The 115,343-nt window shown below is 66.6% G+C and carries 108 protein-coding genes, 3 tRNA genes, 1 other RNA gene and 4 pseudogenes (1 of these 116 running past the window's edge); 51 read left to right on the top strand and 65 right to left on the bottom strand.

Annotation, left to right across the window (positions count from 1 at the left end; genetic code table 11):
- On the bottom strand, positions 1-671 hold the 5' portion of the coding sequence (locus GV792_RS14570) for a sensor histidine kinase (protein WP_163824629.1). It extends 469 nt beyond the left edge of the window; only the first 671 of its 1,140 coding nucleotides appear in the window; it begins with the start codon at positions 669-671; its stop codon lies off the left edge, out of view.
- A 156-nt stretch (positions 672-827) separates the two neighbouring features.
- Between GV792_RS14570 and GV792_RS14565 the strand changes: the two genes are divergently transcribed.
- Entirely contained in the window at positions 828-1,310 is a 483-nt protein-coding gene (locus GV792_RS14565) for a DUF6326 family protein (protein ID WP_256671603.1), read from the top strand.
- A gap of 142 nt (positions 1,311-1,452) precedes the next feature.
- Here GV792_RS14565 and GV792_RS14560 read toward each other — a convergent pair whose 3' ends face one another.
- Positions 1,453-1,911, bottom strand: coding sequence for a DoxX family protein (locus GV792_RS14560; protein ID WP_163824628.1), 459 nt, complete (start codon positions 1,909-1,911; stop codon positions 1,453-1,455).
- A gap of 159 nt (positions 1,912-2,070) precedes the next feature.
- Positions 2,071-2,256, bottom strand: coding sequence for a hypothetical protein (locus GV792_RS14555; protein ID WP_163824627.1), 186 nt, complete (start codon positions 2,254-2,256; stop codon positions 2,071-2,073).
- A gap of 88 nt (positions 2,257-2,344) precedes the next feature.
- Between GV792_RS14555 and GV792_RS14550 the strand changes: the two genes are divergently transcribed.
- Positions 2,345-3,214, top strand: a complete 870-nt coding sequence (locus GV792_RS14550) for a sigma-70 family RNA polymerase sigma factor (RefSeq protein WP_163824626.1) — start codon at positions 2,345-2,347, stop codon at positions 3,212-3,214.
- A gap of 120 nt (positions 3,215-3,334) precedes the next feature.
- Entirely contained in the window at positions 3,335-4,153 is an 819-nt protein-coding gene (locus GV792_RS14545; RefSeq protein WP_163824625.1) for a DoxX family protein, read from the top strand.
- A 413-nt stretch (positions 4,154-4,566) separates the two neighbouring features.
- Here GV792_RS14545 and GV792_RS14540 read toward each other — a convergent pair.
- The 6 genes from GV792_RS14540 to crcB form a co-directional block, all read right to left on the bottom strand.
- Positions 4,567-4,639, bottom strand: a tRNA-Ala gene (locus tag GV792_RS14540).
- Positions 4,640-4,735: 96 nt separating this feature from the next.
- Positions 4,736-5,473, bottom strand: a complete 738-nt coding sequence (locus GV792_RS14535) for a DsbA family protein (RefSeq protein ID WP_309139113.1) — start codon at positions 5,471-5,473, stop codon at positions 4,736-4,738.
- Between the two features lie 76 nt (positions 5,474-5,549).
- Positions 5,550-6,893, bottom strand: a complete 1,344-nt coding sequence (locus GV792_RS14530; protein ID WP_163824624.1) for an MFS transporter — start codon at positions 6,891-6,893, stop codon at positions 5,550-5,552.
- A complete protein-coding gene (gene pgm / locus GV792_RS14525; protein WP_163824623.1) occupies positions 6,883-8,523 on the bottom strand; it encodes a phosphoglucomutase (alpha-D-glucose-1,6-bisphosphate-dependent) in 1,641 nt (546 codons plus the stop codon). The genes GV792_RS14530 and pgm overlap by 11 nt, the downstream gene beginning before the upstream one ends.
- Before the next feature lie 47 nt (positions 8,524-8,570).
- Complete coding sequence (locus GV792_RS14520; protein ID WP_309139112.1) at positions 8,571-8,981, bottom strand: fluoride efflux transporter FluC; 411 nt, start codon at positions 8,979-8,981, stop codon at positions 8,571-8,573.
- A 45-nt stretch (positions 8,982-9,026) separates the two neighbouring features.
- Positions 9,027-9,455 (bottom strand): fluoride efflux transporter CrcB, encoded by a 429-nt coding sequence (crcB, locus tag GV792_RS14515; RefSeq protein WP_163824622.1) that lies wholly within the window; start codon positions 9,453-9,455, stop codon positions 9,027-9,029.
- 322 nt (positions 9,456-9,777) lie between these two features.
- Here crcB and GV792_RS14510 point away from each other — a divergent pair, with 322 nt between their 5' ends.
- On the top strand, positions 9,778-10,950 hold the full coding sequence (locus GV792_RS14510; protein WP_440137356.1) for a lipase family protein: 1,173 nt from the start codon (positions 9,778-9,780) through the stop codon (positions 10,948-10,950).
- Positions 10,951-11,032: 82 nt separating this feature from the next.
- Here GV792_RS14510 and GV792_RS14505 read toward each other — a convergent pair whose 3' ends face one another.
- Entirely contained in the window at positions 11,033-12,532 is a 1,500-nt protein-coding gene (locus GV792_RS14505; RefSeq protein WP_163824620.1) for an MFS transporter, read from the bottom strand.
- A 113-nt stretch (positions 12,533-12,645) separates the two neighbouring features.
- Here GV792_RS14505 and GV792_RS14500 point away from each other — a divergent pair, with 113 nt between their 5' ends.
- Positions 12,646-13,320 (top strand): TetR/AcrR family transcriptional regulator, encoded by a 675-nt coding sequence (locus GV792_RS14500; RefSeq protein ID WP_309138715.1) that lies wholly within the window; start codon positions 12,646-12,648, stop codon positions 13,318-13,320.
- Positions 13,321-13,386: 66 nt separating this feature from the next.
- Positions 13,387-14,685 carry a D-arabinono-1,4-lactone oxidase gene (locus GV792_RS14495; RefSeq protein ID WP_163824619.1) on the top strand — a complete coding sequence of 433 codons (1,299 nt, stop codon included), beginning with the start codon at positions 13,387-13,389 and terminating at the stop codon, positions 14,683-14,685.
- Here GV792_RS14495 and GV792_RS14490 read toward each other — a convergent pair.
- A complete protein-coding gene (locus GV792_RS14490; RefSeq protein WP_163824618.1) occupies positions 14,652-15,041 on the bottom strand; it encodes a hypothetical protein in 390 nt (129 codons plus the stop codon). The two genes, GV792_RS14495 and GV792_RS14490, sit on opposite strands and share 34 nt — an antisense overlap.
- 417 nt (positions 15,042-15,458) lie before the next feature.
- Here GV792_RS14490 and GV792_RS14485 point away from each other — a divergent pair, with 417 nt between their 5' ends.
- A complete protein-coding gene (locus GV792_RS14485) occupies positions 15,459-16,409 on the top strand; it encodes an AraC family transcriptional regulator (protein WP_163824617.1) in 951 nt (316 codons plus the stop codon).
- Positions 16,410-16,481: 72 nt separating this feature from the next.
- Here the strand turns inward: GV792_RS14485 and GV792_RS14480 are convergent, their stop codons facing one another.
- Positions 16,482-17,009, bottom strand: coding sequence for a cupin domain-containing protein (locus GV792_RS14480; RefSeq protein WP_163824616.1), 528 nt, complete (start codon positions 17,007-17,009; stop codon positions 16,482-16,484).
- 258 nt (positions 17,010-17,267) lie between these two features.
- On the opposite strand from GV792_RS14480, the gene GV792_RS14475 reads away from it, so the two are divergent.
- Positions 17,268-18,215: a helix-turn-helix domain-containing protein gene (locus GV792_RS14475; protein ID WP_163824615.1), complete on the top strand. Its 948-nt coding sequence runs from the start codon at positions 17,268-17,270 to the stop codon at positions 18,213-18,215.
- A 104-nt stretch (positions 18,216-18,319) separates the two neighbouring features.
- Here the strand turns inward: GV792_RS14475 and GV792_RS14470 are convergent, their stop codons facing one another.
- The 11 genes from GV792_RS14470 to GV792_RS14420 form a co-directional block, all read right to left on the bottom strand.
- Entirely contained in the window at positions 18,320-19,063 is a 744-nt protein-coding gene (locus GV792_RS14470; RefSeq protein ID WP_163824614.1) for an SIR2 family NAD-dependent protein deacylase, read from the bottom strand.
- Between the two features lie 150 nt (positions 19,064-19,213).
- The gene (locus GV792_RS14465) at positions 19,214-19,789 is read right to left on the bottom strand and encodes an alkaline shock response membrane anchor protein AmaP (RefSeq protein WP_163824613.1); all 576 of its coding nucleotides are present in this window, start codon (positions 19,787-19,789) and stop codon (positions 19,214-19,216) included.
- Positions 19,786-20,325 (bottom strand): DUF6286 domain-containing protein, encoded by a 540-nt coding sequence (locus GV792_RS14460; protein WP_163824612.1) that lies wholly within the window; start codon positions 20,323-20,325, stop codon positions 19,786-19,788. Before GV792_RS14460 ends, GV792_RS14465 begins: the two co-directional genes overlap by 4 nt.
- The gene (locus GV792_RS14455; RefSeq protein ID WP_163824611.1) at positions 20,322-20,648 is read right to left on the bottom strand and encodes an Asp23/Gls24 family envelope stress response protein; all 327 of its coding nucleotides are present in this window, start codon (positions 20,646-20,648) and stop codon (positions 20,322-20,324) included. The genes GV792_RS14460 and GV792_RS14455 overlap by 4 nt, the downstream gene beginning before the upstream one ends.
- A complete protein-coding gene (locus GV792_RS14450; RefSeq protein WP_163824610.1) occupies positions 20,645-20,833 on the bottom strand; it encodes a hypothetical protein in 189 nt (62 codons plus the stop codon). Before GV792_RS14450 ends, GV792_RS14455 begins: the two co-directional genes overlap by 4 nt.
- A gap of 33 nt (positions 20,834-20,866) precedes the next feature.
- The gene (locus GV792_RS14445) at positions 20,867-21,352 is read right to left on the bottom strand and encodes an Asp23/Gls24 family envelope stress response protein (protein ID WP_163824609.1); all 486 of its coding nucleotides are present in this window, start codon (positions 21,350-21,352) and stop codon (positions 20,867-20,869) included.
- A 95-nt stretch (positions 21,353-21,447) separates the two neighbouring features.
- On the bottom strand, positions 21,448-21,765 hold the full coding sequence (locus GV792_RS14440; protein ID WP_163824608.1) for a hypothetical protein: 318 nt from the start codon (positions 21,763-21,765) through the stop codon (positions 21,448-21,450).
- A complete protein-coding gene (locus GV792_RS14435; protein ID WP_163824607.1) occupies positions 21,765-22,136 on the bottom strand; it encodes an Asp23/Gls24 family envelope stress response protein in 372 nt (123 codons plus the stop codon). Before GV792_RS14435 ends, GV792_RS14440 begins: the two co-directional genes overlap by 1 nt.
- Positions 22,133-22,807 carry an Asp23/Gls24 family envelope stress response protein gene (locus GV792_RS14430; protein WP_256670553.1) on the bottom strand — a complete coding sequence of 225 codons (675 nt, stop codon included), beginning with the start codon at positions 22,805-22,807 and terminating at the stop codon, positions 22,133-22,135. The genes GV792_RS14435 and GV792_RS14430 overlap by 4 nt, the downstream gene beginning before the upstream one ends.
- Positions 22,798-23,358, bottom strand: a complete 561-nt coding sequence (locus GV792_RS14425; RefSeq protein WP_175583215.1) for an RNA polymerase sigma factor — start codon at positions 23,356-23,358, stop codon at positions 22,798-22,800. The genes GV792_RS14430 and GV792_RS14425 overlap by 10 nt, the downstream gene beginning before the upstream one ends.
- A gap of 218 nt (positions 23,359-23,576) precedes the next feature.
- Positions 23,577-24,779: a PucR family transcriptional regulator gene (locus GV792_RS14420; RefSeq protein WP_163824605.1), complete on the bottom strand. Its 1,203-nt coding sequence runs from the start codon at positions 24,777-24,779 to the stop codon at positions 23,577-23,579.
- 190 nt (positions 24,780-24,969) lie between these two features.
- On the opposite strand from GV792_RS14420, the gene GV792_RS14415 reads away from it, so the two are divergent.
- The 5 genes and pseudogenes from GV792_RS14415 (at position 24,970) to GV792_RS14395 (ending at position 28,991) form a co-directional block, all read left to right on the top strand.
- The gene (locus GV792_RS14415) at positions 24,970-26,316 is read left to right on the top strand and encodes a lipase family protein (RefSeq protein WP_163824604.1); all 1,347 of its coding nucleotides are present in this window, start codon (positions 24,970-24,972) and stop codon (positions 26,314-26,316) included.
- Between the two features lie 248 nt (positions 26,317-26,564).
- Positions 26,565-26,762, top strand: coding sequence for a hypothetical protein (locus tag GV792_RS14410; protein ID WP_163824603.1), 198 nt, complete (start codon positions 26,565-26,567; stop codon positions 26,760-26,762).
- A gap of 291 nt (positions 26,763-27,053) precedes the next feature.
- Positions 27,054-27,515 (top strand): DUF5666 domain-containing protein, encoded by a 462-nt coding sequence (locus GV792_RS14405; protein WP_163824602.1) that lies wholly within the window; start codon positions 27,054-27,056, stop codon positions 27,513-27,515.
- 83 nt (positions 27,516-27,598) lie between these two features.
- Positions 27,599-27,724 (top strand): annotated as a pseudogene (locus tag GV792_RS14400) (DUF899 domain-containing protein); the annotation flags it as partial.
- 97 nt (positions 27,725-27,821) lie between these two features.
- Positions 27,822-28,991: a serine hydrolase domain-containing protein gene (locus GV792_RS14395; RefSeq protein WP_163824601.1), complete on the top strand. Its 1,170-nt coding sequence runs from the start codon at positions 27,822-27,824 to the stop codon at positions 28,989-28,991.
- 138 nt (positions 28,992-29,129) lie between these two features.
- Here GV792_RS14395 and GV792_RS14390 read toward each other — a convergent pair whose 3' ends face one another.
- From GV792_RS14390 to recQ, 8 genes are all read right to left on the bottom strand, one after another.
- Positions 29,130-30,053, bottom strand: coding sequence for an ADP-ribosylglycohydrolase family protein (locus GV792_RS14390; RefSeq protein ID WP_163824600.1), 924 nt, complete (start codon positions 30,051-30,053; stop codon positions 29,130-29,132).
- A 298-nt stretch (positions 30,054-30,351) separates the two neighbouring features.
- Positions 30,352-30,720, bottom strand: a transfer-messenger RNA (tmRNA) gene (gene ssrA, locus GV792_RS14385).
- Between the two features lie 87 nt (positions 30,721-30,807).
- The gene (gene smpB / locus GV792_RS14380; protein WP_036538887.1) at positions 30,808-31,284 is read right to left on the bottom strand and encodes an SsrA-binding protein SmpB; all 477 of its coding nucleotides are present in this window, start codon (positions 31,282-31,284) and stop codon (positions 30,808-30,810) included.
- Between the two features lie 106 nt (positions 31,285-31,390).
- On the bottom strand, positions 31,391-33,034 hold the full coding sequence (locus GV792_RS14375; RefSeq protein WP_256673820.1) for an MDR family MFS transporter: 1,644 nt from the start codon (positions 33,032-33,034) through the stop codon (positions 31,391-31,393).
- Positions 33,027-33,518 carry a MarR family winged helix-turn-helix transcriptional regulator gene (locus GV792_RS14370; RefSeq protein ID WP_163824599.1) on the bottom strand — a complete coding sequence of 164 codons (492 nt, stop codon included), beginning with the start codon at positions 33,516-33,518 and terminating at the stop codon, positions 33,027-33,029. The genes GV792_RS14375 and GV792_RS14370 overlap by 8 nt, the downstream gene beginning before the upstream one ends.
- 115 nt (positions 33,519-33,633) lie before the next feature.
- A complete protein-coding gene (locus GV792_RS14365; protein ID WP_163824598.1) occupies positions 33,634-33,873 on the bottom strand; it encodes a hypothetical protein in 240 nt (79 codons plus the stop codon).
- Positions 33,874-34,005: 132 nt separating this feature from the next.
- Positions 34,006-35,115 (bottom strand): metallophosphoesterase, encoded by a 1,110-nt coding sequence (locus tag GV792_RS14360; protein ID WP_163824597.1) that lies wholly within the window; start codon positions 35,113-35,115, stop codon positions 34,006-34,008.
- Positions 35,116-35,348: 233 nt separating this feature from the next.
- The gene (gene recQ, locus GV792_RS14355; RefSeq protein WP_218581199.1) at positions 35,349-37,226 is read right to left on the bottom strand and encodes a DNA helicase RecQ; all 1,878 of its coding nucleotides are present in this window, start codon (positions 37,224-37,226) and stop codon (positions 35,349-35,351) included.
- Between the two features lie 256 nt (positions 37,227-37,482).
- Here recQ and GV792_RS14350 point away from each other — a divergent pair, with 256 nt between their 5' ends.
- Entirely contained in the window at positions 37,483-38,454 is a 972-nt protein-coding gene (locus GV792_RS14350) for an SMP-30/gluconolactonase/LRE family protein (RefSeq protein WP_163824596.1), read from the top strand.
- A 27-nt stretch (positions 38,455-38,481) separates the two neighbouring features.
- On the opposite strand, the gene hisN is transcribed toward GV792_RS14350, so the two are convergent.
- Positions 38,482-39,267: a histidinol-phosphatase gene (hisN, locus tag GV792_RS14345; protein WP_163824595.1), complete on the bottom strand. Its 786-nt coding sequence runs from the start codon at positions 39,265-39,267 to the stop codon at positions 38,482-38,484.
- A gap of 178 nt (positions 39,268-39,445) precedes the next feature.
- Positions 39,446-40,039: an NADPH-dependent FMN reductase gene (locus tag GV792_RS14340; RefSeq protein WP_163824594.1), complete on the bottom strand. Its 594-nt coding sequence runs from the start codon at positions 40,037-40,039 to the stop codon at positions 39,446-39,448.
- Positions 40,040-40,182: 143 nt separating this feature from the next.
- On the opposite strand from GV792_RS14340, the gene GV792_RS14335 reads away from it, so the two are divergent.
- The 5 genes from GV792_RS14335 to ftsX all read left to right on the top strand — a co-directional run bounded on the left by GV792_RS14335 (position 40,183) and on the right by ftsX (position 44,945).
- Positions 40,183-41,034, top strand: coding sequence for a helix-turn-helix domain-containing protein (locus GV792_RS14335; RefSeq protein WP_163824593.1), 852 nt, complete (start codon positions 40,183-40,185; stop codon positions 41,032-41,034).
- 62 nt (positions 41,035-41,096) lie between these two features.
- Positions 41,097-42,212, top strand: a complete 1,116-nt coding sequence (gene prfB, locus GV792_RS14330) for a peptide chain release factor 2 (protein ID WP_163824592.1) — start codon at positions 41,097-41,099, stop codon at positions 42,210-42,212.
- A complete protein-coding gene (locus GV792_RS14325; RefSeq protein WP_163824591.1) occupies positions 42,212-43,090 on the top strand; it encodes a mechanosensitive ion channel family protein in 879 nt (292 codons plus the stop codon). The genes prfB and GV792_RS14325 overlap by 1 nt, the downstream gene beginning before the upstream one ends.
- Before the next feature lie 260 nt (positions 43,091-43,350).
- Complete coding sequence (gene ftsE, locus GV792_RS14320) at positions 43,351-44,040, top strand: cell division ATP-binding protein FtsE (protein WP_163824590.1); 690 nt, start codon at positions 43,351-43,353, stop codon at positions 44,038-44,040.
- Positions 44,040-44,945 carry a permease-like cell division protein FtsX gene (gene ftsX / locus GV792_RS14315; protein ID WP_163824589.1) on the top strand — a complete coding sequence of 302 codons (906 nt, stop codon included), beginning with the start codon at positions 44,040-44,042 and terminating at the stop codon, positions 44,943-44,945. Before ftsE ends, ftsX begins: the two co-directional genes overlap by 1 nt.
- Positions 44,946-44,984: 39 nt before the next feature.
- Here the strand turns inward: ftsX and GV792_RS14310 are convergent, their stop codons facing one another.
- Positions 44,985-45,941, bottom strand: coding sequence for an ABC transporter substrate-binding protein (locus tag GV792_RS14310; RefSeq protein WP_256670556.1), 957 nt, complete (start codon positions 45,939-45,941; stop codon positions 44,985-44,987).
- 292 nt (positions 45,942-46,233) lie between these two features.
- On the opposite strand from GV792_RS14310, the gene GV792_RS14305 reads away from it, so the two are divergent.
- The 7 genes from GV792_RS14305 (at position 46,234) to GV792_RS14275 (ending at position 51,998) form a co-directional block, all read left to right on the top strand.
- Positions 46,234-47,643 carry an acyl-CoA dehydrogenase family protein gene (locus GV792_RS14305; RefSeq protein ID WP_163824588.1) on the top strand — a complete coding sequence of 470 codons (1,410 nt, stop codon included), beginning with the start codon at positions 46,234-46,236 and terminating at the stop codon, positions 47,641-47,643.
- Positions 47,644-47,676: 33 nt separating this feature from the next.
- Complete coding sequence (locus tag GV792_RS14300) at positions 47,677-48,906, top strand: acyl-CoA dehydrogenase family protein (RefSeq protein ID WP_163824587.1); 1,230 nt, start codon at positions 47,677-47,679, stop codon at positions 48,904-48,906.
- Positions 48,907-49,103: 197 nt separating this feature from the next.
- Positions 49,104-49,421: a type VII secretion target gene (locus GV792_RS14295; RefSeq protein WP_163824586.1), complete on the top strand. Its 318-nt coding sequence runs from the start codon at positions 49,104-49,106 to the stop codon at positions 49,419-49,421.
- Positions 49,421-50,143 carry a WXG100 family type VII secretion target gene (locus GV792_RS14290; RefSeq protein WP_163824585.1) on the top strand — a complete coding sequence of 241 codons (723 nt, stop codon included), beginning with the start codon at positions 49,421-49,423 and terminating at the stop codon, positions 50,141-50,143. Before GV792_RS14295 ends, GV792_RS14290 begins: the two co-directional genes overlap by 1 nt.
- A gap of 4 nt (positions 50,144-50,147) precedes the next feature.
- Positions 50,148-50,657: a hypothetical protein gene (locus GV792_RS14285; RefSeq protein WP_163824584.1), complete on the top strand. Its 510-nt coding sequence runs from the start codon at positions 50,148-50,150 to the stop codon at positions 50,655-50,657.
- Complete coding sequence (locus tag GV792_RS14280; RefSeq protein WP_163824583.1) at positions 50,645-51,292, top strand: hypothetical protein; 648 nt, start codon at positions 50,645-50,647, stop codon at positions 51,290-51,292. Before GV792_RS14285 ends, GV792_RS14280 begins: the two co-directional genes overlap by 13 nt.
- A 97-nt stretch (positions 51,293-51,389) precedes the next feature.
- Positions 51,390-51,998: a hypothetical protein gene (locus tag GV792_RS14275; protein WP_163824582.1), complete on the top strand. Its 609-nt coding sequence runs from the start codon at positions 51,390-51,392 to the stop codon at positions 51,996-51,998.
- Positions 51,999-52,094: 96 nt separating this feature from the next.
- On the opposite strand, the gene GV792_RS14270 is transcribed toward GV792_RS14275, so the two are convergent.
- From GV792_RS14270 to GV792_RS14260, 3 genes are all read right to left on the bottom strand, one after another.
- Positions 52,095-52,772: a hypothetical protein gene (locus GV792_RS14270; protein WP_163824581.1), complete on the bottom strand. Its 678-nt coding sequence runs from the start codon at positions 52,770-52,772 to the stop codon at positions 52,095-52,097.
- A 195-nt stretch (positions 52,773-52,967) separates the two neighbouring features.
- Positions 52,968-53,414, bottom strand: a complete 447-nt coding sequence (locus GV792_RS14265) for a MerR family transcriptional regulator (RefSeq protein WP_163824580.1) — start codon at positions 53,412-53,414, stop codon at positions 52,968-52,970.
- Between the two features lie 78 nt (positions 53,415-53,492).
- Positions 53,493-53,882, bottom strand: coding sequence for a MarR family winged helix-turn-helix transcriptional regulator (locus GV792_RS14260; protein ID WP_163824579.1), 390 nt, complete (start codon positions 53,880-53,882; stop codon positions 53,493-53,495).
- A gap of 196 nt (positions 53,883-54,078) precedes the next feature.
- Here GV792_RS14260 and GV792_RS14255 point away from each other — a divergent pair, with 196 nt between their 5' ends.
- Both GV792_RS14255 and GV792_RS14250 read left to right on the top strand, forming a co-directional pair.
- Complete coding sequence (locus GV792_RS14255) at positions 54,079-55,407, top strand: MFS transporter (protein ID WP_163824691.1); 1,329 nt, start codon at positions 54,079-54,081, stop codon at positions 55,405-55,407.
- Positions 55,408-55,762: 355 nt separating this feature from the next.
- Entirely contained in the window at positions 55,763-56,656 is an 894-nt protein-coding gene (locus GV792_RS14250; RefSeq protein ID WP_163824578.1) for an NAD(P)-dependent oxidoreductase, read from the top strand.
- A gap of 43 nt (positions 56,657-56,699) precedes the next feature.
- On the opposite strand, the gene GV792_RS14245 is transcribed toward GV792_RS14250, so the two are convergent.
- On the bottom strand, positions 56,700-57,140 hold the full coding sequence (locus GV792_RS14245) for an Lrp/AsnC family transcriptional regulator (RefSeq protein ID WP_163824577.1): 441 nt from the start codon (positions 57,138-57,140) through the stop codon (positions 56,700-56,702).
- 79 nt (positions 57,141-57,219) lie between these two features.
- Between GV792_RS14245 and GV792_RS14240 the strand changes: the two genes are divergently transcribed.
- The 4 genes and pseudogenes from GV792_RS14240 to trxA all read left to right on the top strand — a co-directional run bounded on the left by GV792_RS14240 (position 57,220) and on the right by trxA (position 59,114).
- Positions 57,220-57,963 carry an AzlC family ABC transporter permease gene (locus GV792_RS14240; protein ID WP_309139109.1) on the top strand — a complete coding sequence of 248 codons (744 nt, stop codon included), beginning with the start codon at positions 57,220-57,222 and terminating at the stop codon, positions 57,961-57,963.
- Positions 57,956-58,279, top strand: coding sequence for a branched-chain amino acid transporter permease (locus tag GV792_RS14235; RefSeq protein WP_163824576.1), 324 nt, complete (start codon positions 57,956-57,958; stop codon positions 58,277-58,279). Before GV792_RS14240 ends, GV792_RS14235 begins: the two co-directional genes overlap by 8 nt.
- Positions 58,280-58,305: 26 nt before the next feature.
- Positions 58,306-58,614 (top strand): annotated as a pseudogene (locus tag GV792_RS14230) (thioesterase family protein); the annotation flags it as partial.
- A 170-nt stretch (positions 58,615-58,784) separates the two neighbouring features.
- Positions 58,785-59,114, top strand: a complete 330-nt coding sequence (gene trxA, locus GV792_RS14225; protein ID WP_175584363.1) for a thioredoxin — start codon at positions 58,785-58,787, stop codon at positions 59,112-59,114.
- Here the strand turns inward: trxA and GV792_RS14220 are convergent.
- From GV792_RS14220 to GV792_RS29605, 4 genes and pseudogenes are all read right to left on the bottom strand, one after another.
- The gene (locus GV792_RS14220; protein ID WP_163824575.1) at positions 59,107-59,484 is read right to left on the bottom strand and encodes a hypothetical protein; all 378 of its coding nucleotides are present in this window, start codon (positions 59,482-59,484) and stop codon (positions 59,107-59,109) included. The two genes, trxA and GV792_RS14220, sit on opposite strands and share 8 nt — an antisense overlap.
- On the bottom strand, positions 59,481-59,819 hold the full coding sequence (locus GV792_RS14215; RefSeq protein WP_163824574.1) for an MmcQ/YjbR family DNA-binding protein: 339 nt from the start codon (positions 59,817-59,819) through the stop codon (positions 59,481-59,483). Before GV792_RS14215 ends, GV792_RS14220 begins: the two co-directional genes overlap by 4 nt.
- Positions 59,820-59,936: 117 nt before the next feature.
- Positions 59,937-60,086, bottom strand: a pseudogene (locus tag GV792_RS14210) (MFS transporter); the annotation flags it as partial.
- A gap of 107 nt (positions 60,087-60,193) precedes the next feature.
- Positions 60,194-60,406, bottom strand: coding sequence for a transposase (locus tag GV792_RS29605; RefSeq protein ID WP_256668543.1), 213 nt, complete (start codon positions 60,404-60,406; stop codon positions 60,194-60,196).
- A gap of 171 nt (positions 60,407-60,577) precedes the next feature.
- Between GV792_RS29605 and GV792_RS14200 the strand changes: the two genes are divergently transcribed.
- From GV792_RS14200 to GV792_RS29065, 4 genes are all read left to right on the top strand, one after another.
- Positions 60,578-60,790, top strand: a complete 213-nt coding sequence (locus GV792_RS14200; RefSeq protein ID WP_163824573.1) for a helix-turn-helix domain-containing protein — start codon at positions 60,578-60,580, stop codon at positions 60,788-60,790.
- Positions 60,791-60,853: 63 nt separating this feature from the next.
- Entirely contained in the window at positions 60,854-61,516 is a 663-nt protein-coding gene (locus GV792_RS14195; protein ID WP_163824572.1) for an O-methyltransferase, read from the top strand.
- Between the two features lie 217 nt (positions 61,517-61,733).
- Positions 61,734-62,141: a hypothetical protein gene (locus GV792_RS14190; RefSeq protein ID WP_163824571.1), complete on the top strand. Its 408-nt coding sequence runs from the start codon at positions 61,734-61,736 to the stop codon at positions 62,139-62,141.
- Between the two features lie 73 nt (positions 62,142-62,214).
- Positions 62,215-62,382 carry a hypothetical protein gene (locus GV792_RS29065; protein WP_175582991.1) on the top strand — a complete coding sequence of 56 codons (168 nt, stop codon included), beginning with the start codon at positions 62,215-62,217 and terminating at the stop codon, positions 62,380-62,382.
- A 1-nt stretch (position 62,383) separates the two neighbouring features.
- On the opposite strand, the gene GV792_RS14185 is transcribed toward GV792_RS29065, so the two are convergent.
- Complete coding sequence (locus tag GV792_RS14185) at positions 62,384-63,097, bottom strand: DsbA family oxidoreductase (RefSeq protein ID WP_163824570.1); 714 nt, start codon at positions 63,095-63,097, stop codon at positions 62,384-62,386.
- A gap of 193 nt (positions 63,098-63,290) precedes the next feature.
- Positions 63,291-64,508: a CHAP domain-containing protein gene (locus GV792_RS14180; RefSeq protein WP_163824569.1), complete on the bottom strand. Its 1,218-nt coding sequence runs from the start codon at positions 64,506-64,508 to the stop codon at positions 63,291-63,293.
- A 249-nt stretch (positions 64,509-64,757) separates the two neighbouring features.
- Here GV792_RS14180 and GV792_RS14175 point away from each other — a divergent pair, with 249 nt between their 5' ends.
- The 7 genes from GV792_RS14175 to GV792_RS14145 all read left to right on the top strand — a co-directional run bounded on the left by GV792_RS14175 (position 64,758) and on the right by GV792_RS14145 (position 73,038).
- Positions 64,758-65,231, top strand: a complete 474-nt coding sequence (locus tag GV792_RS14175; RefSeq protein ID WP_163824568.1) for an ArsR/SmtB family transcription factor — start codon at positions 64,758-64,760, stop codon at positions 65,229-65,231.
- Positions 65,232-65,399: 168 nt separating this feature from the next.
- The gene (locus GV792_RS14170) at positions 65,400-66,035 is read left to right on the top strand and encodes a hypothetical protein (RefSeq protein WP_163824567.1); all 636 of its coding nucleotides are present in this window, start codon (positions 65,400-65,402) and stop codon (positions 66,033-66,035) included.
- 212 nt (positions 66,036-66,247) lie between these two features.
- Positions 66,248-67,873 (top strand): acyl-CoA synthetase, encoded by a 1,626-nt coding sequence (locus tag GV792_RS14165; protein WP_178124427.1) that lies wholly within the window; start codon positions 66,248-66,250, stop codon positions 67,871-67,873.
- A 176-nt stretch (positions 67,874-68,049) separates the two neighbouring features.
- Positions 68,050-69,699 (top strand): acyl-CoA synthetase, encoded by a 1,650-nt coding sequence (locus GV792_RS14160; RefSeq protein WP_163824565.1) that lies wholly within the window; start codon positions 68,050-68,052, stop codon positions 69,697-69,699.
- A 110-nt stretch (positions 69,700-69,809) separates the two neighbouring features.
- Positions 69,810-70,373 (top strand): hypothetical protein, encoded by a 564-nt coding sequence (locus GV792_RS14155; protein ID WP_163824564.1) that lies wholly within the window; start codon positions 69,810-69,812, stop codon positions 70,371-70,373.
- A 309-nt stretch (positions 70,374-70,682) separates the two neighbouring features.
- Positions 70,683-72,134, top strand: a complete 1,452-nt coding sequence (locus GV792_RS14150; protein WP_163824563.1) for a PepSY-associated TM helix domain-containing protein — start codon at positions 70,683-70,685, stop codon at positions 72,132-72,134.
- Positions 72,135-72,336: 202 nt separating this feature from the next.
- A complete protein-coding gene (locus GV792_RS14145) occupies positions 72,337-73,038 on the top strand; it encodes a hypothetical protein (protein ID WP_163824562.1) in 702 nt (233 codons plus the stop codon).
- A gap of 104 nt (positions 73,039-73,142) precedes the next feature.
- Here GV792_RS14145 and GV792_RS14140 read toward each other — a convergent pair whose 3' ends face one another.
- Positions 73,143-74,009 (bottom strand): hypothetical protein, encoded by an 867-nt coding sequence (locus GV792_RS14140; RefSeq protein WP_163824561.1) that lies wholly within the window; start codon positions 74,007-74,009, stop codon positions 73,143-73,145.
- A gap of 429 nt (positions 74,010-74,438) precedes the next feature.
- Positions 74,439-75,581 (bottom strand): galactokinase, encoded by a 1,143-nt coding sequence (gene galK, locus GV792_RS14135; RefSeq protein WP_163824560.1) that lies wholly within the window; start codon positions 75,579-75,581, stop codon positions 74,439-74,441.
- Positions 75,582-75,716: 135 nt separating this feature from the next.
- Here galK and GV792_RS14130 point away from each other — a divergent pair, with 135 nt between their 5' ends.
- Genes GV792_RS14130 through GV792_RS14120 form a run of 3 tightly spaced genes read left to right on the top strand, consistent with a single transcriptional unit; the run spans position 75,717 to position 78,363 of the window.
- Positions 75,717-76,271 (top strand): pyruvoyl-dependent arginine decarboxylase, encoded by a 555-nt coding sequence (locus GV792_RS14130; RefSeq protein ID WP_309138512.1) that lies wholly within the window; start codon positions 75,717-75,719, stop codon positions 76,269-76,271.
- Positions 76,268-76,837, top strand: coding sequence for a hypothetical protein (locus GV792_RS14125; RefSeq protein ID WP_163824559.1), 570 nt, complete (start codon positions 76,268-76,270; stop codon positions 76,835-76,837). Before GV792_RS14130 ends, GV792_RS14125 begins: the two co-directional genes overlap by 4 nt.
- Positions 76,837-78,363: a GGDEF domain-containing protein gene (locus tag GV792_RS14120; protein WP_163824558.1), complete on the top strand. Its 1,527-nt coding sequence runs from the start codon at positions 76,837-76,839 to the stop codon at positions 78,361-78,363. The genes GV792_RS14125 and GV792_RS14120 overlap by 1 nt, the downstream gene beginning before the upstream one ends.
- Before the next feature lie 13 nt (positions 78,364-78,376).
- On the opposite strand, the gene GV792_RS14115 is transcribed toward GV792_RS14120, so the two are convergent.
- Positions 78,377-79,174 (bottom strand): DUF6319 family protein, encoded by a 798-nt coding sequence (locus GV792_RS14115; RefSeq protein ID WP_175582989.1) that lies wholly within the window; start codon positions 79,172-79,174, stop codon positions 78,377-78,379.
- Positions 79,175-79,374: 200 nt separating this feature from the next.
- Between GV792_RS14115 and GV792_RS14110 the strand changes: the two genes are divergently transcribed.
- On the top strand, positions 79,375-81,021 hold the full coding sequence (locus GV792_RS14110; RefSeq protein ID WP_163824557.1) for a class I adenylate-forming enzyme family protein: 1,647 nt from the start codon (positions 79,375-79,377) through the stop codon (positions 81,019-81,021).
- Positions 81,022-81,115: 94 nt separating this feature from the next.
- Positions 81,116-81,937 carry a nuclear transport factor 2 family protein gene (locus GV792_RS14105; protein WP_163824556.1) on the top strand — a complete coding sequence of 274 codons (822 nt, stop codon included), beginning with the start codon at positions 81,116-81,118 and terminating at the stop codon, positions 81,935-81,937.
- 16 nt (positions 81,938-81,953) lie between these two features.
- Here GV792_RS14105 and GV792_RS14100 read toward each other — a convergent pair whose 3' ends face one another.
- Positions 81,954-82,418, bottom strand: coding sequence for a class I SAM-dependent methyltransferase (locus GV792_RS14100; RefSeq protein WP_175584361.1), 465 nt, complete (start codon positions 82,416-82,418; stop codon positions 81,954-81,956).
- 269 nt (positions 82,419-82,687) lie between these two features.
- Between GV792_RS14100 and GV792_RS14095 the strand changes: the two genes are divergently transcribed.
- Entirely contained in the window at positions 82,688-83,686 is a 999-nt protein-coding gene (locus GV792_RS14095) for an AurF N-oxygenase family protein (protein ID WP_163824555.1), read from the top strand.
- A 50-nt stretch (positions 83,687-83,736) separates the two neighbouring features.
- Here GV792_RS14095 and GV792_RS14090 read toward each other — a convergent pair whose 3' ends face one another.
- From GV792_RS14090 to GV792_RS14025, 14 genes are all read right to left on the bottom strand, one after another.
- Positions 83,737-84,477: a TetR/AcrR family transcriptional regulator gene (locus GV792_RS14090; protein WP_163824554.1), complete on the bottom strand. Its 741-nt coding sequence runs from the start codon at positions 84,475-84,477 to the stop codon at positions 83,737-83,739.
- Between the two features lie 91 nt (positions 84,478-84,568).
- The gene (locus GV792_RS14085; RefSeq protein ID WP_163824553.1) at positions 84,569-85,267 is read right to left on the bottom strand and encodes a hypothetical protein; all 699 of its coding nucleotides are present in this window, start codon (positions 85,265-85,267) and stop codon (positions 84,569-84,571) included.
- A gap of 175 nt (positions 85,268-85,442) precedes the next feature.
- Positions 85,443-86,375 (bottom strand): DMT family transporter, encoded by a 933-nt coding sequence (locus GV792_RS14080; RefSeq protein ID WP_163824552.1) that lies wholly within the window; start codon positions 86,373-86,375, stop codon positions 85,443-85,445.
- A 206-nt stretch (positions 86,376-86,581) separates the two neighbouring features.
- Positions 86,582-88,021 (bottom strand): ATP-binding cassette domain-containing protein, encoded by a 1,440-nt coding sequence (locus GV792_RS14075; RefSeq protein WP_163824551.1) that lies wholly within the window; start codon positions 88,019-88,021, stop codon positions 86,582-86,584.
- Positions 88,018-88,761, bottom strand: coding sequence for an energy-coupling factor transporter transmembrane component T family protein (locus GV792_RS29600; RefSeq protein ID WP_163824550.1), 744 nt, complete (start codon positions 88,759-88,761; stop codon positions 88,018-88,020). The genes GV792_RS14075 and GV792_RS29600 overlap by 4 nt, the downstream gene beginning before the upstream one ends.
- Before the next feature lie 28 nt (positions 88,762-88,789).
- Positions 88,790-89,410, bottom strand: a complete 621-nt coding sequence (locus GV792_RS14065) for an MptD family putative ECF transporter S component (protein WP_309139108.1) — start codon at positions 89,408-89,410, stop codon at positions 88,790-88,792.
- Positions 89,407-91,185: an ABC transporter ATP-binding protein gene (locus tag GV792_RS14060; protein ID WP_163824549.1), complete on the bottom strand. Its 1,779-nt coding sequence runs from the start codon at positions 91,183-91,185 to the stop codon at positions 89,407-89,409. The genes GV792_RS14065 and GV792_RS14060 overlap by 4 nt, the downstream gene beginning before the upstream one ends.
- On the bottom strand, positions 91,182-92,942 hold the full coding sequence (locus GV792_RS14055) for an ABC transporter ATP-binding protein (RefSeq protein WP_256668066.1): 1,761 nt from the start codon (positions 92,940-92,942) through the stop codon (positions 91,182-91,184). The genes GV792_RS14060 and GV792_RS14055 overlap by 4 nt, the downstream gene beginning before the upstream one ends.
- 69 nt (positions 92,943-93,011) lie before the next feature.
- Complete coding sequence (locus tag GV792_RS14050) at positions 93,012-93,767, bottom strand: thioesterase II family protein (protein ID WP_163824548.1); 756 nt, start codon at positions 93,765-93,767, stop codon at positions 93,012-93,014.
- Positions 93,764-94,777, bottom strand: coding sequence for a Gfo/Idh/MocA family oxidoreductase (locus GV792_RS14045; protein ID WP_163824547.1), 1,014 nt, complete (start codon positions 94,775-94,777; stop codon positions 93,764-93,766). The genes GV792_RS14050 and GV792_RS14045 overlap by 4 nt, the downstream gene beginning before the upstream one ends.
- Entirely contained in the window at positions 94,774-95,850 is a 1,077-nt protein-coding gene (locus tag GV792_RS14040) for a saccharopine dehydrogenase NADP-binding domain-containing protein (RefSeq protein WP_163824546.1), read from the bottom strand. Before GV792_RS14040 ends, GV792_RS14045 begins: the two co-directional genes overlap by 4 nt.
- On the bottom strand, positions 95,847-101,288 hold the full coding sequence (locus GV792_RS14035) for a non-ribosomal peptide synthetase (protein ID WP_163824545.1): 5,442 nt from the start codon (positions 101,286-101,288) through the stop codon (positions 95,847-95,849). Before GV792_RS14035 ends, GV792_RS14040 begins: the two co-directional genes overlap by 4 nt.
- Positions 101,285-110,410: a non-ribosomal peptide synthetase gene (locus tag GV792_RS14030; RefSeq protein ID WP_256673819.1), complete on the bottom strand. Its 9,126-nt coding sequence runs from the start codon at positions 110,408-110,410 to the stop codon at positions 101,285-101,287. The genes GV792_RS14035 and GV792_RS14030 overlap by 4 nt, the downstream gene beginning before the upstream one ends.
- 201 nt (positions 110,411-110,611) lie before the next feature.
- Positions 110,612-111,418 (bottom strand): lipase family alpha/beta hydrolase, encoded by an 807-nt coding sequence (locus GV792_RS14025; RefSeq protein ID WP_163824544.1) that lies wholly within the window; start codon positions 111,416-111,418, stop codon positions 110,612-110,614.
- Positions 111,419-111,457: 39 nt separating this feature from the next.
- Here GV792_RS14025 and GV792_RS14020 point away from each other — a divergent pair, with 39 nt between their 5' ends.
- Positions 111,458-112,195 carry a class I SAM-dependent methyltransferase gene (locus GV792_RS14020; RefSeq protein WP_163824543.1) on the top strand — a complete coding sequence of 246 codons (738 nt, stop codon included), beginning with the start codon at positions 111,458-111,460 and terminating at the stop codon, positions 112,193-112,195.
- A 106-nt stretch (positions 112,196-112,301) separates the two neighbouring features.
- Here the strand turns inward: GV792_RS14020 and GV792_RS14015 are convergent.
- The 3 genes from GV792_RS14015 to GV792_RS14005 form a co-directional block, all read right to left on the bottom strand.
- Positions 112,302-112,375 (bottom strand) — tRNA-Met (locus GV792_RS14015).
- A 72-nt stretch (positions 112,376-112,447) separates the two neighbouring features.
- Entirely contained in the window at positions 112,448-113,827 is a 1,380-nt protein-coding gene (locus GV792_RS14010; RefSeq protein WP_175584359.1) for an ATP-binding protein, read from the bottom strand.
- 286 nt (positions 113,828-114,113) lie between these two features.
- Positions 114,114-114,187 (bottom strand) — tRNA-Met (locus tag GV792_RS14005).
- A 590-nt stretch (positions 114,188-114,777) separates the two neighbouring features.
- Here GV792_RS14005 and GV792_RS14000 point away from each other — a divergent pair.
- Positions 114,778-115,110 (top strand): annotated as a pseudogene (locus GV792_RS14000) (transglycosylase family protein); the annotation flags it as partial.
- Between the last annotated feature and the right edge of the window lie 233 nt (positions 115,111-115,343).

Raw genomic sequence — 115,343 nt, 5'->3', positions numbered from 1 at the left:
TCTATCGCGGCCAGGACCTCGACAGCCTTCTCGGGCTGAATGCCGGCGACCACGCCACCGGCCTGCGCCTGCACCGCGATGGCCGAGATGTGGTGGGCCACGATGTCGTGCAGCTCGCGCGCCAGCGCCACCCGCTCTTGATTGCGGATCTCGCGCTGTTGGCGATGCCACAGGTCCGCGCGGTAGCGGAACACCGCCGCGAGGGCGACGAACAACAGCAAGAGGACGCTTCCGCCGAAAACGTCGGCCCAGCCCGCGGAGGAGGCGTACATCCCCAGCGCGACGACGACTGTCACGAACGCCGACCCCACGACCATCTCTCGTCCCGAGCCCCACCGCACCAGGGAGTAGAGCAGGATCAAGTCGGCCATCATGGTGTAGAGGCCGAGGTCTCCGGCGTGCGCGGTCAGCTGGAGGACCGAGAGCAGCCCGGCGATGCCCCACCCGACCAGGGCGGCCGTCAGGGGGCGGCTCCGCCGCCAGAGCAGGGCAGGCATCAGCGCCAGGGCGAGTACCGCGACCAGGGGCCGCCACGCCACGTCGGGCCGAACGATGCCCTCGACCAGGGCGGCGGCCGCGAACACGCCCACCAGCAGCCAGTCGAGACGACCGATGGGTGGGGCGTCAACAGGCCGCGGTTCATGCCAGACGGAGCGCCGGACAGTGACCACGGCTCAAGCATAGGGATCGGCGCGCCTCGGCGTACCCGCCGAAAGAACGAGAGAGAGATCGTGCCATCGGCCAGGCGAACTCCAGCCTCCGGGCCGGTGTTCCCGCCGCCGGGCTCAGCGATCGTAGACCTACCGATCCGCACCACAAAGGAGACCATGATGCGAACACGCCAACCCACCACCACACTGGAAGACCAGCCGATGCCGGTACGAGCCAAGCTCGCCGCAGCGTGGACAAGCTTCATGTTCCTGTACGCCTACGTCGACATTCTCAACTTCTTCACGCCCGGCGTCATCCAAGACATCCTCAACGGCAGAGTCTTCGAATTCGACCTCTCCCAGACCTTTTCGACCACCGCGTTGACCCTCATGGCCATCCCGATCCTCATGGTCATGCTGTCGATCACGCTGCCCGCCAGGGTGAACCGCATCGCGAACCTCATCGTGGCTTCGCTCTACGTCCCCGTCACGGCATTCAACGCGATGGGCGAGTCCTGGCTGTACTTCTACGGTCTTGGCATCGTGCTGGAAGTAATCCTTCTCGCCCTCATCCTGCGTTACGCCTGGACCTGGCCCCGCACCGCACCTTCGGCGACCATGGCGGACCGTAAAACCGTTCGCGCCCAGCAGCAAGCGTGAACCCTCAGTGGCTGAACCGAGTAACGCCCCACCGCCTCTTCCTTGAAAAGGAGCGCAACTCATAACGTTTCGCGCAACCTGCGCCGTGTCCCACGGAGACCTCCGGCAGCGTTGACGACGAGGGGCTTGCAGTTTGTACCGGTCAGCTCCGCACCGGGGCCGCGCTCGACGGCTGTATGTGCAGCGTAGGTGCGGATCGCCATCGAATCAGTTCCTGTGGGGCGGCGGGCCAGTTCACCGTCGCGACGCACAGCATGATCACCAGATGCAGTGGCGCCGACACCTCTTCGTAGACTGGCGCGTCGTCGATGACATGCGTTGTTACTGCGCCGGCGAGTAGCAGCACCAGCCCTGCGGCGCCGAGGAATCTGGACTGCCGGCGCGGAATTAGCAGCAGAATCGCGCAGACCAGCTCCATCGCCCCGACCAGGTAACGCATATTCGGGTCGAAGCCCCAGTCGGCGAACTTCTCGGAGTAGGGCGGTCCGAAGAAGGTCTCCCCCGGCCAGAATTTGGTTGCGAACCCCACAAAGAACTCGAAAGCCAAGAACCAGTAGAAGCCAGTACGCAACCACGTCGGCACAGTGCGGCGTTTCAGCATTTCATTCCTCCAGAAGTGCATGGTCGATTCCCGCCATACGGGCGGGCACCGGATCTTCCCTTGTCATGGATGACAGTCCAGCGACCGCGAATGTGACGCCTCGACGGACACGACCTCGTGTGCTTCGTCGCCACGTCCGATGGCTGCCGCCGACGTCGGTCACCGCCTGCACGGCGGTGGCGCCCGCGGCGACCAGTTCGGCGACGCGCTCGCGGATATCGTCGACAGTCCAGAAGGGGCAACGCCGGTCAGCCTCTTGGCGTGCCCGTTGGGATCGAGCCCGACCTGTTGGCCACCCAGCTCGAACTGGACGTAGTACTGCTCGTCCATCACTGGCGAGGTCACGGCTTCGTATCTCCGTGTCTATCGCTGTCACACCGGCTCGATTCGGCCGGTCGTAGGTACTGACAGATCCCCCGGAGGAATGTGACCGATGGACTACACCGAGTGGCTTATCAAAGAATTCGAGGCCAATAGAACGCATCTGCATGCCGTGGCGTACCGGATGCTGGGTTCGGTCACCGACGCCGAGGATGCGGTGCAGGAGGCATGGATACGATTGAGCAGAACCGACGTCTCCGACGTCGACAATCTAGCCGGCTGGCTGACCACGGTAGTCTCGCGGGTTTCGCTGAACGAACTGCAGCGCCGCAAGAACCGCCGAGAACAGCTTTGCGGCACCGAGGTGGTCGACGACAGGGCGGACCGAGCCACCACGATCTCCCCCGAGCAGGAGACGATGATGGCCGATTCGGTCGGCTCGGCACTCTTGGTCGTCCTCGATACCCTGTCCCCGGCCGAACGACTCGCTTTCGTGTTGCACGACATGTTCGCTGTGCCTTTCGACGAGATAGCCGCGATCGTCGGCCGTTCCAGCACAGCGACGCGTCAACTCGCCAGCCGCGCGCGACGCCGGGTCCACGGAATCGATCAGCCCGCGGCGATCGACATCGCGCAGCGGAGTCAGATCGTCGACGCATTCTTACGTGCCGCACGAACGGGCCGGTTCGACACCCTGCTCGAACTCCTCGACCCCGATGTGGTGGTGCGTGCGGACGACACTGTCGTCGCGGCCGGGGCCGCAGCGGAAGTCATCGGCGCCGAAGCCGTGGCTCGAACCTTCACCGGTCGCGCGCAGGGTGTCCGACCGGCCCTGGTCGACCGGGAACCGGGTGCGATCTGGATGGTCGGCGGCCGCCCGCGCATAGTCTTCACTTTCACGATCCTGGACGCGAAGATCGTCGGCATCGAGATGATCAGCGATCCGGAAAAGATTGTCGGCATGGATCTTTCCGACCGGTGACGGCAACCGGTTCCGCCGTCACCGGGCCGCGCTCGTCTGTCACATCGGAGCCGCCGACGCGGTCAGATCGGTGTCAATGGAATCCGCCGTTGTCGGCGGAACACATTTCGAGGACCGACTATGACCGAGCTTCTGCACACCGCGGCGAACAGCCGCTACCGCAGCGTTGTGTACTGGATAACCACCGCGATCGTCGCGTTCGAATCGGCAATGGGCGGTATATGGGACATCATGCAGATCGACATCGTCCGCGACGTCGTCGTCGATCAGCTCGGGTATCCGCCCTACATCCTGGTGATTCTGGGAGTCGCCAAGATCCCCGGAGCCATCGTACTGGTGGTGCCCGGTCTGCCCCGCCTGAAGGAATGGGCGTATGCGGGTGTCCTTTTCGTCTATCTCGGGGCGGCGATCTCACTGGCCATCCAGGGTGAGCCCGCCGCGGCGGGTCCCCTCGGTTTTGCGACGATGACGTGTCTGTCGTGGGCAACCCGTCCCCGGGACCGCAGGACTGTCGCGACCGGATCATGGACACCAGGACGAACCGACTCCAACGACACACCGAGATCTGTCGGCGCGATCGGCTTCCGGGCGACAACCGGCGTCGTGGCCAGTGTCCTCTTCAGCGGTGGTATCGCCGATCTGCTTGGACGCGGTGCGACGGTCGAGGGAATGCTGGAGCTGGGATACCCCACGTATTTCGTTACCATGCTCGGGGTTTGGAAGATATCGGGAGCGCTGGTGATACTCGCGCCCCGGCTCGGACGACTGAAAGAATGGGCATACGCTGGAGCGTTCTATGATTTCGCCGGAGCATTCGCCTCCCACATCGCGGCCGGATCAGCTGCCGCACACCTCCGGTGGCCGGCAGCGTTCGCGCTGTGCGTACTGATCTCGTGGGCTCTGCGCCCCGCCTCGCGAAGCCTCGCGGCGGCACGTTAGCCCCAGCCACATACTTCGTGTCATGGCTGCCTTCGACGATCAGACCGATGACGCTCACCGGCATCAACAGCAACCACAGGCCGTCGCAAATCTAAGCGGCCCGACCACAACGCCCCGGAGATGGGGTTGGGAATGACAACAGCCCCGCTACGGGCGTGCCGTCCGCGCCTTTGCGCGAAGGCACACTACAGGCGCTGACCGACCCATCCGATCGGCCACACGACTCTTGCCGATCGGCCACACGACTCTTGATCTCGGACATCCGGCCAGGTCGGGCGCCTGCTTATCTGCGTGGAATACAACGGCGGAAACATTGGCACTGTTTCCGGGCCGAACCGTGGGATAAACCTGGGATCAGGTCAAAGAAACAGGTCAGGTCCGGTGCAAAACCGGACCTGACCTGGGATTCTATGTGGAGCTAAGGGGACTCGAACCCCTGACCCCCACACTGCCAGTGTGGTGCGCTACCAGCTGCGCCATAGCCCCGAGTGGTTTGCCGCCGGTGTTCCCCGGCTGCCTGAACGAAGTTACACCACCCGGGGACCACTAGCCAAATCGCCTCGATACGGGGGTTGAACGGGGTCAGGGGGCCAGGTCGGCGACCCAGGTTGCGGAGGTGGTGTCGAGTTTGGTGGTGCCGTCGTAGACGGAGGGGGTGGCGGCGGGGCCGTCGAGGAGGGCGGTGAGGGCGGCGTCTGCTGTGACGGCGTTGACGGTGGCGGCGTCGAGCTGTGCGCCGGAGGTGATGCATTCGGCGGCGGTGTCGGGGGCGCCGGATTCCTCGGCCAGTGCGGCGAGGTCGTCATTGCTCAGGTCGGAGCTGCCTTCGCGGGGCTGACGCTCGGTGAACAGGGCGTCGTGGAACGTCGAGTAGGTGGGGCCGGAGCCGTCGGCGGCGACGCATTGGAGGGCGGCGATGGCTCGGGTGGAGTAGTCGCCGCTGCCGGATTTCGGGTCGAGGAAGTTCACGAAGCGGTAGCGGATGGCGAGCTTGCCCTCGTCGACTTTCTGGGCGATTTCCTGGCCGAAGGTGTGCTCGAGCGCACCGCAGGCGGCGCACATGGGGTCCTCGTACACGTCGATGATCTTGGTCACGCCGGGCTTTCCGAGCACCATGGCACCGTCGGGCTGCATCGCCACCACCACGGCAGCCTCGCGCACGGGACCGTAGCCGTCGTTGCGCACCTCGATCGGGTCCTGGGTCCAGCGGTAGGCCAGGAACACGACCAGGGCGATGAGAACAAGGGCGACGGCACCCAGCGCGTAGGTGGTGTTGCTCGACATGGGCCGGGGTGTGTAGTTCGACGGCGGTTTGCTCACCCGATCCACTGTGCCTCGAGTCGCGCGCGATGGTTGGCGCACCTGCCGAAACGGCGGTCCCTGTGCCGCCCTGGCCTCACCGCGACGCCTTTCCCTCACCTTCGGCGTGCACGACCTGCTCGATGACGGAACTCGCCGCCACTCCCCCACCAGGCCCGCCGTCACAGGTGCACGGCGCCGCCAACTGATCGGCTTCCTCGTCGACGGTCTCGATCCGCTTCTCCACCCGTACCTCGCCCCGCCGCATCGGCTCCGGCACCACCAGCCAGGCAACAGCGGCGATGGCCAGCAGAGCACCGGTCACGGTGAGTCCCACGCCGAAGTTCAACCGTTCGGCAATGAAGCCAACAGCGATCGGGCCGAGCACCGCGCCCAGGTCGGCCGACATCTGGAAGCCCGCAAGCACCGGCCCGCCGCGCACCTTGGGGCCGATGATGTCGGCGACCGCGGCCTGCTGGGCCGGGGTGAACATGCCCGAGCCCACTCCGGCGATGAACGAGAACACCAGCAGCCAGATCATGTTCGGCGCGACCCCGAGTCCTGCGGTGCCGACCGCGCAGACGGTCGTGCCGATGATGAGAAAAGGCTTGCGTCCGAAACGGTCCGAGAGCTGGCCGGAGAAGAACAGCACCACGGCATTGCCCGCGGCGAACACCGTCAGCGCGACACCTGCCATTCCAGCAGGCTGCGACAGCACCTCCACGACCAGCAGCGGCACCAGCGCCATCCGCACACCGAACACGGCGGCGCCATTGGCGAAATTCGACCAGAGCACGGCCCGGTACTCCGAGCGCGCGAGCGCCTCGCGGAAACTCATGGTCGGCGGTGCGGTGTCGGCCGCTTCTGGTGCGGCCAGATGCGAGTCGCGCAGGCTGAAATGGACAACGGCGCAGGCGATGAGCAAGGCGATCGCATAGATCAGGAACGGCGCCCGCAGCCCGAACTCTGCCAGCAGACCACCGATCAACGGCCCGGCGAGCGAGCCGATGAGGAAGCTGGTCGACCACAGTCCGGAGATGCGTCCGCGCCGGTCAGACGGCGACATGCGGATCAGCAGCGCCAGCGACGACACCGTGAACATGGTCGACCCGATTCCGCCCGCCGATCGCAGCACCAACAGCTGCCAGTAGGTCTGCGCGAAGGCGCTGGCACCGGTGGACACCGCGACGATGAGCAGCCCGCTGGTGTAGACCCACCGTTCGCCGAGTTTCTGCACCAGTCGCCCGCTCATCGGCGCGAACAGCAACCGCATCAGGGCGAACGCGCTGACGATCGCCGAGGCCGCCGCGAATCCGACACCGAAACTACGCGCGAACTGCGGCAAGACGGGTGAGACGAGACCGAATCCGATGGCAATGACGAATGCGGCCCCGACCAGTACCCAGATCTCGCGGGGTAGGGCTGAAGATCTAACGCTCACCTGAGAGAGCCTGCCCGACCATCTCCTCCGCGGCCGCTTGCACCTGCTCGAGGTGCTCGGGACCGTGGAACGATTCCGCGTAGATCTTGTATTTGTCCTCGGTGCCCGACGGCCTGGCCGCGAACCAGGCGTTCTCGGTGGTCACCTTGAGCCCGCCCAACGGGGCGCCGTTGCCGCGGGCACGAGTGAGTACCGCGGTGACCGGCTCGCCTGCGACCTCGTCGGCGGTCACCTGTTCCGGTGTCAGCTTCGACAGCAGCTTCTTCTGCTCGGCGGTGGCAGGGGCGTCGACGCGGGCGTAGGCGGGACTGCCGTAGCGGCGCTCGAGTTCCACGTACCGCGCCGACGGACTCTGCCCGGTGACAGCGGTGATCTCGGCGGCGAGCAGCGCGAGCACGATGCCGTCCTTGTCGGTGGTCCAGACGCTGCCGTCCATCCGCAGCAGCGACGCACCCGCGCTCTCCTCACCGCCGAAAGCGAGGCTGCCGCTGAACAATCCGGGCACGAACCATTTGAACCCGACGGGTACCTCGTACACATCGCGCCCGAGCACGCTCACCACACGGTCGATCATCGATGAGGTGACGACGGTCTTGCCGATCTTGGTGAGCGCGTCCCAGCCCATCCGGTTGGCCACCAGGTACTCGATGGCGACGGCCAGGAAGTGGTTGGGATTCATCAGCCCACCGTCCGGGGTGACGATGCCGTGCCGGTCGGCATCGGCATCGTTACCGGTGGAGATGTCGTAGTCGTCCTTGATGGAGACCAGCGAGTTCATCGCGAACCGGGAGGACGGATCCATCCGGATCTTGCCGTCGGAGTCCAGCGGCATGAATCGCCAGGTCGGGTCGACCAGCGGGTTGACCACTTCGAGTTCCAGGTCGTAGCGCTGACCGATCTCCTCCCAGTAGTCGACGCTGGCCCCACCCATCGGATCGGCGCCGAGCCGGATGCCCGCGCCGCGGATGGCGTCGAGGTTGAGCACGCTCGGCAGGTCGGCGATGTAGTGGTCGAGGTAGTCGTAACGCTGCACGGTGGGCAGCGCCTGCGCGAGCGTGCCGTGCTCGACCTCCGCGAGCCCGCCGCGCAGCAGTTCGTTGGCCCGGTCGGCAATCGCGTCGGTGGCGACGGTGTCGGCAGGCCCGCCGTGCGGCGGGTTGTACTTGATGCCGCCGTCGCGGGGCGGATTGTGCGAGGGCGTGACGACGATGCCGTCGGCCTGGTGCTTGGTATTGCCGCGGTTGTGCCGCAGCACGGCGTGGCTGAGCGCGGGTGTCGGGGTGTAGCGGTCGCGGGAGTCGATCATCGCGGTGACACCGTTGGCGGCCAGTACTTCGAGCACCGTGGTCCACGCGGGCTCCGACAACGCGTGGGTGTCGCGCGCCAGATAGACCGGTCCGGTGATGCCGCGGGTGGCGCGGTACTCGACGATGGCCTGGGTGATGGCGAGGATGTGGGCCTCGTTGAAGCTGGTGTCGAGGCTGGACCCGCGATGCCCCGAGGTGCCGAACGACACCAGCTGCGCCGGTTCGGCCGGGTCCGGGATGCGGGTGTAGTAGGCGGTCACCAGGCCGGGGACGTCCACGAGGTCGCTCGGCCGCGCTGGCCGTCCGGCTCGATCGTGCGCCATGCTCGGATCTCCCTTCCGGGTCGGCTGTGCCCGGCTCGTCATCAGGATCATGTGAACAGCCATTCGGTCACGGACGCGGCGGCGTACACCACGGCCAGGCAGGTCGCGACACTCAGCACGATGTTGCCGAGGACGTAGCCGTACGCGCCGTCGGACACCAACCTGATCGTCTCGTAGCCGAACGTGCTGAATGTGGTCAGCGCACCGCAGAATCCGGTTCCCGCACCTGACAGCAGCCAGCCGTTCGCCCCCGCCCCGATCAGAGCACCGAGCAGCGCCGAACCGACAATGTTAACGGTCAAAGTCCCCCAGGGCAGCATGGATTCCCCACGGGCGGAAACGGCCCGATCAATGAGGTACCGGGCCGGGGCCCCGAGCATCCCGCCGACGATCACCCAGACCACCGTCATCGGCGTACCCGCGGCCGCCGGAGCCCGGTATCCGGCACCACCTGCCACGCGCTGCGAGCCGACTCGGTCATCGCTGACCCCCTTCCGTGCCGTTCACCCAGTTATCCGCACACTTCCAGTTACCCATCGTGCGAGCATCATCCCGGCCACCACCGCCGCCAGACAGGACACCACAGTCGCCCCGAGATAGCCGAGCGCGGTACCGACGGCACCTGATTCGAGCAGTGTACGAATCTCGGCACTGTAGGTGGAAAAGGTGGTGAATCCGCCGAGCAAGCCGACGCCGAAGAAGGGTCGCAGCAGTCTGTTGGCTACCCACACCTCGGTGATGAGAACCATCAGGATGCCCATCGCGGCGCATCCGATCACGTTGACGGCGAACGTCGCCGTCGGGAACGAATCCGGCCGCGGCGGCAACCAGACCGAGAAACCGTAGCGCAGCAGCGCACCGAGGCCGCCACCCAGTGCGATAACGAGCAGCACCAGCGGATCGGCGGTTCGGGCTTCGGCCCGCGATGACACGTCCCCAACCTCCTGTCCCGGCCCATTGCCGGTCGCATGATCCCCGCCGAGGGCACCGCAGCGCTATCGGCGGCGATGGCGTCGGCCGGCGGCGCGCAGGTCGGGCGCGGCCGATCGTTGACACACCGGCCGCCGCGCAGTACGAATCGACTGAGGTCTTCGCCGAAGACCCAACGCAGTCGACAGCCTCGTCCTGGAGCCGGTGATGACGGCACCGTGGTGTACTCGAATACGGCGCCGCCAGCAGCGGTCCGAGCGCCACGCCGCGCCCGAGCAAACGTTGAGCATACGGCATTCGCGGGCGCGTCGGGCGGGTCTCGCGATACGCCGTCTCGTCCTGGGAATCTCCATCGCCGCTGTCCTGGCACTCGGCAATACGGTGCCGGCGGTTGTTCCCGTCGAGCCGACCACCGACAGCGATGCCTTCTATACGGCACCGGCCGATATCGGCGAGTATCGACCTGGCGACATCATCCGTAGCAGGTCGGTGCCCGCGACCGGGTTCGAAGGCACGACTGCCTGGCAGCTGACCTTCCGCAGCACGAACTCCCGCGACGAGCCGATCGCCGCCGTCACCACCCTGTTCCTGCCCGCGGGTACCATGCCGGACCGTCCGCTGGTGTCCTACCAGCCGTTCGTCAACTCACTCGGAACCGAATGCGCACCATCTCATTCGCTGTTCGACGGCACCATGCGCGAAGCCGGGGCCCTGAATCTGCTGCTGGCGCAAGGCTGGGCGGTCACGGTGCCGGACCATCTGGGCCCGGACAGCGCCTACGGGGCGGCGCAGCTGGGCGGACGGATCACTCTCGACGGCATTCGCGCGGTCCGGCAGTTCGCACCGGCCGACCTCGGCGACAGTCCGGTCGCGCTGGTCGGCTACTCCGGCGGCGGGATGGCCACCGGTTTCGCGGCGACGCTGGCTCCCGACTACGCACCCGAGTTGCCGATCGTCGGCGCGGCGGCGGGTGGGGTCCCGATGAACCTCGGCAGACTCGCCCGCGATCTCGGTGATCGCTCGAACCAGCTGTTCGGTCTTGGGTTCGCGGCGGCGGTCGGGCTGGAACGCGAGTATCCCGCGCGGATTTCACTGGATCGGGTGCTGAATCCGGCCGGGGTGGCGTTGCGCGAACGGATCGAGGACGCCTGCATGGACGAAATCGTCGACGTCGCCGCAGGACTCCGCACCGCCGACGTCTTCACCACCCCACCCGCCGACGACCCTGCCGCCGTGCCGATCCTGCGCGACAACAGCCTGGAGACTTTCGCCGACGTTCCAGCCGCTCCCCTCTATCTGTGGCACGGAACGGCCGACATGATCTCGGCGGAGCCGGTGCAGCGGGTGGCCGATCGCTACTGCGCGGCGGGTGTGCCGGTGCAGCTGGATCTGATCGCGGGCGCCGATCATTCGGCAGCGATCCTTCCCGGTGCTCTGCGCGCACTCGACTATCTCGCTGGCCGTTTCGCGGGAATGCCGCCGCCGCAGAATTGTTGAGCGCAGCCGCGCAGCGTCGAGCGCACAGCAACGCCGCCCGTGAACCAGAAGGTTCACGGGCGGCGCTGGCCAGGACCGACGATCAGTGCGCGAGCACCAGCTCGCCCTCGGCCGGCGCCGGTGCGGTATTGGGCAGCAGCACGCCCGTCACCACGGCACCGATCACGAAGATCGCGGTGGCCCACCAGAAGCTGGTGGTATAGCTCTCGATCGCCGACTGCGCGACGGTCAGCTGGTCCGGTGTGCGACCGACGAGGTAGTCGCTGGCCGCCGAGGCCGCGATGGTGCTCAGCAACGCGGTACCGATCGAGCCACCGACCTGCTGGCTGGTATTGATCGTTGCCGACGCGACACCGGCGTCCTCGTGGTGCACGCCCGCCGTCGCCCCCTGGAACGCGGTCGCCATGGCGCCACCGAGTCCGAGGCCCATCAGGATCAAGCCGGGCAGGATGTGGGTGGTGTAGCCGGTATCCAGCCCGATCTGGGTCAGCAAGGCCATACCGGCCGCCGCGATAAGGAAGCCGGAGCTGACGATGATCTTCGGCCCGAACCTCGGCAGCAGCAGCGATGGGGTGGTCGTCGAGGAAACGATCATCGCGGCCACCATCGGCAGGAACGCCACACCGGTGGTGATCGGCGAGTACTCGAGGGTGAGCTGCATGTAGTAGGTCAGGAACAGGAAGATCGCGAACATCCCGATGCCCATCACGAACACGGTGATGAACGATCCGCCCCTGGTGCGGTCGAGCACCACGCGCAGCGGCAGCAGCGGGTTGGCGACCCGGGTCTCGAGCCAGACGAACACCGCGAGCAGCGCGGCACCGCCGATCAAGAAGGCGAGAGTGACCGGGTTGGTCCAGCCGTCGGTCTCGGCGTGCGAGAAGCCGTAGACGATGCCGAACAGCGCCGCGGTGACCACGACGGTGCCGGGGATATCGAGCTTGGGCCGTTCGGTGACGGCGTGCTTGGCCAGCAGCAGCACCGCGCCGACCAGCGCGACGGCGGCGAAGGCCAGGTTCACGAACATCACCCAGCGCCAGGACGCCCATTCGGTGAGCATCCCGCCCAGCAGCAGGCCGATGGCGCCACCGGTGCCGGCGACGGCACCGAAGATGCCGAAAGCCTTGGCCCGTTCGGACGGTTCGGTGAAGGTCACCGTCAGCAGCGACAGCGCGGCCGGCGCCAGCAGCGCGCCGAACACACCCTGTCCGACGCGGGCTCCGACCAGCATTTCGAAGTTGGTGGCGGCGCCGCCGATTGCGGAGGCCACCGAGAAGCCGATCAGGCCGACGATGAAGGTGTTGCGCCTGCCGAAGAGGTCGCTGAGCCGGCCGCCCAGTAGCAGCAAGCTACCGAATGCCAGCGCGTAGCCGGTGATCACCCATTGGCGGTCGGCGTCACCGAATCCCAGATCCCGTTGCGCTTCGGGAAGCGCGATGTTCACCACGGTCGCATCGAGCACGACCATGAGCTGGGCGACGCCGAGGACGGCGAGCACCCACCAGCGCAACGCGTGCGAGCCACGCCTGCCTGACGTCGGTGTTTCCTGCGGGGATGCCCCGCGATCGAGTGTGGTGGTCACGTCGCCCCTCGTTGAAGATTTAAGCGGAGGCGATTCCTCCGGTTGGCTGAAACGCTACCACAGTAACGGAGGGACTGCCTCCACTTAATCCCGCCGCTTGCTAGCATGTGGGTGTGAATCGCGCCACGACCATGCCCCCGACCCGGCGTTTGCGGGCCGATGCCGCCCGCAACCAGCAGCGCATCGTCGAGGCCGCACGCCAGCTGTTTGCCGACCACGGACTCGAGATCACCCTCGATGACGTCGCCGAGCGCGCCGGTGTGGGCGTCGGCACGGTCTATCGACGCTTCGCGAACAAGAAGGAACTCATCTCCGAGGTCTTCCAGCAGCACCTCGACGAGTTCGCCGAGACCGCGGAGGAATGCGTCGGGCGCCCCGACCCCTGGCAGGGATTGGTCCAATTCTTCGAGTACGCCTGCAGGCATATGGCGACCAACCGCGGGTTCAGCGAGGTCATGCTGGAGTTCGAGGACGACCTCGAACAGTTCGCGCGGGTGCGTGATCGAATCAAGCCGACCGTTGCCAGGATCATCGATCGGGCCCGGGAGGCCGGCGCATTGCAGCCCGATGTGGTGGCCTCGGACTTCTTCGCGATGATCCACATGGTCGACGGGCTGGCCGAGTTCGCACGCCCGGTCAATGATCAGGTCTGGCGACGCTATATGGCACTGGTCCTCAACGGCGTACGCACCGAACTCGTTCCGCGTCAACCATTGACGGTGGCGCCGCTGAACGACGACGAGGTCGAATGCGCCAAGACCGCCATCTGCACCGGTCGCCGTCGCTGATCGCCCACCTGGGGAAATCGCACAACGGGTAGCGCAGGTCACATTCCATCCCCTACAGTTGGACATGTGACCAATTCGTGGGTGAACTGGGCCGGCGATCAGCAGTGCGCGCCGGCCGCCGTTGAGGCTCCGCGCAACCGGGCCGAGCTGGCAGATCTTCTCGGCCGTGCCGCGGACGCCGGGCAGCAGGTCCGAGTGGCGGGCTCCGGGCATTCCTTCACCGATATCTGCCTGACCGACGGCCTGCTGCTCGACCTGTCCCGCATGAATCGCGTGCTCGACGTCGACCGCACCACCGGGTTGGCCCGAGTGGAGGCCGGCCTCACGCTCAACGCCGCCAGCCCGGCACTGCACAACCACGGACTGGCCTTCCCCAACCTGGGTGATATCGACGTCCAGACCATCGCGGGCGCCACGGCCACCGCAACCCACGGCACCGGCGCGACCCTGCAGAACCTCTCGGCGGCAATCCATTCGGTCGAGTTGATGCGTCCCGACGGCACAGTCGTCGAGCTGGACGAACAGTCCGATCCGGAGGGCTGGCGGGCCGCGCGGGTGAATCTGGGCGCCCTCGGTGTCATCACCGCGATGACGCTGAAGATGGTGCCTTCCTTCGTCCTGGAGGGCATTGAACGTCCGGTGCCGGTCGAGGAGGTGCTGAACGATCTCGACACCTATGTGGACGGCAACGACCACTTCGAGTTCTACATGTTCGCGCACAGCCCGTTGGCCATGACAAAACGCAACAATCGGGTCGATCTCGTCGAACAGCCGCGCCCGCAGGCGGTCGACTGGTTCGCCGACGTCCTGATGTCCAACTACACCTTCGACGCGCTGTGCAAGCTTGGCCGCTGGCAGCCACGACTGGTGCCGTGGATCCATCGCGGCGCGGCCTACGCGGGCAGCTATCGCCGTCAGGTGGACCGGTCCTACCGGGTGTTCGCCTCCCCCCGGCTGTTCCGTTTCACCGAGATGGAATACGCGATCCCGCGCGAGCATTCGGTCGAAGCCATCCGCGCGATCAAACAGCTGTCGACCCGTTTCGACACGCCGATGCCGATCGAGGTGCGCTGGGTCGCCCCCGACGACGCGTTCCTCTCACCGGCAGGCGGCCGCGCTACCTGCTACATCGCTGTGCACATGTATCAGGGCATCGACCACGAGCCCTACTTCCGCGCCTGCGAGGCAGTTTTCGACCGGTTCGACGGCCGTCCGCATTGGGGCAAACGCCACTTCCACACCGCGGAAACCCTGCGTGGCCGCTACCCGGACTGGGATCGGTTCGCCGAGGTTCGTCGACGCTTCGACCCGAAGGGCGTCTTCGCCAACCCCTATCTCGACCGCGTACTCGGTCCGATCGGCTGACGTCTCGGCGGCAGCAGCCGCGTCGTCGCCCATCCGGACGGCTTCGCCGACGTCGCGCCGACCGCGGTGGACGAGGACGGCGGCCGCCTGCGCACCGGATTCGGCTCGGCGTCCCGAACGACCTCGACCGCTCCCGCGAACACGCAGGCGGTACCGCAGTACAGACTCCACCCGAACGGCAGCAGATGAACACGCTCGCCTCGTTCCTCGAGCCGTTCACCGATCTCCTCGATGAGATCGAGGGTGTCCGCGAGGTGCGCGAGCATATCGGGTCCGTCCATGGCCGATCGGTCGCCACCGGTCGGCAGCGCAGGCGAACCACTGACGACCACGTATTCCGCCCCGGTCTGCGCCATCTGGAGCCGAATCGACCGGACGACATCCGCTGACGACCCACGCTCACCAGGCTCGACGTATATGTGCAGCAATAGACAGTCGTGGAATGTGCGCGCCACTGCGCCACCGCCCGGTTCCATCGCGACGGCACAGGGCCCGGGGGCGACCGGTGTGTATTCGAAACAGTGCCAACGACTACTGATAATTCTCATCCATACCCCTACCGCGCGACCCCTCGTCGCTCTTCGGACGCCGGACAGACGAAAATCTAGTGACGCCCCGCACGGATCGGTTGTTTCCGGACGCACGAACTTTGCCGGTGGGCGCACAACCAGCCCGCGCGACTCGACCACGGGATCCGAGCAGACGACCTATCCTCGGCTCCACGGGTCCCGGCCGCGACCAGGGTCCGCACGGCATGAGATCGGGAGTCTGTGATGGCAGGTGAGGCGGTAGTCGAGGAGGCGTCGACAGCAGACGTCGAGAACCCCCGCGAACGAGTCGACTACTGGGCCGACCTGGTCGACTCGTTCCAGGGTGTCCGGCTGAGCTACGAATTCTCCTCATCCAGCGACTTCTACGGCCGTATCCGGCGCCATCGCACCGACAACTACCAGATCGTCGGGCGTGAATCCGATCCGATCGTCTACACCCGCGGCGCCAAGCATGTTCGCGCCGACCCCGATGACGACTATCGGCTGGTCGTCCCACTCACCGGACGATTCAACGTGCGCTACGACGACGGCGCCGGCTCCCTCGCGCCCGGAATGAGCAGCCTGGTGACCATCAATCGGCCGATGGCGTTCAGCGCGAGCAGCGGTAGCCACGGGCTGATCATGACCATTCCGCGGCGCGAGATCCAGCATCGGCTCAACCGCGCCGATCCGCCCGCAGGCCCAATGGACCTGACCACTGGATTGGGGCGGGTGGCCAAAGACATGATGACCGGACTGTACGCCGAGGCTTCCGTGCTCACCGCGGCCCAATTCGATGCCGTGGCCGAACGGGTGGTCGACCTGCTCTGCATGCAGATCCTGGGCGATGCGCCATACACCGCATCCCACCTCGGCGAGGTGGAATCGACCATCAGGCACTACATTCGCCGCCATGTGGAGAACCCGGACCTGACCAGCGCGATCATTGCCCGTGGCCTGGGTTGGTCGGTGCGGCAGGTGCAGCTGGCCCTCCAGCATGCCGGTACGACACCTCGCGAACTCATCAGAGAAGAGCGCCTCCAGATCGCTCATTCCCGGCTCCGGAGCCCCGCCTATCGCGGCATGAGCGTCACCGATATCGCACTCGGCCTCGGCTTCGGCTCCGTGAGCAGCTTCAGCACCGCCTTCCGGCAACGCTTCGGCACCACCCCGAGCAGCGTTCGCGGCGGCTGACCGCGACGGGACCACCGGCCCGGGCGTCCGCATGACGTCCGGCGCATGCGGCCCCGTCAGCGAACTCCGCGCTCAGTTCGCCCCGCACAGCGCATAGCAGAACACGAACGGCTCGGAGCCATCGTTGAACCAGGCGTGTGGGGTGCCGTTCTGGATCACGCTGTCACCCGGGCGCAATTGCACGTCGGTCCCGTCGCCGAGACGCATCCGGCCGGCACCGCCGACAACCACGACGAAATCGACGGTGTGGGTGGTGTGCATGCCGGGGCCGGAATCATCGAAAGCACCGATCAGCCCGGGCACCGCCGCCTCGGTCGCGGACACCACAGGGGCGAGTTCGGCGGGGTCCTCGAGCGGCTCGTAGCTCAGGCCCGGCGGAATAACGATGAATCCGAATCGCACACCGCCCGGGCCGGGAAAGAACTGTGCCGATGTCGCTGCGGGCACTGCCTCGACCGGTAGCTGCGGCGGGGCGTCCAGCTCCCACATGCGGTAGATCTGCGATCCCGGCAGCAATGCGGGCTCGATCGGCACGACATCGCTGTCGGCCAGCACGGCGGCCTGGCCATCGGTGCGGTGTCCCAAGACAATCCTGCGCATCAGTACTCCCGGCGATCTCGTTGGCTGCTCCGTACACCCGCACCGGCCTGCTCCTCGGCCTCGGCGGATCGAGACGAAATGTATCCATGGCCGGACCACTCGGATTGCCGACCGGCGCACAAGTTTTGCCGGCGCGCGCATGACCGGGTCTGCGCAGGTTGTCTGGGGTGAGTCACCCCGAAATCATGCGATGCGTTCTATCCTCGGCTCCTGGGCTGCGACGGTCCGGACCGGAAGATGAGAGCGGGGAGGCTTGTGATGGTGAGCGAGGCAGCGGTCGAGGAGGCGACCACAACACAAGTCGACGATCCGCGTGACCGCATCGATTACTGGTCTCAGCTGGTCGACTCGTTTCAGGGCAAGCTGACCTATCGATTCCCGTCGGAACGTGACTTCTACGGCCATATGATCCGGCGCCGAACCAGCGACTATCAGATCGTCGGATGGCATTCCGATCCGATCGTCTACCTGCGCGACAGCAAGCACATCCGGGTCGACCCCGACGAGGACTACCGGCTGGTCGTCCCACTCACCGGGGTATTCGACATCCGCCAGGACGGCGACGGCATCGCGCTCGAACCCGGTGTCGGCAGTCTGGTGACCATCGATCACCCGTTGCAGATGGGCGTACACGGCGGTAGCCACGGCTTGATCATGACCATTCCACGCCGCGAGATCCGCCACCGGCTCAACCGAGTCGAACCACCCGCGCGCCCACTGGACCTGACCGTCGGACTCGGCCGAGTGGCCGCCGACCTGGCGTCCGGACTGTACGCCGAAGCCACGACGCTCTCACCCGGACAGTTCGATGCCGTCGCCGAGCGGCTGGTGGACCTGGTCTGCATGCTGATCCTCGGGGAAGCACCGAGCGGGCCCGGCCATCTCGGGCACGTGGAAGAGTCCGTGCGCCGCTACGTCCGCCGCCATGCCGGAGACCCCGACCTGTCCACACCGGCGATCGCCCGCGCGCTCGGCTGGTCCGTGCGCCAGGTCCAGCTGGCGCTGCACCAGGCGGGCACGACGCCGCGTGAGGTCATCCGGGAGGAGCGGCTCCAGCTCGCCCGCACCCGGCTGACCAGCCCCGCCTTCCGGCAGCAGAGCATCACCGATATCGCCTTCGGTCTCGGATTCGGCTCGACGAGTAGCTTCAGTACCGCGTTCCGGCAGCGTTTCGGTGCGACACCGCGCAGCGTTCGCACCGGATGACGAGATCAAGGACCTGGTCAGCGACGGAAAGCCACCACATAGCGCCAGCACCAACACTTTCCACTTTCAGCGCCGAGCCGAATCAGTAGAACGCGACCCGGCCGCTAGTAGCCGAGAATGCGCGAGACGAGCTCTGGTAATGCGGTACCGATCGGTTCGCGAATGACTTCGGTCGCGAGGCCGTCATAGGGCGTCGGCTCGGCATTGACGATGACGAGATCCGCCCCGTTGTCCACCGCGAGCGCACACAGCGAAGCCGCCGGTTCGACCTGCAGCGAGGTCCCGACCGCGAGGAAGATATCGCTCGACTCGGCGGTGATCGTCGCCTTCAGCATGGTGCGCGGATCCATCGCCTGCCCGAACATCACCGTGCCCGCTTTGAGGATGCCTCCGCAGTGCGGGCACGGCGGGTCGGACTCGCCCGCGGCGACACGGTCGAGGGTCGCGGCCATGGTGGAGCGATAGTCACAGCCGACGCAGACAACGTCGAACATATTGCCGTGGATCTCGATCACCCCGCTGGGCGGGGAGCCCGCACGCTGATGCAGGCGGTCCACATTCTGGGTGATGATCGTGACGGTGCGAGCCCGGTCGAGCTCGACCAGCGCGGTGTGCGCGGCATTGGGACGAGCGTGCCATGCGGGATTGTCACGACGGGCCAGCCAGGACCGCTCGCGCAGCTCGGCGTCGGCGAGGTAGTTGTCGTAGGTCGACAGCAGTTCGGCGATCGGATCCTTCGTCCAGACGCCGCGCGGGCCGCGAAAATCAGGGATCCCGGAATCAGTGGAGATGCCTGCGCCGGTGAGCACCCCGATCCGCCCGGGACGGGCGTGCCAGTCCGTCCTCACCGCGCCCGCTGTCTGGTCGCCGAACTCGTCATATCGTCAGGCTATCGGGCGCGATTCGTCGCACGACACAGGGTGGAGACACCGCTGCCGGCTCGCCTCGTCGAATCCAGGCTCCCGCGACCAGCCGTCCCCGCCGATGAACCGCCCGGATCAGCCCAACCGAGGACGTTCACCCGCATCGGCGAAACTCAGCTCCAGTGTCACCGGGATCGTCTCGACTTCGAGTGCCTGCCGGAGCCTGGGCACAGCCTCGTCGAGGATGCGCCCGCGCAGCAGCCCCACATCGGTATGCGGCTCCGCGGTGACGGTCAGATGCAGCTGCGGGGCCCACCGCGTTCCGGTCAACCAGGCCGAGGCCGAGCGCACATCGTCGAAGGCTGCGATGTCGGCGGCCACCGGTGCTGCGGCCGTCGACGACGCCATGACTGTCTTCCCGGTCGATTCGTCGGCTTCGAGCCGCCACGACCGCGCCTTCGGCATCCGGAAGATCTGCGCGAACAGCCAGCGCAGGCACAGCAGCCCGAGGATCACCGCGCCGGCGATCACCGCCACGAACACCCCGGTGGGTGGGGCGGCGGAGCCCGGGACCAACGTCGAATCGCGGTCCACCCAGCCCAGCTGCCCGAAGTGGGCAGCAAGGGCGTAAGCACCGGCCGCGACCGAGATGATCCCGGTCAGGCCGATCAACGTCCGATTCACTCCGGCGGGCCGATTGAGCTTGCTCATCGGAGCCCCCCGGCCTTGGGTCCGTGCAGCTTCGCCTTCACCCGCTTCACCGGATGGCCGACCTGCTGCACGCGGCCGGTGACGGTATCGCAGATCGTGTCGGCGAGCCCGGCATTGTCGTGCCGGTCGGTGCGCGCGATCACCATGACGACATCGTGGCGCACCTTCACTCGCGCCGAGGTCACCCCGTCGACCCCGGAGGCGCTGGTGCGCAACAGGGTTCGCAGACCAGACTGACTCACCCCCGCCTCCATGCCGTCGTCGCTGCCGGTCAACGGCAGCACCTTCGCACGCCCCGGCAGCAATGCGATCACCAGCAACACCACCCCGATGGCCAGGGCTACGATCCCACCGACCAGCACCGGCAGCTCGTTCCAGGTGATGCCGTGCACCTCACCGGCGACACTGTCGTAGGACAGGTATTCGTGCGTACCGATCAGCCGCTGCACCAACGATACGATCACCGCGACGCACGCCGCCAGTACCACCACCGCAATGATGGCAGCGGGCCATGCGCGCCGCGGCCTGCGGATCACTGAACCCTCCCGGGGACAATGGTTTCGGTGGTCAACTCCGAGACCACGATGTCGACCCGCGAGACTCCGATTCCCGTCAGTTCGGCGGTGCGCTCACGCAGATGGGCGCGGCATTCCTCGGTCACCCTGCCCACTGGCTCCGGAAAGCGAACCGGCAGCCGCACGGCAAGCGCGGCCCGATCACCGGAGACGGTGGCCTCGACTTTGACACCGCGATCGACACCCGGCACCTCAAGGGCGGCGTGCGCAGCGATCCGGCGGACCACCCGTTCACTGATAGTGGTCCGACCGGGCAGCTCGACCGGAACCGCGGCGCCCGTCATCGCCTGCCCTTATTCTGCGCGGACCGGACCAGCCCGGCGAGGTCGAGTTCGCCGTCGAGCCAGCGGCCGACCACCAGGCCGAGCGCGGCGAACACCAGCACGATCAGGAACGCGCCGAATCCGCCGAAGGCAGCGGCGAATCCGACAGCGATACCGATCGCCAGGCATATCGTTGTGGCGTTCACAGTCGACTCCTCTTCGCTGAGCCCGGTCGCCGGCTACTGCACCCGCGCGACCGGCGCGTCGGCGTCATCGTCGTCACCCGGAATGAACACATCGTTGACATTGATATTGACCTCGACGACCTGCAGCGCGGTCATCTGCTCGATCGCGGTGATCACATTGCGGCGCACCGCGCGCGCCACTTCGGCGATGGCGGCGCCGTATTCGACGACGATCTCCAGATCGACGGCCGCCTGCGTCTCGCCCACCTCCACCGAAACTCCCTGTCCGATACTGGCGGAGGCGCCTGGGATGCGGTCGCGGAGGGTGCCGAACGCTCGGGCGGTGCTACCGCCGAGATTGTGTACACCGCGTACCTCGCGGGCGGCCAGACCGGCCACCTTCTGTACCACGATGTCGGAGATGGTGGTGGTGCCGAGCTCGCTGAACAGCGCGTGCTCCTTCTTTACCGTGGCTTTCTCGGCGCCGCTCGCGCCGGAATCGGTGTTGTTCGGGGTGGTCTTCTCGGTAGCGGCGGTCATGGTGTTCCTCCTGATTCCTTTGGGATGCAGCGGATTCGGTCCCGCACTCTGATCGACACCCGATCCGCGTGCTCGTCACGGGCGGGCCCTCTGGCTCAGCCCACAGTTCCTTCCTCGGCGAAAGCGGCCGCGTCGAGCTCGGTGACCACTAGCCGCAGCGTGGCCTGCTCCCATGGAGTACCCGTCAGGACGGGCCGAATCGCCTCGCTCGCGAGATCGAGTAGCGGAGGTAGTGGCAGTGCGGCCGCGACGACCCTGACCTGCACGGCGTCATCGGTGACATCGACCGCGTAGGTGCGGGCGTCCCACGGCCACCAGCTCGCGTTCTCACGCACGATCGGTGTCGCGGGCCGCAGTCCGGAGATTCCTTCGACCGCACCGATGATCTTGTCGATGGTTTCCTCGTCCGCCATCAGCGCGGCTCCGGTTCGATATCGAGAATCGACACGACGACCTCGTCCACGTCCTGTCCGGTCTGCGCGCGCACCACCGCCGCCACTTCTCGCTGCACGGCACGGCCGACCTCGCCCGCGTGACGGTCGCCCGAGATCACGACATCGACCTGAACCAGCAGGCGCCCCATCTCCGTGCGTCGCACACGCACGCCCTCCGAGGGCGCAGGGTCCGTGGCGAGCCAGCGCTGCCTGCCTGCCCGCACCAAGGTGGTGACCAGGCCACGCACGCCCGGTTCCAGCCGCACCACACCGGGCGTGGAGCGGGCGGCGTACGCGGCGACGGCTGCCACGACCGGGGTTTCGATGAGCACTGATACCGGACCGGTCATGGCTGGTCTCCCCCGGATTCCTCCGCGCTCGGGTCCCTTTCGAGGGAACCATCGTCGGCGGCCACGTTCCCGTCTGCGGTGGCCCATCCGGCCGACGGATCCTCATAGATATCGACGATGGTCAGATCGAGCCGGTGCAGGATCAACCCGATGCGGGCGGGGAGTGCCGCGGTGACACGTTCGCGCACGATCGACATCAACTCGGCCACCGCCGTCGGGCCGAAGCGCACCGCAATCGATAGATCCACATCCACCACATGCTCGCCATCCGCGCCGACTCCCGCCGGACGCACCCGGCAGCGACGCGCGCGCACGCCCGGCACCGAATCGGCGGCGTACCGCAGCACCGTGCTCACCGCCTGCTCGCTCACCTCCACCGCGCCGGGCTCCGGCGTCGGCACGTCCAGCGTGCGACCACGGCGGACCTCGGCCCGCACCGCCGACATGATCCGACCAACCAAGTCCGGCGGCGGCACCGGTTCCTCGATCATCTGCCTGGTCGCCGCGCGAAGCGCCAGCAAGCTGTCGCGTGCGGCCGCGCAATGCGGGCAGCTCAGCTCATGTTCATCGGCGTGGCCGGCCTCGACGGCGTCGAGCCGGTCCCACACCTGTTCCAGTTCACGGCCGCACGGCAGGACATAGTCCTGCTCGGTCGTCTCGTTCACCGCCATGGCTTCATCACCTCGGACAGTTGGGCTCGCGCGCGGGCAATGCGACCGCGGACCGCGGTGGTTTTCGCGCCGACAACGTCTCCGATCTCTTCATACGACAGGCCGTGCACTTCGCGCAGCAGCCAGCAGGCCCGCTGTTCGGGCGTCAGATCCTGTAGCGCCGCAGTGAGCGCTTCGAGCTGGGTATTCACTTGGGTGGCGTGCTCGGGCTGGATATCCGAACGCGGTGATTCGGTCAGGTCCAGATCCACCTCGACATGCGGGCGACGGCCGCGGATCACGTTCAGGCACCGGTTGGTCGTCATCCGGTACAGCCAGCCGACGAATGCCGCGTCGTCGTTGAGCTGCCGCAACCGCCGCCAGGCCGCGAGGAAGACCTCCTGCACCACGTCCTCCGCCTCGGCACGGTCAGCGAGCATCTTGGACGCGAGCCGGAACATCTGCCCCTGATACCGCAGCACCAGCTGTTCATAGGCCCGGACGTCACCGTCCTTCGACCGACTGACCAGGGTCGCATCGTCCGGCACGGTCGTCGTCTCGGTCGCGGTCACACCCACCTCCTCGCCGCTCCTGTGTTGGACACCGCGCATGGGGATTCGTCACGGTCGATTATCCCGTGATCGTCGTCTCAGTGGTGGAAATAGAAGTCCCTGGCGATCCTGCGATGGGGTCAACCGGACCGATCAGCGATAAGCGCCGCCGCGAACCGCCGGGTGTCGGTCGGTCCAGCCAGGTCGAGGCGCGGTGAGTCGGCGATGCGGCGTGCGAGTCAACCCGCCCGATCGACAGTCAGCGCCGCGGCGAGCAGCCGGGTGTCGGTGGGGTCGGCGGGATCGAGGCCGGTGAGTTCGGCGATCCGGCGCATCCGATAGCTGAAGGTGTTCGGGTGGACGTGGACCTCGGCGGCGGCGGATTTACGGTCGGTGCCGTGCCGCAGGTAGGCGTCAAGCGCCGCCAGCAGGTGCGGGCGAGCCGACAGTGGTTCGATGCGACCGGCGAGCCGGTCACGGGCCCGGCCGGGACGGGTGAGCTGGTACTCCAGGAGCAGGTCGTCGAGACGGTAGACCCCGGCCGGTCGGCCGAGTGCGCGGGCCAGCTCGGCGAGCTCGGCGACCTCGGCGGCGGCGTCAGGCAGGTCCGCCCGGGTGACGGTGCCCGCGTCGGCGAGGAAGACCGGTCCGCCCATGCGTCCGGCGGTGGCGAGTGACAGGCGACCGGCAAGGTCGGGCGCGCCGGAACTGGGCAGCAGGACAATTCCCGCGGACCCGTCGAACGTGTGCAAGGCCCCGGCACCGACGAGATCATCGAGGATCGACTGCAATACGCGCATCCTGCGCCGGGCAATCATGGTTGCCACCTGCGCGGACTGCTCCTCGGGCCGGAGCAGGATCGCGAGCACCCGATAGTCCTCCGCCAGCGCGATATCCGCGCGCGCGGCGAGCTCGGCAACCGGAAGACCATGCAACAGTGCCGAACACAGTGCGCGCCGAGCCTCGCGATCCGGCTGGTACACCGATTGCTCGAGTTCCGAATATGCCTCGTACACCACGATATTGATGCGGCGCAGCAGGTCGAGCAGGTGCGCGCCGAAGGCGACCAGATCGTCCAGCTCATCCGCGGTGGCCGAACGAGCCGACTCCCTGAGCAGTTGCTGCGCCGAACCGTGCATGGCATCCACCAGCAGGCGCAGCGGGATCCGTTCGGCCGCATGACGGTGCACCACCGGCGCGACATGGAACGCTACTTCCGCATCGGTGAACTCACGTTCTTCGCGCAATGCCCGGAGGAAGGCGTGTCCGCACGCCAGGATCGCCGGTACGACTTCGTGAAAGTGGTCGTCGGGAAGGTCCGCGGCGGGTGGTGTCGAACCGAGTCCGGCCGCGAGCATGCGACCGGCGATATCGGGCAGCCCACGACCGAGTCGATCGAGAATCGCGGCGTCCCCGGCCAGCGGAGGAAGATCGACAACCATGCCGCGGATTGTTACTGACGACTAGGGCTTCAGCAATTCCGCCGGTCACGAAGACGAACGATGCCCAACAATCTGTCTTCGGAGACAAGTCCGACGCGAACACTTGGTACCGCCGACGTAGTGACGGGCTGCCCGGCACCGACCTAGATTTGTGCCGACAGCTCGACTTCGCCTCGGAAGGATCACCGCGATGAGTACCGAGGCGGCGTTTCGAGCTGGGGGCGAGTGGCACCACCGGACCCGCGGGTATGCGGGCCGAGCGGATCCGTATCCGGACTCCGGGCCGCCGGTACGCGTCGAGCACGACCCGTTCTGTGTGCCGCCCCCGAACTTCGCCGCGACCGCCCCGGGCACGGTCATCCGCTCCCGCACAGTGGAATTGGCGTGGTTCGGCCGGATCCCGCAGCGCATGCGGGCATGGCAGCTGCTCTACCGCACCAGCGATCGGCACGGCGACGCCGAAGTCGCACTGACGACCGTGCTACTTCCCCACGGCGCCGAACCCAGCATCGGCCGGCCGCTCGTCTCGTTTCAATGCGCCATCGACGCCGTCGCTTCCACCTGCTTTCCGTCGTATGCGTTACGTCGCGGAGCACGGGTGTTCGGCGCGATTCCGCAGCTCGAATTCCCGCTCATCGCCCATGCGCTGGCCCGGGGCTGGGCTGTCTCCGTCCCCGACCACGAGGGGATGCGCGGTCACTTCGGAGCAGGCCGCGAACCCGGATATCGCACGCTCGACGGGGTCCGCGCGGCATTGGATTTCGCGCCACTCGGCCTGTCCGCCGCGACACCCGTCGGCCTGTGGGGCTATTCCGGTGGCGGGCTGGCGACGGCGTGGGCGGCGGAAGTGGCTGCCGACTATGCGCCCGATATCGACATCGTCGGGGCCGTCGCCGGGTCACCGGTCGGCGATCCCGCGGCCGCGTTCGTCCGGTTGAACGGGACGATGTACGCGGGGTTCGCCGCGGTGTACACCGCCGGATTGCGCCGCGCCTACCCGGAATTGGGGGCGCTGCTCGCCGATCGGCTCCATCCCGGATTCCTGCGCCTGCTCACCGAGGCCGAATCGCGGGCGACTTTCCCGTTGCTGGCCAAGTTCGCACGCAAGAACGTCGACCGGCACAGCGACCGCGGTATTGCCGAGTTGGTCGAACAACCACAACTCCAGGCGGTTTTCGACCACATCCGGCCCGGCGGCACCGCGCCCAAGGCGCCGATGCTGATTCTGCAGGCGATCCCCGATGAAGTCATTGCCGTCGCCGATGTGGACGCCCTCGTCGCCCGCTATCGTGCGGCCGGCGCACAGGTGTACTACCTGCGTGATCGCCTCGCCCTGCATCTGCCGCTGGAGTTCCTCGGCACACCAACCATGGCCGACTGGCTCGACGATCGCTTCACCGGGCATGCGCTCGGGGTTCCCACCACCACCGACGTCTGGTCGGTTGCTCGCGGCCGCAGATCTGCGCGCGGATTGCGCCGGTTCGCCGCTCAGGTGCTGCGGATGATGGCCGCTCGCCCGATCCCTCACCAGGGCTGATCACCGGGCGGCTCATCGGGCCCACCTGCCCGAAGTGACGGTTGTCTCATTGTTTGCCGCGTGCCATCCGAGCCGTTGCCGGGTCGTTATCGGTAGACCACCCACGGGGTGCGATCAACGCCGAGAAAGGCTCGATCATGGTTTTCCACCGAGAGAACGGCCTGAACAAACCGCAGATAGCGGTACATAACGGACATCCGGCAGGCGATAACGGTTTGATTGCTGGAGCGGCCGGGTACTCCCCGGTCATGACAGCAATGCGTCACCGAACCACCCGGATCGTCGGCATGGAATGGGGCACCGCACTGCTGGCCATCGCCACCTGCCTCATTTTCACCGCCGGAATCGCCACCCTCACCCACACCCTGAGCACCGCCCTCACCTCCGCCATCGCCCTTGTCATCGGGCTCGTCATCACCTTGCGGATCCTGCGGCCGGCGCGCTGACGCCGGCTCGAGCCATCCGAGTCCGGGCGCTGCGTGCGTCGGCCATCGGCGCGGAGACCCGCCGACGGCCCGCAGTGGCAGTACACCCGACACTGCGAAACCTGAACTCGTCCAAGGGAACCGTGAAGGTTATCCCGACGGCGGCCGCTCACCGCCAGTGGCGATAGGTACCCGCGAGTACGCCTTACGCTGTGACCTATGTCCCATCCGAGCACGCCGTGGTCCCGCCTTGTCCAGGCGCCGCCCCCCAGCGCCCGCCCGGACGTCTCCTGTTCCCCTCCTGATCGAATCATGCCGCAGCCCGCCGCATCCGACTCGACCCGAAGCACCCCACACAGCGAATCGAACCTGCTGGTCGGCGGAACTGCCACGGTGATCGCCCTGTTGGCGATGCTCATCGCCCTCTTCACCGGCGATCGCACACCGACCACGCCCCCACCGGAGGTCGACCCTCCTCCCGCCGCCGCCACGCAGGCACCCGCCCCGGAGCCCCCGCCCGTGGCCGCATCGGGCCGGATGATCGCCGTCGGCAGAGTCGCCGCCACCGACGGCAGCACACTGCAGGTAGAAAGTCTCTTCGGCACGAAAACCACCGTCCACACCACCCCCACCACCAAGGTCCAGGTCCTCTTCGGTTCCCGCGTCGCCGACATCTCGCAGGGCGCCGTCGTCGCGGCCTACGGGACGAAACACCCCGACGGTTCTCTCACCGCCACGTTCATCGCCGGCGCCGGACTCGACTTCACCCGGTGACCGTTGTCCCGCCGTCCGGGACAGCGGTCACGGCGTGCCGTTAGCGGCCGGGGCACCGATGAGTTCAGTGGGCCGGAGGGGTCGGCGGTTGCACCAGCTTCACTTCCCAGTTCACCCGTCTGCGGTTCCTCGAGAACTATGACGCCGGGTTCGTGATCGTCACCCAGGGACCGATGGATGAGGCGCTCGCCTACGAGCGGCGGATTGGCGCCACCGCTCGAGCGCCCTCTACCGGAGGTGGACAGGGGCAGCGTAGATTGCTAGGACGCTGCTCGGGCCGTTTTCCGCCACGAAGGGATCGCCGTCATGAGCGTGTCGTTCCGGTTTCGGCGGCACCGCAGAGCGTGTGCGGTGCTTGCGATCGTGCTTGCATTCACCATCGCCGCGTGTGGCACGGACCGGGACACCGGGTCGAGTACGACCACGCCAGCCGACAGTCCCGAAGCCGCGAAGATCATCGACATCGTGCGCGACGAGATGACCGAACTCGACCTCAGCTCCGCGGTGTTCGGTGTGTGGCGCGGTGACGAACAGATCGCCCTCGGTGCGCTCGGCGATTCACCGCTCGGCATGCCCGCGACCGCCGACATGCGACTGCGCGTCGGCCAGCCGATGGAACCAATGCTGTCGACGGTGTTATGGCGCCTCGACGGCGAGGGTGTGCTGCCGCTCGACGAACCGATCGCTCGCTGGCTGCCCGAATTCCCCCGCGCCGACGCGATCACCCCGCGCATGCTCGCCGACAGCACCTCCGGCATCTCCGACTATGTGACCGAGCCCGAGTTCCTGAGGATCTTCGGCGACAACCCCTTCCGCACCTGGACGGCCGACGAACTGATCGCCCGCGCCAACGCCCGACCGCCCCTGTTCCCGCCGGGCACCAGCTTCGCCTACGCGCACAGCGATCTGGTGGTGCTCGGCGAGGTGCTGCAGAAGGCGACCGGTAAACCGTTGGGCGAGTTGATCACCGAACACATCCTCGACCCGCTCGGCATGCGCGCGACCGAGGTGGTGCTCGACCCGCAGATCGATAGCCCGATCCTGCACGGCTACACCAACGAACGAAACGTGTTCGAGGACTCGACATTCTGGAACCCGACCGCATTCCTGCACAGCGGCAACATGAACTCCACCGTCGCCGATGTCGGCCGCTGGGTGCGCGCACTCGGCACCGGTGAACTGCTGACCCCCGACCAGTTCCAGCGGATGATGGAGCCCTCGACCGCCGGCCTCGGCCCGCTCACCCCCGAGAAGTACTTCGCCTTCGGCGTGGTCCACCTGGGCGATTGGCTGTTCATGAACCCCGCCTACGGCGGCTACAACGGCGTCGCCTACTACGACACCAAGACCGCAACCACCGTCGTCGCCTACGTAACCCTCGGCCCCACTTCCGACGCCGACCGCAACAACGCCATCGACATCGGCAGACAAATCGGCGCCCTACTCGTCCCCGACCGCCCACCGACAGCTCCATGAGCAGCGAATAGTTGCCGCCGAGCGTGCCGCTCATTGCCGATCAACGACGACGCGGGTCCTACCGGGCTGCGCAGAGTCGTTTACGCGACAGTTACGGCGACGTGCCACTGCTCGCGATGGCGTTCCGGAACGTGCGGTTCAGTCGGCGGCCCAACCGCTCCAGCCGGACCACATCTCGATCTTTCCGGCTGGGACATCTGCCCATTTCGGGAGCGGTTCACAGCTGCGGAGCCATTCCGCCGGGATCACCTCGATGCCGAGGCGGGCGGCGAGAACGCCGCCGACGATGGCGCAGGTTGTGTCCACGTCGTCGGAGGCCAGCGCGGTGGCCCACAGCGCCTCGGCGAAATCGTAGGGATACTTCGCGACTACCCACAGGCAGAGCGGTACGGTATCCGGCGCGGAAACTTCGCGCCCGGTGCCGAGTGTGGCTGCCGCACTTCGAGAATCAGCGAGATGCAGCAGCCCCGCAGCGGTCTCGATGCCGTCGCGGACCAGACCCGGCGGCGTGTACTCGGCGACCGCGGCCAGCAGGTCGGCGCCGCGCAGATCGAGGGCGGCGGCCACCGCCACCGCGATCGCACCCGCCACACCCTCGGGGTGGGTGTGGGTGACCTCCGCCGACAGCGCGGCCTCATGCGCGACCCGATCGAGGTCACCGGCGAAGAACGCGCCCAGTGGTGCGACCCGCATGGCGCCGCCGTTGCCCCAGGATCCGTGCCCGTCGAAAGCGGCACCGGCCAGCTGGCGCCAGTCACCGTTCTCCTGGCGGATCAGGCGCAGCATGCGGTTCACCCCGGCGCCGTAGCCGCGATCGAAATCGTGGTGCCTGGCGAAGGACGCGGCCAGCGCATCCTGGTCGATGCGCTGGCGTCGGTCCAGCACCGCGTACACCGAACACGCCATCTCGGTGTCGTCGGTCCAGAACCACGGCGCGCGCGGCAGGGTGCGGGTGTGCAGGCCCCCGAAGTTGCCGGGGACGAAGAAAGATGAGCCGAATCCGTCGCCGACGGCCACGCCGTGCAGCGACGCGACGGCACGGGTGCGGCGGTCGGCGTTCATGGGTCTGATCTTGCCGAACCACAGGCTACTTCGAAAACCGTCAGGTGGTCACCTTGGTCCACCTGAATCAACCGGTGCGGCGAAATCGTGAGCGAAAATGTGGGCACGACGGACCGGTCGCGCGGGTACGACGACCCCACCCGCCGATCCGGTTCAGGCGATCTCCTGTGGGGCCGGTGTCGTTGAGGTGCTTGTCGACGGTTGGCTGGAGCTGAACGAGGATCATCCAGTTGCCCGAGTTCTTGAACACTCAGCTCCACCAAAAAGGCGAGTGCTCTGCCGAGCACTCGCCTCCGGTTGGTGGAGCTGCCGGGAATCGAACCCGGGTCCTCCGTCGTGTCTTCAGGGCTTCTCCGTGTGCAGTTCGCTGTGTCTCTACTCGGATCTCTCAGTCACGCGAACAAGCCGAGATGACGATCCCAGTCGCTGTGAGTTGTCCCGTTCCACTCCGCGACCGAGTAGAACGGTGAGCCCTCTAGCTGATGCCGGCACCGGGACCGAGGGCGATATCCCGGGCCGACAGAGACGCTTCGCTTAGGCAGCGAGAGCGTACTCGCGCTGATGAGAATCGGCGCTTAATTGGTTGCAACGACGCTTACGGTGGTCTCTTGCCTGCACCGACACGCTTCCCCTGAATCAACGTACGCAGTCGAAACCGTTCAGCCCCGTACGTCCCGGCACCTTGCCGGGCTAGTCATGTTAACACCTCACCGATCGGTGTTCATTCCCATTTTCCGGCGCCTCGCGGGGCCGATCAACGGCTCATCCCCTTGACCCGGCGGCCGAGCTCACGGGTGACTTCGCGCTCCGCGGTGCGGCGGGCGAGGTCCTGGCGTTTGTCGTAGTCCTGCTTACCTCGGGCCAAGGCGAGTTCGACCTTCACCTTGCCGTCGGAGAAGTACATCGACAGCGGCACCAGCGTCTGGTTGCCTTCGCGTGATTTGCCGACCAGTCGTTCGATCTCACGCTTGTGCAGCAACAGTTTGCGCACCCGCCGCGGCGAGTGGTTGGTCCAGGTGCCGTGGCTGAACTCCGGGATGTGCAGGCCGCGCAACCACACTTCGCCGTTGTCGACCGTGGCGAAGGCGTCGACCAGCGATGCCTTGCCCTCGCGCAGGCTCTTGACCTCGGTACCGACCAGCGCGATCCCGGCCTCGTACACATCGAGGATCGTGTAGTTGTGCCGCGCTTTGCGGTTGGTCGCGATGACCTTGCGCCCCTTCTCCTTCATAACGACAACCTTAAAGCGATAGCGCAACCGGATTATTCCCAGGTCGATACGGTACAGACGGCGAGGCAGGCCCCGGGAACCGGAGCCTGCCCCACGCGTGCCGAGGTTACTTCTGCAGAACTCGTTCGGGCTGCTTCGCCGGATCGGCGACGAGATCGGCGGCGTCCGCGTTCGCCTCCTCGCAATCGCGCATCGGGTCCAGCGCGGGATCGATATCGATCGTGGTGCGCAATGGACGGTTCGGCAGGAGCAGGGTTGCGACCAGGGCGACCACGGTGGCGAACGCGGCGATCAGGAAGATGCGCCCCGTCGCGTCGCCGTAGGCGGTGCGCACGATCATCGCGATCGGCTCGGGTAGCGCGCCGAGATCGAGGTTGCTGCCGCCGGAGGACGTCGGATGCAAGCCCAGTTTCGCGAACCCTTCGGCCGACAGGTCGCCCACCCGGGTGGCCAGCACCGAACCGAGCACCGACACACCGATCGCGCCGCCGAAGGTCCGGAAGAAGGCAACGGCACTCGATGCGGAACCGATGTTGTGCACGCTGACTGTGTTCTGCACGGCGAGCACCAGGTTCTGCATCAGACTGCCGACGCCGAGGCCGACGATCGTGATGTAGACGGCGACCAGCCACAGGTTCGTCGCGTGATCGAGTGTGGACAGCAGCCCGAAGCCTGCCACCAGCACCAGCGCACCCCCGACGACGAAGCCCTTCCACTTACCGAACCGGGTGATCAGCTGGCCGGAGCCGACCGACGCGATCAGCATGCCCGCGACCATTGGGATGGTCAGCATGCCAGCCACGGTCGGCGAGTAGCCGCGCGCGGTCTGGAAGTACTGACCGAGGAAGGTGGTCGCACCGAACATCCCGACGCCGACGGCGATAGAGGCGATGATGGCCAGACCGGTGGTGCGTTCGGTGACGATCGGCAGCGGAATGATCGGCGACTTCGCCTTCGACTCGACCCAGACGGTGGCGGCCAGCAGCAACACACCGACACCGACGTAGATCGCCGATTCGCGGGAGAACCAGTCGTAGTAGTCGGCCTTGCCCGCGAAGGACACCCAGATCAGCAGGATCGACACTCCAGCGGTCAAGAGCACGGCGCCGAGCCAGTCGATGGACACGTCGTCCTTGCGTTCGGTCGGCAGGCGCAGGGTGCGGTGCAGCAGGGCGAGCGCGATGACGGCCAGCGGCACGCAGACGAAGAAGCACCAGCGCCAGCCGAGCGGGCTGTCGACGATCACGCCGCCGAGGATGGGGCCACCCGACATCGACACCGCCATGACCGCTCCCATGTACCCGGAGTACCGGCCACGTTCGCGGGGCGCGACGATGCTGCCGATGATGGCCTGCACGAGCGCGGTCAGGCCGCCCATACCGATGCCCTGGACGACGCGTGCCGCCAGCAGCAGATCCACATTGTGGGCGAAACCGGCGAGCACGGAGCCCGCCACGAAGATGACAATGGATACCTGGACCAGCGTCTTCTTGTTGAACAGGTCGGCGAGCTTGCCCCAGATCGGGGTGGAGGCCGCGGTGGCCAGCAGCGCGGCGGTGATGACCCAGGCGTACGCGGTCTGGGAGCCCTGCAGGTCACCGATGATGGTCGGCAGCGCGGTCGCCACGATCGTCGTGCTGAGCAGCGCCGTGAACAGCGCCGCCAGCAGGCCGGTCATTGCTTCGAGGACTTCGCGATGGGTCATCGCGTATGGGTCCCGCTGGGTCACCGCCTCGGTTGATTCAGACATCTACTTCCTGACTCTCTTGGATAACCGGCCTGTCGGCCATGGTGTGCTGGACGCGCGCGACCAGCGCGTTTCTGAGTTTTTCGATGGCAGCGCACGCCTGTGCGGCCTCGCTCTCGTCCCAGTCGGCAAGGACCGCCTGCAGACGACGAGCCCGCGAGGCACGCACGCGCCGCAGCAGATCGTGGCCTTCTTCGGTCACCTCGAGCAGGGTGGCGCGCCCGTCTTTCGGGTCCGCCCGCCTGCTGATGTATCCCGCCGTGACGAGCTCGGTGACCTGGCGACTCAACGCCGAGGGGCTGATGCACAGATGCGAGGCCAGGTCGACCTGACGAATGAGGCCCGCGCCCTCCAGCACCACCAGGACGCCGATGGCGCCAGAGAGCAGCTGCCCTTCCTCTGGATGAGCGATGGCCGCGCGGATCGCGCGGCCCATGAGGTAGAGCTCCCTGGTCAGGTCCTGGGCGGTATCGGGTGACACTGCCATGTCGGACTCCCAACACGAGAATGATTGCTTGCGGTAAGCAACTTTATATTAGTTGCTTTCGCTAATCAACTAATCTCGGGGCACGCTGGATCACATTTCGCGTCGGTACGCCGATTCAGCTCGGGCGCAGTGTCACGTAGAGCACGAGAAGCGCGACGAACACGATGGTCAGCGCGATCGTGGAGACCCGCGGCCATCCGGGGTGGCGGCGTGGTTCGAGACGGCGGCGACCCAACCAGACGGTCTCGACGGCGGGGTCGTGGCGACGATGCGTCGCGGGCGCCGCATCTGGCGCTTCGGAGTTCGACGAGCCGCCCGAGACCTCGCCGTTTTCGGTGCCGTCACCGGATGCCATGGCGTGCACGGTAACCCCCACGCGCGCGGTGCGCCGGAATTCAGGGCAGAGGCGGCGCGTCCGCAGACCAGGCCGAGGCTGGTTCTCGCCCGCTGAGCCGACCCAGGCGGTGTCAGAGAATGACTGAGGCCGTCAGGCGATCCGGCGGCGGAACTCCTCGGTGGATGCGCCGGAAGCCGGGTCGACCGTGTGCACCCGCAGACCGACTGAGCTCGGCGCCAGGTCGAGGACCATGAAACCCAACTGGTGGAAACTCTGGAACTGCGCGCTGTGGGCCGTGTCCGGCAGGGCCCGAGGCTGTGCACCGACGGTCTTGGCCGCGGCGCCGGAGACGATCTGGCGGGTGCCCTTCATCTCGGGTTTTTGTTCCAAGACCTGTAGCGAATGATCATGACCGGACAGGATCAGGTGGCAGCGGCCGATCACATGATCGTCGAAGAACCGCTTCACATGCACGCCGTTGATCGGCTCGATGGGCAGCCCCTCGTAATGTCCGGCATCACCGTGCGGCCCGTTGTTCAGGTACGGGTGGTGGGTGCAGGCGATCTTCCAGGTGGCCGGCGATTCCGCGATGGCACGGTCGAGCCAGGCACGCTGCTCGTTCATGAACTGGCCATCGACGGCCCAGTACGGCGCGAACAGGGGTGGCAGGTAGGCCGCGAGCGGGTTGACGTCGAGCACGAAGAACTCGACCACCGGATTGTGTTCGGGCACGCGCACCGAGTAGTAGCGGCTCGGCATCCACCACCGCGGGGAGTTCGCGTGATAGCGCACCTCGTGATCGCCGCGTAGCAGCCAGCCGCCGTCGCCGGGTAGGACCGAGCTGTTGTCGTGATTGCCGAGGACCATCGCCCACGGGAAATCCAGCCCGGTATTGGGGTTTTCGAACTTCTCGGCGAACTGCGGATCCCCGTCGCCGTTCGGGCCGCTTTCGTAGATATTGTCGCCGAGCCCGAGCGCCATGCCGAAGGGTTCGCGACGGTGGAATGCGCGGATGGCGTCGGCGACTGCCCATTGGGACCGCGTGCCGGTGCCGGCGTCCCCGGTGACGACCACCCGGACACGGTCGCCGCCGGACGGGAAGGCGAACTTGGTGAGGCCCTCCGCCACGGGTACGGCCTGGGCGGGGCTGAGCCCTACCAGAGTAAGCCCGGCAGCCGCAGCGGCCGCACCGGTCAGTAGCTCTCGCCGCCCGATGCCGGGTGAGCTGCCGTTATCGGGCCGATCGCCGTGGTCACGCATGTTTCCGCCTCCGGGTGCCGACCCGCTCATGCTGTGCCTCCGTCTACTGTCCGCTGGATCCGTGGCTTGGTCCGATGAAGCTCCGCCAGTCATCCTGGACTACACGACCCGGCCGGTCGATCTGAGGGGTCGAGATTTCACATTCCTGTCGCAGTTGACTACATCGCTGAGCATCAACGCGCTTCCCGATGCGACGCGGGCCGACCCCGATGACAGGCCCGGGACAACCGCGCTCACTGCGCCGCTAGAACCTCGAGCACCTGCTCGCCGTATTTGGCGAGCTTGTTCTCACCCACTCCCCCGACGGCGCCGAGACCGGTCAGATCGGCCGGTTTGCGGGCCGCGATATCGCGCAGGGTGGCGTCGTGGAAGACGACATAGGCGGGCACGCCCTGCTCCTTGGCGGTGGCGGCCCGCCATTCCCGCAGCTTCTCGAACAACGCGACATCGCCGGGCGCGAGATCGGCGGGCGGATTCTTCGCTGACTTCGCCGAGCGCGCTCGGGTGGGCTCCGCCCGCTCGGGTTCGCGGCGCATCAGCACCTTCTGGCCGTCGAACAGCACGCCGTCACCGGCCTCGGTGAGTGTGAGCACGCCGTACTCGCCGTGCACCGCCAGCAGGCCTTGGGCCAGCGACTGTCGCACCACACCGCGCCATTCGACATCGCGCAGGTCGGTACCGACACCGAACACGGAGAGCTCGTGGTGGTCGTGCTGGAGCACCTTCGGGTTCTTCTTACCGAGCAGGATGTCGATCAGATGGCCCGCGCCGAAACTCTGCCCGCGCTCACGTTTCAACCGCAGCACCGTCGACAACAGCTTCTGCGCCGCGACGGTGCCGTCCCAGGATTCGGGCGGCGTCAGACAGGTGTCGCAGTTGCCGCAGGGTTCTCCACGCTGCCCGAAATAGGCGAGTAGCTGGGTGCGCCGGCAGCTCACCGTCTCGCACAGCGCCAGCATCGCGTCCAGATGCAGTTGCAGCTGCCTGCGATGGGCTGCGTCGCCGTCGGAGGCATCGATGAGTTTGCGCTGCTGCACCACGTCGTTGAGGCCGTAGACCATCCACGCAGTGGAGGGCTGCCCGTCGCGGCCCGCGCGGCCGGTTTCCTGGTAGTAGCCCTCGACCGATTTGGGCAGGTCGAGGTGGGCGACGAACCGGACGTCCGGCTTGTCGATCCCCATCCCGAAAGCAATGGTGGCGACCACAACGAGTCCGTCTTCGCGCAGGAACCGCGACTGGTTCTCGGCGCGAGTGCGGTTGTCGAGGCCCGCGTGGTATGGCACTGCCCGGATGCCGTTCTCGGTGAGGAAGGCCGCGGTCTTCTCCACCGAATTACGGGACAGGCAGTAGACGATGCCCGCGTCACCGGCGTGTTCGGTGCGGATGAAATCAAGCAGCTGACGGTCGGGCCGGTTCTTGGGCTCGATGCGGTACTGGATGTTGGGGCGGTCGAAGCTCGCCACGAATCGGCGGGCCCCGCCCAGATCGAGCCGCTCGATGATCTCATCGCGGGTCTTCTCGGTGGCGGTAGCGGTGAGCGCGATGCGCGGGACATCCGGCCAACGCTCGTGCACAAGCGACAACGCCAGGTAGTCGGGGCGGAAGTCATGACCCCATTGCGATACACAGTGCGCCTCATCGATGGCGAACAGCGCGATGCGGCCGCGGTCGAGCAACCTGGCGGTGGATTCCAGGCGCAGCCGTTCCGGCGCCAGGTACAGCAGGTCGAGCTCGCCCGCGATGTACTGTGCCTCCACCATGCGGCGCTCGTCCGGGTTCTGGGTCGAATTGAGGAATCCGGCCCGCACACCGAGGGCGCTCAGCGCATCGACCTGGTCCTGCATGAGCGCGATCAGCGGCGACACCACGACACCGACGCCCGGACGCACCAGCGCGGGCACCTGATAGCACAGCGATTTCCCACCGCCGGTCGGCATCAGAACCAGGGCGTCACCGCCGCCCACCACGTGGTCGACGATGCCTTGCTGATCGCCACGGAAACTGTCGTAGCCGAACACCCGGCGTAGAACCTGTTGTGCCGCATCGGGTTCGGCACCGATGACGGTGTGGTCTACGGCGGTGGGGGTGTCGGGTGCTTCCACGCGGCCCATCCTACGAGGACAGCCCGACAGTCGCGGGTCGCCTCCGAGGCGACCTGGGCCGGAATCGGAAGTTGCGCACATGTGGACAACGTCGCTCCTGGAGCGTCACGCCTCCTGCCACAAACAACCGTCGTTATCCGGGCATTCTCGACATATGCGCAGCTCAGGAGGTCTCACGCCTTTCGTATGAGCACCCTCGAGCCGATACCGACGTACCGTATTCGGCGCCGGGCACCCACGATCGGCGGCTGTTAGGTTGTCCGACATGACATTCGGGATGGGGAGAACCCGCACCTGGTCGGCGTTGCTCGCCATCACGGTGGCGACAGGGCTCGCGACCGCGGGCCCTGCACACGCGCAGACGTTTCCGACGATGTGCGCGCAGGGATGGGAGGCCACCACCCTCGTCGAGGGCGTCGGCAATCTGGAGAACCTGGACTCCGACGGCGCGGGCGGGTTCTACGTCACCGGCATCGTCGATGGCTACCTCGCCCATATATCAGCCGACGGCAGGTTCGAGAAGCTGGTGACCGGGCTCGACAAACCCGCGGGCGTACGGATCGCCGGGCGTTCGGTGTACTTCCTGACCGGCGACGGGCTCGACGCCGCGCCGGGCACCTTGCAGCGCTACGACATCGACACCGGCGCCACCACAGTCCTGCTCACTGATCTCAACGGACCCAATGGCCTGCTACTGCTCCCCGACGGCGACCTACTGTTCACCAATATCGGCGCGCAGGGCACACCCACCGGCATCTCCCGCTACCGGCCCTCGACCGGTGAGTACACCAAGACCTGGTCGCCCCTGCCGCTGACCAACGGCCTGGCACTGGCGCCGGATGGCACGTCGATCTTCACCGACAACCTGACCATGCGCATCTTCCGCATCCCGCTCGACGCACCTGCCAAGGCCACCGTGGTGGCAGGCATCCCCGACCTGATCTCGATGCCCGACGATATGGAAGCCACTCGCGACGGCGACCTCTTCGTCGCCGACCACGCAGTCGGCGCCATCTATCGCGTCGACACCGCCACCGGTTCCAGCTGCGCCATCATCTCTGGCCTCATCAAACGCCCCGACCCGATCCGCGTCCCACCCGACGGGACCACTTCGGTCCGCATCGCCCGCGACGGCACCTCCTGGTCACTGTTCATCACCAGCATGGACGGCACCCTCCGCCGCCTACGCCCACCCGCGGACGTCGACCTCACCCCCGCCGACCCCACCAAGCGGTAGGGCCGACGCCGTTGATTCGCCGGTAGGTCAGGGGCGCAGGCGGTCGAGGATCTGTTGGTGCAGGTGTCCGTTGGTGGCGACTGCGTCCCCGCCGTGCGGACCGGACTTGCCGTCGAGGGAGGTGAAGGCGCCACCGGCCTCACGGACCAGGATGTCGAGGGCGGCCAGGTCCCACAGGGAGACCTCGGGTTCGGTGGCGATATCCACCGCACCCTCGGCGACCAGGCAATAGTTGAGGAAGTCGCCGTAGCCGCGCACGCGCCACACCTCGTCGGTGACGTCGATGAATTTTTCCCGCATGCCACGGTCGCGCCAGCCGGACAGGCTGGAGAAGGCCAGGCTGGCCGAGTCCAGCTCGGCGACGGCAGACACGGTGATCGGCTTAGGCGCGCCGGGATGGAAGCTGGACCAGGCGCCCGAACCCGTGGCAGCCCACCACCGCCGCGCCAATGCCGGTGCACTCACCACACCGACCACCGGCACACCGTCTTCGAGCAATGCGATGAGCGTCGCCCACACCGGGACGCGGCGCACAAAGTTCTTGGTGCCGTCGATCGGGTCGATCACCCACTGTCTGCCGGTGAACTCGGCGTCGCCGCCGAACTCCTCCCCCAGCACCGAATCCTGTGGCCGCTCATGTTCGAGCATCTGCCGGATCCGCCGCTCCACCGCCAGGTCCGCATCCGACACTGGCGTCAGATCCGGTTTGGCATCGACCTTCAGGTCGAGCGCACCGAAACGTTCCTTGGTGATCGCATCGGCGGCATCGGCGAGTCGCAGGGCCAGTTCGAGATCGGAAGTGTGCGCAGCCACCTCAAAACCTTATCCGTTGTTTCATCCTCGCCCGGCACTGCGGCGACGCCACCGGCGATGTAGGCCACCCTGCCTCGCGCCGACATGGCGACCCGACGGACACCGGCCGTCGGAGCCGCATCCTTGTGGCCCCGGCGACCGGCTGTTCCTACGATGTCCGCGCGGGCCGACCCGCACCTCAGGCGGCAACCGCAACCGATCGCGCCGCCGTCAACGCCGTCGCCCACCAGTGCAGCCGATCCAGCATCGTCTGCGCAGCGCGCCCCGGCTCCTCCGGATCACGCAGCGATCCGTTCTCGTCGAAGAGCATGTAGTAGCGCGGGAACGACACATATTCACGCAGGGTGTGGGCATCGAGCTCGTTGAACACCTGCCGCAGGCCTTCGATGGCGAGCAGCCCGCCGCTGCCGCCGCTGTAACCGACGAACCCGATGGTCTTGCCGCTCCACTGGGTGAAATGCCAGTCGATGGCGGCCTTGAGCGAGGCTGGGAAGCTGCGGTTGTAGTCGGGGGTCACGATGACGTACGCGTCGGCGGCCGAGAGCCGCTCGGTCAGTTCGGTCATCCCGGCGGGCCGCGCCGGATCCGGATCCATCGCCGGCGGAACGGCGGGCAGCTCCATCGGGATCTCGTAGTCGGCGAGGTCGATCACGTCGACGTCGTATCCGCCGTGCGCGCGGGCCTGGCCGGCGAACCAGGACGCCACCACCGGGCCGAACCGTCCGTCCCGGACGCTGCCGATGATCACCGCGAGCTTCAGTGGCGAGGTCATGTCGTTCTCCTTCTGATCGAAGTGCGACCGTGTCGGTCGCTCGTCAACAACCTTGATCGAGATCCGAACCCCGATGAAGACCGCGCGGAGGGTGGTAGTGCGGGGGCCACCCTCGCTACCGGGAAGCTGGTTACCTTGAGCAGGTGAGCACCAACGAAATGGGCCTGTTCCTGCGCACCCGGCGCGAGGCGGTCACTCCCGCCGAGGTCGGTCTGCCGACCGGCCCGCGGCGCCGTACCCCTGGTCTGCGCCGCTCGGAGCTGGCCACGCTGGCCGGCGTGAGCGTGGAATACCTGACCCGCCTCGAGCAGGGACGCGACCGCAACCCTTCACCTCCGGTGCTGTCGGCGCTGGCCGACGTCTTGAACCTCACCGCGAGTGAGCGGGTCCATCTCTACCGGCTCACCAAGGCCGATTCCGGATTCACCTGCATGGGCGGTGCGCAGCCGAACCGCGCGCTGCGGCCGACGGTGCGCGGCATTCTCGAGCAACTGGACCCGGCAGCGGCGATCGTGGTCAACAGGCTCACCGAGATCCTGGCCTGCACCGAGGGCTACCGCACGCTGATGCGCGGCTCCGGCCAGCTGGACGACGAACTGCCCGACCTCGCAGGCTTCGCGTTCACCGACCCGCGTGCCAAGGACTTCTACCCCGACTGGGACCGCGTCGCCGACCATCTGGTCGCCACCCTGAAACAGGGCCCGTTCCGCGCCGATCCCCATATCGACGCCCTGGCCGACCGCCTGACCATCACCGCGGGTGCCGCGTTCACCGACCGCGTGGATACCGTGCCGAATCTGCCCCCTGTCACCGGGATCACCCGGATGCAGCACCCCGAGGCAGGTGGGCTGCGGATGGCCTACGAAACACTGGATTTGCCCGCCGATGACGACCAGCAGCTCATCATCTACCTCCCCGCCGACGCTGCCACCGCCGCGGCCCTCGACGCCCTCAACGGTCGCCGCCCCGGCGGTTTGCGCGCCGTCTCCGGATAGCGGGCGAGCCCAGCTGCCGTGCGGTTTCACCGCGCCGCACCCGCCCGGTAGCCTTGGACATCGTGCATCCCGACGTATCCGCCGATCTAGCCGAACTCGACACCACGCTCAAAACGGTCGAGTCGGTCCTCGACATCGAGGAACTACGCCGCCGCATCGATGAACTCGAGCATCAGGCGGCCGACCCTGATCTGTGGAACAACCAGGACCACGCGCAGCAGGTCACCAGCGAGCTGTCGCACGCCCAGGGCGAGCTGCGCCGGGTCGAGGACCTGCGCCAGCGGCTGGAAGACCTGCCGGTCCTCTACGAGCTGGCCGAAGGCGAGGAAGGCGAGGCGATGACCGCCGCGCTGGCCGAGGCCGACGCCGAACGCTCGGCGTTGCACGCCGATGTCGAGGCCATGGAGGTCCGCACGCTGCTCTCGGGCGAATACGACAAGCGTGAGGCGCTGGTCAACATTCGTTCCGGTGCCGGTGGCGTGGACGCCGCCGACTGGGCCGAGATGCTGATGCGCATGTACATCCGCTGGGCCGATCGGCACAAGTACGCGGTCGAGGTCTACGACACCTCCTACGCCGAAGAGGCGGGCATCAAGAGCGCCACCTTCGCGGTGAAGTCGCCCTATGCTTACGGCACGCTCTCGGTGGAGATGGGTACGCACCGGCTGGTGCGGATCAGCCCGTTCGACAACCAGGGCCGTCGCCAGACCTCCTTCGCCGAGGTCGAGGTGCTCCCGGTCGTCGAGACCACCGACCATATCGAGATCCCCGAGGGCGAGGTCCGCGTCGACGTGTACCGCTCCTCCGGCCCGGGTGGTCAGAGCGTCAACACCACCGACTCCGCGGTGCGCCTGACGCATATTCCTACCGGCATCGTTGTCACCTGCCAGAACGAGAAATCCCAGCTGCAGAACAAGATCTCGGCGATGCGCGTGCTGCAGGCCAAGCTGCTCGAACGCAAACGGCAGGAAGAGCGTGCCCAGATGGATGCGCTCAAGACCAACGAGGGCGCGTCCTGGGGTAACCAGATGCGCTCCTACGTGCTGCACCCTTACCAGATGGTCAAGGATCTGCGCACCAACTACGAGGTCAACAATCCGTCCGCGGTCCTCGACGGTGATATCGACGCGTTCATCGAATCCGGGATCCGCTGGAGAATGCGGGAGCAGGCCAACTGATGTTCGACTCGGGGATCCAGAGTTCGGGGATCCACGCGCTGTCGATCTCCGCCGACGTCACCCCGTGGTTGCGTTCGTCCGGTCTGGAGATCGTGCTGCTTATCCTGGGCGCCGTGCTGTTCAGCCGGTTCGCGACGTTCCTGCGCGACCGCGTCACCAGCAAGATCGACGCCGGCTTCCAGAGCAGCGATGCCTTGGTGCGCACCGAGGCGGCCAAGCATCGGCATGCGCTGGCCCAGGTCGTCACCTGGGTGGTGCTGACCATCGTCTACGTGCTGGTCGGCATGGAGGTGCTGCAGAAACTGGGGTTCGCGGTGACCGGGCTCGTCGCTCCGGCCGCGGTCCTCGGCGCGGCTCTCGGCTTCGGCGCCCAGCGCATCGTTCAGGACATCCTCGCCGGGTTCTTCCTGATCACCGAGCGGCAGTACGGGTTCGGTGACGTGGTCCGCATCAACGTCACCGGCGCTGCCGATTCGGCCGAAGGCACGGTCGAGGACGTCACGCTGCGGATCACCACACTGCGTGACGCCGACGGCCAGGTGATCATCGTGCCGAACGGCCAGATTGTGAAAGTCACGAATCTGTCGAAAGATTGGGCGCGTGCGGCGATCGACGTCCCGGTCTCGGCCAGCGCTGACATCACCCGGGTCAACGAGATACTGCACAAGGTGGGCGAAGAGGCCTACCGTGACCGCAGGCTCGAACCATTGCTGCTCGATGAGCCGACGGTCATGGGTGTGGAAGATCTCACGGTCGATCAGATGAACATCCGAATGGTCGCCCGCACCCTGCCTGGTAAGCAATTCGAAGTCGGACGTGAGCTGCGGGTACGGGTAGCCGCCGCGCTGCGCCGGGAAGGTATCAGTGAGACCGCGTAAATCAACGGCGATCCTGATGGGGAGTTGGGTCGCCACATTCCTGCTGTATCTGTTCGTCAAACCCGACACGCCCACGCCGCCCGCACCGTTGGTGAATACCGTTCCGGCAGCGGTGCATACGAGTGCCCCGGCGAAGTGACCCGCCCGAGGTAGCGGGCCTGAGCCGCCCGCGATCGCGGCTCTGACCAGCGCCTCCCGCCCCCGGTGAGGGAACTCACGCGCCCAGGTCACACCATGGCTCGTGGTTACACTGGCTCCCCGTGATCACCATGCGGAACGTCACCAAGTCGTACAAGACCTCGACGCGACCCGCGCTGGACAACATCACGGTGGATGTGGGCAAGGGCGAGTTCGTCTTCATCATCGGACCGTCCGGCTCGGGCAAATCGACCTTCATGCGATTGCTGCTCAAAGAGGAGACCCCCACCACGGGAGAGATCCAGGTCGCCGATTTCCGGGTCGACCGGCTGCCCGGCCGTAGGGTGCCCAAACTGCGTCAGCGGATCGGCTGCGTGTTCCAGGATTTCCGGCTGCTGCAGCAGAAGACCGTCGAGCAGAATGTGGCGTTCGCGCTCGAGGTGATCGGTAAGCGCAGACAGTTCATCGAGCGGACCGTCCCCGAAGTACTGGACATGGTCGGGCTCGGCGGCAAGGCGGACCGGCTGCCCGGCGAGCTGTCCGGCGGTGAACAGCAGCGTGTGGCCATCGCGCGCGCGTTCGTCAACCGGCCGCTGGTGCTGCTGGCCGACGAGCCAACCGGCAACCTCGATCCGGAGACCAGCGCCGACATCATGGCTCTGCTGGAACGGATCAATCGCATCGGAACCACGGTGCTGATGGCGACCCATGACAACCACATCGTCGATTCGATGCGCAGACGGGTCATCGAGCTCGATCACGGCCGCATGGTCCGCGACGAGGCCACCGGCGTGTACGGAGTTGATCGATAATGCGGGCGAGTTTCCTGTTCGGCGAGGTCTTCGAAGGTCTACGCCGCAACGTCACCATGACCATCGCGATGATCCTGACCACCGCGGTTTCGCTCACCATGCTCGGTGGCGGCCTGTTGGCGGTGCGGATCGCGGACAAGACCGAGCAGTATTTCCTCGATCGGCTCGAGGTCCGGCTGTACCTGACCGAGGACGTCTCGGCGACCGACCCGGACTGCTCATTGGAGCCGTGCGCATCACTGATGGCCGACCTCAAGGCCACCGAGGGCGTCGAATCGGTGCAGTTCCTCAACCGTGACGACGCGATCCGCGAGGCCAAAGAGAAGACGTTCAAGGATCAGCCGGAGCTGGCCGAGTTCGTCGCCGATACGCCGCTTCCCGCCTCACTGCGGGTCAAGATGGTCGACGCCGAGCTGTACCCGACGATCTACGAGTCGTTCTACGACCGGCCGGGTGTCGGCATGGTGCGCAATGACAAGGACATCGTCGACCGGCTCGTCAGCCTGTTCGACGGGTTGCGTAACGCGGCGTTCGGCCTGGCCATGCTGCAGGCTGTCGCGGCGCTGCTGCTGATCGCGAATATGGTGCAGATCGCGGCGTTCACCCGCCGCACCGAGGTCGGGATCATGCGGCTGGTCGGCGCGACCCGCTGGTATACCCAGCTACCGTTCTTGCTCGAGGCGGTGGTGGCGGCGCTCGCGGGTACGCTGCTCGCGGTCGTCGGTCTCTTCATCGCCCGGCCCCTTGTGGTCGATCGGGCTCTCGGCGACTTGTTCGCGAGCAAGGTCTTCCCCCGCATCACCGGTGACGACATAGCCATGACGGCGCTGATCATCGCGCCGGTCGGGGTCGCTTTCGCTGCCGTCACCGCTTACGCGACGCTGCGGTACTACGTGCGGGAGTGAATATCCGGACACGTTGCGCCGACCGCCTCGGGCCTGTGCTCAGCCGAGGCGGTTGGCCCGATCCAGCGCGACAGCCAGATCCTCGAGCAGCGGCGCCGCGCCCGTATGGGAGAAGCGGAATACCGGATTCCACGGGGTGACCTGCCCCGCTCGCACCGCCGGGAGCGACCGCCACACCGCATTCGAAGCGAGGGCGTCCGGTTGTCCGGCCGAGGACCGGCTGTCCAGCAGGATCAGGTCGGCCCGATACCGGTCGGCGCTCTCCCAGCTCAGGCTCTGGAAATAGCCGCCGCTGTCGACCTCGTCCGGGACGACGAGCTCGACCCCGAGTTCCGCGAAATAGCTCAGGTCGGCCGAGGTGCTCGGATCGGACACGTAGAAGGTGGCCGGCGCCGCCGAGGCCGCGAGGACCCGGATACCAGGCCGCCGGGCCACCGCATCGCGCACTGCCTGCGCGGCGGCCTCGAAACGTGCCTTGGCTACGACGACCGGTTCGGCTGTCAGATCGGCACCGAGCGCTGCGGCCAACTCCTCGTATCTGCCGATGATCGTGGGTAGCCCCCGATCGGCGACCGCGAGGGCGATCACGTTCGGATTCGCCGATTCGATCTTCTGCCGGCTGTCGTCGGGGATGTACCAGAGCCGATCAGGGACGTAGGTGTCGGTGACCAGCAGATCGGGTTCGAGCAGCGCGTACTTCTCGATATCGAACTGTCCCCAGTCGTCGCCTACCACGGTGAGGTCATCGACGTTCAGGTCACCGGCGAGCGCCCGTGGCGTCCCCTTGCCTGTGGAGACGTCACCGAAGATGCCGACCAGCGGCTCCCGCACACCGTAGTCGGCGAGCGCGCCGGCCGAACCGGTGAAGGCCACGACCCGGCCCGGCGTAGCGCCGAGGCCTACGGTGTAGCCGCGGTCGTCTGTGAACGTCCAGCCATCGCCCGATGACGGCTCGTCGTCCGAGCCCGATCCGCAGGCCGCGAGGGCGGCTCCCAAGCAGGCGATACCTCCCAGTGTCAGGAATCGACGACGATTCACATCGGTGTTCGGTGGAATCCGATAGGTGTCGATGTCTGCCGTCCCTCGCTCGCAGTTCCGGGCCGATGCCCATTAGAGCGTCGGACGGTAGATAAGGCAAGCCTTACCAAGGGAGCCCCGCAACCGCGAGGCAACTGTGACTCCGAACAGAATTCACGTCTCGACGGTTTTCTTACTCTGGAGTAAGATAGCCTTACTCAAGAGTAAGATACTGGGACCACCCACCTCACCCACCCATCCGAGAAAACAGGTGATGATGAGCACTCGAGACAGCGCGACGAAGCGACGTCCGGACACCGGCCGGAGCCAGGAATCCGCGGTCGGCCTGAACCAACCCAAGCGGGATTGGATGGGCGCGGCGATGCGGGTGATGACAACCCTCACCGGGTCCGAGCTCGCCGAGAAGTACAACTTGCGCAAGCCGATCGAGCGGGTCACCTACGAAGGCACCAAGACCGGTTTCCGCACCCTCGGCGCGGCCACCCGCGCGTTCAGCAAGGTCGCAGGTGGCGGTCAGCCGCAGCGCCTGGCCGCCAACGAGGCGAAGAACAAGGACTACTTCGACCTCACCCCCTCCGACGAACAGCAGATGATCGTCGAGACGGTGCGCGAATTCGCCGCCGAGATCCTGCGCCCGGCCGCGCACGACGCCGACGAGGCCGCCGCCGCGCCGAAGGATCTCCTCGGTCGCGCCGCCGAACTCGGCATCACCCTGATCAACGTGCCCGAGGAGCTCGAAGGCGCCGCAAGCGAGCGCGGTGCGGTCACCAATTCGATGGTCGCCGAGGCGCTCGCACACGGCGATATGGGTCTGGCCCTGCCGATCCTCGCGCCCAGTGGTGTCGCGGTCGCGCTGTCGCAGTGGGGTACCGATGCGCAGCAGAAGACGTATCTACCCGCCTTCACCGGCGAGAACGTGCCGCAGGCCGCCGTGGTGATCAGTGAGCCGCGCGCCCTGTTCGACCCCTTCGCCCTGCAGACCAAGGCCGTGCGCTCCCCCAGCGGCTACCGGATCTCCGGTGTGAAGAGTCTGGTTCCGGCCGCCGCCGACGCCGAACTGTTCATCGTCGCCGCCGAGCTCGACGGGCGCCCCGCACTGTTCATCGTCGAGTCCGACGCACAGGGTCTGGTCGTGGAGGCCGACCCGAGCATGGGGCTGCGGGCCGCGGGCCTCGGCCGGATCATCCTCGACAACGTCGCGGTCGGCACCGACGCACTACTCGGTGACGGCGACAGCAAGCAGCACGCCGAGGATTACGCCGACGCCGTGCGCCTGGCCCGCCTCGGCTGGGCGTCGCTGGCCATCGGCACCGGCCAGGCCGTGCTCGACTACGTGATCCCCTACGTCAACGAGCGTGAGGCGTTCGGCGAGCCGATTTCGCACCGTCAGGCGGTCGCGTTCATGGTCGCCAATATCGCCATCGAGCTCGACGGGTTGCGTCTGGTGACGCTGCGTGGCGCCTCCCGCGCCGAGCAGGGCCTGTCCTTCGCCCGCGAAGCGGCACTGGCCAAGAAGCTGGCCACCGACAAGGGCATGCAGATCGGCCTGGACGGTGTGCAGCTGCTCGGCGGTCACGGCTTCACCAAGGAACACCCGGTCGAGCGCTGGTACCGCGATCTGCGCGGCATCGGCGTCGCCGAAGGTGTCGTGCTCGTCTAATCGGCCCGTTCGTTACTTCAGGAGATTTCCACCATGATCAATCTCGAACTCCCCAGGAAGCTGCGGGCCAGCGCCAACCAGGCGCATCAGGTCGCCTCGCAGATCTTCCGTCCGATCTCGCGCAAATACGACCTCGGCGAGCATGAATACCCCGTCGAGCTCGACACCATGGCCGCCATGGTCGAGGGCCTCGCCGACTCCGGCACCCAGAAGATCGGCGGCGCCGCCGGTGGCCGTGAAGACGACAGCGAGACCAACTCACACGCCACCGAACTGCTCGGAAACACCAACGGCGGCAATATGTCCGCGCTGCTCAACGCCCTCGAGACCTCGTGGGGCGATGTCGGCCTGATGCTGTCGATCCCCTACCAGGGTCTCGGCAACGCCGCCATCGCCGCGGTCGCCACCGACGAGCAGCTCAAGCGTTTCGGCAAGGTGTGGGCCTCCATGGCCATCACCGAGCCCTCGTTCGGCTCCGACTCCGCGGCCGTCACCACCACCGCCGTCCTCGACGGCGACGAGTGGGTCCTCAACGGCGAGAAGATCTTCGTCACCGCCGGTGAGCGTTCCACCCACATCGTGGTGTGGGCATCGGTCGACCGCAGCCTCGGCCGCGCGGCCATCAAGTCGTTCGTCGTCCCGCGTGACGCTCCGGGCCTGTCGGTGGCGCGGCTCGAGCACAAGCTCGGCATCAAGGCCTCCGACACCGCCGTGCTGCTGCTGCAGGACTGCCGGATCCCGAAGGACAACATCCTTGGCAGCCCGGAAGTCAACGTGGAGAAGGGCTTTGCCGGGGTCATGCAGACCTTCGACAACACCCGCCCCCTCGTCGCCGCCATGGCCGTCGGTGTGGCGCGTGCCGCCCTCGAAGAGCTGCGCGTCGTCCTGAAGGACGCGGGCATCGAGCCGTCCTATGACATCCCGGCCAACAACCAGCCCGCCGCGGCGGCCGAATTCCTGCGCATGGAAGCCGACTACGAAGCGGCCTACCTGCTCTCGCTGCGCGCCGCCTGGATGGCCGACAACAAGAAGCCGAACTCCTTGGAAGCCTCCATGTCCAAGGCCAAGGCCGGCCGCACCGGCACCGACATCACCCTTAAGGCCGTCGAACTCGCCGGAACCATCGGCTACTCGCAGCGCACCCTGCTGGAGAAGTGGGGCCGCGACTCGAAGATTCTCGACATCTTCGAAGGCACCCAGCAGATCCAGCAGCTGATCGTGGCTCGGCGAGTGCTCGGGAAGACCAGTGCCGAACTGAAGTAGCAACGCTGCTCGGCAGTAGATCGGCGAAGGGCCGATGCGCACCGTGCGCATCGGCCCTTCGCCGTATCGGCAGGCCGGTGAAAATCGATGGAACCGATCGGTGGCCGTCGACGTCCAATTACTAGAAGTGGACGAATCGTCTACCGTCGACGCAATATGCGCGATGCATGTCGCATCGAAATGTATAGGGAGTGTTGGTGACCGAAGACCTTCAGGTGCAACCCGACGACCTGGACCGGTTCGCGACCGTTATGCGTGATCTGGCCTCGGATTCCGACAGTGCCGAGCAGTACGTCACGAAGTGGTTCAACCTCACTGGCGATGACGCTCGGATATTCGCGCACGTGGCGGGCATCGCCGAACAGGTCAGACAGAATCTGGAAGCCAACTACGACAAGCTCCGCGCCCTCGGCGAGGCCTCCGCGACGGAGCTCACCAAGAGCGCGGAGATGTATCGCACCACCGATCTGGCGACGGCCAAGCGCCTCGACAGCACGTACGGCGAAGGAAAGTGATGGCACGTCCCGGGGAAGCACTGCAGGAACCGCAGGCCGAGGACCCGATGCCCGGATGGATCCCGTACTTCATCGGCGGCAATTTCGTATCCCCCGCGTACTACCTCAACGAGGCCTCGAAAACGCTGCTGGGTGTCGACGTCTTCGGCTGGGCTTCCCAGCAGGTCGCCGGCGATTGGGAGGCGGTGAAGAAGGCCTCCGGAGCCGCGGGAAACCTGGCCGCGTTCAATACCTCGTTCCATGACACGGTCATGGCGGACTGGCAGAACACTCTCGAGAACACCTGGCGAGGCAACGCCGCAGACAGTGCACGCAGCTACTTCCACGGGCTGGCCGGATCCGTCGAGTTCCAGGTGCGTTCGCTCGAAGAGATCGAGCGAACCCTCAACAACATCAGCAACGCGATGGTCAACCTCGGCAGAGTCCTCGGCGACCTGCTCCAGGGCATCGCCGATTTGATCATCATGTGGCTGGCAAAGATGGCAGCGGCAGCGATCCAATCATCGGCCATCATCACCGCTCCTACCGCGGCGGCGACCTATGCCGCCGCGGCCGTCGACGCCGTACGGATCGTCGCGAAGTACCAGCAGATGGTGAACGCGACAGGGACCGCATTCAAAGTGGTCGTCGGGCTCGGCGCCACGGCACTTCATTTGTCCAGCCGGACTCCGGAAGACCTTCCGCCGCTGCCCGAACCGTCCTACGACCACCCCGGAGCTTGATCTGATGCAGGAACGGCCCGAACCTACCTATGACGTCGCCGGCGGAGATCCCGGTGCGTCGCGTCAGCTGCGCAAGTCCCTCGAAGCTCTCCGATCCGCGGCACCCAGCCCTGAGGTCCGCAAACAACTGGACGACGTCATCGCAGGGCGAGTGAGCATGCGTGAGTTCGGCACATCCGATGGATTCGCAGGCATACTCGACCGGGCGCTGCCCCCTCGAGCGATGAACAAGTTGAGCTCCCTGTCGTCATCCGAGCTGGAAGCGATGGCCGAGCAGGGCCTGGCGGAACAAGATCGACTCCGCGACGAACGGCCCGATGCCGCCCGCCCGACCGCAACAGAACCTGAGTCACCTGATCCTCGGGCCGCAGCGCAGACATCCGCCGATAGGGCGGAGGTTCGTCTTCACCCGGGTACCCGCAAACCCAACCGGGAGCGAGTTGTCACCCCGGATGAGCCCGACGAGGACGACCTGTATTTCCAGGAGCGTCAGCAGCGCGGATGGCTGGTGTGATGGCGAACTATCCGGCCGAACGAACCGAGGTCGCCGTCCCCGCGCAACCCCGCTATGGGATGGAAACCGTCGGCGACATGCTGCGTATGTCGAACTCCAGCGAATGGCGCGATCAATTCTCGTTGGAGCTCGAACAGCCGCTGCCGAACGTATGCAGCGAACACGGGCTGCCTGCCGTCGACCGCTGGAATAGAGCCGTCACCTTCCGGCGGACCTCCCGTGGGATCGAGCAACAGAGCGTGGGTGTCACCCTGCGAGGATTCGGCGCCAACTTCTTCAAACTCGGCATCCACATCCCGCCGGTCGCCGGTAATCTGCACGGCGAGTGGCCGGTATGCGCGAGATGCGTTCGGCGCACGACCCTGTTGCGATGGTTGGCCCGCGCTTTGATCATCATCGGTCTCCCGCTCCTGCCTGCTCTGCTGATCGCACTTCAGCTCGGCGTCGACCGTATCCACCCGGGATGGGTCGTCGCCTTCTTCCCCGGCTGGCTCCCGGTCGGCCTGTTCGTCGCCATGCTCGTGTACCAGGCTGCAGCCCAGTTCATTCGGTTCGGACCGATCGTCGACCCTGACACGGTCACGATTCGAGCCCATCCGGATTTCGCGGCAGCAGTAGCCGAGCAACGGAGTTGATTCCGCCCTGCGACGGCGCGGGTTCAGCTTGTCGCGGATTCGGTTCCGGATAGTCCTACCCTTGCCGTCCAGTTCCAGTGGCGCGCATGCTCGGGTGATGACGATTCGCGAACCGGTTCGGCGGGTGGGCGTCGCAATCTGCGCCGTCGCGGCTGTCGCCGCCTGTACGACAACGACGGAGGGCCATCCGACGCCTCTCGACCAGCCGCCGACGACGACCGAATCCGGTCTACCGGAACCGCGGCCCGAGCCGCCGCTCCGGCCGGGTATCCATCCCGTCGTGGTGCACAACTGCGACTATGACGGTGGCTACGAGGTGACCGAGAAACGGAACCCGGACGCCGGGGCCGAGGTCGACGTGCACGATATCGAGGTCTACCAAACCCGGAGTGACCATTCAATCGACCACCACCCGCTGGGAGCGGCGGATGTCTACGTGCACAACACGACCCGGCCACAGGTACTCGTATTGAGCGCCTACGAGCCTACGCTGTGGCGTGTGCATTCCGATCCTGGCGTGCGGATCCCGCTGGTCGTGCTGAACAGTGGCGAGAACGACGTCTCCGGTGTGCCGGACGATATCGAAGTCGTCACCGAGAACAACTGGTCCGCTCTCCCCGATCGGCGACTGGCCGAACTCGCCGACAAGCCCCGAACCTCCGAAACCTACTGCTACGACGCAAGCCTCTTCTCGATCCGGCCATAGGCCGCCGAGCCGCACATCAGTCGGTCGATGAAACGACCACGGCCAGTTCGAGGCAGTGGGCGGCTGCCGCGGGTGTCTGCTCCCCCTGGTCTACGCCTACGACGTGAAGATCGCGGGCTCGTAGTCGAAACCCGGTGTCACTTCCAGCACGATGTCGGCAGGGTTGCTCACTGTGAACACGATCGTGAAGGCAGCCTCCCTGCCAGGGAGCACCGTTGTCGACGGCGAGCCGACCCCTTGGGCCGAATCGAACACCTGCTCCGCCTCGAGATTGTCACTCTGACAGGTCACGTAGAAGAAGTCCGGGTCGTAGGTGTCCGGTGAACCGTTGACGACAGTGACAGAGAATGCCACGTAGTAACCCGGATCATCGGTGGACGCGGATTCGCTTGGCGAGTACGGAGTCGGTGGCGCGATGGTTACCGAGAGGCCGTCGTCGTACGTAAATGCCTGTCCGAAACGAGGATTCTGCGTCGGCGCGCGGCTGGTGATGGTGGTCGTCTCTGCCATCGGCGAACTCGGCGGCGGCATCGCCGTCGTTGCATGAGGCTGGGGCGAGGTCTGTGGTGACTGCGCGCTCGAAGTGCCTGCGGGAGGTACGACGGTCTTGGTTGCAGCCGACGAGCTTTCGATTGGCGCTGTCATCGTCACAGCGGGTCGATTGATGCCAGTATGTGTGCTGGGCGTGGCTTCACCACTTGTCCGGTCCGAGCACGCGTTCAGCGGCAGGGCCACTGCGGCGACCGCGACAACCAACCATGCAGTTCTCGTCATCGGACACTCCAGGCGTCAGCGACTAGAGGGCATCGATGGTCGACATTACGCCGCACCACACAGCAGACTTGGAGCATTCACAGCGGAATCAGCCGCGTGGCTGAATCGTGATACCGCCGTCTGCCTCACCGATGCACGGCCGCGACCGCCAGAAGGGCGAGACAGCGGCCGGTCAGGCACTGTTCTCAGGAGGTTTCATTGCGACGGCGAGATCCTTGGCCGAACGGCTCCGATACCGTTCGCCGAGAACCCGCGCGCGGTGAACTCGCAGGCCGGAGGTTTCGCGTGGATCCGTGGGTCCGGCCGAGCGAGCCGGTCGAGAATCCAGCTCCGCACTCCCTCGAGTTGTCCGATGAGATCGTCGACCTCGGCCAGCTTCCGGTGGTATACCTCCGCCGACGCCGAGCACGAGTCGCCCGAAGGGTTCCCGGCCTGTAGGCATTCGACGAATGGGCGGATTTCCTCCAGCTCGAATCCGCAGTCCTGCAGGGTCTGAATCTGGCGCACTACCCGGTAGTCGTCCTCGCCGTACACGCGGTAACCCCTGACATCACGGCCGACGCGCAGCAGCCCGCGCGACTCGTAGTACCGCAGTGCGCGGGTGGTCGTCGCCGCGCGTTCGGCCAATTCCCCGATCCGCATCCCGATCCTTTCCGATCCACGCACACGTGCGCGATATCGGTGACAACCTCCGGCATCAGGATCTTCATCCGGACCGGCTCAGGTCAGGTGCTTGCGCAGCACTTCTTGATGAGTCGGACGAGCCGCCGCGAGACGGTCCCGCCCCTCGGGGGTCAGCTTCAGGAAGTTGGCGCGACGGTCGAAATCGCAGGCAGCGCGCTCCACCAGGCCGGCCTTCTCCAGCCGGGTCACGGTGCGCGAGAGTGCGCTCTGGCTCAGGTACATCTCGGTCTCGATGTCTTTCATCTTGACGTTCTCTTGCTGCGCCTCGCCGCAACGCCCGCCCAGTACTTGCAGGAGCTCGAATTCACTGAGCCCGAGCTGATGCTGTGCCTGTAGCGCGCTCTCCAGCTCACAGGAAGTGCCGTGGTAGAGCCGGAGGGTTTCGGACCACTTCGCGCAGACATCTTTGTCGGTGTCGTGGTACATGAGCCGAGGTTAGCATGTCAAGGCATTTTATGCACGTGCATTGCATGTGTTGACATTGAATGCGTGTGCATTTAAGTTACCTTCCGTGACCACGACAACGGCACCCCAGAACCTCACCGCTCCTACGACTTCTGAACCAACCGCAGGTGGTTGGGGGCCCAAGCTGTGGGCCATCCTGTTCGTCGCCGGGCTGGCGATGTTCCTCGACGCACTCGACGTCTCCATGGTCGGCGTCGCGCTCCCCTCCATCGGCGAGGACCTCGGCCTCGACACCTCTGCGCTGCAGTGGATCGTCAACGGCTACATCCTCGGCTACGGCGGTCTGCTGTTGCTGGGTGGACGAGCCGCCGACCTGCTCGGCCGCAGACAGGTGTTCCTGACCGCGCTGGTGGTCTTCGGCATCGCGTCGCTGATCGGCGGTCTCGTCGATGACGGTGCGTTACTGATCGCCACCCGCATCATCAAGGGTGTCGCCGCCGCCTTCACCGCGCCGGCCGCGCTCTCGATCATCACCACCACGTTCAAGGAGGGTCCGGACCGCAACCGGGCTCTGTCGATCTTCACCATCTTCGGCGCCACCGGGTACGCCTCCGGCCTGATCGTGTCCGGCCTGCTGACCGGCATCGACTGGCGGCTCACCTTCTACATGCCCGTCGCTGTTGTGGCCGCCGTGACGGTCACCGCCTACTTCGTCATCCCGCGCACCATCGAAAAGGAAGAGGGCCGTATCGATTTCACCGGCGCCGCGCTGCTCACCGGTGGCATGCTCGCCGCGGTCTACACCATCGTCACCGCGCCGGAGACTGGTTTCACCCCCACCGTCATCGCGACCACCATCCTCGCGATCGGCCTGCTCGGCACGTTCTTCGTGGTGGAGAACCGGGTGAGCCACCCGCTGGTGCGGCTGAGCATCTTCAAGGTGAAGTCGATCGTGCGGGCCAACCTGGCCGCGCTGGCCATCTTCGGCTCCTACCTGAGCTTCCAGACCATCGTCTCGCTCTACCTGCAGAACACCCTGCAGTGGGAGCCGCTGCAGATGGCGCTGGCGATGGCGCCGACCGGCATCATCGTGGCCATCCTGTCGCCGATCGCGGGCAAGTTCATCGACCGGTTCGGCACCACCCCGATGATCTTGGCCGCACTCACCTCGTTCGTGGCCGGCTACGTGTGGTTCCTGGTGCGCGGCGGCAGCGCCGATCCGGCCTACGCCGTCGACTACCTGCCCGCGTTCCTGTTGCTCGGCCTCGGCTTCGCGCTCGGTTTCTCCGCGGTCATGGTGCAGGCCACCGAAGGTATCGCCGACCATGAGCAGGGTCTGGCCTCCGGACTGGTGCAGACCTCGTTCCAGATCGGCGGCGCCGTGGTGCTCGCCATCGCCACCGGCCTGATCAGCGACGCCGCCACCGACGGCATCGCAGGCTACCGGCCCGGGCTGTACCTGGTCACCGCGGTCGCGGTGATCGGCCTGATCGCCTCCGCCTCGGCCGTATTGGCCCGCAAGCAGGCGGTCGCCGAACTCGCGTAAGCGGATTCGACAACCGAAGACCAGTGGGGTCGCCGATATCGGCGACCCCACTGTCGTGCGTTTCCTCGGTGCGAAGCATTGGCCACACCGAGTCCCTCATGAACCGCGCTGTGAGCGTGCCGAATCCAGGGCCGGCCCGCGCCCTTCGGTGAACAGCCGCCCGTCGGGCAAGCTCGTCGATGTGACCATTCGCATACCGGATAACAGCGCCGGCGCCCGGACCTCATGGCTTACCCCGGCGTAAGCAACTCCACCGAAAAGTAGGTACTTGTCCTGGTCAGGCGGCGGACCAAGACTCGGTGATGTCGAAAGAGGTCGTGAACCTCTGCGCCCCACGTCGATGATCGGAGTCGCCATGAACGAACGGGTACACGCGCCCGTGACCGTCCTCGGATTGGGTTCGATGGGGAGCGCGCTCGCCGCGGCGTTGTTCGCCGCGGGGCATCCGACCACTGTGTGGAATCGGAGCCCGGGGCGGGCAGCGGCGCTGGTGGAATCCGGTGCGGTTCAGCACCTGAGAATTGCGGACGCGGTGACAGCCGGACCGGTGATCATTTCCTGCTTCAGCACGTTCGCCGCCACCCGGACAAGCCTGGCAGAGGCAGATCTGCGCGGCCGCGACCTCATCACTCTGAACAGCGGAAGCCCTGCCGAGGCGCGCGACTTCGCGCAGTGGGCCATCGCACGGGGAGCGCGCTATCTCGGCGGTGCGATCAAGAATGTTCCCTCAGCGGTAGGAAACCCGGACACCCTGCTGTACTTCGGCGGCGACCGGGAGCTGTTCGACGAACACGCGAACACCTTGCGCGTGCTCGGCGGTGACCTCGAATTCCTCGGTCCCGAACCAGACCTCGCCGCGCTCTACGAAGCCGCCGTTGGTGCGACCCTGCTGCCTGCCCTGCTCGGGTTCCTCGAGGGCGCCGCGGTGCTCGGCACCCGAGGGCGTCAGGCGCGGACGATGGTCGGCTATTCCATCAAGTGGCTACAGATGATCGAGTCGATACTTCCGGTCATCGCGGAGGAGATCGACGACCGTGACTACACCCGCCTCGGCGCCTCGATCGAGGTATTCCACAACGCGATCGATCAGGATGAACAGATCGGCGCCGAGTCGGGAGTCGACATGTCCTGGCACGCACCGATGCACGCGATGTTGCGACAGGCGGTCGCCGACGGCAGGGGTGCACAGAGCGTCACCGCTCTCATCGAATTGCTCGCGAAGCAGTCCGGCGCGGTGGCGGCACAGTAACTGCTCGATCGTCGACCCTCGGCAGCCATCCGGGAGCGAAGCCTCACCCGAGCTGTTTGAGGTTCTTCATCGTGAATCGGGAATTGACGCGCCCGATCTTCGGGATCGTCATGACGTGCTTGCTGAGAAACGCTTCGTAAGCGTCCAGATCCTCGACGGCGACGCGCGCGAAGTAGTCAGGGGTACCGAACAGCCTGCGCAGCTCCCTGACCTCGTCGAGCCCGGTCATCGTCTCCTCGAACCGGGCGACAGTCGTCGCGTCCTGCCCTTCGAGGGTCAGATCGAGCAACACTTCGAATGATCGCCCGATCGAACCGGGGTCGATGACAGCTCGATACCCACGGATGACACCGTCGGCTTCGAGGCGCTGCACTCGGCGCAGGCATGGTCCAGGGGTGAGGCCGACCCGTCCCGCGAGCTCGACGTTGGTCAGGCGCCCGTCGACCTCCAACTCGGCGATGATTGCTCGATCCAACGAGTCCATGCATCTATATTGCTCGCTGGACCCTTAGACGCGCAATTTCTGCAACCAAAGAGCAAGCGGATTGCGGGACCATGGATTGGTGCAGCAACTCGACCTGGCGCCCGATCGCGCGGTGCCTTCCACGTCCAGGCAAGAGCAGATCACCGCGGGTATCGGCGACTCGGTGTCGGCCGGGCTCGGTATCTTCCCGCTGGGGATCGCGCTCGGCCTGCTGGTCGTCCAGGCGGGCCTGCCGTGGTGGCTGACACCGGCATTGTCGCTGGCGGCGTTCGCGGGTTCGCTGGAGTTACTGCTGGTCGGCATGGTGGCCGCGACAGCACCGCTCGTCGCGGTCGCGATCACGGTGTTCGTCGTGAACTTCCGTCATGTGTTCTATGCGTTCTCGTTTCCGATCCATCTGGTGCGCAACACATTCGCGCGTGTGTACGGCGTCTACGCAATGATCGATGAGGCCTATGCCGTCTCGGCCGCGCTGCCGCCGGGCGAGCGTTCGGGGGCGCGCCTGATCACGATGCAGGTCGCTTCGCAGGTCTACTGGGTCGGCGGCGGACTGGTCGGTGTCGCGATCGGCGCGGTGATTCCCGGGCCGATCAAGGGTCTGGAGTTCGCGTTGTGCGCGTTGTTCACCGTGCTTGCCCTCGATGCCTGCCGTTCCCGTCGCGAACTGCCGTCGGCGCTGCTCGCGGTGGGCGCCGTCGGCGGTGCACTACTCCTTGTTCCGGAAGTCGCCTTGTTCGGCGCACTCCTGACGTTCGTGGTGCTGCTCCTGGTCAGGTACCGGTTCGTTCGCCGCCGCGACTCGAAGGAGCTCGCCCATGCCTGACACCGGATATCTGCTGGCCGTGCTGGCGATCGTCTTCTCGATCACGTTCGCGCTGCGCGCCGTCCCGTTCGCTGTGCTGAAGCCGCTGCGCCGATCACATCTGGTGCGCACGCTGGCCGTGTGGATGCCCGGCGGCATTCTGGCGATCCTGGCAGCCACCTCCCTGCACACCAGCATCGACGACGACGGTGCGGCGCTGTACGCGCTGATCGCGGTGGCGGCGACCGCCGCGGTCCACCTGGGCTTCGGGCGACGCACCCTGCTCAGCGTCGGTATCGGTACCGGTGTCTACGTCGTATTGCTCAATCTGCTCTGATCGCATGAGCCCAACCCGGCCGCACCACCGCCTGGATCTCGACCCCCATCGCGCTGGTCGACGGGGAAGCCACCAGCGCCCTTGCCGACTTCGTCGCTCTCATCGACACCGCCAACGGCATCGCCGTCCGCCAGGACCCCACCAAGTGGATGTTCCCGAACGTCGACCTCTCGATCCACCTGTACCGGCAGCCGCAGGGCTCGTGGACGGGCCTCGACACGACCGTTGTCTTCGGGGAACACGGCCAGGGCCTCACGACGACCGTGCTGCACGACGTTCATGGGCCCGTCGGCCAGGCGCAACAGATCCTCACCGTCCGCCCGCTGGATGGATAACGCAGGCCCGGCCCAAACCACCGAGCCCGCGACTCGACGAGGGTGGCGGAGACTCGCCGTTGCGGCGTGTAGCCAGTCTCATGTCCCCAGGTCGTCCGGCTCGGCCTTGCCTTGACGTCGAGGGGAATGTCTAGCGTCGCCTGTGACGGCTACGAACACAGGAGATGGCGATGACACAGGACAATGTGGTGACCACGGTGACGGATGCGACGTTCGCGAATGAGGTTCTGCACTCCGAACTTCCGGTGCTGGTCGACTTCACCTCCGAGCACTGCGGCCCCTGCCGGATGATTGCCCCGGTCCTGGCGGAGGTGGCGGCGCAGACCCCGCAGTTGAAGGTGGTGACGCTCGACGTGGACGCCAACCCGGAGATCAGCGCCACCTACGGGGTGATGGCGATGCCGACCCTGATGGTGTTCCGCGGTGGTGAACAAGCGAAGCGGCTGGTCGGTGCGCGGTCCAAGCGCCGATTGCTCGACGAGATCGCCGACGTCATCTGAGATCGCGCGATGCCCAACCGGTGTGGCGGGTGTGGGCGATATCGAACAGCTCCCAGCCGTCTCGACGGCCCATGGTGCGCGTGTGTGCCATCCAGCCGGCATCGACGGCCGCGTCGAGGAATGCGCGCACCACACCGGGCTCGTTCAAGTTCAGCGAGCGTTCACCGATCCAGATGTCACCGGACGCAGACGGATAACCGTCCGCGACCTGGCGTTCACCGCCGGGCCGGAAAACCAGGGTCAGTCCGGCGACCGACCCGAATTCCCGCATCCGCAAGACCTCCTCGCACCCGTCGAGATGCTGGTGGTAGGCCTTCCACAGATACCGCCGCGCACCCACTTTCAGGACGCGACGGCGGTTGTCGCTCACTCCGCGTCCTCCAGTAACTCGCGCGGCGCGGCCTGCCGCCACGAGTCGGCGATGATCGCCTCCAGCTCCTCTCGATCGTCGAGCGCTGCCAAACGCACCCGGACCCACGCATTGCCCGCTTCATGAGAGGCGATCCAGAATTTGGCGGGTTCGGCGACAACGAGTTCGTCGCGTTCGATGATCGGGCAGCGGACCGCCATCGACGTTTCGGATTCGGGGAGGGTGAGGAAGAGCTTGCCCGCGACCCTGAAGGTGGGCATACCCCACGTGAACTGCTCCGCGGTCTTCGGTAAGGACAGGGCGAAGGTGCGGACGTCATCCCCGGTGGCACTCATGCACCGAATTCTTCCAGGTGCCACCGACAATGGCGGGCCTGCCGTCCGGCTGCGTGGCGGTCACGGTCGGCCGGCTTTCGGAGTACGACGGATGCCGAGTGACATGACCGCCGCGAGTCAGCAGAGCCCGCCCGCGAGGTACCAGGCCAGCTCGTAGCTGCCCTGGAGATCGCGGATGACGCCCGCGCCCGCGGCAGCGACGGCGACGGCGGCACCGACCTGGTGGGAGGCGAAGACCCAGCCGAAGGCGATGGGGCCGTCGGTGCCCGCGCAGCGTGTATTGACGTCCTCCCCGCCTTGAAGGCCTGGGATTCCTCCCACGGCGCTCGCGCGTCGCTCCGGTGGGTTCCTGTTTCGCTGGGGCGTGCCTTCCACTAAGCGGCTGGACTTACCGCCCCTCCGCAGGCGTTTAGCCTCTCGGCGCGTCCCGCCGCGAGGATATTGATCGCCGCGTTCAGATCGCGGTCGTGTGTGATGCCGCATGTGCACGTCCAGGTCCGCACATGCAACGGCTTCTTCCCACCCAACGCCCCGCACACCGAACACGTCTGTGTGGACGGGTAGAACCGGTCCGAAGTACCGCCCATGCCGGGTGGCCTTCTCTTCGAGCATGCAGGTGAACATCGCCCACCCGGCGTCGTGTACCGATTTCGCCAGCCTGGTGCGGGCGAGACCTTTGACGCACAGGTCCTCGACGTACACCGCTTGGTTCTCGCGGATCAACCACCTTCACCCGCCGCTTCAAAGCCGAAACCGGGATGGCGCCGGGCACCTGGGGGCTGCAACAGCGACTCCGTCATGCCCGCCATCTGTTGGAGACCACGGATTTCCCGGCCGACGAGGTGGCACGTTCGGCGGGAATGGGTACCTCGGCATCACTACGTCATCACATGCGGACCGAGTTGGGGATAGCACCGGTCGCCTACCGGAAGACATTTCGGCGGATCGGCTCCGAACCACAACTGCGCTGAGCGGCAACCGACGAACGGTCTGTCGGGTCGCACCAGTGTGATGGGCGTGGAAGACTTTCCGGCATGACGAATACCGAGTGGAGTGCGGTCGACCGGTATCTGGTGCAGGCGATGGTCGAGGACCCGGATTCGGATGTGCTGGAAGCCAATGCGGCTGCCGGCTTGCCCGCCATCGACGTCTCGCCGCCGCAGGCGAAGTTCCTGCACCTCATCGCACGGTCGATGCAGGCACGGCGGGTGCTGGAGATCGGGACGCTCGGCGGGTACAGCACTCTGTGGCTGGCCCGGGCGGTGGGTGCGCACGGGCAGGTGGTCACCATGGAGTACGAGCCGAAGCACGCCGAGGTCGCGCGGGCGAATCTGGACCGCAAGGGCGTCGGCGCCTGGGTGGACATCCGCGTCGGGGCGGCGCTGGACAGCCTGCCCGCACTCGAGCTGGAAGTCCCTGAGCCGTTCGATCTGGTGTTCATCGACGCGGACAAGGTCAACAACGCCAACTACGTGCGCTGGGCACTACGGCTGACCAGGCCCGGCTCCGTGATCATCGTCGACAACGTGGTGCGCGGCGGTCGAATCACCGACGGACAGTCCGACGACGCCGCCGTCCGCGCCAGCCGTGAAGTGCTGGAACTGATGGGCAGCGAACCGCGTTTGGATGCGACCGCGCTGCAAACCGTCGGCGCCAAGGGCTGGGACGGATTCGCCTACGCCGTCGTCATCGACTGAGGAGCAATCAGCTCGGGCTTGCCCGAACCGGTGACGAGCCAGGGCTTCTCACTCCTGGATATTCTCCGGTGGAAGACGCATTCCATCACTATGTACGGTCGGCGAAGTCTCGCGTGGTGCGGGACTCGTATCGTTCGCCGGACGGAGTCGACACGTAGTGAATCAGCGAATGACCAGAACATTGGGTGCTGTTGCCTTCGGCATTCTGGCCACGGGTTTGTTCATTCCGCAGACCGCCGCCCAGCCGGCGCCGGACCTCGCGCCGGGTGTCAGCTGCGAAGGCTTCGTCTGCACCAACACAACCAATGACACCTACCGCATCGAATGGGACGCGGTGTGTGCCAATCCCGGAACGGATGAGCCGCGAACTGTGGTGTCGAGCCGTAAATGGGTACCCCCGCACGGGCAAACGTACATGGATCTAGGGTGTCCGTTCGGCCGGATGTTGGACCATCGGGGCAGAGATTCGGACCATCATTCCCGACACTCGCACGGTAACCATGACGACCATCACGGTCGTCGAAGCGACCTCGTGCAAGGTTACGTGGTCGATGCCTACTACAAGGCAGCGTTGATCGACAACCCAGCGCCACCGCCCGCGCTGCCGACCGGCTCGGCTGGTTGATCCCGCAGGTTCGCGGTCACGTAGGTCCCGGTGGCGGATGCCCCGCCGAGCCCTCCGTGGTTATGGTGGGGGCATGGGCGTGATCGGTGAACTGTTCCCCGGCAAGAAGCTGACCGACGAAGGCAGCGGCGACAGCAATGGCGAACCGCACCGCCCGCAGCTCGATATCGATCTGAGTGCGGGCGTCATTCGATTGACCGGTGCCCCGAAGCCGGACACCGAACCGGATTCGGCCGACTGATTCAGCCCCTGACCGGAACCTCGCAGCCGTCTGGACCGCACGCATCGCCGTCGCCGACCATCTGCACGGCGGGCACGCGATCGGCCCACGCCTGATCCAACGCCTTGCTGAACAACGCAGCGGGCTGCGCCCCTGACACCCCGTACTTGCGGTCGATGACGAAGAACGGGACACCATTCGCGCCGAGCTGAGCGGCCTCCTGCTCGTCGGCACGCACATCATCGGCATACGCGGACGGATCGGCGAGCACGACGCGCACTCCCGCTTCGTCGAGTCCGGCACCGACGGCGACCTCCACCAACCGCTCGTGATCGCCGAACAGCGACCGCTCGTCGGCGAAGTTCGCCCGGTAGAACGCATCGAGCAACGCGTCCTGCACGCCGAGCGCCAGCGCGTGGTGCAGCAGCCGATGCATATCGAAGGAATTGCCGTAATCGCGGCCTTCGGTCAGGTACGGCAGACCGTACTCGGCTGCCTGCGCACCGATACCGCGCTCATTCGCCGCCGCCTGCGCCTCACTGATGCCGTACTTGCGGGCGATCTTCGCGATAACGGGACCGGACTCATCGGCGGGCAGGGTCGGATCGAGCTCGAACGAGCGGTGCACGACCTCGACATCGTCGCGGTGCGCGAACTCCGTCAACGCTTCCTCGAACCGCGCCTTGCCCAGATAACAGAACGGGCAGTTGATATCGGTCCAGATCTCAACCCGCACGGTGGTCCTCTCGTCGTCAGCTACAGTGGCGCCCCCAATGGATGGGCAACATCGTGGCTATCCGATCTGTTCCCGCAGGGTCGTGGGATGGAGCACTGTGTTCGGGCCGCAGACCGTGCGATGCACGGAAACACCCTGGCACCACTGGCCAGTGACTACCGGGCGACATCGACTGACACACAGTGGCAGCCCGTCAATTCCCTACACCCGCCACTTGCTGTTGCCCTTGGCCTGAGGAGGCGGGCGGATGGATGACGCCAGCGAATCCCCCGCGGCTCAGATCATAGGTATTCTTCTGAACAGCGTTGCCGGCATTGCCTTCGACAACGGTGACGCTGTTCCCGTTTCGCGCAACCACCATACCGATGTGGTTCTGGTGCCCCCAGACAATCAGATCGCCTGGTTGTGCAGTGGATATCTTGCCATGAAGTCCTTTTTGCCCCGCCTGTGCCCAGACTGAAGACACACTATTCTTCTGATTGCCGCGCCAGAATGACTTGGCGCTGGGTGTGATGCCCGCTTTCTCCCACAGCCATGTCGCGAAGGATGAGCACCAAGCGCCATCGCGGCCGTAGATGTCATAGATGTCGTATTCTTTTCCAGGCACATAGTTGGAACTTCCATCTTCCCGTGTGCCCACCTCGCTTATCGCGAGCGTTATCGCGTCAGCGATCGGACCCTGCCCGGTATTAGGGATCACGCTCTGCTTATTTCCAGTCCATGGCGTGCGTCCGCTCGACGCGGTGCGGTACGGCTCGCCCCCAGACGCCTGCGAATATGACCCTCCCGACGGCATGCTGATCGGGCTTCGTCCACCCATCGCGCTCGGGGAATTTCCGAGGGTCTGCTTCACATCCGGCATCGCCGCCTTGATGGCGGCGGCATCGTTCTTGATCTTGGTGTAGGCGCCGTCGACCAGGTCGTACACCTGGTCGGCGACCCGCAGCGCGATCGCGGACGTCCGGTTGGCGATGTGCGGAGGCATTTCCTCCTTGCCCTTGCTGAGGTTGGCCGCGTCCGCGAGGGCCTCCCGGAAGATTCCGACCTGCTCCATGACCTTCTTGTGGGTGCCGTTAGCGGTATCGTAAGTGCCGGTGACCGAGCCGTCGACGCTCTTGCTCTTTGCCCGCAGATCGTTCTCGATGTCCTGGAAGTCGCTCTTGCGCTCGCCATACTTCTCGACCATGACGGACTTCGCGTCGGTGCCGTCGATGTCGGAGTTGCGGAGCAGCTTGGCCTTTCGCAGACGCTCGAGCAGATCCGGTTGTCCGGATGGCTCACCGGAGGCGAACTGCAACACCTGCACCCGGATGGCCAGCTTGGCCATGTTGACGGTGGATACGAGCCCCGGCGGTGAGTTGCCAGGGGCCTGTAGATTATCGATCTGCTCGAGATCTGTCGCCAGACTCATCGCCAACACCTCCCGATAGCCTGGGTCCCATTCCCGGCGAGTAGTTAACCAGGAGCATCCGGACCCTCACTCGCCCATAACCATCAGGCCACCTGATGACAGACACCTGCGACGCCTCGAGTATCGACCATCCCCAGCTCTGGGGATGGTGGTGAACCCCACCGAGGACTACCGTCTGCCGGGCGGCCGGAGCAGGACATCGGGAAGGCTACTGTCGATCCTCCACTCTCCCCTACGTAATTTGTATGCGTGGATCTGGCAGAACGTTTGACGGAAGTGGAGCGGCGAGTCGCAGCGTTGGAGCAGGCGCGTCCGGCCACCGACGAAGTGGACGAGCAGTGGGCTGTGACTCGGTTGCGCGAGGACGACGGCGGCATAGTACTCGCCGGCGCAGGCCAGTTGCCGACCGGAGAAACCTACGAGTGGCAGGCACAATTCACTGTCGCAGACGCCATGGCCGAAGATCTCGCCGAGGCCGCCGAATGCCTTGCCGTGCTTGGTGACCCGGTGCGGCTGCGACTGCTCCGCGAAATCATCACTGGTCGCAGGACCGCCGCCGAACTCGCGGGAGTCGACGGGCTGGGCAGTTCGGCCGAGATCTACCACCACTTGCGCGCGCTCGCGGCGGTCGGCTGGCTACACACCGCCGGCCTCGGCAGGTTCGAAGTGCCCGCGCAGCGGCTGGTTCCGCTGTTGGCGGCTGTGGCAAGCACGAGGCGCTGACCGGGCGGGCCGCCACGGCGGGCAGAACACCGTCCCGGCGCGTCTCGTCGACGTTTCTGGACAGTGCGGCATATCGCTGGCAACGTAGCCGCCGGACCGTTTCACCTCAAGAAACGGATGGTGTTTTCGAGCTGTGCCAAGGAATGAATCTTCCGAAGGAGACAGGCAATGCCACGCCCGAGCTTGATTTCCCGCCTCACCACCGGCCTGGCCGCGACCGCCGCTGCCGCCATGCTGTTCACCGGTCACGCCGCGGCAGACCCGCAGACCGTCGACTGGACTGCCGCCGCGAAGCAGCTGCGCGCGGTCGCCACCGGCAACCCCGCCGCCGAGCAGGCCATGGACCGCCTCCTGAGCGAACCGGAGCGCCTCGACGCCGCCGGCGAGGTGGCCCTGCCTGCGCAGCCGTTCCAGATTCCCGCCCAATCCGATATCGGCCGCGGTGGCGGCGCGGGCGTCTACGGCTCCGGAGTCGCGCTCGGCATCGACGGATTCCGCTTCGGCTTCTTCGGCGGACCGGGCACGATCGCCCCGAACCAGACGGGCGCCAAGCTCGAGGTGATCTGGCTGAACCTGGCCAGCGGGCGCAGCGGCACCGAAGTGCTGACCGAGCACAATGACATCCCGGTCGACACCACGATCCGCTCGCGCGCGGTCGACCCCGGCCCTGGCATGACCGTGGCCGCCATTTACGGCACCCTGTGGCATCGCTGGTCGGTCCCGGTCAGCGATCAGCACCCGGACGGGTTCGAGTACAAGCTGGGCACCATCTCCTTCCCGTCGCTGGGAGCGGTTGTCAATTGACAGCTCTCGCTCACCGACAACGGGCGCGTTCTGTGAGGTCACAGGCGCGCCCGTTGTCATCTGGGGGTTTACCGACACGACGGACATAGAGTCCGATATGTCGGCTTCACCTGTGACCTGTCACACTTTCACTGCTACGGTAAGCATCCGATATGCCCGTTCGATTTCGCTAGGTCGAGTACCGACGCGAGAGGTTTGTGGAGGTGTTCGTGGTGAATCTGGCGCATACGCTGGAGGCTGTCAAAGCGCTGGGGGTGCTGCGCTCGCGTGGAGTCAGTGATCCCAAAGCGCCGCTGGAAACCCTGAAGACCATGAAGGAGACGCGGGTCTACGGCCCGCACGCCGCCCTGGTCCGGCACTCGGCCCGTATCGCTCCCGAGCAGGTCGCCCTCGCCGACGAGCGCGGTGAGCTCACCTACCGCGAACTCGACGAACAGTCGACCGCGGTCGCGCGAGGCCTGCAGGCCGCTGGACTGACCGAAGGCATGGTCGTCGGCGTACTCGCGCGCGATCATCGCGGGCTGATCCTGGCCGAGGTGGCCGCCGCCAAGCTCGGCGTGCGGATCGCGCTGATGAACACCGGCTTCGCCAAACCGCAGTTCGCCGAGGTCTGCGAACGCGAGAAAGTCAAGGCGGTGCTGCACGACAGCGAATTCCTCGGTCTGCTCGATGCCCTGCCCGCGGACCTGCCGCGCTTCCTCACCTGGGTCGATGAGGGCACCGCGCTGCCCGAAGGCGCGACGACCTTCGACGATCTGATCGCCGCGAACTCCACCGAGCCACTGCCCGCCCCGAGCAAGCCCGGCGGCTTCATCATCCTGACCAGCGGCACCACCGGCCTACCCAAGGGCGCACCGCGCACCAAGGTGACGCCGATGGCGACCGCGCAGTTCGTCGACCGGGTGCCGTTCCCGCGGCGCGGGACGATGGTCATCGTGTCGCCGCTGTTCCACAGCACCGGCCTCGGTACCTGGCTGGTCGGCACGGTCCTCACCAACAAGATCGTGATGCGGCGCCGTTTCGATGCCGAGGCGACGCTGAAAATGATTTCCGATCACAAGGCCGAGATGCTGGTCGCGGTGCCGACCATGCTGCACCGGATGACCGAATTGCCCGCCGACGTGCGCGCCAAGTACGACCTGTCGTCACTGAAGGTGATCCTGCTTGCGGGCTCCGCGCTGGCGCCGGAGCTGTGCATCCGGGCCACCGAGGTGTTCGGCCCTGTGCTCTACAACCTGTACGGCTCGACCGAGGTCGCGATCGCCACCATCGCCACCCCCGCCGAACTCGCGGAGGCGCCCGGCACCGTCGGCCGCCCGCCGATCACCTGCGAAGTACGGCTGTTCGACGACAACGATCAGCGGGTGCTCGACAAGAACGTCACCGCACGCATTTTCGTGCGCAGTGGCGCGCCGTTCGAGGGCTATACCGACGGCAGGCACAAGCAGATCATCGACGGTTACATGTCCAGCGGCGATGTCGGTCATTTCAACGACGCGGGCCTGTTGATGGTGGACGGCCGCGACGACGACATGATCGTCTCCGGTGGCGAGAACGTCTTCCCGCAGGAGGTCGAGCAACTGCTGCTGGAGCGCGAGGACATCTTCGACGCGGCCGTGGTCGGCGTCGACGATGTCGAGTTCGGTAAGCGCCTGCGCGCCTTCGTCGTTCCCGAGCCGGGCCACACCCCTGACGCCGAGCAGATCAAGACCTTCGTCAAGGAAAACCTGGCCCGTTACAAGGTGCCGCGCGAAGTGGTGTTCCTCGACGATCTGCCCCGTAACCCGACCGGCAAACTGCTGCGCCGGGTCCTGGTGGAGTACCAGGTCGAGCAGTAATCGCATGCGCTGATGCCGGGGTCGAGGTGGACATCGACCCCGGCATCGGCGTTCCTGAGACGAGCGCCACTACTCGCCAGTAATGCTTGCTATTGTTAGCACCAGCACTGGATCTCGAGGTTGCGATCCACACCATCGCCGGTCACGGTGGCTGGATCGCGGAAGGTTGTTGTCGCATGTCTCTGTCGACCCCCGCCCCCGTCCGCAAGGCACGTGACCTCGCCCTCGGCGTGAATGTCATGGTCAAGCGCGGGTTGTTCAACCCGCTGCGCCTCGATCACGGGGCCCGCTCGTTCTACAACATGCGCAAGTACGGTCCGTTCGCCGGCGTCGTCATGCATGCCGCGCAGACCAGGCCGCAGTCCCCGGCGATCGTCGACGAACAGGGCGAACTCACCTTCGGCCAGCTCGACGAGCTGTCCAACGCCTTCGCCCGCGGCCTGTCCGCGCAGGGCATCGGCCAGGGCGATGTCGTCGCGGTGCTGGCCCGCGACCATCGCGGCATGGTGCTGAGCCTGCTGGCCACCGGCAAACTCGGTGTCCGCGCCGTCCTGATGAACACCGGCTTCGCCAAGCCGCAGTTCGCCGATGTCGCCGCCCGCGAGAAGATCAAGGCGGTGCTGCACGACAGCGAATTCTTCGACCTGATGAGCGCCATCCCCGCCGATATTCCGCGAGTGCTGACCTGGGTCGACGAGAAGGACGGCGCCGATGCCGCCATCGCGACGATCGAATCACTGTCCGCGGGCCGCTCCACCGAGGCCGTGCCCGCCCCGGCCAAGCCCGGCGGCATGGTGATCCTCACCAGCGGCACCACCGGCACCCCGAAGGGCGCACCCCGCGACCGGGTCAGCCCGTTCATGTCGGCCCAGTTCCTCGACCGGGTACCGCTGCCCAAGAACGGCACCATGGTGATGGCGGCGCCGATCTTCCATGGCACCGGCCTCTCGCAGTTCACCCTCGGTCTCGCCCTCGGCAACCGGGTGATCTTCCAGCAGCGGCGTTTCGATCCCGAGCTGACGCTGGCCAATATCGTCTCCCAGCGCGCGGATTCGCTGGTCGTGGTGCCGACGATGCTGCAACGGATGCTCGACCTGCCCGCCGATGTGCTCGCCAAATACGACATGTCGACTCTGCGGGTGATCTTCGCGGCGGGTTCGGCGATTCCGCCGGACGTCGTGGTGCGCACCGCCGAATACTTCGGCGACGTGCTCTACAACCTCTACGGCTCCACCGAATGTGCCGTGATCACGGTGGCGACGCCGCAGGATATGCGCAAAGCGCCAAGCACGGCGGGCCGGCCGCCCGCCGGTATCCGGATCGCGCTGTACGACGAGAACCGCAAGCTGATCACCGAGCCGGACGTCACCGGCACGATCTTCATCGAGAACGCGCACGGCTTCCGCGCCTACACCGATGGCCGCACCAAGGAGCGGGTGGACGGCATGATGTCCAGCGGCGACGTGGGCCATTTCGACGTCGACGGCCTGCTGTTCATCGACGGCCGCGACGACGACATGATCGTCTCCGGCGGGGAGAATGTCTTCCCGCAGGAGGTCGAGCACCTGCTGTCCAACCGCACCGATGTGCTGGAGGCGGCCGTCGTCGGTGTCGACGACCGTGAGTTCGGCAAGCGGCTGCGCGCCTTCATCGTGCCCGGACCAGACTCCGCGCGCGACGTCCAGGAGATCAAGGACTACGTCAAGGAGAACCTGGCCCGCTACAAGGTGCCGCGCGAGGTCATCTTCCTCGACGAACTGCCGCGCAACGCCACCGGCAAGCTGCTGCGTAAGCCGCTGGTCGAGATGGACGTCGACGCGGAATGACAACGGAGCCGGGACCCGCGCCGATCGGGGTCCCGGCATCCCGCCACCAGGCATTTTCCGGGATCGCCTTGGCAGACATCGGATGAATATGCCTCGGCTATCATCGGCGGGTGATTATCAGGTTCGGCCGACCCTCTGCGGATGACCGCAGCGGTATCGCGCAGCTGCGCGGTGGGGCGGCCGGATCGTTGTCGGGGGCTGTTTCGGTGGCCGCGCACGGCTGGGCCTCCGGTGGGATGGCACCGAGTAGCAGCACGCTGACTCTGCTCATCGCCGCCTCCGCTGTCATCGGCGCGTTGGTCGCGGGGCTCGCGCCGTTGCGGACCGGATCGGCGGGACTCGTCGCCGTCCTCGCGGCCGGTCAGCTACTCGGCCACCTCTGCATGGGCTGGGGTTCCGGACATCTACATCACGGTGACCTCCAGCTGACACCCGCGATGATCGCGGCGCACCTCGTTGCCGTCGTGGTGGCGGCCGTTGTCATTCGGGGCACGGAATTCGCCTACCGGATCGGCGGCTCGGCCCTGGCCCGTGTGCTGCCCGTGCGGTATCACCCGCCCGCCATCGCCGGGCCCGCGCCGCTGCGCACCAGCCATCGTGATCGCGTCATCCTGTGGGTGCTCGCGGGCGAATCCACCCGCACTCGCGGTCCGCCGTCGGCTGTTCGCCTCTGAGTTCATCTCACCCGGACGCGACAGCTGTTCGCGTCGTGCTGCGCGGTTCATGTCGTTTCGTCGCACGCACGTCGTGCCGCACCGCGCGTACTCCGCGTTTCTGTTCGCTCGCGCGCGCTACGCGTCTTCTGGTCGTGCCGAATTCCTTCGGCGACCGTTCACGCGTTGGCGTCGTACGTCACCGCGTTGCCGCGTCCGGGTCCCATTTCGCGCCCATTCATTCGAGCTGTCGCCGACACCGTGGTTTGTCGAACCCGGCGGTGACCGTCGACGGCCGGGCGTCTCTCACCAGGACGTAATCGAACAACGATGAGTACCACTGATATCGAGACTCCGCAGCGGGAGTCCGCTCCCCCACCCGGACCACGACGGTCCGGCGTGGGCGCCGCCGCGCGCGCATTGGCGTTGCGGCTGCATTTCTATGCCGGCGTCTTCGTCGGGCCGTTCATCTTGATCGCCGCAATCACCGGCGCGCTGTACGCGATCTCGCCGACGCTGGAGTCGATCGTCAGCCGCGATCTGCTGCACGTCGATTCCTCCGGGCCCGCGCAACCGATCTCGGCCCAGGTCGATGCCGCCATCGCCACCCGCCCCGATCTGGCGCTGGTCGCTGTCGCACCCGCACCGGAATCCGGCGACACCACCCGGGTGATCTTCAACGATCCGACCCTCGGTGATTCCGAACGGCACGCGGTGTTCGTCGACCCGGCGACCGCAACGCCGGTCGGCGAATCCGTGGTCTACGGCAGTTCCGGCGCGCTGCCCATGCGCACCTGGATCGACCGGCTGCACCGCGACCTGCACCTAGGCGAACCCGGCAGGCTCTACAGCGAGCTGGCCGCGTCATGGCTGTGGGTGATCGCGCTGGCCGGTCTGCTGCTGTGGATCCGCCGCGTACGGGCTCGGCGCAACCGCAACTCCGCGGGCTGGCTGCTGCGGCCGGATCGTTCCGGAAACGGACGTGGACGCACCCTGAATTGGCATGGTGCGGTCGGTTTCTGGATTCTGCCGGTGATCTTGCTGCTGTCGGCGACCGGGATGACCTGGTCGACCTATGCCGGCGAGAACATCACCGCACTGCGCGAGAACCTCAGCTGGACCACACCCGCGGTCAGCACCACGCTGCCGGGCTCGGACGCACCGGCGACCCACGCCGGCGGCGACCACCATCACGGTGGTTCGGCGGCCATGCCCATCGGTGACACCGGCGACCGGGTCGCGCAGCTCGATCGAGTGGTCGAGGCGGCACGTGCGGCGGGGATCGACCAGCCGGTCGAGATCGCGATTCCCGCCGACGACTCCACGGCATTCTCGATCAAAGAACGGCGCATGCCGGGGACGTACTCGGTCGACGCCGTAGCGGTCGACGGCGCCACCGGTTCGATCACCGCACGGCTGCCCTACGCCGACTGGCCGCTCATGGCGAAGCTGTCGAACTGGGGCATCCAGTTCCATATGGGACTGATGTTCGGGCTGATCAACCAAGTGCTGCTGCTGGCGGTGATGATCGGCCTGATCACGGTGATCGTGCGCGGCTACCTGCTGTGGTGGCGGCGCCCGACCCGCGATGACGGAACATTCGCTGTCGGCAAGCCGCCGCAGCGCGGTTGGTTGCGGCGTAGTCCGTTGGTGCTGATCGTGCCGCTGGTTGCGGTCACGGTGCTGATCGGCTGGTTCGCACCGCTGATCGGAGTGAGTCTGCTCGGATTCCTGGTGGTCGATGTCGTCATCGGCTTCGTCCGGAACCGCGCTACCGCATAGCCCTAGCCTCCGTACAACCACACAACACTCGGGCCCGCGACCGACGTGGGCCTGGCTTCGCCGTGCGCTGAACTGCGTCGATGCACGCGTCTGCCCACTCGGCAGCGGCTGCACCGCCACGACGCGGATTCCCCTCCCCTGGGCCATGTTCGGCCGGAGCTCCATTCCCATCTCCACACCCATGACAAGGAACGAATCCCCCATGAAGATCAATCAGCTCGCCCTGCTGACCGTCGCCGCGACCACTGTCTTCGGCCTTACCGCGGCAACCGCTCAGGCCGCACCAACACCGGAACCGGAGGCGGTGGGTTTCACGGCGACGGCCACCGAAACCTCTAGCATCATCAGCACCGACGCAGGCTCCCTTGTGGTCGAAGATCAGGTGCTGAAAGTGAAGGCGCCCAACGGAACCGAGCTCGCGGGCACGCCGCTGACCTTCCGGGTAGATGACTTCGAGTTCCCGATCGCCGCCGAGCTCTCCGGCCGCACCGCCACTCTCACCCCGCAGTTCGATCTCGCCCACGCCAGCTACCGCCCCGCCGCCCTGCCATTCGAGGACAAGGCCAACTACAAATCGGAGTACGACCGCGAGAAGGACGCCTGGAGCCGAATGACCAGCACTGTCGGCTACGGCGCCAGCATCGCCACCCTCCTCGGCGGAATCGGCGGCGCCGCAGTCGGCTGCGTGCTCGGCGGCATCGCAGGCGCCACCATCGCCTCCGCCACCATCGTCGGTCTCTTCGGCCCCTTCATCCCCGCCGCCGCGATCGGCTGCATCGGCGGCGTCCTAGCCGTCGGCAGCCTAGGCGCGGTCGTCGGCCAGATCTTCATCACGGCTCCGGTGGCGATCGGCGCGGCGATCCAGTACGTCACCACGATCAACTCGCCGTTCCCGGCCAAGTGATCTGACACGACCGCGTCCCAGGGAGATTCTCCCTGGGACACGGTCGTCGATCACCCGGCGGTCAACGCTCCCTGCGCGACGGGAACCCGGACCTCAGCCGAGGTTCACCCGCGTGAGCGTTGGCGGTGGAAAAGGGGGGCGGGGGATGAATGCGACAGGGTGGCCAGCCGACCGCTTCGAGAGGCAGCAGCCCAGCGTGCGGACTGCGGCTTGTCGGATGCCGAGCTCGTCGTTTGCGGGCGAGAAGGCCGGTCGCGGCGCGACCGCCTCGACGGGGTGTCGTTGCGGTGGGGTCGCTCGCCCCGAGGCAACAGGCGTTGCTGGCCGACCTCGATGGACTCGTTCTGCTTGTCGTCTTCGACCTCGTTCCGGTCGAGCAGTTCAGCAATCTGATGCAGCACGTGTTCGAGTTCGAGTTCGCGCTTCATGGCGTCGTCGCCATCATGGGCGCTGCTCGGGACCTCGTCGGCCGCGGGCGGGACCGGAACCTCGTCCAGTGAGCCGGCATCGCTGTCGGCCGAACGGATCCGATTCCGCATACTCACGGCGATCGCGGCGGTGATCGCAACGATGAGACCGCAGAGCAGTGCCTGATTTGTCAAGGCGGCGGTCGCTGCCTTCTGTGCCGTATCGACGCTCGGTTCCGCGCCGCCGCCGAAGACACTCTTCAGGACGCTGCCGAGCGTTTCCCTCAGCTTGTCGCGATCGTTGGTCATGTCTTTGAGCTCCGGCGCCTTCCCATTGAGGTACAACAGGGTCGCCGGGACGAATACGGCGTTTGCCAGAGCGGGACCAATCGCCAACACCCGTCCGACACCGATCATCCGATGCAGCTGCGCCCCGAACAAGGCGGCTACCGCGGTCACACCGATGAGCATGCCCAGCCACTCGCTGATGGAGACGACCGGCTGTCCGTAGATGCGGAGCGCGGGAACGGAGCCGTCGAGTTGACCGAAAGCGTTGGTGTGCACGTCACCATACGGGCCCGAGGCCGACACCCAGGGTTGGAACAGCAGTACGAGCGTGAGAAGACTCAGCGCTGTGATGGCCCAGCATTGCCAAACGGATCGGCTTTCGAAGCCGTGCTGTGCGAGATTGTCGACTTGCCCGTGGGGTGCGTTTTCCATTGTGTTTTGAATTCAACCTTCGGATCTACTGATTCCGGTTTATCGCGAATTCGGAGACCTGAGTCACGTCCCCGATATGCCCTTGTCATCGTCGACACTCAACAGACTAGACCATCAGATCCGCAGGTCAAATGATGTGCGTCACGAAGAGAGCTGCGACACAATACTTTCCGGTAACAAGACAAAATACTCTCCGGTAACAATTGCTTCGGCACTCGCCCGAATACCAGAGCGCTGTGTGGCGAGACTACTTTCGACCGATCGGGCCGACGATCACCTGATCCGGTGCGCACCCGCGGACGGGACAACGGTGAACGTGCGCGGTTCGGCAAATCCGCGCCGAGCGAACCGGTCTCGTACGGCTGCGGTGACATGGCCGATGTCGTCATGGTCCACGAGCGCGATGACACTGCCGCCGAAGCCGCCGCCGACCAAACGCGCTCCGTGCGCGCCCGCTGATAAGGCCGCTGCGACGGCGGCGTCCAGCGCGGGAGTGGAGACCTCGAAATCATCGCGGAGGGAGGTATGGGAGGCGGTGAGCATCGAACCGATCCGGCGTGGGTCGGTGTCCGCGCGCAGTACAGCGACCGCACCGAGGACCCTGGCGTTCTCACCGACCACATGCCGGGCCCGGCGCCGCAGTACCGAGTCCTCGAGCCGATCCAGCTCGTCGAGGGCAGCGATCTCGCGCAACGACCTCACCCCTAGATCCGCTGCCGCGGCGGCACATTGCGCACGACGTTCGGCGTACGCGCCATCGGCAAGCCGATGTGGATACCCGGTATCGACGACGAGCAACTCCAGGCCGTGCGCGCCCAGGTCGAACGGGATCTGCTCATAGGCATCGGGTTCCGCCCGGCCGAAGCGCTGCACATCGAGGAACAGCGCGTTGCCCGCAGTGCACAGCAGGGCGGCGGACTGGTCGAGAATGCCGGTCGGCACACCCACATAATTGTTCTCCGCGGCACGGGTCAGCTCGATCAGCTCGCGCTCGGAAACCGTGACATCGAACAGGTCTCGCAGCGCGACGGCAACCGAGCAGCACAGCGCCGCCGACGACGACAGTCCCGCCCCGATAGGCACCCGGCCATCGATCCGCAACTCGACCCCACCGGCCGGATACCCGCGCCGCACGAACTCGGCCACCACACCGATCGGATACCGAGCCCAGCCGGGCACGCCGTCCCGGGCCGTGTCGAGTGAACTCGGTGCACGGTCGATCCGCTCGCCGGGCCGCTGCCGCGAACGTACAACGACCCGGTTGTCCGCGCGCCGTCGCGCCCCGCACGCGACGGTCATCGGCAGCGCGATGGGCAGGACGAACCCGTCGTTGTAGTCGGTGTGCTCGCCGATGATATTCACTCGTCCCGGCGCCACCCAGGTTGCGATGGCATCGTCGAAGTCGTCGTCGGGCACCTCCCCACCCTACGAGACACGCCGCGCGAGCAGTGGTTTCGCCGCGGCACGATGCGCAATGGGCGATCGTGGGTCACGCTCGGTCCGAAGGGATGACCGCCCGCGCGTCGCGGGCCCGGCCGCATGGGGAGCTCCGTGATCGACATAGCCCGACGCCGTATGCGCCTGCCTCGACCACCACGGCTGCGCCTCGCCCAGCAACGCCGCGAGGCAGCGCTGACCATCGAGATCGCTGCCGCCACCGGCACCGGATCCACCGCCCTTTCCGCCTTCGACGCCGCCCTGTGTGAGCTCGGCGTCGGCGAGGCCAACTTGATCCGGCTCTCGTCGGTGATTCCGCCGGGCGCACGGCTCGAGCGATCGGAGCGCATCAACACACCCGTCCGCTGGGGCGACCGTCTCTATTGCGTGTACGCCGTCGGACACGCGCATACCGCTGGCGAGTGTGCCGCGGCGGGAATCGGCTGGACCATGCGCGCCGACGGCGCTGGCCTGTTCGTCGAGCACGAGGCCGCAACGGCCGTTGAGGTCGAACACCTTGTCCGGGCCAGCCTGGCCGATATGACCGATCAGCGTTGCGGCGACTTCGGACCGGTTCGGTTGCACACCACCGAAACTCGATCCGAGGGTCGGCCGGCCTGCGCGGTAGTCCTTGCCGCCTTCGGCGCGACCGGCTGGGACCGACTATGAACGACCTACACGTGACGGTCGAGACCACGATCGACGGCGAATCCGTCGAGTTGTTCCACGGACTCTACGAGCAGGCTTTCGGCGCGCTGCGGGCCAAGGCCGCGGCCAGGCAGGTGCTGCATCGCGAGGAATTCCTGGCCGAAATGAGCGACTCACGGGTGCTCAAATACGTCGCGCGCACCGGTACCGGCGAACCCGTTGGTGTCACGACGCTGACCAGGCATCTGGAGACGGTGCCGTGGATCAGTCCCGAGTATTTCAGTGCGCGATATCCGGAACACGCGGCCCGTGAGGCGATCTACTATGCGGGTTTCACCCTTGTTGCGCCAAGTGCGCGACAGGGTGCCGCGTTCCATGTCATGATCGAATCAGTTGTCCGAGTTCTCGTGGCCGAACGTGCCACGGTCGGCTGGGACATCTGCTCGTACAACAACACTCGGTTCTCCTTCGCCGACGGCATCCGCGCGGTGCTCGAGGAGCAGGCAGACGTCGAAGTAGCAGTTGAGGATTCCCAGACCTACTACGCGGCCCGATTCATCGGAACGGGAGCGATGAAGGGGGGCTGATGGAACTCACCGGAGAGCAGTCGGCGGGTGGGCGATCGCACTTCGGACATCGGTGGATCAGGTTCGTCCCCGGCGTCGCGATCGTCGCGATCGTGCTACAAACTCTGATCGATTCGCCCCCACTATCACTGTCGACGATGACCCTTGTCGTCGCGGGCGCGCTCACCATGATCGGCGCGGGCCTCCACCGGCACCGCCCGCAACGGCCGCTGCCGTGGTACCTACTGTCGGCGTCGGCGGTGCTGTTCGCCGCGGGAATCGGGCTCCGCGATTTCGCCGACGCATCCACTCGCCCCCTCGAGGACATCTTCACTCTCGGCGGCTATATCGGCATCGGAGTGGCCGCCGTGTGCTGGCTACGCCCCCGGCAGATTCACACCGATTACGACCTGTTGCTCGACTCGGCGTTGATAGGGCTTGGTGCGCTGCTGGCGTCGTGGACCTTCCTCATCTCGCCCGCGCTACGCACCGACGGCCATCTCGGTCATGCCGTGGCGACGGCGATCTATCCGATCCTCGACGCGTTGCTGTTGGCACTGGTCGCCTATTCGGTGGCCACAACCACCCGCTCCGAGACATCGCTGCGGCTGCTGCACGGCGGATTGCTACTGGCCCTGCTCGGCGATCTCGGCTACAACCTGGAGGTCGCGGGCACCCCGGTTGCCGCCCGCGATGTCCTGCTCGCACCCTTGCTGATGGCATACACCCTGGTCGGGATCGCCGCCCTGCATCCAACCATGACATCACTTGGGGCGCCGCATCCGATCCATCCACATCATTCGCGGCAGCGGGCCAGCTTCATCGCCGTCGCGCTGATCGTCGCGTCGCTGATCCCAGTGGTCGGTTCCCGGCTCGGCACGGTGGACCGGGTGGTGGTGTCGTCGTTGTGCGCCCTGCTGCTGATCGGGGTGCTGGTGCGCAGTGAACGCGCCATCGTGCGCAGCGCCCGCAGCGAGAAACGCGCCCAGTACCAGGCCGACCACGACATGCTCACCGGCCTGCTGAACCGTGCGGCGCTGCTGCGCGCGCTGTCGCGCAATCGCACCCATTGGGCCGAACGTCCGCTGTGCCTGCTGTTCATCGATCTGGACGGGTTCAAGATGATCAACGACAGCTACGGCCACGCCGTCGGCGACGAACTCATTGCCAATGCGGCCTCGCGGATCCGCCGTGCGGTGCGGCGCGACGACGTGGTGGCACGCTACGGCGGCGACGAATTCGTCGTGCTGGCCCCACTGGACCGGCAGGAAGCCGAAGGCTTGGCGAAACGGCTGCTCGGCACCTTCATCCGCCCGTTCGAACTCAGCACGGGTGAGGTACCGATCACCGCGAGCATCGGCCTGGCCTGTAGTGGGCCGCGCGCCGCGGAAGCCGATATCTACGACCTGCTCCGCGAGGCGGATTCGGCGATGTACCACGCCAAGGAGTACTCGCTCGGCTACACCTTCTACGACACTTTCCGGGACGAGACCCGCGCCGCGCCCGACACCGCCCGCCACCCCTGGCGTCGTGAAACGGCAGTCTGAGCGCGGCGAGCAGTCAGTCCGACAGTTCGGCGAGCAGCCGCTTGGCCTGCTCCAGCTCGGCCTGTAACTGCTCGACCTTGGACAGCTGCGCTCCACGCACGGCCTCCATGATCCCGGCGACCACCTCGGCGACCTCAGGGTGCAGCAGCTTGGCGGCTTGCGAGACGGCCGTACCACTCACCGGCAGTGCCCGCACCGTGCGCTTCTTGCCGTTGACCACGTCGACGCTCCACTCGCCGTCGGCGGTGCCGGTGATGGTGACGCTGAGCTCGGCCGCTTTCGCCTTGCGTGCGGGCGCTTTGGCGGCCGGCTTCGGCGGCGCGGGCGCAGCGGGCGCGGTGGCCGACGCGGGCTGCTGACGTGCAGGCGCCGATGCGGTGGCACCGTTCGATGCAGCGGCCTCGGCCGCCGGTTTCGCGGCGGCCGCAGGCTTCGGGGCGGGAGCGGTGGGCGCGGGGCTCGTCGGGACCGACGGCTTGGTCACGGTGGTTGGTTCCTTCCTGGTGGTCGACTTCGGCTGTGCCGTGGCACCTGTGGCCCGATCCCGCACGGGCTTGGTGAGGGTGACCTCGGCCGGCGAAAAGGACAGTACATCTTTGGAACCGGTGGGCCGGATCTGCAGGAAATCGCCGTCGGACGGCTCACCGAGCGCGATGACCTTGCCCGACCGCCCTTCCGGTATTCCCACGGCCGCGGCGGTGAACCACACCATGGGCGGGCGGCCGTCGGCGATCTCGGTGGCGATCTGGTGAATCTCGGTGTTGGACAGGGGTTGCGGTGTGGTCTTGGACTTTGTTCGCGGCGACGACATGGTGCTCTCCGGGCAATTCTCGCGTTTCGTGAAGGGCCTGCGTGCACAGATGATGCCGCACCGCACCGACAGGTTCTCCCCGCACCCGGTGAATCCCGCCCGCATCGATCGTGCCGATCCCGCTACCGCGGCGGGCCGACTGCGATAAGAATAGAACACGTTCTACTGTTCCCGGGAGAAACGAACGGCAGGAAACCGCGATGACCGAAACCGTCGATCAGCAGGCGCTGACCATGGCCGCCGTCGGCAGGCTCACCGGCCCGGGCGGGCGGTTCGAGATGACCGCGCAGCAGGTGCTCGGGGTGCCGACGCCGCTGCTCGTCCACCGCGACCGCTGCCTGGCCGACGTGCTCGCGACCTCCACCCGGTGGGGCGATCGCGATTACCTGGTCACCGAGGACACCCGGTTGTCGTTCACCGAGCACGCCGCCGCCGCATCCGCCCTCGCCAGGGCCCTGCGCGATCGCTACGGCGTCAGCAAGGGCGACCGGGTCGGCATCCTGGCCGCGAACACCCCGGAATGGGTGGTGACGTTCTGGGCGGCGCAATGCCTCGGCGCGATCGCGGTGGGATACAACGCATGGTGGGCACCACCGGAGATCGCCTACGGCATCGGCCACACCACACCATCGGTCCTGATCACCGACGCCAAACGCGCCGACCGCATGGCCGAACTCGGCCTCGACGTCCCGGTCCTGACCATGGAGCGCGACATCCCGGCCCTGATCGATGAGTTCGCCGACGGTGAGCCGCCGACGACGCCGGTGGACGAGGACGATCCAGCGGTCATTCTGTACACCAGCGGCACCAGCGGCCGCCCCAAAGGCGTGACCCATTCCCATCGCAACCTCATCGCGGTCATCGGCTACCACCGCTTCAACGACGCGCTCGCAGCGGAGCTGACCGGCGGCACCGACGATGGCGGCAAGCGCTTTCTGCTCACCTCACCGCTGTTCCACATCGCCAGCCTGCACAACCTGGTGATTCCGCGCCTGGTGAGCGGCGATACCGCCGTCATCCATCAGGGCTCGTTCGATGCCGACCGGGTACTGCGGCTGATCGAACGCGAGCGGGTCAGCAACTGGGGCGCCATGCCGACGATGGCCACCCGGATGCTCGAGCGCGATCTCGGTGAATACGATCTGTCGTCGCTGCGATCGTTCTCGCTGAACTCGGCGCCATCCTCGGCGGCATTGCAGCAGCGGTTGCGCGACCAGCTTCCGGTCGCGCGGACGGCACTGGTCACCAGTTATGGCCTCACCGAATGCAGTACGGCCGCCACCTTGGCCGCACCCGCCGAGCTCGCCGCCTTCCCGGATACCGTCGGCCGCCCGGTCATGGGCGTGTCGGTGGAGATCCACGACGAGACCGGCGCCCTGCTCCCCGAGGGCGAGGAGGGCGAGATCTGGGTGGACGGGCCCTACGTGATGCTCGGGTACTGGAACGATCCCACCGCGACCGCGGCCGCGATCACCACGGATCGCAAGCTGCGCACCGGCGATATCGGCATTCTCGAGGACGGCAGGTTGCGGCTGTCCGGGCGGCGATCGGATCTGATCCTGCGCGGCGGCGAGAACGTCTACCCCACCGAGATCGAGCAGTGCCTCGACGAACATCCCGCCGTGCTGGAGAGCGCGGTATTCGGCGTGCCGGATCCCGATCTGGGGCAGGCGGTCGCCGCGGTGGTGGTCGTCGAGAACCTCACGGCCACCAGTGAAGACGCGTTGCGCGCCTTCACAGGTGAACGTCTCGCGTACTACAAGGTTCCGGCCCGATGGCGGGTGACCACCACTCCACTGCCCCGCAATGCCACCGGCAAGGTCATCCGCGCCGGTCTCCAACCGTGACGAGCCCGATCACCACGTCGGCGGCCAAGAAACTAGAACTGGTTCTACCATGGTGAGGGCCGCTGTTCGCGGTTCGTACGACGAAGGAGTTGCCGTGCCACTCGACGCATCCGGCAAGAGTCTGCTCGCTGCCGTGCAGGCCTCGCCGCGCGCTGTTGCCGCGCACGACCGGCAGGCGTGGGTGGGTCTGTTCACCCCGGACGCGACGGTTCGCGATCCCGTCGGCGCACGACCGCACATCGGCCGCGACGCGATCGAGCGGTTCTACGACACCTTCATCGCACCGAATACCATCGAGTTCCGCGTGGAACACGATTTCACCGGACCCGCAGTCATTTTCCGCGATCTGACGATCCAGACGACCATGTCCACCGGCGCACGCGTGCTGGTCCCGATGCACCTGCGCTATGACCTGGCCGAGGCAGACGGGACGCTGCGGATCATCCACCTCGCCGCGCATTGGGAACTACCAGCGATGGTCGCGCAGTTACTGCGCACCGGAACACCAGGGTTCGGCGCAGGCCTGAAACTCGGCGCGGCACTGGTGCGCAATCAAGGGCCGGCAGGCGCGGCAGGTATGGCTCGCGGGTTCACCGGGGTCGGCCGGTCGGGCAAACGGGTGGCCACGGAGCTCTTCCGCGCCGCGAGTTCCGGCGACACCGCGCATGTTCGCCGGCTGCTCGGCGCGGGCACTGTGATCGAATGCCCCGCTGGGACGGTGGTTTCCGCCGACGAGTTCACCGAATGGGCCGCGCCGGGCCTGCGCGCAGGCAAGATGCTCGCGGCCGGACGCACGGTGACGACGAGCGTCGAACGGGATGGCGCGCCGGCGCTGATCGCTCTCGACTTCGCCCCGGACGCTCCGCGTATCCACACCGTCGGCGTGTTCACTCAACCGGTTCGTCACCAGAGCTGATCAGGGAGGGTGCACCTCACTCCTGCGCCGAGACGAAAACGCCGTATTCCGGGTCCTCGACGCAGTCGAGCCAGGACAAGTCGAGCGCGCTGACCGGCAGGTGGCGGCAGCGATCGGTCGCGGGCAGGAAGCGCTCCCGGATGTCGATCGCCTCCGGCACGTCCACACACAGCCACCGCACCACACCGTCGTCGCAGCGTTGGAATTGGGTTTCCAGCCCGGCCGCCAGCTCCACCACGGTACCGCCGGGGTGGGTTGCGAGCCATGGGCGCAGTACTTCGTCGAAGCGCAATGAGCGGACCGCGTGGGTTCCGTCGGGTTTACCGAAGACCTTCTCGTAGTCGAAGTCGATGGGTTCGTAGATCCGCTCGCAGTCCGGATCGCGCAGGATGGCATCGGCCCGCATCGACTCCGAGGCCCGGTTGTGCAACGTCCACAGCATGGTCAGCGGAATGCCGCTGAGCCCGACGTCACCACTCATCAGATCCACTTCCCGCCGCCGAGACGGCCGATACCAGGAGGAACAGATCAGGCATGGGTAGCCTAACCGCGAAACCGGCGGAGGCGAGACATCACCGCCTGCCTGAAACACGAACCGCACTGCTTGCCTTATTCACGCTGATCAGAGCATTTCCCACGGCTGACGGCGGCATCAATTTCATACCGAGCTGTATGCGGTATTTACTGAGACGCAAAGTCCCAGTAAATTGGTCATAGCGAGACCTACACCACACGCACGAGGAGACTCCGATGACGCCGTCGACTGTGCCGCTCACCCAGGATGTCGGCAAGGACTACCGAGATGCCCTGCAGATGCTGTCGGAAGGGTCGGTCAATCGACGCTTCGACCCGTATCTGGACATCGACTGGGATTCGCCGGAACTGGCCCTCGACCCGAAGGATCCACGCTGGATCCTGTCCCCCGAGATCGATCCGCTCGGCGCCACCCAGTGGTATCGGGATCAGTCGGTGGACCGGCAGATCGAGATCGGCAAATGGCGGGTCGCCAACTCCATCAAGGTCGGCGCCGCGTTCGAGACGATCCTGATCCGCGGAATGATGCAGTACATCATGAAGCTGCCCAACGGGTCGCCGGAGTTCCGCTACTGCCTGCACGAGATGACCGAAGAGTGCAACCACATCCAGATGTTCCAGGAGCTGGTCAACCGGATCGGCGTGGACGTGCCGGGGATGCGGCCGATTTTCAAGGCGGTCTCGCCATTCATCGGCGTGGCGGGAGGATATGCGCACGTCATCCTGTTCATCGGCATCCTCGGCGGCGAGGAACCGATCGACCATTTCCAGAAGGCGCTGATCCGCGACGGCGCGAACCTGCCGCCGATGGTGCTGCGCACCATGGAGATCCATATCGCCGAAGAGGCACGGCACATCTCCTTCGCAGGCGAATTCCTCAAGGCGCATATCGCGAAGATGAACCCGGTGACCACCCAGGTCTGCGCGATCGCCTTCCCGCTGGCCATGCGCTGGCTGGCCGGGGAGATCATCGCACCGCCGCGGTCGTTCGCCGAGAAGTTCGACATTCCGAGGGAAGTGATCAAAGAAGCGTTCTGGCGCAGCCCGCAGTCACGCAAGATCCTGTCCGGCTACTTCGGCGATATGCGCGCCCTCGCCGATGAGATCGGCCTGATGAATCCGGTCACGCGGCGGTTGTGGAATGCGCTCGGCATCGGCGGCGATCACGCGCGCTACCGCAGCGAACCGGATCGCCGGATCCGCCACGCAGCCTGAGCGGTCGTGGCCCGCAGCGACGTGCGGGCCACAGTTTCGGCGCCTCGCCGCTAGCTACCGGCGGAACCCGCTGCGGTGAATTCGCGCAGCACCGAGGTCAGTTCGCGGTCAGGGTCGACATGGATACCGCTTGTACGCGCCGCGCCGTCGAGGACGAACCAGGTGATGGTGGCGAGCTCGTCGACCACCTGGGCCCGCGACCGGTCCGGCGCCGGGTCAGCGACCCAGGTGGACAGCACTCCCTCGACCATTGTCACCACCGCGAACGGGACGGAATCGAACGGCGTGGCATCGGTGCCCATCAGCTGCGCGATCGAGGAGATCAACTCACTGCCGCGGGCGGCGATCCGCAGCTTCAGACTGGCGACGGCGTCGACGGTGTCCTCACCGCCGTAGGGCGGTCCGGTCCGCGCGAACTCGGTGAGACGCGGATGGTCCGACATCCAATCCGCGACGGCGCGGATGGTGCGAGTCAGGATCTCACGCACCGAGCCGGTCGACACGTCGAGCTGCTCATCGAGCTGGGCGGCGAAATCATCGATCAGATACGAGCGGATCCGCCGATCCAGCTCTTCACGGCCACTGAACTGCCGATATACGACCGATTTGGCGACACCGGCGCGTTTGGCGATGCGATGCACCGCGACATCGGCGCCGGCCGGACTCTCCTCCAGCAGCTCGACCGCGGCTCGCAGAATCGTCAGCTGGCGCTCGCTGTTGTGCCGCTCCCAGCGAGCCTCATAGCCACTGACCGCCCCCGGAATCCGCGGCTGTGGCGAAACCACCGACATGCCAGGCAGTGTACCGAGCGCCGGACCCATCGCGTGCCGGTGCTCGCGGGACCGGGCAGCCGCCGCGCAACGGCTGCCCGGCGCTCCTCGGCTAGCTGCCGAGCATACTGCGCAGGACCGAGCCGAGCATGTCGGCGATCGATCCGGTGGAACTCAGCTGGCCGTCGGAGGAACCGAGACCGTTGTCATCCATGCTGCCGAGCGCACCTTCGCCGATATTCGGCTTCCTGGCGGTGAAGCAGGCGGTCAGATTCGGGAACTCGGCACCGACGCCGACCGTGCCCGCCACGCCGACGCCACCGCTGGTGACCTGCTGACCGGTTTGCAGATCGCCCGGGACCGGGTAGGTGATGTTCAGGGTGACGGGATTGCCGGAGTTGACGAACCAACCGGTACTGGTGACCTTCCATCCGCCGGCATTGGGCTCGGGCGTCACCGCCTCGGTCTGCTGTCCGCCGACCGCGTGATAGGCGGTGATCGTCGCCTTGACCGGCGCCCCGAATCCCCGCGGAGGGAAATCGGTGATGGTGTTGACGTAGGGATTCCCGATACCGGTAGTGCCGACCACCACGGTGTAGGTCACGGTCGTGCCGATACCGACGGACTCATTGCTGGCGATCTTGTCGTAGACGTGGGTCACGCCGACCGTGCTCGCGTCCTTTTTGGTGGCGTGGCTGCGCACCGAACACGTGTCCGCGGCGGCGGTTCCCGCGCCGACTGCGACTCCGAAACCCGCGAGTGCCATCGACGCGGTCGCGATCAGGGCACCCGTACGAATACCAGGGAGCATTGTTCCTCCAGAATTCCCGGAGACCTCTGACCTCCGGGATTACATGTTCCTCATCAGGCGATTCGACTCGCCCTCGGGCGGATATCCGCCTGAGTGACAGAGAAGCACGGCTACTGGACCGACGTCCAGGTTTTCTGGAAATTCGATGTTTCACAATTTCGCGGCGGCTACGCCCTCAGGCCAGTTGCACCAACGCGCACCCGGCGATCAGCGCGACCAGGCCACCCAACCGGACCATTGTCACCGGTTTTGCCGGCAGCTGGAACCACCCGCGGTGGTCGATGGCCGCCGAGGCCAGCTGCTGTCCGGTGACGGTGAGCGCGATGGTCGTCGCCGCGCCGATATGGGGGATCACGGTGAAGGTGACGGTCACATAGACCGCCGCGGCGACCCCGCCGAGCCAACCCCACCAGGGCACGGCGCGCAGCGGTGCCACCTGCGGGCGCGGTGTGCGTCCGGCCAGCAGCAGGACGATCAGCACCACGGCGATGGTGGCGGTGGCGACGAGGAACGACCACATGCCGGTCGCCATCGGATCGTCGAATTCCACACGCAGGGCGGCGTTTACCGCACCCTGTACCGGCAGAACCGCGCCGGCGACCAAGCCGAGCACAATCCACGCGCTGCGCGAGGCCGTGGACGACTGGACCCGGCCGCCCTGGCCGCGGATGACGACGACAATGCCCGCCAGCACAGCGACGGCTCCGAGAATCGTGCCCGGACCGAGGGAACGTTGCTGCACACCGAGCAATCCGCCGACATCGAGCACGATGGAGGCGAACATCTGCCCGGTGACGAACAGCCCGACCGACGCGAGCGCACCCAGACGCGGAAAGAGCAGGATCGCGCTGGTGATGTATATCGGTGAGGCGATGCCGCCGAGCAGCTTCCACGGATCATGCGCGATGACCTCCCCCACGCTGCCCAATGCGCCCCAGCCACCGGCAATTCCGGTCACCAGGGCCAGTAGCGCCGCCGAGATCGCCAGTTGCAGGGTGGATGCGCCGTAAGCGGTTCCCACCGCCTTGTTCAGTTGCAAATTCACCGAGGCTTGCACGGCGAGCAGGCCTCCGATCAACAAGGCCGAAGCCAGAAAAACCACAGTCATTGGTGTCTCCCGCAGGATTGGTCAGAGATATCGCGGAGATGAGATCCGGACGTCATTTACATTCGCGGGTCGCGCGCACCGGGATCAACGGCGAATATCGCAACCAACCATGACCTTTCGCGCATGGTTCGGTCATCGATCGAGCATCCGGTCATGATGTCGTGACCAGGATCGACGGGTGCAGGGCAGCGGCGGGAGCCGCTCGGTCACCCACCGCCGCTGGCGGAGAGTGCCCGTAGCGGCAGCTGCTGATCGGCGGCATGCGCGAGGAGCTGTTCGTCGTGACTGATCACCACCACCACCGCCCCCGCTGCGGCGAGCTCACGCATGACCTCGGTGATCGAGTGCAGGTGGCGGCCGTCGACACCGGAGCTCGGCTCGTCGAAAACGATCAACCTGCGCCCACTGAGCCGCGCCGACGCGATGACCAGGCGTTGCTGCTGTCCGCCCGATAGTGCCAGCGGGTGCCGGTCATCTAGTCCCGCCAGCCCAAGCGCTTCCAGCAGGGCCGCGTTCCGCGAGGTCGCACCAGCGGAGGCTCCGAGCGCGATCTCAGCGGCGACGCTGTCGGTGAACAGCTGACGTTGCACGTCCTGCATCACGATCGCCGATTCGCGTAGCCGATCCCGGCGCTCCCATCGCCGCCCGTCGAGGCAGACCGTTCCCTTGTGCCGCTGGAGCCCGGTCAGCACTCGTGCCAGCGTGCTCTTGCCCGCCCCATTGGGGCCGGTGATCGCGGTGACCGCGCCCGCGGGCAGGTGCGCCGAGCCGATCTCGAGGACCGGGCGACCGCCGAGCGTGCATCGCAGATCGTGCAGGGTCAGCCCCGATTCGTCCGGCGGTACCGCCGGATCGGCGGCGATCGCGATACTGGGCCCGTGCGCGCGGGCCGGACGGGTCTCGACGGGTGCGGATCGAACCCGCAGCCCCGCCGCGGCGAGCACCTCGTCGGGAAGGCCGGCGAATTCCGCACCGCTCCATTCCTCGACCACACTCCCATCGGCCAGCAGGACGACCCGGTCCGCCAGCCCACGCAGATAGTCGAGGCGGTGTTCGGCGATGACGACGGTGGTGCCTGCCTCACGCAATAGACGAAGGGTGGCGGTGAACCGGGTGACGGCGTCGGCGGACAGATTGGCGGTCGGCTCGTCGAAGAGCACGACATCGGGACGGTGGCCGACGGCCGCCGCCGCAGCAACCTGCTGCTGCTGTCCACCGGACAGCTCGCGCAGCCTGCGCCCGGTCAGCGGAGTGAGATCGTGACCGTCGACGAGGGCGGTGACCCGTTCGCGGATTTGTGCCGGTTCGGTGCCGAAGTTCTCCAGGACGAAAGCGATTTCGTGCTCGACGGTTTCGGCGAAGAACTGGCGACGGGGATGTTGCAGGACGGTGCCGGTCAGCCTGCCGATCTCATCGAGTGCCAGCTCGGCCGATGACCGGCCATTCACGTGCACGCTGCCGTCGAGGACGCCGGCATGGAAATGCGGTATGAGCCCGTTCATCAGGCGAAGCGCGCTGCTCTTGCCCGATCCGCTCGCACCGCACAGCACCACCATCTCACCCGGTGCGATACGCAGCTCGAGGTTGTTCAGCGTCGGTGCGTCACTGCCTGCGTAACTCCATCGGACGCTGTCGATGTCGATCACGGTCGGCCCCCATAGCGCAGAGTGGCCAGAACGATAGCCGCGGCGACAACCGCAGCGATCGCGTCCGCGGCGCGCATGCGCGGCGGGTTCATACTCGTCGGCGTTGTCGAGGAGCCGAGTCCGCGCAGTAGCGCCGTGGCCGAGAGATCGTCGGCCACACGCAAGCTCGAGGCAATGAGCGGCACGGTGAAGTACTCGATGCTCATGATCGGATGCCGGAGCCATCCGCGCACACCGCCGAGGCCACGCAGGCGCATGGCGTCACGGACGGCACGCGCCTCGGCGACGATCGTCGGGACAAAGCGCAACATCACCGTTGCGCTGACCGTCAGCGCCCTTGGTATCCGCGCGGCCCGAAGCGCCGCCGTGAACTCCGCGGGACCGGTGGTCCGGACCAGATGAGCGGCGATCCCACCGATGGCGATCAGCCGCACGAGGTAGGCCGCCACCGTCGCGATGATCCCGATCACCGGGTGCCGGATCACGGTGGGAAGCGCGTACGCCACAGCGGCCGATACTCCTGCGGCAGCGGGTAATCCGAGTACGCGCGGCCACGCGCCCTCACCGATCGCCAGCAGCATCCCCACAACGATGCAGCCTGCGCTGAATCGAGCACCGCCGGGTGCCATCACAATGACGCTCGCGCCGAGTACCAACAGGATCTTCGTGCGCGGGTCGAGGTGTAGACGGCGCTCATGCCACGACTGAATCGGCGGGTCCTGTTGTGTCAGGGTGGACATCGACGTCACCGCCCGCACGCAGATACGGTCAAGCCAGTCCCGCTTTCTCGAAATGCTTGTCGAGCAAACGCGATCCGAGCAGGCCACCGAGGAAGCCGAGCACCACGGTGGACAGATCGAACGCGATCAGGACCGTCGGCGAGAGCAGTCGGTTCATCTGCTCCAGGTAGTCCGATCCCATCTGCTGCATGGACGCACTCGAGAAGTACGCGTCGCGATCGTAGAAGACGGGGAGCAGCGGGCCGACGTACCACATCGCATAGACCGCGTAGGCGAATATCCCAGCCCAGCGGGATCGGTAGCGGCCCAGCCAGACAATGACCTCGGCGAGCAACGCGCACCCGACCGTGATGACGAACCCGATGGCCGGATGCCCGGTGAGCGTCAGCAGCCCGGCGGTGACGATGGCGAAGACGGTGATCATCCCCGCGTGCTGTATCCGGGTGAGGAACAGCATGAACGGCACCCCACCGGCGACGATGCTCGCGGCGAGCGCGAAGAGCATGACGGCAGGATTGAGGAAACCGAGCGCATTGATGGCGAACACGATCACGGTGTAGAGCGCGCCGAAGATCCCGATATTGATGAGATCGCGCGGACTCATCCGAATATCGATGATGCGCTGCTGTTCGATGTGCGGCGTGTTCACGATTGCCCTGCCTGTACTCGAGATCCGTTGGCGGCACCCAGCTGCCAGCCCTTGGCGCGTAGTCGTTCGTTCCAGAATCGCGCGTAGACTCCCGCCGCGGACACCAGGCCGGCGTGCGTTCCACGCTCGACGATGCGACCCTGGTCCAGGACCAGGATCTGGTCGGCGGCGAGGACCGTCGACAGCCGGTGCGCGACCACGACCACCGTCCGGTCCGTGGCGAGTTCATGGATCGCGTCCGCGACAGCGGCCTCGTTGACGGCGTCGAGCGCCGCGGTCGCCTCGTCGAGCAGCACGATCGGCGCATCCTTGAGCAACGCGCGTGCGATCGAGACTCGCTGTTTCTCCCCACCGGACAACGTGGACCCGGCTTCGCCGACGCGGGTCTGCCAGCCATCGGGCAACCGCTCGATCACCTCGTCCAGCCGCGCGATCCGCGCCACCCTGGCCAGATCGCCGTCGGAGGCGCCGGGGTCGGCCATGCGCAGATTCTCGGCGATGGTGCCCTCGAACAGGTACACGTCCTGGAATACCTGCGCGGTCATCTCGGACACCCCGGCACTGCCGAGCTCACGGACGTCACGACCGCCGATGAGTACCTCACCGTCGTCGACATCGAAGAAGCGGGCGATGAGTTTGAGCAGGGTGGATTTACCCGCGCCGGATGGACCGACCACGGCGGTGAGCGATCCCTGGGGCAGGGTGGCGTCGATTCCGGTGAGCACGGCACCGGCCCGCGCGTAACCGAAGGTGACACCGCGCAGTTCGACATCGGCACCCGCGGGTTCGGCGGAACGGGCGGGTTCGGGCAGCGGCGCCACCGCCAGCAGGGCCCGCACCCGGCGGATGGCGTCGGCGTTAACCTGCACATGCCCGGCGAGATCACCGAGCTGGGCCAGCGGATCCAGCATGCGCAATGTGATGATCAACAGCCCGATCATGGTTGGCACCGCCAGGGTCCCGTCTACCGCAAGCCCCACCGCCAGCGCGATCACCGCGGTGACAACGAGTTGGACGGTGCCGTAGAACGCGATCAGCCCCCACGCGCCGCGGATGGTCAACCGGGACTGCGACAGTTGCTGGCGTTCCAGTGATTCCTCGAGCGTGCCGAGTTCGGGCCGCTCGAGCACACCGTAGGCCCGCAGGGTTGGCTGCTGCCGCGCGAACTCGACGATCCGGGAGGCGGTAGCGCCGATATCGTCCTCGTACTGATCGTCATTGCGTCGGATGATCTCCATCAGCAGCCACAACGCGAGCACACACAGCACGGCGCCCGCGGTGAAGGCTGCTCCGATCCGCCAGTCGAGGACATAGCTGCCGATGATCATGGTGATCGGTGCGGTGACACCGACCACCACATGACGCAGCAGATGCGCCGGAACATTCGCCACGTCCATGGTCGCTTTACCGAGCAGGCGGCCGACCGGTCCGGTGCGATCTGGACCGAACCAGCCGATCGGCAACCGCGCCAAATGGTTTCCGATCCGGGTGTGGAAGCTGGTGAGCACATCGGTACCCACCAGGTAGCCCATCGAGGTGCTCCAGGAGAACAGCGCATGGTGCACACCGACCACCACCGCGATCGCCGCGATCCACGCTCCGACGGCAGTTCCGTCGACCGGGTCGGCGGCCAGCGCACCGATCAATGGTGCGACGAACAGGAACCCGATGCCCTGGAGCACGCCCTGTGCGCCTTGCAACCACAGCATGGTGCGTAGCCGACGGCGGCCACCGTCGTCCAGCAGCTCCATCAGGTACCGAATCATCGTGATCATCGACCGACCCCCATATCCACCGCGACGTCCGCATGGGCGCGCTGATCGTGTTCCCACAGCCGGGCGTACAGACCGGCTTCGGCCAGAAGCTCCTCGTGCGTCCCCTGTTCGGCTATGCGACCCTCGTCCAGGACGACGATGCGGTCCGCGCCCCGGATCGTGCTGAGCCGGTGGGCGATCACCAGCACGGTCCGGCCTGCCGCCACCTCACTCAGCGCGTCTTGGATCCTGGCTTCGTTCTCCGGATCCGCGCTGGCGGTGGCCTCGTCGAGCACCAGAACCGGACGATCCGCCAGAATGGCTCTGGCAATGCAGATCCGCTGCCGTTCGCCGCCGGAGAGCAACGCGTCCTCCCCCACCACCGAGTCGAGGCCGCGTGGCAACTGGGCGATGCGGTCGAGGATCTGCGCTTTGTGTGCCGCTTCGGTGACCGCCGCGTCGTCGGCGTCGGGCCTGCCGAGGCGGATGTTCTCGCGGATGCTCATGCGCAGCAGATCGGATTCCTGGAGAACGAACGCCACATGCCGGTACAGATGTGCCGGATCGGCGGCGCGGAGGTCGACACCGTAGAGCTCGACCGTGCCCGCGACCGGATCATCGAAGCGCGGCAGCAATTTCGCGAGTGTGGACTTGCCGGAGCCGGACGGGCCGACGAGAGCGGTGATCGTGCCGCGGTGGAGTTCGAGGTCGATTCCGTCGAGGGCAACCGTATCGCCGTAGGTGTGGCGGACATCGCGCATCCGCACGACCGGACCGTCGTATCCGGGGTCGAGGGGCACCGGGTCGGCGGCTGTCGGCAGTTCAGGGCCCGACAACAGCTCCCGGATGCTCTGCGCCACTTGCAGCGCGGTGACCAGCGGATGCACCGACATCATGACCGTCATCAGGCCCGCGGTGACGACGGTGCCGAAGACCAGGAAGGCCACCAGGCTCACCAGCGGCAGCTGCCCGGTGGCGGTCAGGATGCCTCCAGCGGTCGCGACGACAACGAGCACGCTCGGCGGCGATACCAGCACCTCGGCGATGACACCGGCCACGCTCGTCGATTTCGACCAGGTGAGGAAGAAATGCGCGAAATTGCCCGAAACTTCCTGGAAGCGACGGCTCGCCACGCCCGGTGTGCCGAAGGCTTTCACTACGCCGATGCCGTTCACCAACTCCACCGCCGCGCCGTTGAGGCGTTCGAGCCACCGCATGAATTCCGGGTACTTGTCTCCGGCGCCGGCCATCGCGCGCTGATAGACGAGCAGACCGATGATCATGGGCAGCACGGTGATCAGCGCCATTCGCCAGTCGATGTAGAACAGATAGCCGAGGGCGACCACCGGCGGCACCGCGGCCGCGGTGAGCTCGACCACCGAATGCGCGATGAGCTGATGCAATGCCGCGACGTCGTCTTCCACGATCTTCTTGACCAAGCCCGAGTTACGGTCGGTGAACCAGGTCAGTGGGACCCGGTTGAGTTTGCCGAGCAGGTCGCGCCGGATGCGGAAGGAGACCTGGATATCGGCGAGGTGGGTCAGGACCCCGGCCGCGAAGGTCCCCAGCTGGCGGACGGCAAGGGCCACCAGCGCCACCACGATGATCGGCCACACATCGGTGTATCCCGCCAGTAGCCTCCGGCTGATCTCCACCACCGCGATCAGGGGCGCCATCCCGGCCAGCGCGCTGAGCGCGGTGAGGACGGCACATCCGATCAAGGTAGATCGGCCCGCGGCGAGAACCGAAGGCGCCGCCGGGACGGAACGGTCTGACATACCCAACCTTTCGATCGTCATGAGTTACCGGCCCGTCCCCTCGGCGCGCCGGAGGCGGTCATCGCCGGGTCACCCAAGGTTCTGGGGTACGCCGAGGCCAACGGTCCCGGCGATGTAGTCGAGGATCCGAGCGCCGTGTTCCGCGACGTAGAAATGGCCACCGGGGAAGGTCGCGAGCTGGAACTCGTTGCGGGCGTGCGTAGCCCAGCGCGCAGGCCCGTCCGGCACGATATCGGGATCGGCCACGCCGTACACCGCGTGCACGGGACAGCCGACCGAATCGTCAGCGTGGCCCCGATAGGTTTCGGAGAGCCGATAGTCGGCACGCAGTGTGGGCAGGAACAGCCGGCGGAGCGCGGGTACCGCCAACGCCGCGCCCGCACGGGGATCCAGCGCGGCGATATGCGCGATCAGATCATCGTCGGAGGCCAGGTGCCAGCGGTCGGCGGTGCCGAGATGGGCAGCGTCGCAACCGGAGACGATCAGCGACGCGATCGAGATACCGTCGCGCTCGAGTGCGCGAGCGGTCTCGAAGGCGACGAACCCGCCCATCGAATGTCCGAAGAACACGACCGGCGATGTCCGTGCGATCGATGCGAGCGCGTTCGCGCACTCCGCGGCTAGCTCGGTGACACTGTCGGCGACCGGTTCATCGATCAGCAGATCGCGCCCCGGATAGGTGACGCCGTGCAATTCCAGCGGCGCCGATGCGAGCAGGCTCCATGGCGCGTAGTAGCGCGGGCTGCCCCCGGCATGCGGGAACACCACCAGCGTGAGGCCACCGTGCGCATCGGTTCGGGTCAAACGTTCGATACGTATCGTCATGAGGTGATCAGCTCTCCGGCGACGACCGGCGGAATCCGAACAGGCGCAATAGATGCCGCCGGCCCGAGCGCCGCGGTGAACTCCGACCACAGCCGGGTCGCCTTCAGGAAACGTTGTGAGACAAGAGGGTGCGGCCGGTCGACGGCCTCGGCGAACGCGGCCGCCGCTGTGCGCACCGCATCGGGCCACAGCACATGCCGAACGTCGTGGACGGTGGGGTCGTAGGCCGTGCCGACGATGTCGGACAGCGCACGATCCCCGTGTTCGACCAGCGTGCGGTGCTGACGTGGATGCCAGCGGGTGCTGCCGTGAGTGTGGGTGAGGACCAGCTCGCCGGCATCGGTGCCGAGAGTGATCTCGTGCAGCAGCCGGGCGTGGCTGTCCGGATCGTCGGGGCATAGTTCGTTCTGCATCAGGATGTCGACCGGCACTGTCGCGAGCGTCATCCGGCCCGGGGTGAACGGGCCACCCGTCGCCGGGGCGGCCTCGATCGTCGAGGGCGTCAGCCGAGGCACCACCGTGGCGAGGATCGTGAACAGTGGGAACGCCACCTGAAGCGCGGCGCGGGCGTGCACGTAGGTCACCGGTGTTCGCCGGGTCAATGCGGTCGCCGCGTCGATGAACTGCCGGACCGGCGCCACAGCACTGTAGAAATCATTGACCGCGTACCGGACCGAGTTGGCGCGCGCCGTCGCGAGCAGCGAGACGATCTCGTCGGCGTGGACGGGCTGCTCCTGGAGGACATGGATACCTCGACGCAGCAGTTGTGCGCTGATCTCGGTACCAGCACCGCCCACGATGCCCGACCGTACGACGACGAATGCCATATCCACCGGGGGCAGATCGTCGATCCGGTGATAGGACCCCACCCCGAGCCTGCTCGCCAATGCGTCAGCATTCTGTGAGCCGCGGCTGAGCACGCCGACCAGTTCGACCGGTGCGTCCGGCCCCGCCAATGCCTCGGCGTATACCGGAAAGCTCGCTCCGACGACGACGGCCTTTTTCCTCATAAGGCCCCCTGCTCCACACCGGATTCGACGTCCGCCCTGAGTTCGATACGCACGCCAGGCGCAACACCGGTGATCGATGCGAACAACGGCGTGGCCCCGAGGGTCCACAGCGGGTGGACACCGACCGGAGTCGCCGGAGCGCACATGGCCGCCGCGGCCGCGACCGCACCGCTCGCGGCGTAGCTGTCGGCGCAGGTGAACGCCAATGACGCCACGCCGCCCGGCCCTTCCGCACGTGCGATCAGCGCGAAATAGGGTGCGCGACCGAACAGGTCGAGCCGGGCGGCGGTCAGCGCGGCCTCGAGCCGATCGGTGGTGACCGGTTGCTCGACGGTCTCGGCGTGCAGTCGCCCGATCGCCGAGGTGGTGTGGCTGCCGTCGGAGACATTCGCCCACGACACCTCTGGTACGCCGAGCGCCGCGGCAACGGCCTCGGTCTCCTCGTCGAGATGGATATGCGCGACGGCCGATTCCGGGAAATGCGGCGCCGGTGGCCGCGGCATCGCGTTCGAAGGCACTCGTGCACGTTGCGCGCCGCGCAGCACGGTGGCGGTGCCGGTGCCACCGCGCAGGCTCGCGAGGTACTCCTGGATCGCCGCGGCGGTGAGCGGTTGCAGTCCACCACACCACACGGTGAACGCATTCACTTCGTTGCCGAGGCGTTCGGCCAGCGCGCACAGTGCCAGACCCGAAATACCCGGTTGGACGCCGGCTTGCAGGATGATCGGCGCCGTCGGCGTCAGTTCGCGCAAGCGTCCGAGCAGGGCGTTGTCGCCGCCTGGATCCACGTACGGCACCGCCGCTTCGGCCACCGCCTCGGCGACCGCCGCACTGTAGCGATGTGACGGCCCGGCGCAATTGACGACGACATCGAATCCGGCTGCCAGAGCCGCGATCTTTTCCGGTGCGCGCAGGTCGGCACCGACCACCGTCATCGACGCGTCCGCGAGCGCGCCCAGTCGTTTCTCGTCGCGCCCGGCCAACGTCACCGTGACATCCGCCGCACGGCGCAGCGCGTCCAGACAACCGCGACCGACGGCTCCGGTGCCGCCGAGCAGCAGAACCGAGGTCATGAGACGACCTCGGGGATCTGCTGCCAGGACCTCCGCAGCAGTGCGGCGACCGTCGCGGCATTGTCGCCGTCGAGGCAATCGAAATGATTGCCGTCGATATCGGTGACGGTCAGGGTGCCGAGGGTGTACTCCCGCCAGAAAGCGGTCATATCGTCCTTGAGGGTCGGCAGGAAGTGGATGTCGCCGCGCTGCCGGAGGAAATGGACGTCGCCGAGGAACGGGTCTCGTGCGCCGCGCACCACCGCGCGCAGACTGTGCACGAATATCGCCCGCAGATCGGTCAGCGACTGCTCGGTCCAAGCGGTACCGAGCGCACCCGAGGCGGCGAGAGAGCGCATGCGCTGGGGCCTGGTGGTCCGGGCCAGCCCTGCGGCCAGCTCCGGGTCGGCGACCTGTCGCAACGCACCCGCTGGAATCGCCTCGGGATGTCGTTGTCGCGCGTGAGTGAACGCTGTCGCGAAGGCCTCGTCATCAGCGGGCAATCCGAGCGCATCGGGCCCGGCACCCATGATCTGGCCGAAGCAGTAGTCCAGGACATCGTCGTCGTCGATATCGAGCGGTACCCGATATGAGCTCACCACCGTCACCGGCGCCGTCGAGATCCCGCTCTCCTCCAGGATTTTGGCGATCTCGGTCGCGACGAGACCACCCATGCAGTATCCGACCAGGTGCACCCGGTCCGGTTGGAGGTCGACGATGGCGGCGGCGTATCGCACCGCAAGGGTTTCGAACAGTTCCTCCGGCGCGATATCGGCGTATCCGTCCGCGACCGTCCGGCGCAGGCCGTAGAGCCGCATATCGCCGGATTCGCCGGCGCGCAATGCGTCGATCAACCGCTGATAGGGCGCAAGGCCGCCACTGCCGTCGTGCACCAGCACCGCGACCGATTGTCCCGGGCCGGTGTCACCGGCGTCCAGGCATACAAGCGGCGACTCGGCCGCGGGTGCCGTGTGCGTGCTGTCGGGGTTCGTTGTTCCGCGTACCGCGCCTGCGGCCGCGGCGAGCGTGGGGTCCGACACCATGGCGCGCAACAGATCATCCCAGGCCAGCTGGCCGGCCTCGGGGATCTCCTGACGGATCCGACCGATACATTGCGCCAGCAGCAGCGAATCGCCGCCGAGCGCGAAGAAATCCGAACTCGGGGTCAGCCCGGCCGAACCGGGCAGGCCGAGTACCGCGGCCCAGATCTCGGCGATGCGGGCTTGCATCGGTTCGAGTTCACCGGTGGTGGCCGCTACCTCGGGCCGGTCGCGTGCCGCCGCGACGAGCTGGGCGAACTCCTCCCCCAGTGCCCGGCGGTCGAGCTTGCCGTTCGCGGTCAGCGGGAGCGCGGGCAGGACCGACACCCTCGGTGGTACCTGGTAGCTCGGTAGCTTCCGCTCGAGCCCAGCGATCACCTCGTCGGGATAGACCGTCTGTGCTGTCGAACCCGACGGGCACCAGAACACGTGTTGTCCCAGCTGTGCCAGCGGGTGTCCGGCGGGCGGGAAGCTCGATACCGCGCCGAAGGGCGAACGCTCCAGCGCCGCACCCCATTGCGGATGACTCAAGAAGGCCGAATGCCCGCCTGCCCTGGCATCGGTGAAACCGTCCAGCCCTTCCTTGAATTCCATCGAGATCATCAGCGCATGGTTGGTGGCCGTCGAATCGATGAAGGCCAACGCGCCGCCGGGGGCCAGCAGGCGATGCAGGGCCGCAAGACTGTCGTCGATGTTGACCGCGTTGTGCAGCACGTTCGCGCACAGGACCAGGTCGAACGATCCGGGCGCGAAGCCCTGGGTGGCGGCGGGAGCGTTCAGGTCGAACAGGGCGTAGTCGACGAATTCGTAGGCGGCGAAGTTCTGCGCCGCCTCGGTGAGGAAGAACCGGGAAACATCGGAGAAGGTGTAGCGGACATCGTGACCGGCCAGGGCGGGGATGAGCTCAGCGCTGGTTCCGCCGACACCCGCGCCCACCTCGAGGATGCGCAGCGGCCGTCCGGGCGGCTGCGCATCAGCGTGGGCGACGACCGTCGCGACCACAACGGCATTCGCGTAGCGGCTGATCAGGTTGTCCCGGTAGGCCGCGGTGGCGGTATCGGTGCTTCCGTGCGGAAACAGCAGTGCGAGCGGATCCACGTCGCCGCACAACAGCTGAGGCAGCGCGTCGATGCATCGGCCCACATAGACCAGTAGCTCGTCGCCGTAGTCGATCGCCCGGCCCAGCTCGCGCACCTGGGCCCACTCGGCGACACAGTCGCGCAGATCGTGACGCGCGGTCAGTTCGATCCGGTCGTCGTGGGCGACAACGCGCTCGTCGTCGCGGAGAACGTCGATCCAGTGGCGCAGCAGACGCCGGTTGCTCGGTGTCACCGCGAGCCTGTGGGCCAGTTCCTCGCCATCGATGCGGGCGCCGGAATCGAGGACGGTGCCGAGGGCAGCACACATACTGTTCAACGCGGTTGTCCGCGCCGCGCCGATGAACTGTTGCAGGGCAGCAGTATCGAGCCCCGCGATCGAGTGCTCATGAGCCAGCCGCGCGGCCTCGACGGTCGCGGCCGTCTGTTCGTGACGACGCGACAGCTCGTCTCCGTCGGCGGCCTCCGCGACGACCGCGGCCGCCAGCGACGGGGTGTGGCGATCGCCGACGACGCAGGTTACCGCCGCACGGACACCGTCGAGTTCGACGCAGGCCTCGTCGATCTCGGCCAACTCGATACGATGGCCGCGAATCTTGACCTGAGTGTCCCGGCGTCCGAGCAGTTCGATGACGCCGCCGGGTAGCGTACGCCCGTAATCGCCGGTGCGGTACAGCCGCTCACCCGTCCGCGGGTGCGTAACGAACGCCGCGGCGGTCCGGTCCGCGTCGCCGAGATAGCCATCGGACAACCCCACACCGCCGATATGGATCTCACCGATCTGCCACGGTGCCGCCTGCTCTCCCCGGTGCGTCAGTACCCGAACGCTCTGGTTGGTCATCGCGGTGCCGTACGGGACACTGCGCTGGTAGGGCAGCTCGGGATCGACAGGGTGACAGATCGACCAGATTGCCGCCTCGGTCGCACCGCCGAGCGCCAGGATCGCCGCATTCGGCGCGGCCGCGGCGGTCTGGCGTGGCTGCTGGACCGGAATCCAGTCACCCGACAGCAGAACCCGCCGCAGCGATGCCAGCCCACCCGGACCGGCGTACTCGAGCAGCAGCTGGAGTTGTGCGGGCACCGAATTCCAGATCGTCACCTGATGATCGACGATCGCACGGTGCCACGCTTCGGGATCGGCGCGCTGGTCACCGGCCGGATGCACCAGACAGCCACCCGCGCCGAGCACACCGAAGATGTTGTAGACCGACAGGTCGAAGGTGTGCTGGGAGACCGCGAGCACACGGTCGCCCGCGGTGATGTTCAACCGGGAGTTGATGTCGTCGAGCGTATTGGTCACCGCCGCATGCGACATCACCACGCCTTTGGGCCTGCCGGTGGAACCGGAGGTGAAGATGACGTAGGCAGGGTCGTGTGGCCGCGAGACCGCGGCCGCGATGGACGAGACCGGACGCCATGTCCGCGGTTCGGCGAGCAGCCGGTCGATATCGTCATCCGGTGCGATGAGAGCAGCGAGATCGCACTGGTGGCTGATCTGTTCGACCCTCGCGGCCGGCCACCGCCAGTCCAGTGGCACATACGCGGCCGAGGCCATCAAGACGCCGAGGATGGCCGCGATCTGTGGTGGTCCGGCAGCGAGCCGTACACCGACCTGATCGCCCGGCGCGACGCCCGCTGCGCGCAGGGTCTGCGCGACCGTATGAGCGGCCCCCGCCAGCTGTGCGAAGGTGTAGGTCTCGTCGGCCCGGCGCAAGGCGATCGCGTCAGGCGTCTGCACCGCGTGCCGAAGTATGTCGGAATGCAGCAGGCGCGGCGCGGCGGGTGTGCGCACCTCGGTCGGCGGCAATGCGGTGACGGGCAGCGCGGTGCGTTCCCACGCGCCGGCCTCCGCGCACAGCTCCGTGACGACGCGGGTGAAGTCCGCGAACGCGAGATCGAGCACCTCGGGTGCGATCGCGTGATCGCGGCTGTCCCAGTTCACTTCGACGGCACCGTTGATCTCACCGACCTGGCAGTCGAGCAGCACCTGCGGGGTCTGGCTCAGCCCGTGATCACGGCGCGGAACCAGCAGGGCCGGTTCATGTTGTTCCCGTGCGCCGAGGGTTGAGGTGAAGACCACCGGCGACATCTGGCCGCGCTCGTCATCGCGACGCGCAAGCATGCGCACGATATCGACGCCACTGACCCGGGCATGATCCATATCCTCGAACAACCGCACACCCAATCGGCGCGCCGTCGTCGCGAACGGTTCGGTACCGCGCACATCGACATCCAGCACGCTGGTGCCGGTGAAATCGCCGACGATCCGGTCGACTTCGGGTACGAACGGGACGCGTCCCATCGTGGTGAGAGTGAGCAGGAAGTGATCGCGGTCGCCGTAGCGGCCGAGCACCCGGCCGAACGCGCACAGCAGCGCCGCGGTGGGGGTGATACCTCGCTCGGCCGCGCGCGCGGTGAAGCTCGCCCACTGGCCGGCATTCAGCCTGGCCGACCGCCGAGTGAAACTCGGTGCGGCCGAACGCTGTTCGGCGAGCAGTGGCAACGCGACCGGCGGCGGCAGCTCGTCAAGGCGATTCGTCCAATACTCGAGATCGGCTTGTCTGCGAGCGGTTTCGGCCGGAGAGTGTGCGCCGCGGGTGAGGTTGAGCACGTAGTCACGGAAGCCGAACCCGATCGGCTCTAGTTCGGTGGCCGGCTCGAGCAGGCACCGCTCGAAGTCGCTCATCACAATCGCGATACTGACGAAATCCGCGATCAGCAGGTCGATCGACAGGTGTACGACCGTGTCAACGGGCCCGATGGTGACGACCAGGTCGTACATGGGCCCGGTACCCGGCGTGTAGGTGCGATGGGCAAGGGTGTGGGCGACGTCGCGACGCAGCGTGGCGATGTCCTCGGCCGTACCGCGGGTGTGGACGGTCAATCCGCTGTCCAGCTCGCGCTGGATGCTCTGATAGCCGTCCGGGTGTACGACGCAGCGCAGCATGTCGTGGCGCTCGACCACCTTGTGCCATGCGGCATGGAACTGCTCGGCGTCCGGTCGCGCACGCGCGGGATCGACCTCGAATTCGGCATAGCCGTGGCAGCCGACACCACCCCACCGAAATGCGTTCGTGCGTCCAACCAGGTAGGAGGCCTGCACATCGGTGAGCGGAAACCGTTCATAGCGTCCGCCCGGATCGCGCAGTACCGCGGTTTCGGCGGCGAGGATGGCCTTGACCTCGGCTTTGACGGCGACCAGCGCGGCCTTGCGCTGCGCGTCGAAAACGCCACGCGGGGCGGTGAATCGCAGATCACCGCCGTCGATCCACAGCTGCACGCCGTCGGCTCTGAGCTGCCCGAGCAGGTCGGCGGGGTTCATAGGGTACCTTCCTCGAGATCCGCGTCGCCGGTGTCGGCCGCTGCGGCGGTCAGTTCTGCCACGAAATCGGCGATCACCGGGTGGGCGAACAACATGCGCAGCGTCGCCGCCGGGCTGACCTCCCTGGTGATCCGATCCACCACCCGTGTCGCGGTGACCGAATCCGCGCCGAGCTGGAAGAGGTTGTCGCCGGGTTCCAGATGGGTGCGTCCCAGTGCTTCGGCGCAGATGGCCAGCACGGCGGCCAGCGGTGTCGGATCCTGGGCGCGGTCCAGCTCGGTCAGCGAATCGACCAGACCCGCCAACCGCTGTGCGGCGGTGTCCGGTGCGATGGCCTCGGTAACGAAATCCCAGGAAAGGCGCAGCTCGCCGGCGTCCTCCCAGACTTGGAAGTCCAGCAGGGTCTGCGGCGTTTGTGACGCACCGAAAACCTGCTCGCCGAAACTCAGCGATCCCGATGTGCTGATCTCGCGTAGTCCGAGCCCGCTGGTGAACACGACCGGGAAGATCGCGTCGGCGGGCGAACCGTGATGCCGGAGCAGCTCGCGTTGCAACCACACTCCGTCGGCCGCTCGATGCGGGAGGTCCGCCAGCAGTTGCCGCTGGATGTTGCGGGCCTGCTCCACAAGCGGCAGTTCCGGATCCACCCGGCACTCGAGCAGCACCAGTGAGGTGAAATCACCGATGACCTGATCGATACCGTCGACAGCGGGGTCGCGGTCGAACAGCGTGACATTGACGCAGAAGTGGTCCTCGCCCGACCAGCGCGCCAGTTCTCCGGCGTAAGCGGCCAGCACGAGAGCCGTCGTCGTCACCCCGGACTCCCGGCACTGCCGCGACAGCCGTTGCCAGCGGGGTTGCGGAATCGATGCCGTCACCCGCTCGAACGCCGGCCGTTCGATCTCCACCAGGGCCGCGGTGTCCACCAGGGCCGGTGCGGTGGGCAGGGTATCGAACCGGGCGCGCCAGTAGTCCCGGCTCGCCCGCAGCAGCGGCAGTGCCGTGTCGTCCGCATCGGGATGCAGTGCCGGATGGCGGTGCACATAGTGCGCGAATGTCATTGTGAGGACGGGCAGTTGCGCGGCAGGCCCACCCGCGTAGAGGTGATCGAGTTCGGCGAGCGCGGTCATCATGCTCGCGCCGTCGAGCACCGCATTGTCCATGCTGATGCCGACCAGGCTGCGGTGCTCGTCGAGGACTTGCACGCCCACATCGATGCCGGATCGAACGCTCAGATCGATGACCTGCTCACGCATCGCGCCGCGGACGTCGGCGTGAGTGCGCAGCACCGGCTCTATCGGCGCCTCGTGCACGGTCGCGATGCTCGCCGACATGGTGGTGCGCAATCCTTCGTGCCTGCCGATCAATTCACGGACCGCGCCTGTCAGGCGTTCGACGTCCAGATCGGCGACAGCGAACTCGAAATAGCAGTGCGCGGCCACGCCACTGAGCACGTAGCCCGGCACTCGCCCTGCCGCGTACGCACGTTGCACCGGAGTGAGCGGATACTCCCTCAGCTGTTCCGCCGAGATGTGCTCGACCACCGCGTCATCCGGGGTGGGCTCGGTCGCAGTGCCGATCCGGGCCGCCAGATCGCCGAGAATCGGATAGTTGAACAGGTCCACCATGGCTACTCGGAAGCCCGCGGCGCGCAGATCCGAATAGACCCGGGTCGCCACCAGGCTGTCGCCGCCGAGGAGAAAGAAATCGTCGGTCACCGCCGGTTCTGCGACTCCGAGATGCCGCCGCCACAGACCGGTCAGAAACGCCACCGTGTCCGCCGCGGGTGCGGGCACGACGGCCATCGAAGGCTCTGCTGCGGCCGCAGGCGTGATTCCTGGCGCGGCCGCGGCCACCGCACTCGACAACACGGAACTCGACGGCTCGGTGGCACCCGCAACGCGCCCCGGACCGCGCTGTACGCCAGGCGAATCCGCGGTTGATCTGCCCACACCGCCACGCTGCGCGAACACGACGACCGCGGTCCCGTCCGTGGTCATCGAGGATGGCTGCCAACCGTTGTCGACCAGGAAACGCCACCACTGATCGGCCGGACGCAGCGGTGTGGTCGCGGGGTCGAGCACACCTGGCCGCAGGATTGCCGCGCTCACCAATGTCGCCGGTGTGGCCTCGCTGTTCTCGGCCAGCCAGAGCCAGCCCCGTGGATGAGCATCGATCCCGGTGAGGATTTCGGCAGCCCCCTCGGTCCGATGCAGGGATCCACAGCAGATCACGACATCGACCTCGGCTATCGAGGTCACCGCGTCCCGGCCGCCGAAGCGGACGATGCCGGGTACCGGACGCGCGGTGGCGATCTCGGTCAGGATCGGATCCGGCTCGAGGGCGAGATAGCTATCGGTGACCGGCTCAACGAGCGCGGCCAGCTCGGCGGTCGCCCGGCCGGTGCCCGATCCGACTTCGACGATCCGCAGCCGGCGTCCCAGCGTGCGGGCGTGATCGTAGATCCGTTCGCTCAACTGAGCGAGTGCGGCGCCGGTCCGGTGGTCGCGCAACAGCAGCGCCTCCGGGGACAGATCGGGATCATCGAGGAGGCGATGCGGGGTGGCCGCACCGCTGACGATGGCGGCAAGCCGTTGGCCGGCCCGGAGTGCGGCCGCATCGGCGGGCGGACCGGATGGCAGACTCCGCCACCGCTCGACCACCAGACGGTATTCGGGGCGGACCGCCGACTCGGCGAGTGCGATCAGTGCGGCGGAGATGATCGCCTCCGGTCCGCTCACACCGAGCTCACCGAGCGGCGTCGGTACGGCCGAGTCCTGTCCGAGCTGCCGGAGTACCGCCGCTTCGAAGGCCGAGAAAGCCTGGGATACGGCCTCGTCGGCAATGGTGCCCGCCGCGACGTCCCAGCCGACGATCAGCCCGGCGGCGTCATCCTCGACCTGACAGTCGAGGAATACGCCGGGCGTCTGGGTCAGGGTCCGCAGCTTCACCAGGGCATCGCTTCCGACGCCGGGCGCCAGGTTACGGCCCATCCCGAGCGTGCTGGTGAAAACCACAGGGTAGCCGCCCGGATCGACCGACCGAGCAGTCGCCAGATCACCGGTCGCATCGGTGGCCGCGCCCGCCGCACGGCGCAGTTGCTCATGCGCGGCGTAGACGGCGGCGGGTGACCCGGGCTGCCGTGCACGGTAGTCGGCGGTACAGACCGACAGTCGGGTGAAATTGCCAAGGACTTCGATCTCGTCGCTCACTGGAGCCGGGCGATGGGTGCGCGGCACCGTGATGGCGAAGTGGTCACCCGCACCGATGCTGTGCAGCGCTGCGGTGAAGGCCTCGAAGAGGATGGCGTTCGGCGTCACCCGGCGTTCGGCCGCGATCCGGCGCAACGCGCGGTACCGCGCCTCGTCCACACGCAACGTGCGCCGCGCGAAACGCACGGACTCCCCCACCGGCCCGAGGTGCGACGGCAGGTCGGGCGGCGGGAACACACCGCTCCCGGAATGGTCGTCGGCCACGATGGCATCCGGCGCGTGCCCGGCCGCGGCGTGATCACGGAATACCTCGGTGGTCGGATCGATCTTGCGGAAACCGTTGGCGCCTGCGTACCGATCCAGGATCTCGCTGACGATCGTGACGAGGCTACGCGCGTCCAGTGCCAGGTAGTTGATCACCAGACCGACCGAGGTCGTGGCCCCCGGCGGAGCGAAACAGCGAATCACCGGTGCGGTGCCAAGCTCCACCGGCAGCCCGGCCATGGCCTGGAGCAGTGCGTCCGGGTCGTCGGCGATGCCGTCGATCAGACCGACGGTCACCGGCGCAGAGTGGGTATCGACGCGTTGCCGCACGTCATTGTCCAGACGACAGCGCAGGATGTCGAATTCGGCGACGCAACTGTTCACTGCCCCCGCGAAACGATCCAGGTCGATCGGGCTGCCGTCCGCGGCACCGAGGACGATGCTGAAGACGGTCGAGGCGCGCACCGCGCCGCGCAATCCCTGAGCACCGAGGACGTAGGCCTGTTGCAGCCGGGTCAACGGAAACGGTGTCTGCGGCGGAACCGGGTCACCGGTCTCGACCGGGCGTGACGGCGGGGTCGCGCCCATCGCGCACGCGGCACTGAAATCTCGCAGCGTCGGGCGGCCGAGCAAGGTCTCCACCTCGGCGCCGAGTACACCGCGACCGGTCAGCCTGGCGCACACCTCGGTGGCGCGCAGGCTGTCCCCGCCGAGCGCGAAGAAGTTCGTCTCGGCATCGATGTCGGCAATGCCGAGGACCTGCGCCCAGACCTCGGCCACCAAGCGCTCGACGGTCGTGTCCGGACCCGGCGCCACCGACGGCGCCGACTGTTCGGACAACAGGCGTTCGGCCCATCGACGATCGACCTTGCCGTTGTTCGTCAACACCAGCTGCGCGGTCCGCACGACCACCGCAGGTGTCATATAGGCGGGCAACTGGTTGGCCGCGTAGCCGCGCAACTGTTCCTCGGTGACGTCCGTACTCGCCAGGCCGACCACCACCGCACCGAGCGCGCTGCGGTTGCGGATCGGCACCACTACGGCGTTCTCCACGGCGGGATGAGAACGCAGCACGTGTTCGATCTCGCCGCATTCCACCCGATATCCGCGAATCTTGACCTGCGCATCTATGCGGCCGAGGAATTGCAATGTGCCGTCGGCCCAATAGCAGCCGAGATCACCGGTGCGATACCAGCGCACACCATCGTCATCGCGGACGAAACGCTCGGCGGTGCGCTCTGGCGCGTGGTGATACCCGAGCGCGACCCCGGTCCCACCGATCCACAGTTCGCCGGGCACATGTGCCGGTTGATCGGCACCTTCGGTGTCGACCACGCGGAATCGCTGGTTCGCCAGGGGATATCCATAGGGAATCGATGCCCAAGCGGAATCGACCTCGTCGACGACGTATTCGTTGGACCAGATCGCCGCCTCGGTCGCACCACCCATCGCCACGAGCCGAGCCCGCGGGGCAGCGATCCGCAGCCGGGGCGGCAGATCGAGCGGAATCCAGTCGCCGGACAGGAATACCCGGCGCAGCATGCCGAGCGAGCCTGGCGTTTCCCCGGCTGCAATCAACAGCATCTCCATCAGTCCCGGCGCCGAATTCCACACGGTCACACCGAGATCGAGGATCAGTCCGCGCCAATGAAATGCGTCACGGCGCGCCTCGTCGGAGAGGGTGACGATCCGTGCACCACGACTGAGGGGACCGAAGATGTCGTAGACGCTGAGGTCGAAATCGAGCCCTGAGACCGCGAGCACCGCGTCGTCGGCGCCGATTTCGTTGCGCCGATTGATATCCACCACGGTATTGAGTGCGGCCGTATGCGATACGACCACACCCTTGGGTTCTCCGGTCGATCCGGAGGTGTAGATGATGTAGGCCGGGCCGGACGGATCGACAGGTCGCGGTTCGCCAGGCGTGTGGTCGAGCATGGCCGAAATATCGTGCACGACAGCATTCGCGGGCTGCTCCCGCGGCTGGTTACGCACGTACCGGATCACCCCGGCCAGACCCGAACCGGCACAGATCCGCTGAAATCGCTGTGCGGGCTGATCCATCGCGATCGGCAAATACACGCAGCCCGCCAGCAAGGTGCCGAGGACAGCGACGATCTGCATCGGCCCCTTGGGCAACTGGATACCGATCACGGCACCGGGCCGGTGCTGTTCGGCGAGTGCCGCGGCGACCCGCCGGGCGTGGTCGTCGAGTTCCCGGTAGGTCACCGTCTCCCGGTCGAGCAGCCGGGAGGTGAGGGTGTGCTCATCGAATTCGCCTGTCCGCCAACTCAGTGCAATGCGGTTCGGGTGTTCGGCGACGCGCTTGCGGAACAGGTCGGTCAGCGAGCCCTCCGGAATCGGGGCCGAGGTGTCGTTACGCCGGACGCGGGCCGCGAGCGCCGCATCTGGAAGCCGGACTGTCGCGTCGGTGGACCAGTCCCGCTCCCCGAGACCGGTCACCAGCGCGCGATAGGCGTCGAACATCTCCGACAGCACCCCGGCGGGTAAGCAACCCTCCCGGCAATCCCAGGACAGCACGAGGCTGTCGCCGAGGGTGCAGACCTGATGATCGATGAGCACCTGGGGCGTCATCGACCGGACCTCCGCGACGGTACCGAGAGTCTCGGCGGCCTCGGCACCGAGCAGCGGAATATCGGCGGCGTAGGTGAACACCACCGGGGAAAGCCCGGAATGTCCGGTCCCCGCACGCACGGCGTCCGCGAGCACAGCACCGGCCGGTGGGGCGTCCAACGCGCTGCGTAGCCCCTGCTGAGTACGGCCCGCTTCGGTGGAGAAATCCGGCCCCGAGGTGCCACGACCGATCTGGAGCCTGGTTTCGGTGAAATCGCCCACCGTGCGCGCGAATTCCGGTGTGCGACCGAATGTCGTCACCGTGACCAGGAAGTCCTCGTCGCCCGACCAGCGGCGCAGCACCAACTCGAAGCAGGCGAGCAGCGCGGCGGCTCTGGTGACACCCCCTGCACGGCAGGCCGCGTCCATGGCCGCGGTCGCCGTGGCGTCCATGACGAAGCTGTGCCGCCCGAACACCACCTCGGACTCGTCGATTCGCGGCAGCCGCGGCCCCTCCGGCAGCGAGGTGGATGCTACTGCGCCGCCCGAACCCGCGATGCTCGGTACCGGCGGAATCGGCATCGGAGCCGGCGCCACGGATCCACCGCGATAGAGCTCGGCCAGATCCTCGAGCAGCAGGCCGATACCTGTGATGTCGGCGATGATCAGATCGATCGCGATGTGGATCACGGCGTGGTCGGCGGTTCGCGTCAGCTCGATGGCCCAGCAGTCACCGGATGCGATGTCGAAGCGGTGGTTGCGCAGTCGTTCACGCACCTGCGCCAGGTGAGCCCGCACGGTGCCGGGTGCGCTGTCGACCAGATCGTGGACCGGCAGATGGTACGGCGGCACGGTCTTGTCCACGAGGCATCGGTCCGGCGCGGGGAACCGCGCACGCAGCATCGGATGACAGCGCACGAGTTCATCGACCGCGCCGGCGAGCCCGGACGGTTCGATTCGAGCGCCGGACAGCTCGAAATAGGTTTGGCAGCCGACCCCACCGAGTGGCTGCTCGGGCGCGCGACCTACCCAGTACGCGTGTTGCAACGCGGTCGTGGCGATCTCATGGGTGGCCTCGGTCGGCGCCGCGGGCGCCGAGTAAGCGGGTGCTGTGTCGTAGAGTCGCTGCCACTGCGCGAGGGTGGGCTCGCGATAGAGGTCGGCGAAGTCGAGCCGTCGTTCGCGCGCCGCCGCCCACTCGACGATCCGCGTCGTCATCATCGAGGTCAGACCGAGCGCGACGAGATCGGTATCCGGGTTCAGTGCCTCGGGCCGCAGGCCGAGCATCCAGGCGAGCTGCTCGACCAGCGGAGCGGAGTCGGCGCGCGGCTGCGATGACGCGACCGGCGCCTCGTGCAGGATCTCGAGTTCGCCGGCTTCGAGCAGGCGCAGCGCTTCGGCGCGCCGGATCTTGCCCGAGGTGGTGGTCGGCAGTGTTCGTCCGGCGACCCAGATGATCCGCTCCGGCGCGGTATCGTGCGCGGCCAGGATCCGTCGCCGGAGAATACGGGCGTAATCATCGAGATCCTCTGACGCCCCGTCAGTTTCGACCAGAAGCAGCCACTGCTGTGCGTCGAACCCCTGCTGTACGGCACACGCTCCGCCCGGACGTACTCCGCAACCGCTGCGCTCGATGGTCGCCTCGATGTCGTTGGGGAAGTGATTCGTGCCGGCCACGATGATCACATCGCGGATCCGCCCGCTGATGTACAGCTCGCCGCGATAGCGAAAACCGGCATCGCCGGTACGCAGGAATGGTCCGGTACCGTCGTCGAGATGCGCGCCGAAGGTCTGCGCGGTCTGATCCGGCCGATGCCAGTAGCCGGCGGGAAGACCGGCGCCACTGACCCAGATCTCCCCGATTCGGCCATCCGGTAGTGGGGTGCGACTCTTCTCGTCGACGATGCGAACATCCCAGCCCACCGTGTCGTCACCGCATCCGACCATCGTCCGGACACGCGCGTCGCGACGATCACCATCGGCCTCGACCGCGTGGCCTCGATCGAGCTCGGAGACATCGAAACTCGTGTGCACGTAGGGCCGACGCAGGGTCGCCCCGCTCACACACAGACCGGCTTCGGCGAGTCCGTATTGCGGCGCCATCACCTCCGCCCGCAGCCCGGCGGGACGGAATCGGGCGGTGAACCTGTTCATGGTGTCGGCGCGCACCGGCTCCGCGCCGTTCGTCGCCACGTGCAGACCCGACAGATCCAGGGCCGCGACCGCGCCGTCATCGAATGCCTCGACGCAACGCCTATAGCCGAAATCCGGTCCCGCGATCCAATTTCCGCGAAACCGCGACACCGTTTCCAACCACAACCGTGGTGTGCGGATGAAATCGTGCGGTGCGATGAGCGTTGCCGTACCGCCACAGAGCAGAGGCCCGAGCGCCCCCCAGAACATACCCATATCGTGGTACAACGGCAGCCAGCTCACGGTGCGGATGTCCTCGGACCGGTTCCATACGGCTCCGACGATGTCGATCTGCCGCAGGATGGAAGCGTGGGTGTTCATCACCCCCTTCGGCTGCCCCGTCGATCCCGACGAATACTGCAGGAACGCAAGAGTTTCCGCGTCGGTGGTGCGCGCCGCGACCGCAGGACGGCGATCGTCGGGGTGGATCACGGGGAGCCCGGCGAGTACCGGATTCGCCGCCACTACGTCCACCAGATCCGCGCTGGTGTAGACCAGACCGGGATCGCTGTCGGACAGAATGCCCGACACCCGGGCCAAGTCACGTTCGGCCGACCGCACGGCCGGTAGGAATATCGGCACCGGAATCAGGCCCGCCCGCACCGCGGCGAGAAATCCCGCGACGTAGTCCGCTCCACCGGGCAGCACCATAGGAACGCGTTGGCCTGCCTCGAACTCATCGAAAACGGCGGCGAGACCGTACACCTGCTCCGCCAGCTCGGCATAGGTCCGCTCGACCACACCATGTCCACTGACCTCGCGTATCGCCGTCGCGTTCGGCCGGGCGGACACCCAGTGGTCGAAAACCCCGGAAACCGTCCGTTCGCACATCGGACCGGGCGTTCCAGGACAGAGCTCATCCGTCATCAGGTCGTTCATCTCCAAAACCTCCGCCTGCCACCGGCTGTACCGCGACCGGCGACCACCCGACCCCCATCGCGACTCGAACTCGCACCATCCGCGCCGAGGGAGCGGGCGGTACCGATCGCCCGTCGATCGGGCAGGTTGAGGTGAGTGTAAATGAGAATGATTGTCATTACCAATCAAGTGTTCCCAGGGGCGGGTAATGCCCGGTGAAGCTCACCGGCAGCGCGCCGCGGCGACAATCGGGTCGAAAAGAGTCGCCATATGCCCGACCGATCGACCGGGACACAGATCTTGCACCAGGACATTCGCCCGCCCGAGTCCACGAATGAAGTACGGCGCCGTCTCCCCGGGCACGCGGCCGGGATTGATCACCAGATCATCAACACTGCCGATCGCGGCATAAGTGGGCCCCGCCGGTATCGGCCCGTTGTTCAACGCCAACATGAATCGAGAATCCGGATTCAACTGCCATGCGACGGGATAGCACGGAGCCACCCCACAGCGCGCCGAGGCCAGCGCCAGGCCTGGATTCGCACCGGCGACCGTGACCACCGCATCGACCCGGTCGCGCAGGTCCGGCCACCAACGCACCGCGGCGCGCGCATGTATCGCACCCTGGCTGTGCCCGACCAGCGATACCTGATGCCCGGTTCGTTCGGTCGGCGTTCGCACCGCCGACACGACGAACTCGACATTGCCGTACACATCGCCCAGACCGAGATCCGGGAATTCGACTGTGCACCAATCGAATCCCGCCGCCGCCAGCAGTGGACCCAAGCCATCGGCGAAGGATTCCGTTCCGGTCAGGCCGGTCCCGGGAATGAGGAGAACAACAGGTCGATCCTCATGAACCAGTCCCCCCTGGCATGCGATCGCCCGCGCCGCGACGGGTCCGGAGATCATCAGTTCCGGCCCCAGATCACGACTTTCGGCCGAGCCGACCGGCGGCGTCAGCAGCAGCCACAGCCCCACGATCACCAGGACAACCGGCCACCGGTGCCGCCGCACAGCCACGGACACTCTCACAGACTCGCCGAACACAGGCGTTACTCTACTAAAATGACAATCATTCCCAACATTGCCGACCCTTACGCTCTGTCAGCGGAGTTCTACGACGTGATGGCGGCGCCGCACTGGGAGACCAAACGCGCGATCCTCGTCGAGGCCCTCACCGGCTCAGGGCCGATCACCGCGCCGATCGTCGATATCGGGGCGGGTAGCGGCCTGTCCACCATGACGATTGCCGAGGCAGTACCCGAGGTTCCCATTCACGCGGTCGAACCGTCCGCGGCGATGCGTGCGGCGCTCGTTTCCCGCCTGCTCACCCACGCCGATCATGCCGCCCGCGTCACCGTACACCCCGATATCGCCGAAGAGGTCACCCTGCCGGAGACCGTCGGCGCAGCAGTGCTCTTCGGTGTGATCGGCTATCTCGATCGGCCTGCGCGGCAACGTTTCTGGGCACAACTGAGCGCTCGCCTCACCCCGCATGCCCCGGTTGTCGTCGAGTTCATGCCACTGGACCGGCCACAGCCCGTTCCGGAGATGATGATCGCGAAGCAGCGAATCGGGCAGCGCGACAACGAGATCCACATTCGCGGCGAACCCGCCGACGCCGAGTCACAGCGCTGGACCATGCGCTATGTGGTCCGTGAAGGTGAGGCCATTGTGCGCGAGTTCACCGCCGATCACCTGTGGCGCACGGTGGGAATCGATGAGCTGTCTCGTGAGGCCGGCGAGCACGGCATGACCTGCGAACAACTCAGCCCGATCATCGCCCTGCTTCGCGCTCCCTGATCGGTCCCGTGTGATTCACCGCCGGGAAGAGGTTCGCACGCGGAACCACATCCGGCGCCGCCGAAAAATAGTTGTGGCCCGGAACACTGGTTCCGGGCCACGGTTGTAGCGGGGACAGGATTTGAACCTGCGACCTCTGGGTTATGAGCCCAGCGAGCTACCGAGCTGCTCCACCCCGCGTCGGTAATCATCAGCTTACACACCTGGGACGTGAGAACGTAATCGGCTGCGGTGTGGGGGCATATCGCGTGGTCAGCGCAGTGGGACGCCGACGTCGCTGCCACCTTCCCTGGTGATCCTCGCGTTGACTTTCACCAGTGCGGGCGCGGGCACGAACCCGCCGGCGAACAACGCCTCACCTTGGCGGAACCACGGTGAGCGTGCCAGTAGTGCGGCGGGCGCGTAGCCGAAGTAGGTGCCGAGTTCGGCGAGGTCGACCGGCGAGGTCATCTTCATCAAGGCGAGGTTGTCGCATTGGGAGATGATCCCGGGATGCACTTTGGACGGCCGCTGGGTCGACAGCAATAGCCACAGGCCGAACTTACGTCCTTCCGCGGCGATCTGGATGAGCCGCTCGCGCACGGCGATGGCGATCGCCGAATCCAGGCGCGGTGAGGCCAGATTGTGGGCTTCGTCGATGACCAGCAGTACCGGCTTGCGTTCCTCGCGCCGCGCCCACAGTTCATCCAGCAGCGACAGCGCGACCACCAGCTGTTGTTCGGGGGTGGAGAAGCCGCCGAGGTCGAGCACGGTGGCGTCGGGTCGTTCGGCGACGACTTCGGTGACCGCCACGTTCTCCAGCGCCCAGACCTCCCAGTCGAGCAGACCGAGGTTCTCCACACGCTGGGCGAGCCTGCGCTGGGCGGCGGTGCCCGAGTCGCGCAGGTCGGGCAGCCATTGGTCGAGTTCCGAGCTCGCCAGCAGCGGGCCGATGTGGAGCAGCTCGTTGAACTCCTCACGGTCGGCGATGGGGTCGATCTGCAGGATCGCCGCTTTGGACGACAGTGGCATCGTCGTGAACCTGGCCCGGAGCAGAGAGTCCGGGTTCTCGGCGTTCGGGCGCAGTACTCGGATGTTTCGTTTCCGGAGCGCGTCGGCGGTGGGGCCGGTGGATTCGGCGGGCATCTCGCCGAGGCGGATGAAGTCGGAGTTCGGATCGAAGATCACGACGGGCAGGGCAGTGTGGGCGATGAGCTGTTCGAGGACGACGCCGAGGGCGTAGGTCTTGCCCGAGCCGCTCTGTCCGCACCAGAAGGTGTGGCGGTTGAATCGTTTCGGCAGGAGTCGCGCGGGCCCGCCGGGCGCGGTGAGGGCGACACCGACGTCGAGCACGGCGCCGGTGGTGTCGTGCAGGGCTTGGACGGTGCGGGCGTCGACGGTTTCCAGGGTGCCGTGCCCGAATGCGTGACTGGTGCGGGTGTCGATGCCGTCGGCGGTCAGTTCACCGATCAGCCGGCCTCGTAGCTGGACGGGGGTTGTTTCCGATCGTTGTTCGACGAGTCCGAGTTGCCGGTGACCGTCGGCGTCGACGAGGACGAGAGACCCGGCGATGTAGGCGCTGTCGGCGGCATCGCCGACCAGGAACGAGCGTCCGTCGTCGGATCGGGCGGAGGGGTGTGTCGAGGCGGACATGAGGCGATCATGTCACCTGGCCGGGGCTCTTCGATGGAAGTCGCGGAGTTGAGTTCGTGACGGTTCGAGATGGTCATCATTCGGTAATCGGCGGGATTTCGGTGCAAATAATGTGGCCCATATCCCGATGAGCGGTTATTCGTCAGGTAGCTGAGCTGCTGGATACTTGCCGGTTTCCGATGGGGGTGGTGCCGCATCGCCAGGGGCCGGGCGTGGCCGCCGACCGGGGCGCGACACAGAAAAAGACTCGGCCCGGAGGTTGTGGACCTCCGGGCCGAGTCTGTAGTAGCGGGGACAGGATTTGAACCTGCGACCTCTGGGTTATGAGCCCAGCGAGCTACCGAGCTGCTCCACCCCGCGTCGGTGAACACAACATTACACACGGGTTCGCGACGATGGCAAACCGGCAGGTCGAGCCGATTTTCCGCCGGTCACAGAAGGAACCAACAGGCCATCGCGACGACGTCCAGCCATCGGCCGGCAGCCCGATCCGGCGCATCTACGGAGCCGCCGACCACTCCCGATCGGGAGCCACGCCTCACGCCCATCCCCCACCCCGCAGACGGCGCCAACAGAGTTGCCCGGCAGTAGCGAGACGCCGAAAACCGCTCGATTATGTGACCCGGGCAACGATATCGGAGTGATCCCGAACACATAACGGTGTTATCACGATACCCATTGGGTAGTGGTGAATCCGGTTTCTCACCAGCGAATACGATCTAATGCTACCGATTCACCGGCAACAAATTGGAATTTATCAAGACGTGATCGGACGAGATTTGTTCGTTACCGTCGTTGCCACGGCCCGGATCAAACCGAGATGGGCTCGAACCCGAACCGACGAACACCGGAGACCCTGTCCCACGGTTCGGAGTACCCCGACATTCACCTGGGGACAGGGGCCGACGGAGAACATCCGCCGAGCTGGTGGGCACAGGGAGGGAAACCACATGACTCAGAACCGGAAGTTCAGCACCCGCGCCCTCGGCCTCGCCGCCATTGCAGGGGCTCTCGTTGCCGTCCCGTTCGGTCTTTCCACTGCCACCGCGTCGGCCTACTCGGGCAACTGGGACGCCGTCGCGGCGTGCGAGAGCGGTGGCGACTGGTCCATCAACACCGGTAACGGCTACTACGGCGGCCTGCAGTTCTCGCAGAGCACCTGGGAAGCCAACGGTGGTACCGGCAGCGCGAGCAACGCGAGCCGTGAAGAGCAGATCCGCGTGGCCGAGAACGTGCTGGCCACCCAGGGTGCCGGCGCCTGGCCGACCTGCGGCGCCTACCTCTGAGTCCGTTCGGCAAGCGGCCCGGCCGCTGACGCCCGACTCAGCAGCGCAAACGAAACGGCGCTGTCATCCAGTACTGGATGACAGCGCCGTTTCTGCGTTTGTACGGACCGCTGGGTGGTCAGCTCACCGTCCGGCGGATCAGGATCAGGACGACCCACCCGGTCTGGATCCTCGCCGCGGCCGGCAACGATGCTGTGGGAAACGACCGGGTCGAGGGCACGGGGAGCCCG

Origin of the sequence: Nocardia cyriacigeorgica (assembly GCF_010868145.1) — a bacterium.
Classification (GTDB): domain Bacteria; phylum Actinomycetota; class Actinomycetes; order Mycobacteriales; family Mycobacteriaceae; genus Nocardia; species Nocardia cyriacigeorgica_D.
The sequence above is the reverse complement of the archived record's forward strand: the minus strand, read 5'-3'. Positions and strand labels throughout refer to the sequence as shown.

Excerpts from the sequence above, each read along its gene's own strand:
- GV792_RS14565 (WP_256671603.1), top strand. The coding sequence starts at position 828 with ATGATGCGAACACGCCAACCCACCACCACACTGGAAGACCAGCCGATG.
- GV792_RS14560 (WP_163824628.1), bottom strand. The coding sequence starts at position 1,911 with ATGCTGAAACGCCGCACTGTGCCGACGTGGTTGCGTACTGGCTTCTAC.
- GV792_RS14550 (WP_163824626.1), top strand. The coding sequence starts at position 2,345 with ATGGACTACACCGAGTGGCTTATCAAAGAATTCGAGGCCAATAGAACG.
- GV792_RS14545 (WP_163824625.1), top strand. The coding sequence starts at position 3,335 with ATGACCGAGCTTCTGCACACCGCGGCGAACAGCCGCTACCGCAGCGTT.
- pgm (WP_163824623.1), bottom strand. The coding sequence starts at position 8,523 with ATGGCGCACGATCGAGCCGGACGGCCAGCGCGGCCGAGCGACCTCGTG.
- GV792_RS14490 (WP_163824618.1), bottom strand. The coding sequence starts at position 15,041 with ATGGCGCAGACCGGGGCGGAATACGTGGTCGTCAGTGGTTCGCCTGCG.
- GV792_RS14485 (WP_163824617.1), top strand. The coding sequence starts at position 15,459 with ATGGCAGGTGAGGCGGTAGTCGAGGAGGCGTCGACAGCAGACGTCGAG.
- GV792_RS14480 (WP_163824616.1), bottom strand. The coding sequence starts at position 17,009 with ATGCGCAGGATTGTCTTGGGACACCGCACCGATGGCCAGGCCGCCGTG.
- GV792_RS14475 (WP_163824615.1), top strand. The coding sequence starts at position 17,268 with ATGGTGAGCGAGGCAGCGGTCGAGGAGGCGACCACAACACAAGTCGAC.
- GV792_RS14465 (WP_163824613.1), bottom strand. The coding sequence starts at position 19,789 with ATGAGCAAGCTCAATCGGCCCGCCGGAGTGAATCGGACGTTGATCGGC.
- GV792_RS14455 (WP_163824611.1), bottom strand. The coding sequence starts at position 20,648 with ATGACGGGCGCCGCGGTTCCGGTCGAGCTGCCCGGTCGGACCACTATC.
- GV792_RS14445 (WP_163824609.1), bottom strand. The coding sequence starts at position 21,352 with ATGACCGCCGCTACCGAGAAGACCACCCCGAACAACACCGATTCCGGC.
- GV792_RS14440 (WP_163824608.1), bottom strand. The coding sequence starts at position 21,765 with ATGGCGGACGAGGAAACCATCGACAAGATCATCGGTGCGGTCGAAGGA.
- GV792_RS14435 (WP_163824607.1), bottom strand. The coding sequence starts at position 22,136 with ATGACCGGTCCGGTATCAGTGCTCATCGAAACCCCGGTCGTGGCAGCC.
- GV792_RS14430 (WP_256670553.1), bottom strand. The coding sequence starts at position 22,807 with ATGGCGGTGAACGAGACGACCGAGCAGGACTATGTCCTGCCGTGCGGC.
- GV792_RS14420 (WP_163824605.1), bottom strand. The coding sequence starts at position 24,779 with ATGGTTGTCGATCTTCCTCCGCTGGCCGGGGACGCCGCGATTCTCGAT.
- GV792_RS14415 (WP_163824604.1), top strand. The coding sequence starts at position 24,970 with ATGAGTACCGAGGCGGCGTTTCGAGCTGGGGGCGAGTGGCACCACCGG.
- GV792_RS14410 (WP_163824603.1), top strand. The coding sequence starts at position 26,565 with ATGACAGCAATGCGTCACCGAACCACCCGGATCGTCGGCATGGAATGG.
- GV792_RS14405 (WP_163824602.1), top strand. The coding sequence starts at position 27,054 with ATGCCGCAGCCCGCCGCATCCGACTCGACCCGAAGCACCCCACACAGC.
- GV792_RS14395 (WP_163824601.1), top strand. The coding sequence starts at position 27,822 with ATGAGCGTGTCGTTCCGGTTTCGGCGGCACCGCAGAGCGTGTGCGGTG.
- GV792_RS14390 (WP_163824600.1), bottom strand. The coding sequence starts at position 30,053 with ATGAACGCCGACCGCCGCACCCGTGCCGTCGCGTCGCTGCACGGCGTG.
- smpB (WP_036538887.1), bottom strand. The coding sequence starts at position 31,284 with ATGAAGGAGAAGGGGCGCAAGGTCATCGCGACCAACCGCAAAGCGCGG.
- GV792_RS14375 (WP_256673820.1), bottom strand. The coding sequence starts at position 33,034 with ATGTCTGAATCAACCGAGGCGGTGACCCAGCGGGACCCATACGCGATG.
- GV792_RS14370 (WP_163824599.1), bottom strand. The coding sequence starts at position 33,518 with ATGGCAGTGTCACCCGATACCGCCCAGGACCTGACCAGGGAGCTCTAC.
- GV792_RS14365 (WP_163824598.1), bottom strand. The coding sequence starts at position 33,873 with ATGGCATCCGGTGACGGCACCGAAAACGGCGAGGTCTCGGGCGGCTCG.
- GV792_RS14360 (WP_163824597.1), bottom strand. The coding sequence starts at position 35,115 with ATGCGTGACCACGGCGATCGGCCCGATAACGGCAGCTCACCCGGCATC.
- recQ (WP_218581199.1), bottom strand. The coding sequence starts at position 37,226 with ATGGGCCGCGTGGAAGCACCCGACACCCCCACCGCCGTAGACCACACC.
- GV792_RS14350 (WP_163824596.1), top strand. The coding sequence starts at position 37,483 with ATGACATTCGGGATGGGGAGAACCCGCACCTGGTCGGCGTTGCTCGCC.
- GV792_RS14340 (WP_163824594.1), bottom strand. The coding sequence starts at position 40,039 with ATGACCTCGCCACTGAAGCTCGCGGTGATCATCGGCAGCGTCCGGGAC.
- GV792_RS14325 (WP_163824591.1), top strand. The coding sequence starts at position 42,212 with ATGTTCGACTCGGGGATCCAGAGTTCGGGGATCCACGCGCTGTCGATC.
- ftsX (WP_163824589.1), top strand. The coding sequence starts at position 44,040 with ATGCGGGCGAGTTTCCTGTTCGGCGAGGTCTTCGAAGGTCTACGCCGC.
- GV792_RS14300 (WP_163824587.1), top strand. The coding sequence starts at position 47,677 with ATGATCAATCTCGAACTCCCCAGGAAGCTGCGGGCCAGCGCCAACCAG.
- GV792_RS14290 (WP_163824585.1), top strand. The coding sequence starts at position 49,421 with ATGGCACGTCCCGGGGAAGCACTGCAGGAACCGCAGGCCGAGGACCCG.
- GV792_RS14285 (WP_163824584.1), top strand. The coding sequence starts at position 50,148 with ATGCAGGAACGGCCCGAACCTACCTATGACGTCGCCGGCGGAGATCCC.
- GV792_RS14280 (WP_163824583.1), top strand. The coding sequence starts at position 50,645 with ATGGCTGGTGTGATGGCGAACTATCCGGCCGAACGAACCGAGGTCGCC.
- GV792_RS14275 (WP_163824582.1), top strand. The coding sequence starts at position 51,390 with ATGACGATTCGCGAACCGGTTCGGCGGGTGGGCGTCGCAATCTGCGCC.
- GV792_RS14270 (WP_163824581.1), bottom strand. The coding sequence starts at position 52,772 with ATGACGAGAACTGCATGGTTGGTTGTCGCGGTCGCCGCAGTGGCCCTG.
- GV792_RS14265 (WP_163824580.1), bottom strand. The coding sequence starts at position 53,414 with ATGCGGATCGGGGAATTGGCCGAACGCGCGGCGACGACCACCCGCGCA.
- GV792_RS14260 (WP_163824579.1), bottom strand. The coding sequence starts at position 53,882 with ATGTACCACGACACCGACAAAGATGTCTGCGCGAAGTGGTCCGAAACC.
- GV792_RS14255 (WP_163824691.1), top strand. The coding sequence starts at position 54,079 with ATGTTCCTCGACGCACTCGACGTCTCCATGGTCGGCGTCGCGCTCCCC.
- GV792_RS14250 (WP_163824578.1), top strand. The coding sequence starts at position 55,763 with ATGAACGAACGGGTACACGCGCCCGTGACCGTCCTCGGATTGGGTTCG.
- GV792_RS14245 (WP_163824577.1), bottom strand. The coding sequence starts at position 57,140 with ATGGACTCGTTGGATCGAGCAATCATCGCCGAGTTGGAGGTCGACGGG.
- GV792_RS14235 (WP_163824576.1), top strand. The coding sequence starts at position 57,956 with ATGCCTGACACCGGATATCTGCTGGCCGTGCTGGCGATCGTCTTCTCG.
- trxA (WP_175584363.1), top strand. The coding sequence starts at position 58,785 with ATGACACAGGACAATGTGGTGACCACGGTGACGGATGCGACGTTCGCG.
- GV792_RS14215 (WP_163824574.1), bottom strand. The coding sequence starts at position 59,819 with ATGAGTGCCACCGGGGATGACGTCCGCACCTTCGCCCTGTCCTTACCG.
- GV792_RS29605 (WP_256668543.1), bottom strand. The coding sequence starts at position 60,406 with ATGGGCGGTACTTCGGACCGGTTCTACCCGTCCACACAGACGTGTTCG.
- GV792_RS14200 (WP_163824573.1), top strand. The coding sequence starts at position 60,578 with ATGGCGCCGGGCACCTGGGGGCTGCAACAGCGACTCCGTCATGCCCGC.
- GV792_RS14195 (WP_163824572.1), top strand. The coding sequence starts at position 60,854 with ATGACGAATACCGAGTGGAGTGCGGTCGACCGGTATCTGGTGCAGGCG.
- GV792_RS29065 (WP_175582991.1), top strand. The coding sequence starts at position 62,215 with ATGGGCGTGATCGGTGAACTGTTCCCCGGCAAGAAGCTGACCGACGAA.
- GV792_RS14180 (WP_163824569.1), bottom strand. The coding sequence starts at position 64,508 with ATGAGTCTGGCGACAGATCTCGAGCAGATCGATAATCTACAGGCCCCT.
- GV792_RS14170 (WP_163824567.1), top strand. The coding sequence starts at position 65,400 with ATGCCACGCCCGAGCTTGATTTCCCGCCTCACCACCGGCCTGGCCGCG.
- GV792_RS14160 (WP_163824565.1), top strand. The coding sequence starts at position 68,050 with ATGTCTCTGTCGACCCCCGCCCCCGTCCGCAAGGCACGTGACCTCGCC.
- GV792_RS14150 (WP_163824563.1), top strand. The coding sequence starts at position 70,683 with ATGAGTACCACTGATATCGAGACTCCGCAGCGGGAGTCCGCTCCCCCA.
- GV792_RS14145 (WP_163824562.1), top strand. The coding sequence starts at position 72,337 with ATGAAGATCAATCAGCTCGCCCTGCTGACCGTCGCCGCGACCACTGTC.
- GV792_RS14125 (WP_163824559.1), top strand. The coding sequence starts at position 76,268 with ATGAACGACCTACACGTGACGGTCGAGACCACGATCGACGGCGAATCC.
- GV792_RS14120 (WP_163824558.1), top strand. The coding sequence starts at position 76,837 with ATGGAACTCACCGGAGAGCAGTCGGCGGGTGGGCGATCGCACTTCGGA.
- GV792_RS14115 (WP_175582989.1), bottom strand. The coding sequence starts at position 79,174 with ATGTCGTCGCCGCGAACAAAGTCCAAGACCACACCGCAACCCCTGTCC.
- GV792_RS14110 (WP_163824557.1), top strand. The coding sequence starts at position 79,375 with ATGACCGAAACCGTCGATCAGCAGGCGCTGACCATGGCCGCCGTCGGC.
- GV792_RS14100 (WP_175584361.1), bottom strand. The coding sequence starts at position 82,418 with ATGAGTGGTGACGTCGGGCTCAGCGGCATTCCGCTGACCATGCTGTGG.
- GV792_RS14095 (WP_163824555.1), top strand. The coding sequence starts at position 82,688 with ATGACGCCGTCGACTGTGCCGCTCACCCAGGATGTCGGCAAGGACTAC.
- GV792_RS14090 (WP_163824554.1), bottom strand. The coding sequence starts at position 84,477 with ATGTCGGTGGTTTCGCCACAGCCGCGGATTCCGGGGGCGGTCAGTGGC.
- GV792_RS14085 (WP_163824553.1), bottom strand. The coding sequence starts at position 85,267 with ATGCTCCCTGGTATTCGTACGGGTGCCCTGATCGCGACCGCGTCGATG.
- GV792_RS14080 (WP_163824552.1), bottom strand. The coding sequence starts at position 86,375 with ATGACTGTGGTTTTTCTGGCTTCGGCCTTGTTGATCGGAGGCCTGCTC.
- GV792_RS29600 (WP_163824550.1), bottom strand. The coding sequence starts at position 88,761 with ATGTCCACCCTGACACAACAGGACCCGCCGATTCAGTCGTGGCATGAG.
- GV792_RS14060 (WP_163824549.1), bottom strand. The coding sequence starts at position 91,185 with ATGATCACGATGATTCGGTACCTGATGGAGCTGCTGGACGACGGTGGC.
- GV792_RS14055 (WP_256668066.1), bottom strand. The coding sequence starts at position 92,942 with ATGTCAGACCGTTCCGTCCCGGCGGCGCCTTCGGTTCTCGCCGCGGGC.
- GV792_RS14050 (WP_163824548.1), bottom strand. The coding sequence starts at position 93,767 with ATGACGATACGTATCGAACGTTTGACCCGAACCGATGCGCACGGTGGC.
- GV792_RS14045 (WP_163824547.1), bottom strand. The coding sequence starts at position 94,777 with ATGAGGAAAAAGGCCGTCGTCGTCGGAGCGAGCTTTCCGGTATACGCC.
- GV792_RS14040 (WP_163824546.1), bottom strand. The coding sequence starts at position 95,850 with ATGACCTCGGTTCTGCTGCTCGGCGGCACCGGAGCCGTCGGTCGCGGT.
- GV792_RS14035 (WP_163824545.1), bottom strand. The coding sequence starts at position 101,288 with ATGAACCCCGCCGACCTGCTCGGGCAGCTCAGAGCCGACGGCGTGCAG.
- GV792_RS14030 (WP_256673819.1), bottom strand. The coding sequence starts at position 110,410 with ATGAACGACCTGATGACGGATGAGCTCTGTCCTGGAACGCCCGGTCCG.
- GV792_RS14020 (WP_163824543.1), top strand. The coding sequence starts at position 111,458 with ATGACAATCATTCCCAACATTGCCGACCCTTACGCTCTGTCAGCGGAG.
- GV792_RS14010 (WP_175584359.1), bottom strand. The coding sequence starts at position 113,827 with ATGTCCGCCTCGACACACCCCTCCGCCCGATCCGACGACGGACGCTCG.